Here is a 115,343-nt window from a genome sequence, read left to right as displayed (position 1 = left end):
TTTAGTATAACGACAAACTCGGCACTTTGAAATCGGGTGGTATGTTGACGCTATGAAAGAACAATTTTCTCGTTTATTCGGTTTGGGCGATCAGAAGAACAATGCGCAAGACGAAGTGAAACAGATTCCGATCGCAGACGTAGATACCAGTCCTTATCAACCGCGGACGGTATTCGATGACGACCGTATTGAAGAGCTCAGTCAAACCATTCGGACGCATGGCATCATTCAGCCGATCGTTGTTCGGCTGCGTAACGGAAGGTATGAGATCATTGCCGGTGAGCGCAGGTACCGTGCCGTTAAAAAGCTGGGAATGGAAACCGTCCCTGCAATTGTCCGCGAGTTCAATGATTCGCAAGCGGCTTCGATTGCTTTGATCGAGAACCTTCAACGCGAAGGGCTCACTTCCATTGAAGAAGCGGTTGCTTATCAGAAGCTTATCGATCTACATAACTTAACGCAGGAAAGCTTGGCCCAACGTCTCGGCAAGAGTCAATCGACGATCGCGAACAAAATCAGGCTGCTTGGTTTAGGGGATACCGTGAAGAATGCGCTGATGGAACGTAAAATTACGGAACGTCACGCCAGAGCACTGCTATCTCTTAGCTCGGAAGAGTTGCAACTGAAAGTGCTAGACGATATTATTACTAAAGAGCTTAATGTGAAACAAACGGAAGCGAGAGTCGCCTTCTACAATGAAACGGTCAAGAATGCGGCTAAGAAGGCGAAACGGATATCGTTCACGAAGGATGTCCGGCTTGCGCTGAACACCATTCGCCAATCGATCGATATGGTGTCGGGTACCGGGATGCAGATTAAGACCAATGAACAGGATTTCGAAGACCATTATGAGATCGTCATCAAGATCCCTAAACGATAATAGCATCGCCGACAGCCGTCCATTACAGGGACGGCATCGTCATTTTGTCTATGGATTGGAAACATTTGTTTCCATAGCTGCGGTGATAGAGTAGTAGGGTCGCATTAAGGAATATAAGCCGTTATAAGTTGTCTATTTGTAATGAAGCTTGTATTTCTCCGGGATGAAGCGCACAACGCCGCCATATGGACGGCGCTAGCCGGTTCAACTTGTTCGGATTCAATAAGTTATCAGCATAGAGGTGAACAGTTTGGCGAAAACGATTGCAATTACGAACCAGAAGGGCGGTGTCGGAAAGACGACGACGTCCGTTAACCTTGGCGCTTGTCTGGCTTCTCTGGGTCGGAAAGTGTTATTGGTTGATATTGACCCACAGGGCAATACGACAAGCGGTATCGGAATCAATAAAGCGGACGTTGCGCATTGTATTTACGACGTGCTTATTAACGATGTGCATCCGAATGATGCGACCTGTCAGACGAATATCGAAGGGCTGAATATTATTCCGGCTACGATTCAATTGGCCGGTGCAGAGATCGAGCTGGTGCCGACCATTTCTCGCGAGCAGCGGCTTAAGAAGTCGCTTGCGCTTGTGAAGAATCAATACGATTATATTCTTATCGATTGCCCGCCGTCGCTTGGCATCCTGACGATTAACTCGTTGACGGCATCGGATTCCGTCATCATCCCCATTCAATGCGAATATTACGCGCTGGAAGGCTTAAGCCAGCTCTTAAATACAGTTCGTCTCGTGCAGAAGCATCTGAATACGTCGCTTCAAATTGAAGGCGTGCTGCTGACGATGTTTGATGCGCGGACCAATCTTGGCATACAGGTGATTGAAGAGGTCAAGAAGTATTTTCAACAAAAGGTGTATCAAACGATTATTCCGCGGAATGTGCGCTTGAGCGAAGCGCCGTCGCATGGACAATCGATTATTACGTATGACCCAAGGTCCAAAGGGGCAGAGGTGTATCTTGAACTCGCGAAGGAAGTGATCACGTATGAGCAAGCGGCTAGGTAGAGGACTCGATGCGCTTATTCCATCGCTTTCTGTCAGCGAGGAAGATAAAGTGATTGAAGTGCAGCTTGCGCAACTGAGAGCGAACCCTTATCAGCCTCGCAAAACGTTTGATGATGAAGCGATCAAAGAACTGGCCGAATCGATCAAGCAGCATGGCGTTATTCAGCCGATTATCGTTCGTACGGTTCTGAAAGGGTACGAAATCATTGCGGGTGAACGCCGCTTTCGGGCGTCTCAGCTTTGCGGCAATTCAACGATTCCGGCTGTCGTTCGTAATTTCTCGGATATGCAAGTCATGGAGATTGCTTTGATCGAGAACTTGCAGCGGGAGGATTTGAATGCAATTGAACTATCGCTCGCGTATCAGGCGTTAATGGATAAGTTCAACCTGACGCAAGAAGAACTGTCCATGAAGGTCGGCAAGTCGAGATCGCATATTGCGAATTTCCTCCGGCTGTTGTCGCTGCCGGAGCAGATCAAAGAAAATGTTTCACGTGGAACATTATCTATGGGTCATGCGAGAGCGATTGTAGGCGTGAAGGAAGATCGACGCAAGAAAGAATTGGCTGAGTTGACGATTGCGAATGAGTGGAGCGTCAGACAGCTGGAAGAAGCGATCAAGAACTTGGATCAACCTGCGCCGGCGAAGACCAAAGAGTCAGCCGCGAGCAAGAAGAAGGACCCTTATATTAATGAGGTGGAAGAGTCGCTTCGCGATCGATTCAAGACGACCGTCAAAATAAAGCAGCAAAAAGAGAAAGGGCGCATCGAGCTGATGTATTATAACAAGCAGGATCTGGAACGTTTGCTCGAGCTGCTGCAGAAATTATCGTAATCCAATACTCGCATTCTATATAGCATACTTGATGGCAGGATTTGAAGCAGTGCTGCCGATCGAGTATGCTATTGTTAGGATATAGAGGGAGGGCGAGAAGATGGCGGATAAGACGGATGAGAAGCCGTTCATATACCTGGATCATGCTGCCACGTCGTGGCCGAAACCGGCGGCGGTCATTCAAGCGGTTAAAGAAACGATGGAACGAGACAGTGCCAACCCGGGCCGTGGCAGCCATGCGATGGCCGTACGGGCAAGCCGCATCTTGTTCGATGCGCGCAAGTCGCTGGCTAAGCTGTTCAATGTCAAAAACCCGAACGATCTTGCGTTTGCGTTGAATACGACCATGGCATTGAATATGGCTATTAAGGGTCTTGTAAAGCCGGGCGACCATGTTATCGCTACCGCGGTGGAGCATAATTCCGTGCGAAGACCGCTGGAGTATCTGAAGCGACTCGGCATTATCGACGTTACGTATGTAGAGCCGGACGAGCAGGGACAAGTGGATGCGAAGGACGTTCAACTGGCGCTTAGGCCGAATACGAAACTGGTGGCTGTCAGCCATAGCTCCAACCTGCTTGGGTCGATCTTGCCCGTAGCGGACATTGGGGAAATAACAAGGCGAAGCGGCATTAAGCTGCTGGTGGACGCCGCGCAAACGGCGGGCATTATGGAAATCGATGTAGAAGGCATGGGGATTGACCTGCTTGCTTTTCCGGGCCATAAAGGGCTTCTGGGGCCGCAAGGAACCGGGGGGCTGTATATACACCCTGAAGTGGATTTGGAGCCTCTCCTGCACGGCGGGACGGGCAGTCAATCGGAGTCCATCGAGCAGCCTTCCGTGAGGCCGGACCGCTATGAGGCAGGGACGCAGAATACCGCCGGTATCAGCGGGCTCAGAGCGGGGGTACAGCATGTACTGCATGAGACCGTCCAAAAGATCCATAATAATGAGTGGGCGTTAACGCAGCGGATGATGGAAGGGTTAAGCGCGTTGGAGAACGTTCGTCTACTTGGGCCCGAACAGGGCAAGCCGAGAACGGGAATCGTGTCGTTCGTCATCGACGGCGCGGATCCATCGGAAATCGGGTTTATTCTGGATCAGCACTATAATATTGCGGTACGCACCGGATATCATTGTACGCCATTGGCGCATGGGACAGCCGGTACGCTGGAGACCGGAGCGGTTCGAGCGAGCGTGGGGTGCTTCACAACTTCGCAAGAGGCGGAGACCTTCGTGGAGGCTGTGAAAGAAATCGTTCGACATTACAGCTAAGAAGCACGGAATGGGAGAGAATCAAAAACATGGATCAATGGATTGAAAGGCCGTTCGATTGGGTCACGGTCGGACTGCTTGTCGTCGTCCTCTTGCTAATCATTCGCAATTTTGCATTGGGCAGCAAATTGAAGAAACTGAGGAAGAGCTACACGCAATTCATGAACGGAAACGGCGTGGAGGGATTGGAAGACATCATCATACAGATGAAGGAACGGCTGCAGCAGCAAGATGAGCAGCAACGCAGTCTGAAGCAAACGGTTAACGGGCTGAGCGAGACGTTGAGGAAGAAGAAGGGCAATATCGGCATTCATCGCTACAACGCTTTTGCGGAACGGGGAAGCGATCTGAGCTTCTCGGTTGCGCTCATTAATGACGAGAAAGACGGCATGGTGCTAAGCGGCATTCATGGACGCGATGAAACGTTCGTCTATGCGAAACCGCTAAAAGAGGGACAGTCGGCATATGCCCTGACCCCCGAGGAAATCGAAGCGATCAATCTGGCCTTGCAACAGGAAAAGTAGCCGGACGCGCGCACTTCATGATGGAAGCGAACAAGCTGTGCGCAATGATGTCGGACATGCGCATGACCAGATGAAGGCGAGTATTCTGCAAGACGAAATATTCCATGAACCCGCCCACGTTCACGATGCCGGTAATGTGAATGTCGCCGACGGGAGGAAGATCCTTGTTGACCCCTGCACCTGGCCGCACGGGGCCCGTGCCCACTTGGATGCAGCCGACGCTTGCGGCTTGACCGAGACAAGCATCGATGCCGATGACGAACGGCTTGCCGACATGGCGGTTAATATCCATCAACGTCTCATCCAGGTTCATCGCATGCACGGGCTCTTCGAGCGTGCCGTACAGATCGAAATACGGACTTCTGTATTTGCTTAGCGAGGTGCCGACGAGCGGGCCGAGGGAGTCGCCTGTTGAACGATCGGTGCCGACGCATACGACGACGATTCGGCGATCGGAAGATACGTTGTCGAGCAGATAGGTCATGCGATTGATAAGCAGTCCGGTGATGTTGGGCTCCGTATAAGGCACTTTGAGCGGCGTTTCTTTCATCCCTGGCAGTTTCATAGATTCCCCTCCCGCAAAGCTCTATGAATAATCGGCAGCGAAGCAGAACGCATCCGGATTAATAGAAGGCTGCTCTGACGCTTGGTTACTAGTATATGGATCGGACAACCATTTTATACTTGCCGCGGGAGGGAATCTTCAATAAAATCAGTCAGGAGGCGAGGGCCGTGCTGATCGCGTTCGACTCCACCCAGCAGGCGCTGCGAGCGGAGATGCTATTAGAATATGCGGAGATTGAAATAGATATCTGTCCGACGCCGAAGCAAATTACGGCCGGATGTGCACTATCAATTCATTTTCCCGAAGAAGATTTGGCCGCCGTTCACGAGGTGATCGTACAGGAGCGGGTAGAAATCCGAGGGATCTACAAGCAGGTGGCGGATCATTACGAGGCTGTCGAGATATAGAGAGCGAAGACAGCGGCCGTAGCGTATAACTGAAGAGGAGGAGCGGATCGAGATGGAGAGAAAGCAGTTCGAGCTGGGCGACATCGTGCAAATGAAGAAGCAGCATCCCTGCGGCACGAATGAGATGGAGATCATCCGCATGGGCATGGACATCCGCATCAAGTGCGTGGGCTGCAAGCACAGCGTGCTGATTCCGCGGGCGAAGTTCGAGAAAAACATGAAAAAGGTGCTTCGATCCGCCGCGGAACGGCAGCAAAAAGAGGGAGAAGAAGGGCCGTCGGCAGCGGAATAAAATATTTCAAAAAAGGCTTGCATTCGGACAAGTCCCGTGATAAGATAATCCTTGCTGACTGACAAACACACATATGGAGAGGTACCCAAGAGGCCCAAGGGGGCTGACTCGAAATCAGCTAGGCGTGTCACAGCGTGCGTGGGTTCGAATCCCACCCTCTCCGCCATTAACCCTTTCAAAGCACAAAGCGATCCGATGCGGATCGCTTTTTTTATTGTGCGCACCCGAAGGCAGGCAGCTCGATAAGAACATGTACGCTTTCGGCGGAAGTACAATGAAAGGGCACAAGCGGTACGGTGCACCTATCCGATGTCAATTGCCGGTCGCAGCCGGTTCTCGATCGAGCGATTGCCGGACGGGCGTTGCTTGCACTAATGAAGTTCATGCGGCATGCGGCGATGTCTTTATGAAGACAGGAAAAAAGGGCTCTTGCGAGCCCTTTTCCCGACGGTGGTTTTGTAGAATACAGTCATCACAAAGCTTTCGGTAAGAAACCTCGCGTGTGTTACAGACAAGTGTCTTTAGCACAACCCTCCGCTTCTATGCTGAGTGGACAGAATCTCCTTGAGGTTCAAGCACATTGACGTTCAATGGAACCACACCTCTCAATGCACCGTCACGAATTATAATGCGCCAAGCCCGTCCGATTTATACGCCGCTATTCAAAAAAATCAGTGCATCCTTTTCCACTTGCGGTCTTTGTTCGACGTATCGGGGAATTGGTCGCCTTTGTTCAAATGCACTTTCTTCGGATTGTTAACGCCCATATGGAACGAAGCCTCGCCGATCTCGATGTACGTTCCGTCGTTCGGGGCGCGGTCGCCCGGCCGGAATTCCGTCCATTCGCCCATTGCTGCTGCACCTCCATTTGATGTCTGCTGCCGCGATTTCAGGGGGGAACCCCGTTCGTTAGTTTGCGCACGACGCGGTTTCGGCATGAACGGAAGAATGAGGGAGGGCTAGCAGCGATTCCTTACTTGTCAAGCGGGTTATAAATTTGATATAGTATTCAAGTATGCGAGAAAGCTTTATTGCTCGCTCCTTGCTCCCGCATGGGGGCCGCATAGTCCAAGAGGAGGTGAATCAAATGCGCAAATACGAACTGATGTACATCATTCGTCCGGAAGTGGAACAAGAAGCAGTTCAAACGCTGACTGAAAAGTTCCAAGCAATCATCGGAAACGGCGGAGAAGTCACGAAGCATGACGTGATCGGTAAGCGCCGCCTTGCGTATGAGATCAATAAGATTCGTGACGGCATTTACGTGCTCGTTCATTTCAACGCAACGCCAGAAGTTGTGAATGAACTTGACCGCGTCATGAAAATTACGGATGAAGTTATCCGTTTCTTGATCACGAAAGATGTAGCTTAATTGTTAAGTCGCATCGAAACGCAAGCGATGTTTTGATTGGAGGCGATAAACGATGTTGAACCGCGTTATTCTCATCGGCAGATTAACAAGGGATCCTGAAATGCGCTATACGCCTGCAGGCGTTGCGGTAACGCAATTTACGCTTGCGGTGGATCGCCCGTTTACAAGCACCGGCCAAGGCGGAGAACGCGAACGCGAGGCGGATTTCATTCCGATCGTGACGTGGCGCCAGCTGGCCGAAACCTGCGCCAATTACTTGCGCAAAGGCCGTCTTGCGGCGGTCGAAGGACGTATCCAGGTACGGAATTACGAGAACAACGAAGGCAAGCGCGTCTATGTGACGGAAGTTATTGCCGATAACGTTCGCTTCTTGGAATCCGCTAACCGGGACAACGGTCCACGCGAAGATAATGGCGGCGGCAATTACGGCGGCGGTGGCGGCGGAAACTACGGTGGAGGCGGCCAAGGCGGCGGCTATGGCGGTAACGGCGGCGGTTCGCAAGGCGGCGGACGTTCAGGAGGCACACCTCGGAACAACAACGGCCGTGATCCATTCTCGGATGACGGGCGCCCGATCGATATATCGGAAGATGATTTGCCATTCTAAACGAAAGGACGGATGAACATGAGCTTCAAACAAAGAGATGGTGGCGACGAGCGTCCAGAACGTAAGTTCGGCGGCCGCAAAGGCCGTAACAAGCGCCGTAAAGTATGCTTCTTCACCGCTAACAAAATTACACACATTGACTATAAAGATACGGACCTGCTTCGTAAATTTATTAGCGAACGCGGCAAAATCCTGCCACGCCGTGTAACTGGAACTAGCGCGAAGTACCAACGCCTGCTGACGATCGCGATCAAGCGTTCGCGTCAAGTTGCGCTGTTGCCTTACACAACGGAATAGATGTTTGATGAGAGAGGCAGCCTTCGGGCTGCCTTTTTGCGTTGGCCGGCAAGCGCGGGCGCCGGCCAACGCGATTGCTCATGCCAGACTCATATCCGGGCATCAGAATTTCGCGGCTTGCTGCTCGGCGAAGTCGCCGATAATCGGCAGCTTGAACCATCGTCCCTGAAGCGCAAGGAGCATTAAGGCAACCCATAGAACAAATGACAGCGGTGCTAACAATACGCCAAGGAACCAGCCGATAATCGGGATGAAGCCGAGTACAATATTAATGACGAACAGCGATAAGGACAGCATGATGGATTGCATGGCATGAAACTTCACGAACGTGCTTCGTTTCTCCAGCGCGAGAAACAGCAATCCGGTCACGATCACGCCTAAGTAACAAAGCAGCCCTACGATCTTTGGGTCAATGCCGGTCGACGAACGATCCGGCGCAAAACGCGGCGCAAGGATAAGCATGCCCCCTTCCCTATTGTTAGGTATGTATTCATTTGGCGGGCGGACTATGCGGATCCGCTTGAACTTTCGGTTTCCTTGTTAGCGGCGTCCAGTTTTGCTAATGATTTGTCTTGAACGAAGTGGAACCTTCCTCTGAAGCGAACCGTTTAGAATAGGGTGCAGGCGTGTAATAGAATGGCGGAAGACAGGAGCATAGCGAGACAACATGACGAGACCTCGAAGAAGAAGAAGACGTTATAGATGGCTGGCCGCCTTGCTTGTGCTGCTCGTCGCGGGCGGAGCGACGGCGTATTACAATCGCGGCGCACTGGCGCTATGGGGATTCGATACGTTTCTGTCGGATCGCGTGGAGGAGAAGCTGGAGAAGTCCTACAAGCCCCTGGAGGGCCGCAAGCCGGTCGAGACAGTCTATAAGAAGGAGCAGCCGTTCTCGCTGCTGCTGCTCGGCGTCGATCAGCGGGATAAGGAGATCGGACGTTCCGACACGATGATCTATACGGTCGTCAGACCGAGCGACGGCGCCATGCTGATGGTTTCCATCCCCCGGGATACGTACGTCGACATCGTCGGGAAGAAGACGAAGGCAGGCAGGCAATGGGAAGATAAAATCACCCATGCCTACGCATTCGGCGGCACGAAGATGTCGATGGAAACGGTCGAGAAGATGTTTGGCGTACGGGTCGACCATTATGCTACAATAAACTTCAAAGGCTTTCGCGATGTCATTGACGCGATGGGCGGGATTGCGCTTCCCATTACGAAGGATCTGGTCAATGACGATCCCGATCACGAGAAGTTCGTGGTGAAAGCCGGGAAAGACGTCTACAACGGCACGGAGGCGCTGAATTTCGTTCGTTACCGGGAAGACGCCGGGGGCGATACGAGCCGCGCAGGACGCCATCAGGTGTTCCTGAACGCGATAATGAACAAGGCGTCGAGTGTCGGCCAGTGGTCGAAAATTCCGCAAATGATCGACATCATGGGCAATAATTTCAGCACGGATTTGACGCCGGCGCATATGCTCGACCTTGCGAGAAGCATGCTGCAAAGCGGCAGCCGCTCGATTTACAGCCATACGCTGAAGGGCGAAGGCCATCGCAAGACGGCACGCGGCGCCTGGTATTATTTTGCCGACGAACAGGACTTGGCGGCGTCGAAAGCGCTCATTAAGGCCTGGCTCGATCCGGCCAGCACGAAAGCACAGCTGCCGCTTCCGGAGGAGAATCAGCAGAAGAATAAACAGCAGCCGGTTGCGCCCTTGTCGGCGAAGCCGGGCACATCCGTGAAGAGATAACGGCAGCCAAGCGGATGAAAAGGAAGGAAGGTGGGCAACGCACGCATGAACATTGCATTTTTCCTGTTGCCGAAGCAAGAAGTGGTGTGGCTGACGCTCGACGCCACGCTGCGCCAGACGCTTGAACGCATGGAGCATCACCGCTATACGGCGGTTCCGATCCTGGATCGCGACGGCGGCTATGCCGGGACGCTCACCGAAGGCGATCTGCTCTGGTATATGAAGAACAACCCGCAGCTCACGTTCGATCAGACGAACAAGGTCAAGCTGTCCGACGTGCAGATGCGGCTGACCAACAAGGCCGTGCAGATCGACGCGAACATGGAGGATCTCGTCTCCCTGGCGAAAGTGCAGAACTTCGTTCCGGTGGTAGACGACATGAACCGGTTTATCGGCATCGTACGCCGCAGCGACATTATCGATTATTGCGAAGCACTCATTCTTAAAGCACTTCATATTCAGCAGGAGACAGCCGCCGGTTAAGAACCCGATAGCAGGCAGTGCTGGTGCCCATAGACGCCGTCCTCAAGCTCGAGGGCGGCGTTTCTAACTTCAACGGGGGTGCGGATTCTACGGCAGCGGCGTCGTCCGAGGCCGGGTACTGGACAGGGTCTCCTGTGTTGCCGTACATGTTTTATGCTATAATGGGGAGTAAAGCTTAAGGCTGCGCACTAGTAACTAAAGCAAGAGGTGAACGGGTTGAAAACCGGTGTAAGATCGATGCTTTGGAGCGCCGCGGCATTGTTGCTGCTGCTCGCCATCGCCGTACCGCTCATGAACGTGCTTGTGTCCGCGCTCATGATGGTGCCCGTGGTAATTTTGTATACGACGCTGCCCGTGCGTTCCTTTGCCTTGCATATGGCTGTCGTGTACGCAATCGGAACCGTACTATTGGGACCGGTCGCTTTGATCGTCGGACTGTTCTTCCTGATCCCGTCCGTCATCATGGGACACTTGTACCGCAAGGGCGTGCCGGCGCGCACAACGCTGACGGCCGTCGTGCTGACGCTGCTCGGCTTGTCTTTGCTGCAGCTGATGCTTGCCGACCTGTGGTTCGACTTCTCGCTGATTCGCGAGATTCGCACGACCATTACGGATCTGGTCGACAACCTGAACAGCGACGGATTGATGCCAAGCACGTGGACGGCGGAAGTAACGGAAAGTTATATTCGGAGTTTGATTCATGCCATTCCGATGGCGCTTATTGTTGTCTCGTTCCTCTATACGGTCATCGCGCACGGAATCGCGGGCAGGATTCTGCGCGCTTCGGGCATTGCCGTTGCCAAGCTGCAGGCACCGCACCAATGGATGCTGCCTCGTATTTTCGTCCTGTACTATTTGATCGTTCTTCTCGCGGACATGGCGGTGCCGAGCGACGGAACGTCGTTCATGGCGGTCGCGCTCCACAACCTGCAGCCGCTGATGCAAATGGCGTTCACCATTCAGGCGATGGGCTTCTTCTTCTACGTCGCGCACGAGCGCAGATGGAATAAAGCGATTCCGGTTCTTCTGTCCGTCATCGTCGTGTTCTTCCCGCCGTTAAGCTGGATTGGACTGTTCGACGTCGCGTTCCCGATCCGAAGAGCGTTCAAGAAATCGTAATGCAGGAGCGGAGTTAACATGCCGAGGTTTCTAATTAAACGATGGCACGGCATGCACCACTTATGGGCGTTCGTGCTGATGTTGTTCATGACGATCACGCTCGCGACGTACGAATGGAAGCTGGGCGTGATCGGGCTGGCGTTGTCCGGCGCCATCGGCGTATATTCCGTGATGGCCGAGCGGGCGTTCAGGCGGGATTTGAAAATGTACCTCGGCACGCTGTCCTACCGCGTGAAGAAGGCGGGCCAGGAAGTGATCAGCGATCTGCCGTTCGGCATTATTCTGTATAACGAAGACAAGACGATCGAATGGCATAACGCGTTCGTGACGAACATGCTGGAGCGGGAGTCGGCCGTGGGCGAATCGCTGAGCGACTTGTTTCCGACGCTGTCGCAGGCGAAGGAACGCGAAGGCACGGTGGAAGCGGCGATCGGCAGCGCCATCTATGAGCTGCAATTCCGGTTCGACGAGCGGCTGCTGTACGTGCGCGATATTACGAAGCAGTGGCAGCTGGCCAAGCGGTACGAGGAAGAGAAGATGGCGCTTGGCATCGTCATGATGGATAACCTCGAAGAAGTGACGCAGGGGATGGACGACCAGCAGCGCAGCACGCTGATGTCGAAGGCCACGGCCGAAATTACGGAATGGGCCAACAAGTTCCACGTCTATCTGAAGCGGCTGACGTCGGACCGCTATCTGGTCATGACGGATCAGCGCACGCTGAAGCAGCTGGAGCTGTCGCGCTTCGTCCTGCTGGACGAGGTGCGGGAGATTACGGCCGACAATAAAATCCCGATGACGCTCAGCATCGGCTTCGCGGCCGGCGCGGACAGCATCGTCGAGCTGGGGCACTGGGCGCAGACGAGTCTCGACTATGCGCTCGGGCGCGGCGGCGATCAGGCGGCCGTCAAGGTCGGCCAGCGCCAGTCGTTCTACGGCGGCAAGTCCAACGCCGTCGAGAAGCGGACGCGGGTGCGCGCGCGCGTCGTGGCGCATGCGCTGCGGGATTTGATGCGCGACAGCGACCGCATCCTCATCATGGGGCACAAGATGCCCGATATGGACGCGGTGGGCGCGTCGATCGGCGTGCTCAAGGCGGCGCTGCTGTTCAACAAGGAAGCCTACATCGTGCTGGAGGGCGTCAATCCGGCCATTCAGCGCATGATGGAGATGCTGCGGGAAGACGAGCGCATCGCCAAGCGGTTCATTACGCCGGACCAGGCGCTCGGCATCGTGGACGGCAAGACGCTGGCGGTCGTCGTCGACACGCATAAGGCGTCCATGGTCAAGGAGCCGCGCCTGCTGTCGCTGACGGACAAAATCGTCGTCGTGGACCATCACCGCCGCGGCGAGGAGTTTATCGCCAATGCGATGCTGGTCTATATGGAGCCGTACGCGTCATCCACCTGTGAATTGGTGACGGAGCTGCTTCAATATATTCACGACCGGGTAGCCCTGGATATACGGGAAGCGACGGCGCTGCTCGCAGGCATTACGGTGGATACGAAGAGCTTCTCGCTCCGCACCGGCTCGCGGACGTTCGAGGCCGCCTCGTTCCTGCGCCGCAACGGCGCGGATTCCGCGCTCATCCAGCGGATGATGAAAGAGGATCTGGCGGAGTACATCAAGAAAGCGGAAATGATCAAGCAGGCGGAAATCGTCTATGAACATATCGCCATCGCGGTGACGGAGCAAGGGAGACAGTATTCCCAGCTGCTCATCGCGCAGTCGGCGGATACGCTGCTGAACATGACGGACGTCCTTGCGTCCTTCGTCGTCGGCGAGCGGCCGGACGGCCTGATCGGCATCAGCGCCAGGTCGCTCGGCCATATGAACGTGCAGGTCGTCATGGAGCGCATGGGCGGCGGCGGTCACTTGACCAACGCCGCCGCGCAGCTGGAGGGCACCGTCTCGGAAGTCGCGCAGCGCCTGAAGCAAGTGCTGCAAGAAATCGATAAGGAAGAGGGGCTATTCGAATGAAGGTAATTTTTCTGCAAGACGTAAAGGGTCAAGGCAAGAAGGGCGAAATCAAGGATCTGTCGGAAGGCTACGTACGCAACTTCCTGTTTCCGAAAAATCTTGCGAAGCCGGCATCGGAAGGCAACGTAAAGACGCTGGACGCGCAGAAGGCCGCCGAGCTGCGGAAGAAGGAGCAGGAGAAGGCCGACGCGCAGGCGCTGGGCGCCCGCCTGGAAGCGATGAAGGTCGTCGTAAAGACGAAAGCCGGCGAAGGCGGCCGTCTGTTCGGCGCGATCACGAGCAAGCAGATCGCCGAGGCGCTGGAAGCGCTGGGCGTGAAGGTCGACAAGCGCAAGATCGAACTGGAGGAGCCGATCCGTACGCTGGGCGTCACGCAGGTACAGGTCAAGCTGCATCCCGAAGTGAAAGCGAAGCTGAGCGTTCATGCCTCGGAAGAATAATTACGAAGGAGTCAGGGAAACGATGAGCGATGAGCTGACGATGTTCGACCGCGTGCCGCCGCAGAACATGGAAGCGGAGCAGGCGGTGCTGGGCGCGGTGCTGCTGCAGACGGAAGCGCTCATTACGGCAATGGAACGGCTGCGGAGCGAGGACTTCTACCTGCCGTCGCACCAGTTGATCTATGATGCGATGGTCGATCTCGGCGAGAACAATCAGCCCATCGACCTCGTGACCCTGACGGCTTATCTGCAAGACCGGCAGCAGCTGGAGGAGATCGGCGGCGTCAGCTACCTGGCCAAGCTGGGCAATGCGGTGCCGACGGCGGCAAACGTGGACTATTACGCGCAGATCGTCGAAGAGAAATCGATGCTGCGCCGGCTGATCCGCACGGCGACGAACATCGTATCGGACGGCTATGCGGCCGCGGACGATATCGGGCTTATGCTGAGCGATGCGGAATCGCGCATCATGGAGCTGTCCAACCGTCGTTCGAGCAGCGGCTTCATCTCGATCCGCGACGTGCTGATGGAAGTATTCGAGCGGGTCGAGCATCTGTATTCCAACAAGGGCGGATCGACGGGCATCCCATCCGGGTTCGCGGATCTCGACAAAATGACGTCCGGCTTTCAGCGCAACGATCTCATTATCGTGGCCGCCCGGCCGTCCGTAGGGAAGACGGCGTTCGCGCTGAACATCGCCCAGAACGTCGGCGTGCGCGCCCGCGAGACGGTGGCGATCTTCAGTCTCGAGATGTCCGCCGCCCAGCTGGTGCAGCGGATGATCTGCGCGGAATCGAATGTCGATGCCGGCCGGATGAGGACGGGGTATCTGGAAGGCGACGATTGGGAAAAACTAACGATGGCGATCGGTTCGCTGTCGGAAGCGCAAATCTATATCGACGATACGCCCGGCATTACCGTCGCGGATATCCGGGCCAAATGCCGGCGCCTGAAGAAAGAGCGCGGGCTCGGCATGATTCTGATCGACTACCTGCAGCTCATCCAGGGCCGCGGCAAGGCGGGCGAGAACCGGCAGCAGGAAGTATCCGAGATCTCGCGTACGCTGAAGCAAATCGCGCGGGAGCTGGAAGTGCCGGTGATCGCGCTGTCCCAGCTCAGCCGGGGCGTCGAGCAGCGGCAGGACAAGCGTCCGATGATGTCCGACCTTCGGGAATCCGGTTCGATCGAGCAGGATGCCGATATCGTCGCGTTCCTGTACCGGGACGATTACTACGACAAAGAGTCGGAGAAGAAGAACATCATCGAGATCATCATCGCCAAGCAGCGTAACGGCCCGGTCGGCACGGTCGAGCTGGCGTTCCTGAAGAACTTCAATAAATTCGTCGGTTTGGACCGGTCGCATCAGGAGCCGGGACAGGCGTCGTAGCACTGCTTGGCGCGTTCCCGTCATTATATTTCTATTTCCGAACAATTGTAGGGGCAGCCCTACAATTGTTCGCTTTTCGTTGACTTTACCGGACTAAACCAGTAAACTAATAATGCTGCCGCTAAAGGGCAGTCTTGCTCCCGTTAGGAGCGGGCCTTGCTGCCGGTCACGGGCAGCCATTCGATGCGTTTGATCGGTTTGTTTGCGCGCAAAACATGTAATGGGGGTATATCCATGTCAACGGTAGTTGTAGTCGGCACCCAGTGGGGAGACGAAGGCAAAGGCAAGATCACCGATTTCTTGGCGGACGGCGCCGATGTTGTAGCCCGGTACCAAGGGGGCAATAACGCAGGCCATACGATCATGATCGGCAATAAGAAATATAAGCTCACGATGATTCCATCCGGAATTTTCAATGAAAATAAAGTGTGCGTCATCGGCAACGGCATGGTCATCAACCCGGCTGCCCTGATCGACGAAATCAATTATATACATGAGAACGGCTTCTCGACCGAGAACTTGAAAATCAGCGACCGCGCGCATCTGATCATGCCGTACCACCTGGTGCTGGACGGCTTGGAAGAAGAGCGCAAGGGCGATAACAAAATCGGCACGACCCGCAAGGGGATCGGCCCTTGCTACATGGACAAAGCGGCGCGCAACGGCATTCGCGTGGCCGATCTGATGGACGCCGAGGAGTTCGAATCGAAGCTTCGCCGTCTTATCGTCGAGAAGAACCAAGTCATCGAGCAAGTGTACGGCGGCGAGAAGCTGGACGCAGACGAGATCCTCGGACAGTACCTCGGCTATGCCGAGACGCTTCGGCCGTACGTGACGGATACGTCGGTCGTGCTGAACGACGCGATCGACGGCGACAAGCGTGTCCTGTTCGAAGGCGCGCAAGGCGTTATGCTCGATATCGATCAAGGCACGTACCCGTACGTGACGTCGTCGAACCCGACCGCAGGCGGCGTCTGCATCGGTTCCGGCGTCGGGCCGTCGAAGATCCAGCAAGTCATCGGCGTGGCGAAAGCCTACACGACGCGCGTCGGCGACGGCCCGTTCCCGACGGAGCTGAACAATGAAATCGGCGACCTGATCCGTGAGAAGGGCCACGAGTACGGCACGGTTACCGGCCGTCCGCGCCGCGTCGGCTGGTTCGACACCGTCGTCGTCCGCCATGCGCGCCGCGTCAGCGGCATTACGGGCTTGTCCCTGAACTCGCTTGACGTGCTGTCCGGCCTGGAAACGGTCAAAATTTGCACCGGCTACAAGCTGCGCGGCGAAGTCATCACGCATTACCCGGCAAGCCTGAAGCTGATCTCCGAATGCGAAGCGGTGTACGAGGAGCTGCCGGGCTGGAGCGAGGACATCTCGAACGCGAAGACGCTGGAAGACTTGCCGGCGAATACGCGCCGCTACGTAGAGCGCGTCTCCGAGCTGACGGGCATTCCGATCGCGATCTTCTCCGTCGGCCGCAACCGGGAGCAGACGAATCCGGTCATGCCGATCTATGTCTAAATACGAACGAACGAGTAGAGGATGGCGAGTAATCGCCGTCCTCTTTCTTTTTTGCGCTCATGCGCGAATAGGTGAATGCTTCGTCCGGCCGCTGCCCATACTAAGCAGTACGGGCGAAATGCCCTTGCCAATCTAGCAGCCTGACACGGATTGGTGTGCATGGCATCGCGAGACGCATATGCAGCATTCAGCCGTTACTAGGCGGCGGCAGCAAAGGGTGATAGGGAATGTGGAAGATTACGGGGAAAGTAGCGGCGGCCGTCGGCAAGCTCGTCGCAGCGGCGCTGCTCGTCAGCTTTCTGTCCATCTGGACGACCGGCTATGTCGTGAACAGTTACGTGGAGACGCTGCTGAAGCAGTTCCATATTCCGCTGGAGGAACAGCCGTTCGCGCTCAGCGGGCTGTGGGGCGAGATGTGGGGGGCCGATCCCGGCGCGAAGCATGACGCAAATTCGAACACGGCGAACGCATCCTCGAGCAAGGATGACGCACCGGCAGCCGGGAGTCCATCCGGGAATGCGGCCGGTCAAACGCCGGCGGACGGCGCAAGCGGGAAGGATGCCGGGAGCGGCAGCCAAGGCACGACATCGACGGATAGCGGCGGCCAGGGAAGCGGGAACGACCAGGAAGCGGTGGATGCGTTCGGAGACTTGCCTGAAGGCCAGATCAGCGACATCGGCGGCGGAACAGGCCCGAAGGGCAACAGCGCAGCCTCGGGCCAGGAGAGCGGCGCGGGCGCAAGCGGCTCGTCGAAGGACAGCGTGGCCATGTCAACGGACGATATCAATGCCGTCAAGTCGCAAATGAGCGAGGCCGACAAGGAGCAGCTGTTCGGCGTCATGATGAAGAAGCTGCCGCAGGACGCGATGCAGCAGATATCGAAGCTGATGGAAGACGGGCTGACGGAAGAGGAAGTGACCCAGGTCAATCAGCTCATGGCGCAATATTTGGACCGCGACGAATACGACCAGATGTCGTCAATTCTGAGCAAATATTAATGTGGGGTAAAGGGGCGCTTGGTTGAACCTGCCTGTCGCGTTATGTTACAGTAGAAATCGTGATTGACAATGTAGAAAACCGTTGTCGAATATACTCACGATTAGGAACTATAACGCGATAAGGAGACGATCATGACCATTTTTACGGACAAGGGTCGATTCCGGAAGGTGTGGCGTACATTCCGACAGACTTTTCGGCGCGCAACCTCTAATGAAAGCCATTCAAATCCAGATCCAGATAGAGAACAGCAAGCAACGCGTCGCCTGATGCGCAAGAAGCCGCTGCTGGCTGCCGGAGGCGCGGCCGTCGTGCTGGCGGTCGCGGCAATGAGCGGGACGCATTACGTGAAGGCGCATACCGTGGAGTACCTCGAAGTGTATCAGAACGGGACCCTCATCGGCGATGTCAGCTCCAAGGAGCAGGTAGCGGAGCTGATCGACAACGTCAAGAAGAAGCTTGAAGCGGACAACGCCGGTCTACATATGACGCTTGAGACGGGTAAGATCACATACGGGGATAAAAGCGCTTACAACGCGAAGCCGGAGACGACGGCGACGCTCCGGAAGCTCGAGAGCTCGTTCACGTCCCATGCGACGGGCGTCGCGCTGGTCGTCGACGGCAAGCAGCTAGGCGTCGTCAAGGACAAAGCGACGGCCGATGCGCTGCTGAAGCGGGTGCAGGGCAAGTACGCGCCGAAGACCCAATCGGCGAAGACGGAAGTGACGGCGCTCGCTTATTCCGCCGACGGAAGCGTGAAGTCGAAGACGGCGCTGAAATCGGTGAAATTTGTCGAGAAAATCTCAACGGGCGACAAGGACGTTCAGCCTACGGACATTGCCGACCCGGAACAGCTGTATTTGCAGCTCATCAAGGGCGAGGTCAAGCCGAAATCGTACACGGTGCAGGAAGGCGACTGCGTCGGCTGTATCGCCCAGAAGTTCAATATTTCGCCGCAGGTGATCTACGAGCGCAACAAATGGATCAAGGACGACATGATCAAAGTCGGCGACGTGCTTGATCTGACCGTGCTGCAGCCGGAAGTGACGGTGGAGACGGTCGAGAACGTGACGGAGACGGAATCGATCGAGCCGAAGACGGTCTATCAGAAGAACAGCAACATGAAGTCGGGCGAACAGAAAGTCATCCGCCAAGGGCAGAGCGGCAAGAAGCAGCTCGTCTACCGGCTCGTGAAGCAGAACGGCTACCTGATGAGCGAAGAGCTGATCAGCGAAGTCGTGCTGGAGCCTTCCGTTCCGGCGATTATCATGAAGGGCACGAAGGTGAACCTCAGCGAGGGCACCGGGCAATTCGCCTGGCCGGTATCCGGCCACCGCCTGACCAGCTTCTTCGGCATGCGCTGGGGCGCGCTGCATCGCGGCGTGGACATGGTCGGCAGCCATAATATCAAGGCCGCGGACAACGGAGTCGTCACCTTCACGGGGACGCGCCCGGGACTCGGCAACTGCATCATCATCGACCATAAGAACGGGTACGAGACATGGTACGGCCACTTGAGCAAGATTCAGGTGAAGAAAGGACAGACTGTCAGCCAAGGCGAGCAAATCGGCATCATGGGCAATACCGGCCACTCCTTCGGTACGCATCTTCACTTCGAAATTCATAAGAACGGCCAGCTTCAAAACCCGCTTAAATATCTATAAAGACATCATGCAACTATGAAACACCGTCCGGCCCTCACAGGGCTGCGACGGTGTTTGCGCTATAAGGGGGAATTCGCCAGAATTCGCCTAAATCTCCCCTGATATGAGGGAACTTTCATTGGGAACGCGCTGCGCTCCTATGGTAGAATATAAGCAGATTGCGAAGCGACAGGCGGTGTAGCGATGCACGGAAAAATATTAGTGGTCGACGACGAACAACCGATAGCGGACATTATAAAATTCAACCTCGAGAAGGAAGGGTACCAAGTCATCTGCGCGTTCGACGGCGGAGAGGCGGTACGGCTCGCGTTCGAGGAATTGCCGGATTTGATTCTGCTTGATCTGATGCTGCCGGTGAAGGACGGCATGGACGTGTGCCGCGAGGTGCGCACCCGGCTGCAGACGCCGATCATCATGCTGACGGCGAAGGACACGGAGCTGGACAAGGTGCTGGGCCTCGAGCTCGGCGCGGACGATTACGTGACGAAGCCGTTCGGCACGCGCGAGCTGCTTGCGCGGGTGAAAGCGCATTTACGGCGGACCAAGAGCGAGCCGGCCGTAGCGGCCGCGGCGGGGGGCAATGCCGGCGCGGATACGCCGGTGGCTGCGGACAAGCAGGGGCTGGCGATTTTCAATTTGTTTATCGATACGGATATGTACGTGGTGTACAAGGACAATGAACCGCTCGACCTGACCCACCGCGAGTACGAGCTCGTGTATTACTTGGCGCGCAACAGCGGCAAGGTGATGACGCGCGAGCATCTGCTGCAGGCGGTATGGGGATTCGAATATTTCGGCGACGTGCGCACCGTGGACGTGACGATTCGGCGGCTTCGCGAGAAGATCGAGGATGACCCGAGCCGTCCGGAATACATCTTGACCAGGCGCGGCCTGGGCTATCTGATGCGCAATCCGAAATCCGGAGGTTTCGGCTTCGGATGAACGGGGGCATTCGCTTTTTTCGCACCATTCAAGTCAAGCTGATTATTATCTACGTGCTGCTGATCCTGATCGCGATGCAGCTGATCGGCGTGTATTTCATCAGTACGATGAAAACCTCGCTGACCTCGACGTTCACGAACAATATGAACGAGCAGGCGAACCTGCTCTCCGATATCGCGGCGCAGACGCTGTCCAACGAGCCGGATAAGCTGGGCAGTCCCGGCGACCAGACGCGGGAAGAGTATCTGGGCCTGCTGGTGCGCAACCTGTTCAGCCTGAACGAGGCGGAGATTCAGGTGATGGACGCGAACGGCAAGGTGCTGGCGACTTCGTCGCAGTCCCATCAGTCGTATATCGGGAAGAAGAACACGTCGCTCGCGGTCAGCCGGGCGCTCCAGGGCGTCCGCGACATCGAGGAGGAAATCATCGACGAGGACGGGGTGCGCAAGAAAGTGATCGTGAAGCCCGTCTATTACAGCGATAAAATCGTCGGCGCGGTGTATCTGACCGCCTCGATGAAGGAGATGTACCGCACGGTCGACCGGATCAACCGGATCTTCATGTCCGGCATGCTGTTCGCGCTCGGTTTGACGGGCGTGCTCGGCATTCTGCTCGCGCATACGATCACGAATCCGATCAAGGCGTTGACCAGGCAGGCGGCCGGCGTGGCGGAAGGCCGCTTCGACCAGCAGGTGCCGGTGCTCGGCGACGACGAGATCGGGCGGCTCTCCGAAGTGTTCAACAACATGACGATGCGTCTGCGCGACGCGCTGTCGGCCAACGAGGAGGAGAAGGAGAAGCTGGCCTCCATCCTGGCCAACATGAGCGACGGCGTGGTCGCCGCGGACGAACGCGGCTATGTCATTATCTCCAACCGCAGGGCGCTGGAGATGCTGCGCAGGGAAGATTGCGAGGGCGTCCGGCTCAGCGAGCTGTTCAATATGGAGAATACGCTGCCGGCGCTGCCAAGCGGAAGCGACCAGCCCGCGGCGCTCTATCACGTGCATTCCGACGGCGGGGAGGACGAGCTGCTGCGCGTGACGCTGACGCCGATCCATCGCCGGGAGCATGGAATCTCCGGCACGATCGCGGTGCTGCAGGACATTACGGAGCAGGAGCGCCTGGAGCAATCGCGGCGCGAGTTCGTCGCCAACGTCTCGCATGAGCTGCGCACGCCGCTCACGACGATCAAGAGCTACGCGGAGGCGCTCGACGAGGGCGCGCTGGACGAGCGGGAGCTCGGGCTGCGGTTCGTGGGCGTCATCCGCAACGAGACGGAACGGATGATTCGGCTCGTCACCGACCTGCTGCATCTGTCGCGGCTCGATTCCAATCAGGCGCCGCTGCGCAGGCAGCAGACGAATATGCCCGAGATGCTGGAAGAAGTGGCGGACCGCTTCTCCTTCCAGATGCGGAAGAAAGCGATTCGCGTCTCGGTGCGCGTGGAGGACGGCATTACGACGGTCTGGCTCGACCGCGATCAGATCGACCAGGTGCTGGATAATCTCGTGTCCAATGCGATCAAATATACGCTCGACGGCGGGCGCATCGAGATCGCGGCGTGGCGGGTCCATGCCCGGGCCGGCGGAGTCGACGACCAGGGCAGGATGCAGGCCCGAGCAGCCGGCGAGGCTGGCGACCAGGGCAGGATGCAGGCCCGAGCAGCCGGCGAAGCTGGCGACCAGGGCAGGATGCAGGCCCGAGCAGCCAGCGAAGCTGGCGACCAGGGGCGGCAGGAGCCGGCCGCGATCGCGATCAGCGTGAAGGATACCGGCATCGGCATTCCGAAGCGGGATCTGGGCCGGATCTTCGACCGGTTCTACCGGGTAGACAAGGCCCGCTCGCGGAGCATGGGCGGCACCGGCCTCGGATTGTCCATTGCCCGGGAAATCGTCAAAGCCCACGGCGGCACGATCTCCCTCGATTCCGAGCTGAACGAGGGCACGACCGTGACGTTCGTGCTCCCGCTGCTGACCGGGGGTGAGCCGGCATGATCGATAAAGCGAAGACGATTCTGCTGACGGCGCTTGTTATCCTGAGCCTCATCCAGAGCTATCTGCTCGCGTACAGCATGCCCGGTCTCGGGATCACGACGCAGCAGCAGCAGGGGTACGTGAAGGTGCCGATGGGGGAAGAAGCGAAGGCCGAGAGCGTTATTTTTCCGGAGGACATGGTGCTACATCTGGGCAAGTCGAAGCATACGGTGCTCTACCCCGATTCGAATTTCTATAATCTGATCTTCGACAAGATCAAGAGCCGGGAGTTCAAGGGCTTCCAGCGGACGACCGCAACGGCGGCGGATTGGAACAGCATTCGCGACCACGATCAGGGGCTCGAGCTGCGGTTCGGGAGCGGCGTGCCGATGGAGCTGCTGAGCAAGGTGTTGAAGCTGGAAGGCGATACGCCGTTCATGAACGACGTGGTGGACCGGATCTGGATCTATAAAAGCAGCGAGCGCGACGAGGTGCGGACGTACTTCTTCAGCGCCGACAACATGACGGTGTACGAGTCGGTGAAAGCCGACTTGACCGCGCAGGACGTACAGATGTACGTCGGCTACGGCGAATATCAGGTCAATTACAAACGGATCAGCACCGATCTGTATCTGCCCGAAGGGCCGGTGGAGTCGCTGGCCTCGACCGTCGGCTATGACAGCTATACGCCGATCGAAATGCAGAGCTATCTGTTCAACGATCCCGGCGTGACGCGGGAGATCAGCGACCGCAACGGCTCGCAGATCTATACGGACGGCAAGCGCGGGCTGCAGATCGAACAGAACGGACGCTGGCTCAGCTACACGGACTCCGTCGCCGTCCAGAGCCGCGGCGACAACCAAAGCCAGAACGTCTACGCCGCGATTCAATTCGTCAATCAGCACGGCGGCTGGGACGGGCTGCACCGTTTCGTGTATGCCGACTTGTTCGGGGACGCGCAGGTGCTGAAGTTCCAGCAGTACTATGGCTCGTTCCCGCTCGTGCCGATGGATCCGTTCCTGTTCGGCAGCATGAAGCTGCGCCTGCAGGACGGCGTCGTCTCGGAGTACGAGCGGTCCATGCTGACGCTGAAGAAGAAGGCGGACAAGCGCAGCGTGCGCTGGCTGCCCGGCGGCGAACTGCTGGCGAACGCGTTCGCGCAGTTCGAGCGCAGGTCGGAAGTCGTGGCGATCTACCCGGCGCTGATGGTTACGCCAGGGGATGGCGATACGCTCCAGTTCGATCCGATCTGGGCGGTGCGGCTGGGCGACAATACGCAGGCGAAGCTGCTTGACGCGATCCCGGGCGGCTACAAGCCGCTGCCGGGCGAGCCGGGCGGCGCGCCGCTCACGGAGAAGGAAGGCAATGGCGCGACGGGCGGCCAGGGCACAGGCTTGGCCGTCGGCAGCGCGGCCTTGGGCATTCCGTTCGGGCAAGGGCTCGGCGTTCCTGAATAGGCGGTTCGCTGGCTTGGTCTACCGTTCATCGGCGGAGGCCGGAGAAATGCAGCCATCGCATGTGCCGGACGGCGCCGCGGGCTGCATTGGCGGCCGTCCGGGCGGACCGAATCGCCTGTCGGCCTTCGAATGATTGGCGTGTGGGGGCTTTGCGCGCGTTGATCGCGGGCCGGTCCGGCGCCTACGTACGCTTACGTAATAGAGGCACAGTTTGGAAAGGCGTGGTCGGAATGGACTGGGGCAGGGCGAAGAGTGTGCTCATTATCGCGTTCTTGCTGCTGAATGTCGTGCTTGGGTACCAGCTCCTGTCCAGTTTCCGGGAGCGGCCGTACACGAGCGCGGACGTCAATGATCTGCGGCCGGAGACGCAGGCGCTGATGAAGGAGAAGCAGATCAAGCTCGGGACGAGCATTCCTTCGGAGACGCCGGATTTGAAGGATCTGACGTTCCGGGTGAAGGCGGCGAAGCTGGGGCTGGGGGAACGGCATGAGCTGGAGAAGCCGGTCGACAGCAAAGTGGCTTTCACGCCGAAGGAGCTGAAGGAAAGCCTAGGCGGCATCATCCCGGATTTGGATAAATATACGTTCGGCGAGTATTTGGAAAGCGAGTTCGTCTTCTACCGGGTGGCCGAGGGCCGTCCGATGTTCGACGTCAAGCTGGAGCTGTTCTACAGCAATTTGAAAATCACCGCGTACAAGCAGGATCTCATCGAGCTGCTGCCTTCGGAGAAATCGACGCCGCAGTCCGTGCTGCCGGCCGCGAAGGTGGTCGCGAGCCTGATCGAGAACAAGAATCTGCTGCATAACGGCGCGGTCATCAAGGAAATCAAGCTGGGCTATCACGGGCAGATCTTCAACTCGGATACCCAAGTATCGGCGCCCACGTGGCGCGTGCAGCTGGAGGACGGCGGGCAGTACTACGTGAACGCCATCAGCGGCGAAGCGGTTACGGAATAATCGGCATTACGGGAGGCCGTTCGGCCGGCATGGGGCGGCGGGCGGCTATGGGGAAAGGACAGGTTTGGGGAGTATGGGACTTCGATTTACGGTACTGGGAAGCGGTTCGACGGGGAATGCGACGATCGTGAAAGGGCAGGACGCCACGGTGCTCGTGGACGCGGGCTTAAGCGCCAAGCGGCTCGATGAGCTGATGCGGGAGCAGGGCGTGGCGGGCCATGAGATCAAGGCGATCGTCGTGACGCATGAGCATTCCGATCATATTAAGGGACTTGGCGCATTGGCCCGAAAATTCAATGTGCCCATCTACGCCAACGAGGCCACTTGGGGCGCGTTGGAGCGGCATGTGGGGCAGATCGGAAGCGAGCAGCGCGTCGTCTTCGAGACGGGCGAGACGCTGCAATTCGGCGCGCTGCGCACGACCTCGTATGCGATCTCGCATGACGCGGCGGAGCCGGTCGGCTATGTATTCGAGGAGGACGGGCTGAAGCTCAGCCTCGCCACCGACCTCGGGTACGTGAGCGACAAGGTGCGCCTCATGATCGAGGATTCCGACGTGCTCGTGCTGGAGTCGAATCATGACGTGAATATGCTGCGCATGGGGCGCTACCCGTGGAACATCAAGCGGCGCATCCTGAGCGATGTCGGACACTTGTCCAACGAGGCCGCGGGAGAAGCGCTCTGCCAGCTGATGACGGACCGGACGAAGCGGGTGTATCTGGCCCACCTGAGCCTGGATCATAATCTGATTGATTTGGCGCGGATTACGGTGAATGATGTATTGGAGAGCAACGGTTTCTTCTTCAAGCGGGACGAGCATCCGCTGCGGGAAACGTATCATGACCGGCCTACGGCATGGGATGAAGTGAGGCGGAAATAAGCTCGTCCAATTCGGCGTCGAGCGAGCGGACCTTCAGCTCCAGCTCCTCCGGCGCGAGAAGGCCCTTATCGATCAGCAGCTCGGTGACGGCGCTGATGGTCAGCAAGGTGCGGTAATGGTCTTCCTTGAGATCGGCCAGCTTGGCTGCGAGGTTCAGCTGCTCCAGCGCTGCGGATGCTTTGCGCGGCATGGGGTTTCCTCCTTTGGTGGAACGGGATTGGGTTGGGGCCTAACGATATATTCGGGAGATCCGGGTGGTAGATTCCGCGCCAGCGATTCTCCCTGGCGGATGAACCGGGCGGGAAGCACGCACGCTAGCGGCGTATCCCATCTACTACCATTGTAGTCCAATCTACCGATATCATTCCTAGATTCGAAAAATAATGATCTTGATGTCCCCGGGCGTCGAGAGGAGCGATTATAGATGAGCTTATTCGATGATGATTTTTATTCGACGCGGATATCGCGGCGGGCACGGGCAACGTTCCAGTCACAGCGGGAGCTGCCGTTCAAGCGCCGGGGCTTCCGCTGGACGCCGCTCAAGGTCGCGGTGATCTCTTCCGTCATCAGCGCAGCGGCCGTCGTGCTCGTATTCGCGCTCTTTACGGGATTCGACCGCCACGAGAGCACGGTCAGCGCAGTGGCGGGCGTGACGAAGGTGGGCATGAACGACAGCGATCCGCTCGAGAAGACGATCACCGCGGCCGCGAAGGTGCGGCCGGCTGTCGTGAGCATCATTAACGAGCAGTCCAGGCCGGTTACTTCCGGCGGCGCTGCTCCGGACAAGGACAGCGCCGCCGGCGCCCCGGCCTTGGAGCAGGCGGCGCTGGGATCGGGATTTATATTCGAGAAAGTGAACGGCAAGGCGCATATTCTGACGAACAATCACGTCATCGCCGACGCGGCGGCCGTCAAAGCGGTGCTCAGCAACGGCGACACGCGGGATGCGAAGGTCATCGGCAAGGACGACATTACGGATCTCGCGGTGCTCGAAATCGATGACCGCGGCATCGATACGGTAGCGCATTTCGGGGAGTCGGACGACTTGCGCGCGGGCCAATGGGTCATGGCGATCGGCAATCCGCTCGGCCTCAGCGATTCGCTGTCCATGGGCATCGTGAGCAAGACGAAACGGATCATTCCGATATCGCTCAGCCAGGACGGCAATTATGATTGGGAGCAGGAAGTCATCCAGATCGACGCGTCGATCAACCAGGGCAACAGCGGCGGACCGCTGATCGATCTGGACGGCAACGTCATCGGCATCAACAGCATGAAGATCGCCGATTACGGCGTGGAGGGCGTCGGCTTCGCGATCCCGTCCCATCAGGCACTGCCGATCGTGAAGAGTCTGCTGGCTTACGGCAAAGTGAAGCGTCCGTACTTGGGCGTGTATACGATGGACCTGGCGCAATATTTCGCCCAGGCGGCGGCAGCCCAGGACGACGGCATCGGCAGCGGAGCGACCGGTCCCAGCGGCGGCCAATCGGGCGTGGACGGCTTCGCGGGCGACCATGGCGGATCGCCCGGGGACGAAGGCAGCAGCAGCCAGCCGCCCGTTGGCGACGACGATACGATCGTCGCGCCGCGCAGCGACTTGAAGCTGCCGGGTGACGTGCAGGACGGCGTCATCGTGCTGCAGGCGGTCGGGCCGGCCGAGGCGGCGGGCCTTGCCTTCAACGATGTCATCGTGAAGCTGGACAATCAGCCGATTACGAGCACGATGGATCTGCGCAAGTATCTGTACGGCAAGAAGCATATCGGCGATAGCATCGAAGTGACCTTCTACCGCGACGGCAAGAAGCAGACGGCGACGTTTAAGCTGGAAGAGAAAACGGAAGACTAAGCGATAGCATCGCGAAGACGAATCAGCCCGTGCGGCCCGGAAGCGGGACTGCGTTTGACGGGCTGATTTTGCTTTGCGTACAATAGAGGGTATACGCTTAATTCAGAGCTGGAGGAACGGTCATTTATGTATTGTGTATGCAAAGAGCATGTAGAGCTGGCAATCGATAAATTCGTGGACGAGTATGAGGACGCGCCGGACATCGTCGATCTGGTCACGACGAAGTTCGCGGAATGGGACCCGCCCGTCACGTGCGAGATGGGGCAGTGCGATCATATTGCGGCATATCTGGTGGTGTAGCCGATGCATATTCAAATTGCGGCGGTCGGGAAGCTGAAGGAGAAATACCTCGTGCTCGGGATCGCCGAATACGCGAAGCGTCTGGGCCCGTACGTGAAGCTCACGCTCACGGAGGTCGCGGACGAGCGGGCGCCCGAGACGATGAGCGCCGCCGAGGAAGCCATTGTGCGCGAGCGCGAGGGTGAGCGGCTGCTCGCGACGATCAAGCCGGATGCGCATGTGATCGCGCTGGCGCTGGACGGGGAGCTCTGGTCGAGCGAGGACCTCGCCGGCCAGCTCGATTCTTTAGCCACGTACGGGCGGAGCCACGTGGCTTTTGTCATTGGCGGGAGCAACGGGCTCGCGCCCGCCGTCCTGAAGCGCGCTCAGCAGAAGCTCAGCTTCGGGCGCATGACGCTGCCGCACCAGCTGATGCGGCTGGTGCTGCTGGAGCAGGTGTACCGGGCGGTGAAGATTAACCGGGGGGAACCGTATCATAAATAAATGTGAAATATTCGACGTGTAAGGAAGCTCATCACTTCCTTCTTGGGGGTGTTGCGAGGGCTTTTTGGAGTTGGTTGATTGAGGAATCTTTAGCTGAATGTTGAGATTGATGTTCTTTAAGTCCCTTTCAGGGGTTAGGGTAATATCATTGACCAATGTCTTTAGAAAATGCTTTTGCTTGTCTACATCAGATTGGGAAAACACATTTGCAAAGTCCGTTATGATTTTCAGGATTTCTTTCTCGGGTAGTTCTGCGCTACTATCACCACTTAGTAAAAACTGAATTTCTTCACGCTTAGATTGAAGCCGTTTAGCATCCTGTTCAATGGCTTCTTTTTTGCTTTTAAACATTTGACTGTCGATAATGTCTGCGTAGAACAGTTGGAAAGTCTTATCGAGATTGGACTCAATTTTGGCTAGCTCATGCTCGATTAACGCTAGCTCTTTCTTAAGAGGAGCAATTCGCTTCTTCTTATCTGTGTTTACATTCCTAATAACTTCTCTAATGATTTCGGGTTGCTGTATTGATGTGGTGAGTCGTTCTACTACTTTTTTCTCGATTATCTCTGCCTTAACCGTGTTTGAACTACAGACAGAAGTTCCTTCCCTCTGGTAATAATGGTTTTTCTCACGTATGCTCTCTCATTCGCAGGATTTCAAGTGCATTGGACAGGTGACAGAAGCTAGGCAAGGTAGCCGACTCCCCAAGCAAAGCGCAGGCGGGCATGCGGGAATAGAGGATGCCATAGAAGCTCCTTTGCTCCCTGCTCTGCTGCACGTTTTCTTCACGCTGGCTTGAGGGTTCACCATCCCATGTCTCTACGGGTCTACGCCCTTACCTTCCTTCGTTATACCTACCCAAGCGGTGAAGTCCGATCGCTTTTATTTGACGGGTCTGTGCCCTTGCGGAACTTCCATTCGGTACTCCGTGCTTTCTTTTTCTATCCCGCGAATGGGACAACATACGTAAGTGACGGGGGTTCGCTCTTCAGACTAGGTCGCGTTTCGCAGCGGGGCAGCCTTTTGTTCCTGAAAGGCTTCGCCGCTGTGTGCAAGGGCAACCAGAATGCGGCAGAGCTTGCCCACAAGCTTCAACACCGAGTGTATGCCTTTCTGACGTAGGGTCTTGATGTTGTACGTATGCCAGCGTTTAAAACCCGCATGGTTGCAGAGCAGCATCATGACCGCCAGGTACAGATATTTGCGCAGTTGCCTTCGCCCTCGTTTGGCAAGTTTCACTTGCCCTTTGCAGGTGCCGGAGCTGCGCTCGGCCAGGTTCAGCCCCGCCAGCGCCAGTAATTGCTGACCATGGGTGTAGCGCCGCAGATCGCCAGTATTGGCAAGGATCACGGCCATGAACCAGGGGCTGAGTCCGACTTCCTGCAAGGGACGCAGGACAGCCGGCGGTAGTCGCTCCAGCAGGGCGGCGATTTCCACATCCACCTCGGCTTGCTGAGCCAGTAGATGCTCATACCGCGCAAGGAGCCGTTGAATGCGCCGGCCAAGTTCCGCTGCCTCCGTGACTCCGATGGAGCGCCCGGCGGCCAGGAGCAACTGGCTGGCGATTTGGATGCCCGTTGTTCCTCCAGCTCGCTTCAAGCCGCTCGTCCGCCACCCTTCGATCAGCTCGGGGAGCGTGTTGGCAAGGATGTCCGCGGGCAGGGGGAAACTGCGCAAGGTCGCTCGTGCACGACTGCCGTCCCAGTGTTTAAAGACCGACCAGAATTCCGGAAACACCTGATCGATCGCCGTCTGAAGTTGATTGTCGATGACGGTGAGGGCATCGCTCATCGCCTCGCGTTCATTGACCAAGGCGTGCAGCTGCCGGTAGACCGGATCGTGAACCACCCACTCCGTGTAGTACCCGCGAGAGACGACGTCGCCGATGGTCACGGCGTCCTTTGCATCGTTTTTGGAAGGTTTGTTATCTCGGTTTTCTTTATTCCGTTTCGTCGTCAGCGGATTGACCAGAACGACGGTAAGTCCTCGTTTACGCAGGGCGAAGGCCACATTGAGAAAGTAATGTCCCGTCGATTCGGCGCCGAAGATAACTTCCGTAAACCCATACGCCCGTTGCAAGTCCTGTACCCACCGCAGCAAGCGTTCAAGGCCATCGGCATGATTGGAGAAAACGAGCTTGCGGCCTTGCTGGATCCCGCGCAAGTTCACGGCAGCTGCGACATGCGTTTCTTTGGCAATGTCAATTCCGACGATAAGATGCTGAGGGGTAATTTTTTCAATCCGTTGATTAATGGCGTTCGATGCGTTAAACTTCATGGTATGAGTGTCCTCCTGGTGGATGATGGCGATTAAGGGCTCTGACCCGTTACAATCCATCTTACCAGAGGCACTCTTTTCTGTTCCAAGGCGATTTCTTAGCCTCTACAGGAATTTTGTAATGGAAGTTACCGCAAACATAATTTCTATAATGCACTATACCGCTCTTTATCTGTCGAGTATGATTAGTGCCAACCATTCCCGCACCACATTTTGGACAGCGCAGGAAGCCTGCTAAGGGGAACTTTCCGGTATAAAGTCTACTTGGTGTAAATGTCTTTTTATTGATTAAGTCTTGGGCAGTATCCCAAGTTTCCAAAGATATGATTGATTGATGCTTACCGTCTACAATTAGAGGTTCCTGTGTTCCTTTTCTTCGCTTCTCATTCCAATTGTTTTGCTTGTTCCATCTTATCTTCCCTATGTAAGTGGGGTTATGAAGTATGGTTCTGATTGAGTTCACAGAGAAAGGATTGCCATTCTTACCTGTGTAACCCTCATGATTCATTTGATTAGCAATGCTTTTCAAACCTTTGCATTGGCAATAAAGTTCGAATATCTTTTGAACAATAAAGGCTTCTTTTTCATTAGGAATTAGCTTTCCTTCTTCAATGTCATAACCTAGAATTGTGCCTCCACACCATTCACCTTGTCGGGCTTTTTGACGCATTCCGAGCTTAACATTCTCGGCTAGTTGATTTCTTTCAAATTCTGCAAATGTGCCAAGCATTTGAAACATAGCCTTACCTGATGGAGAAGATGTATCAAATTGTTCGGTCATGGAGATAAAACCAATTCCCTGTTTTTGAAGTGTGCTTACGATTTGAAGCAAATCGATTTGAACGCGAGACATTCGGCTTGTTTTCCAAACGATTACATTCGAGAAAATGCCTAGTCGAGCATCTTCTAATAGTGATTGGATGCCTTTTCGACCCTGAATGCTTTTACCGCTGATTCCTTCATCACGATATTCTTTGATGATGGAATAACCTTTTGCTTTGCAAAAGCCTCTTAGGTTCTCAAGTTGGGCATCAATAGAATACCCCTCTTCTGCTTGTTCCTCTGTACTGACTCGTACATAGATGGCTACTTTAATATCCTTCATGTATCCCATTACTCTCCTTGTTTAATTAATTCGATTTCTAATCTAATTCGTTTCAGCAATCGTCGTATTTCAACATCTGTTATTTCTAAAACTTCGCTGATGGTTTCCCCCGCTCCAACTACGGTAATAACGCAATTCGATTTCTTGCTTTGGTTTTCACTATTAGAACTAGCAACTGATGAAACATCTCCAATTTCAAATGGCTCAATATCGGATAGATTGTCATAGAAATCATCATAGAAAATCTCTTGATGTACTCTGAAGTACTTCGCGATGGCAATAACCGTCTTATAGGACGGGTTGGTAATCTTCCCTTTCTCGATTTGTAATATGTTCTGTGGTGTTACACCTGCTTCGTTGGCTACTCTGCTTGCGGAGTAGTTTTCTTTGCCATAAAGCTCGATAAGAAATTCTCGAATCATTCTAATGCGCGTTCCTAGTTTAGAGACCTTTAGTTTTTCGAGTTCTTCCTTAGTAATAGTTCTAACTTTCATATCATCACTCCTTAACTGTTTGAATTAATTTTACAACAACACACCCCAAATTAGCAAGTATAAGTGATTTAAATGTAATTATAATTGGTTTATCCTTGTGAAAATCGAGGTTCATGTGTAATAATGTTATATATAATAACTTATAAGTTATATTGGTGGTGATAGAATGCAAAATAAGACTGAAGCAGATGCGGCGGTTCAAAACAAGGAACTTGTCTCCATTATTAGTCAAATTGTTATCGACTTCATTAACAAGAAGCCAACGGAACAAGTTGCAAATGAAAAGTAAAACTCCAGTAGGTTATCTGCTGATGACATAGATAGTTAATAGGAAAGGAGATGACTAGGGATGAATAGACAACACAACTTTAGCTGTAGGTTTAACGAGAAATATCTTAGACACATATTAGCCGTCGAGAGATACTCCAACCTAAGCGCACGAGAGTATTTTGAGAAATGCATGGAGAGACATATGACTGAAGAGCCTGTCATTGTGGAATTAGCTCGTAATATCGAGATTGATGAAGCCGAATAAATAAGGGTTTTCCTAATGTGAAATTGGCAGTGATTTAATGGATAGTTTGCCATTGGTCGATTAGGGGGGATAACAAATGCATTCACGAAACAAGATACAACCTAGATGGTTGTCTCTTTTGTTGGTGTGAAAATATAAAAATATAGACATAGCATATTTTTTCGATATTAAGCAGTTAAGTATATGAGGCAGGTCTCGGATGCCCTGCCGCATTGTTTCAATACTCCAAATGAGATAGTTGGTCACTATCTCATTAACGTGCAATACATAAATATATAAGATGAAGGAGAGCAAATATGGAACTAATTTGCATAGGTCGATATGAGCATAATGGGCTGATTGCTTATGTTGCAAGACAACAAATTATCTACAACCGCGAACAGTCTATTTATATCGACATAACTGCGCTAGCAGACAAATTGAAATTGACAAAAGACAGGTTGAATACGCTTATTAACAGTAGCATTCAAGCTAAGAACTCGGTTTCAAGAATTAAGATGGGGAATACAGATAGATTTGTATTTGGTATTAAGACGACGGGGCTAAATAGTCTATATAGTATTCTAACCGAACAAGTCGATGGTTCAGTATTGAGGTTGATTAAAGATGAAATTAAGCAACTTGTATCTAATATTGCAGGTGTAGGGAGGTAAAACGCATGAAGGAAGGACAGTTTCTTAAGTTGGGTACAAAAGCTCGACAATATATAAACTTCAAAAGTAAAGCCACAGGACAAAGCATTTCATTAGTTGTGGAGGACTTAATCGAGCGTGACATGATACTTAATTATGAGGTATATACACGCATGGAGGAGTTTTTCAAATCAAATACAGATTATCATTCAGAATGATTATATATAGATTATATGAAATCGGTTTGTTACTTGGGTATTAAGCCAAGTTGTAATACAACATAATATTGACCGTGAGCCTTGTGAGTCTATCCCTTGCGGTAGGGGAATGAAATATGACTTACAGATAATCCAGACGCTTGACCAAGGTACACTTGGGTACTCTTATAGAGTTACGACGAGGGCGGATGTTCCGTGGATGGTGACCACCCCGAATGATGGAGCCGCTCTGCTTCGGGACACTAACGGGTTAGAGCCGGTACTAGCGGTATTCAGAAGTGCTGGATAACATCCAGCGACCGTCCTGCGATGCGACTATGTTGCCACTGGAAACTGTGGAGAGACGACATAGTCGTATTTGAGGTATGCAACAAAAGGGGTGTGACTCCCCGGCGCGTAAAGGCAGACCTGATGACGCCCATTACATAGATAATGATAAGTGAAGAAAGCGAACGAACAATCGAAGCCACTCCGATGGGAGTTGAGTTTATACGCTTACCCTAAAACATAGGGTAAGGGTTGCTATGCCCATTTATGAGTATCACAATAAGCAACCCCGTCTCACTCACTTCTCTCTGCTCTCCTCAGGGAGTTGAGGAAATGAGAAGTACATTATTATCGTTCTGATTCCTGTTATACGATTCTTGAACGATATGAATCCAGCCATAAATTGCTTTTGTTCCGAGCATCGTAAAAGGATAAAATAGAAAAACTGTATCTTAATATGATTCAAAAAAGTATAATTAAATAAGAACACCCGTTCCTTTCTGTCGCGTTAATAGAAAACATGAATTATTTATAAGTATGACTTTTGCAGGATTTTGTCGTTATAACACGAACTTAAATTGTAATAAAGTGTAGAGGGAGTTTCGATATGCCAGACAATGCAACGCTGCATACTGATGAAGTTAAAGATGGGTACTTAATTGACTTTATCTCGGGTAAGATGGTCAAAGATACACCTGAAGAACGTGAAGCAGTTCAAGTTTTTTCCGAGATTCTTGTAAAAGATTACGGTTATCCTAAAGAGCATATTCAGACACGCCCACAATGGCGTGTTAAGGTCAGACCTTCTGATAAAAAGAAAGAGTATCCTATTGATATTGCTGTCTTTGACAATTCTAATAAGCACGAAGATGATATATCTATCATTATTGAGTGTAAAAAGAAAAATCGGAAAGATGGCAGGAGCCAACTTGAAGATTATTTAAGATTCTCAAAAGCAAGAATGGGAGTCTGGTTTAACGGGGAGCAAAGGCTATTTCTTGTAAAGACTGAAAAGGCAGGGAAAGTTCTTTTTGAAGAAATACCGAATATTCCTCGTTATGGGCAAAGGCTTGAGGATGTTGGGCAATTTACTCGTAAAGATTTGAAGCCAGCAACAAATCTAAAGGTTGTATTTAAAACAATCCGAAACTACCTGGCTGCAAATGCTGTTGGAGCAACAAGAGATGAAATCTTTGCACAACAGCTTATTAACCTTATATTCTGTAAGATTTATGATGAGAGATTTACAAAGTCAGGGGATATTGTTACTTTCAGAGCGGGCATTGATGAAGAAGATACAAAAGTAAAAGAACGCGTCGTCAAACTGTTTGAAAAAGTTAAAACGCAGTATAGCGATGTAATTGAAGTTGCTGACTCAATTACATTAGATGCTAACAGTCTAACTTATGTTGTTGGCGAACTTCAAAACTATTGTCTTGTAGACAGCGAGCGTGATGCTGTTGCCGAAGCGTTTGAAATCTTTATTGGACCATCACTTAAAGGACCACAGGGACAATTTTTCACGCCTCGAAATGTAGTGAAAATGATTGTTGATATGATTGACCCTTCTCCAACTGATAAGATTATTGACCCTGCCTGTGGTAGTGGTGGCTTCTTGGTTGAGGCACTTAGATATGTATGGAATAAAGTTGAAGCGCAAGGTACGGAATTGGGATGGCCGGAGCATGAAATATTTTCAGAGAAGCAAAAGGTTGCCATCCGAAACTTTCGTGGCATAGATAAGGATAGCTTCTTGAGCAAGGTAGCCAAGGCTTACATGGCTATACTTGGTGACGGGCGCGGGGGAGTCTTCTGTGAAAACAGTTTGGAAACACGCGAAAATTGGTCATCAGCAACAAGAGGTGAAATTAACTTTGGTGGATTTGATGTAGTTCTTACTAATCCTCCATTTGGGAAAAAGCTAGCAATTGATTCTGAAGATATCCTTAGTCGATATGATTTAGGTCATGTTTGGAAAATGAATGATTCAGGAGAATTTGAGAAGGCAGGAAGACAAGAAAAACAACCTCCGCAAATATTATTTATTGAGCGTTGTTTAGATTTGCTAAGAACAGGTGGCAAAATGGGCATTGTGTTACTTGAGAGTACATTTGGAATGCCTAAATACCGTTATGTGGTCGATTATTTAACCAAGAGAGCAAAAATAAATGCCATAGTTGCGATGCCAGAGGATTTATTCCAACCGCATACACATGCTAAAACTTGTGTTGTTATCTGCGAGAAAGTTGATGAAGTCCCGACAGAACCTTATCCAATCTTTATGAGTGAAGTCGAATGGTGTGGACATGATAGCAGGGGGAACCCAACCTATAGAGTCAATGCTGATGGAAAGAGAGTCCTGCTCGATGATACGGTTAATGTTGCGGCTATTTATCACGACGGGAGAAGAAAAAGAAAATGATAAGTTACTGGATTAATTCAGACCTAATCTCCGACAGTATTTTTATCCCGAAATACTACAACCCTGAACTAATTGGGAAAATAAACGCTTTACAACCAACTCATAGTTGCATGAGCATTAAGGAACTATCAGAGAATGGAATAATACAGTTCTATACTGGTCACGAAATCGGAAAGAATGCTTATGGCACTGGGGACATTCCGTTTGTAAGGACATCGGATATTTCCAATTGGGAGATAAAAACTATCCCCAAACAAGGTGTAAGCAGAGATATTTATAATGAGTTTGCATCGGTACAGGACGTTCAAGAGGGAGATATACTGTTTGTCAGGGACGGAACGTATCTTATCGGAAATAACTGCTTTATAACCAAAGTAGATAAGGAACTTTTGTTTCAATCGCATATACTAAAAGTCAGGGTACTTAAACCTGAATATATTGAGCCAGAACTTCTGTTTTTGCTTTTTAATACGGATTTAGTTCAAGAGCAAATTAGGTCGTTTCAATTTACTGCCGATATTATTGACACAATAGGTCAGCGTTTTAATGAAATCATTCTACCAATACCTAAGGACAGAGCCTTTAGGACAGAAGTAGTTACAAAGTTACAGAAGGCTCTATCAGAAAGAGTTATTGGGAAGGCATTCATTAAACATATGCCTAAAATAATTGAACAGGTATTGTTAAATGATGATATTGATGAGATTCGAAAGTTAGAAGCGTTGAGTATTGATGAAATCACATCACTAATTACAACTGAAACCATTACATCGGAATTTGGTGGATTCAATTGTTTTACACTCACTTCTTCGCAGATAAAAGATTCTATTTTCATTCCTAAATATTATGACCCCACAATTGAAAAGGAACTTAAGGAACTAGAGCATAATTGTGAGCTAGTTAGTATGGGTGAACTTAAACAAAGTGGTGTTATAACGTATTATACAGGCGATGAAATTGGAAAAATGGCTTATGGAACAGGGAGTATCCCGTTTATAAGAACATCAGATTTTTCAAATTGGGAGATAAAGCATAACCCTAAACAAGGTATTTCAGAGGAAATATACCAAGAATACGCAACAAGAGAAGATGTTCGGGAACACGATGTTCTCTTGGTAAGAGACGGTACTTATTTGGTGGGGTCGTCATGCATTATTACCGAGTATGATGCTAAATCCTTGTATTGTGGTGGTCTATACAAAATAAGATGTAATGATTGGAAGCGTATTGACCCATTTTTGCTCTTAGGTCTACTTAATTCCTATATCGTAAAGAGGCAAATACGTACTAAGCAGTTTACAAGGGACGTAATTGATACTATAGGTAACAGAATTGATGAAGTCGTCATCCCGATTCCAAAAAGCGAGATGACGAAGAAGAAAATTAGTGATTTTATTAAGAATATAGTCGAGACTAGAATACATTCTCGTGAGGAAATTTCCTCACTGGCAAGGAAAGTTATCTAAATTGAATAAAGAACAAATTCACACATCAAAGACCATCGTTTCTGTTGGCTTTGATGTTGTTTTTTTGGAGGATGCTATGAAGAAGGGGTCAAAAGTAGTATGGGATAACCACTTTGAAGAATGCATTAAGCAAGGATTAAATGTTGAGGTATGGATGAAAGATGAAATGCAGGATAGTGGGAGAATCGAGTCATTTTCAAAAGAAAGCTTCAAAATAGATGGTGGTTACTTCCTTAGGAATAATGTGCTGATTCTAGTCGAATAGGCCGTTTTTTGTGCTTGACTCTGCGACAGGTGAATTAAAGTTGAAGAGTTTTTCTAAGATGAAAACCCCCTCCCCCTTCACAGCCTCATCTCGCTGCATGTGGTGTGCTACAAGCTTAAGGGTGATTGAATCCGTAGCTTCAACCTAAGGCGCTACAAGCCACGCTACAAGCCACTACAAGCGAAAGTAATGGATACACTATCAAAGAACAAAGCCTGCCGCATTTCACGACAGGCTTGTAAGTTTTCACATTTAGAGCGATACGCTGAACCGTATCATAAGTAGGGCGAAGTTGTAGCTATGAATTATTTAAAATGCTGCTCCATCGCTTCAAGACGAGGAAGCGACACGCCGAGGTTGTGTGCTTCAGCCAAAATATCGTTGGGAAAGTGGGCGAAAGATTCTTGCGAAATGTAGCCTGTTCGCTCCATTCTTTCCATAATGGCCGCGGGCACTGAGTTGCCTTTTAGTATTTTAAACGCAGCATAACCGATTAATCCGGCCGGCAATCGCATGGCAAAGGACGTGCCTAATCCGACTTTTCCCCCTTTGGCTGTTATCATGGGAAGCATTTCGCGCATGAGCCTGATTGCTTTCGCTACTTTTTTCGGTGATTGATAGAGGTTGCGGTAGCCTCCTTCTTTTAATGCTTCCGCAGCCATTCCTGCATTCATAATAAAGTGGAACCAATACCAGACGCGTATATCTTTCTGCCAAGAAAACGAAAAACCCGCTTGCCGGAAAAGCTCCACTACGCTCCGATGCCTCGGTGCAGAAGCAGCCGTTGCTTCGGTTTGCAAATAAATCGATTTAAGGAAACCCCCTTCAAGCTTGTTAGGGCTGCTAAAACCTCCGCCGGCACCAGGAAAGCCCCATATGATCTGCCCCATAGGCAATCCCTCCGCAAATTCGCGAAGATCTTTCCATACATTATTGAAGATAAGTATGGTTGCATTCCCTACATTCGGACCAATGACTTTCACAACATCTTCAAACTGATTATGATTAACGCTCAGCACGATCAGGTCATACGAATGATGGGGGCTAAGCTCCTCGATCATTCGAATAGGCCATTGTTCCTTTATAGGGACGCCTTTTAAACTTGTGCGGCCGTCCAATAGATCTAAATCTATGAAAGGACCGAATTGTTCCTTACGTCCCGGGCGGACGTAAAACTCCACTTCATGTCTCGCCTTTTCCAATGCCCATCCATATTGTGCAGAGATGACGCCACGACCGAACATTAATATTCTCATAAAGGTTACCCCCAGATTAGTTTTTAAATTAAGTAAGTCATATTTAAAAATAATATATCTGAGAGGATAATTTATGTCAATTTGTTTTTAAATATAACGCATAATGTTTAAAAACTAAGCAGAGTATGAGATAATAATGATATCCATGTTCAAAGGGGTAAACACGTGAATAAATACGAAGCCAGAACGAATAAGAAGAAAGACGCAATTATTCAATCAGCGCTTGAGCTATTCCGAGAAAAAGGCTACACGAATGTCAGTATTAATGAGTTAGCGGCGACCTCAGGAGTCTCCTCCGTGTCGATCTATAATTATTTTGGAAACAAGGAAGGGCTAGTTAAGGAATGCATGCGAATTCTGATTCGGGAAACGACGCAAGCCGTAGAATGCCTGATGAAAGAAGAGGTTGGCTTCAAAGATAAGCTGTTACGAGCTGTAGCGCTATGCGCCGAAATGCCGAATCAACTATTGGATCGCTATTTCTCTAAGGAAGCGATAGACGATAAAGTGTTTATCCAGTTATTTAGTGAAAGCGCGAAAGAAATTCGGATGGATATACTAAGCGTATTCATTGAGAGCGGCAGAGAGGAAGGGTCAATCGACTCCTCAATCTCTACAGAGACCGTGTTGGAGTATTTGCAAGCCATAGCCGGTATACAGGATCAATGGGGAACGGCTTCCGAATTTAGAACGAAAGCCGACGAGTTGTACAAGCTTATGCTGTATGGGCTAATCGGCCAGATCTGCTGACGAAGCATATCAACTACTTGCAAGAGCAAATCACGCATCTGCAATACGTAGAGCGCATCGCAGCCGAACGGAGGGCCATTTATGCCGATAGGCTTCTTCCCTTCCACTCGGCGGATTAAACAATAAAATGTTGCAGAGGTCTATCAGGGGCTCCCCGAGGTGAACGGGCCAACCTGTTTTTCTGACTTCGTACGACTTTCGTAGGACTACAAAAGCCTATTATTCGTTCTATCATGTCTTGATAGAGTCGAATAATAGGCTTTTGTCTTGTTACGCGAAGATCTCGCGCATGAACCCTTGCAGGAGGCATGAGGATGAACACAAGAAGTAGTGATGTGAAACGTAAAAAACGGGGTTGGATTTGGATGCTGCTCATCAGCATGTTTGTTCCCCTGTTGCCTACGCAGCAGGCTATGGTGGAGGTGGCTGGCGTTTAGGATTGGCAGCCCGTAGGCAGTACGGATTTCTCGGGAGGAGTTGTTGCTTATGCATCGACAGTGATAGACAGCAGCGGTACTCCTTATGTGTAAGCGTCAAACCCATTACACGTGCGCACATCCCCAAGTATCACCGGAAATAGCCATTTAACGCTTGGCAAATAATAATGAAGAAGGTGCATGAGTCATATGCGAGGGAGTTTTTCAAAAAAAAGGAAGTTGACGATTAGTCTGCTCGCGCTGGCACTGATTTCGCTAGGTTCGTGGGCAGGAGGTCATATTCGGGAGGCGAATGCGGATGTATCCGGAGATTATGTATACGCAATAAATGGCTCAGTCGCAACCATTACAAGCTATACAGGAACGAATAAAGTGATTAATATTCCTGCTTCGCTAGGTGGATATCCAGTTACGGGCATAGGAGATAAAGCATTTTATTATAAAGGCTTAACGAGTGTAACGATCCCGAACAGTGTAACGAGCATAGGAGATGAAGCATTTTATTATAACGGCTTAACGAGTGTGACGATCCCGAATAGTGTAACGAGCATAGGAAAATCTTCATTTTATCATAACAGCTTAACGAGTGTGACGATCCCGAACAGTGTAATGAGCATAGGGTCTTCTGCATTTTCTGCTAACAGCTTAACGAGTGTGACGATCCCGAACAGTGTAACGAGCATAGGGTCTTCTGCATTTGCTGCTAACCACTTAACGAGTGCGACAATCCCGAGCAGTGTAACGAGCATAGGGGATTATGTATTTTATTCCAACAGCTTAACGAGTGTGACGATCCCGAACAGTGTAACGAGCATAGGAGTTTATGCATTTGCTGGTAACCCATTAACGAGTGTGACGATCCCGAACAGTGTAACGAGCATAGGAGTTTATGCATTTTATCAGGACAGCTTAACGAGTGTGACGATCTCGAACGGTGTAACGAGCATAGGAGATCATGCATTTGATTCTAACCCATTAACGAGTGTGACGATCCCGAACAGTGTAACGAGTATAGGAGCTTATGCATTTTATCATAACAGCTTAACGAGTGTGACGATCCCGAACAGTGTAACAAGTATAGGAGCTTATGCATTTGCTACTAACCAATTAACGAGTGTGACGATCTCGAACAATGTAACGAGCATAGAAGAAGGTACATTTGCTACGAACCAATTAACGAGTGTGACGATCCCGAACAGTGTAACGAGCATAGGACGTGCTGCATTTAATACGAACCAATTAACGAGTGTGACGATCCCGAACAGTGTAACGAGCATAAGAGGGTATGCATTTTTTATTAACCCCTTAACGAATGTGATTGTTGAAGGCAATTCAACAATAATAGAAGTTAATGCGTTTGATTCCTTAGTGGATTTTTCGGTGATAGCTTTTGACCCTTCATCAGCGAAGACGTATGCTTCTGCGAATGGGAAAAAATTTATAAATATATTGTCTGCCGGGGTCAGCTATGCTCCAAACGGTGTATCCGAGGGAACACGAGCTAGTTCAACGAAGGTAACGGTAGTCGTACCTGCTTTGATCTCATTAGTTAAAACATATTACCAATGGTCTACATCGGTAACGGCACCAGAATGGGGGCCAGACGTGGAGTGGGTGGAGTTCACGAGCGGAGAAACGATTTCAACGCCGCCGACTGGAGGCGCGTGGTATTTGCACGTTCGTGTTGACGATTTGAATCCGGCTCATGGCGCAGGATATGCTTATTCAAATCCGTTTAACATTGTTTCTGTGCCGAGTGCTCCGACTGGCGTAACGGCAACTGCAGGGAACGGCACGGCGACGGTGAGTTTTACGGCTCCGGCGAGTGATGGGGGAAGTACGATCACGCTGTATACGGTCACGTCGAGTCCAGGGAATGTAACGGAAACAAGTACGACCGCGGGTCCGATCACGGTCACGGGGTTGACGAATGGCACGGCGTATACGTTCCAAGTCACGGCGACGAACTCCGTAGGCGAATCAGTGGGATCGGCCGCATCGGCGAGTGTGACGCCCGTCGCGCCGATCGGTGTGCCGGGTGCGCCGACTGGCGTAACGGCAATTGCAGGGAACGGCACGGCGACGGTGAGTTTTACGGCTCCGGCGAGTGATGGGGGAAGTACGATCACGCTGTATACGGTCACGTCGAGTCCAGGGAATGTAACGGAAACAAGTACGACCGCGGGTCCGATCACGGTCACGGGGTTGACGAATGGCACGGCGTATACGTTCCAAGTCACGGCGACGAACTCCGTAGGCGAATCAGTGGGATCGGCCGCATCGGCGAGTGTGACGCCCGTCGCGCCGATCGGTGTGCCGGGTGCGCCGACTGGCGTAACGGCAATTGCAGGGAACGGCACGGCGACGGTGAGTTTTACGGCTCCGGCGAGCGACGGGGGAAGTGCGATCACGCTGTATACGGTCACGTCGAGTCCAGGGAATGTAACGGAAACAAGTACGACCGCGAGTCCGATCACGGTCACGGGGTTGACGAATGGCACGGCGTATACGTTCCAAGTCACGGCGACGAATTCCGCAGGCGAATCAGCGGCATCGGCCGCATCGGCGAGTGTGACGCCCGTCGTGCCGATCGGTGTGCCGGGTGCGCCGACTGGCGTAACGGCAACTGCGGGGAACGGCACGGCGACGGTGCGTTTCACGGCTCCGGCGAGCGATGGGGGAAGTGCGATCACGCTGTATACGGTCACGTCGAGTCCAGGGAATGTAACGGAAACAAGTACGACCGCGGGTCCGATCACGGTCACGGGGTTGACGAATGGCACGGCGTATACGTTCCAAGTCACGGCGACGAATTCCGCAGGCGAATCAGCGGCATCGGCCGTATCGGCGAGTGTGACGCCCGTCGCGCCGATCGGTGTGCCGAGTGCGCCAACTGGCGTAACGGCAACTGCGGGGAACGGCACGGCGACGGTGAGTTTCACGGCTCCGGCGAGCGATGGGGGAAGTGCGATCACGCTGTATACGGTCACGTCGAGTCCAGGGAATGTAACGGAAACAAGTACGACCGCGGGTCCGATCACGGTCACGGGGTTGACGAATGGCACGGCGTATACGTTCCAAGTCACGGCGACGAATTCCGCAGGCGAATCAGCGGCATCGGCCGCATCGGCGAGTGTGACGCCCGTCGCGCCGATCGGTGTGCCGAGTGCGCCGACTGGCGTAACGGCAACTGCGGGGAACGGCACGGCGACGGTGAGTTTCACGGCTCCGGCGAGCGATGGGGGAAGTACGATCACGCTGTATACGGTCACGTCGAGTCCAGGGAATGTAACGGAAACAAGTACGACCGCGGGTCCGATCACGGTTACGGGGTTGACGAATGGCACGGCATATACGTTCCAAGTCACGGCGACGAATTCCGCAGGCGAATCAGCGGCATCGGCCGCATCGGCGAGTGTGACGCCCGTAGCGCCGATCGGTGTGCCGGGTGCGCCGACTGGCGTAACGGCAACTGCGGGGAACGGCACGGCGACGGTGAGTTTTACGGCTCCGGCGAGCGATGGGGGAAGTACGATCACGCTGTATACGGTCACGTCGAGTCCAGGGAATGTAACGGAAACAAGTACGACCGCGGGTCCGATCACGGTCACGGGGTTGACGAATGGCACGGCGTATACGTTCCAAGTCACGGCGACGAATTCCGCAGGCGAATCAGCGGCATCGGCCGCATCGGCGAGTGTGACGCCCGTAGCGCCGCCCGTAGCGCCACCCGGAGTGCTGACCGTCGCGCCGATCGGTGTGCCGAGTGCGCCGACTGGCGTAACGGCAATTGCAGGGAACGGCACGGCGACGGTGAGTTTTACGGCTCCGGCGAGCGATGGGGGAAGTGCGATCACGCTGTATACGGTCACGTCGAGTCCAGGGAATGTAACGGAAACAAGTACGACCGCGAGTCCGATCACGGTTACGGGGTTGACGAATGGCACGGCGTATACGTTCCAAGTCACGGCGACGAATTCCGCAGGCGAATCAGCCGCATCGGCCGCATCGGCGAGTGTGACGCCCGTAGCGCCGACCCGAGTGCCGATCGGTGTGCCGAGCTTCAGCGATATTCAGGGACATTGGGCAGAAGCTAGCATCAAGCAAGCGGTGAGCGACGGCATCGTCAATGGTTACCAGGACGGTACGTTTAAACCGAATCAAACCGTCACGCGTGCGGAGTTTGCGGTTATGCTGATAAATGCGTTAAAGCCGCAAGTTGAAGGAACGGCGCTGACGTTCACGGATGCAGCGGAGAACGGAGCATGGGCGCAGAAGGCAATCGCGCAAGCTGTAGAACTTGGCATCATCAAAGGGGATGTAGACGGCAGTTTCCGCCCGAACGCACCGATTACCCGTGCGGAGATGGCTGTCATGCTCGCAAGAGCGCTGAAACTGGATGTCAAATCGGTTGACGCAACGGAATTCGCAGACGACCAAGCCATTCCGGCATGGGCGAAAGGTGCAGTGGCCGAAATGGAAGCGCAGGGCATTGTGCAAGGCAAAGGGGCAAACCGGTTTGCTCCTCAAGACCAAGCGACAAGAGCAGAGGCTGTAACGGTTCTGCTGAAGCTGCTGGCACAACAGAGCCAATAGAAGAACAAGAGTATCGTGTACGCGAGATGATTAATGGTCAACCCTTTCCCGCCTTTGCCTTCAAGCAAGCACCATGAGATAGTCCTCCTCAGAACCAATCCGAGGAGAATCATCTCCTCATGACGCGACAGGTTAACGGCAGCGACGACGACCATGGATGCAGTTCATCGCGTGTGACCCTGTCGTGGGGATCTATCGCTATAGCACCTGTCGCAAAGGGGCCTTTTCCGATCAAGGGAAGGCCCCTTTTGTGCTGCTCGGGCCGAGGCTTGTGGAATCCAGGGAACTCTGAGAATATTCCAAATAAACAATTATTGTGGTTAAATTAGGATAAGGAATACTCCTATATCTAAATAGATAGGACTGCATGATCATTAGACACGATGAGCGGTTGTATTCTTACCTCGGTGGCGCACGATTAGAAATCGTGAATTTCATACAACTGGCGAATGGGCTAGCGGAGTTGGTACGACGCGAGCATCAACAGGCTCCGATCATCGGCTGTTTGAATCCCGCTAATATAATGGTGACGCAGGACGGCGGTTCGGCACGCTTGGCTGAAAGCTTAGAATGGCAACGGCCGTATCTTGCCCCCGAGCAATCCGGTAGATTAGGCCGCGTTCAGGATGGACGCAGCGATCTGTACGCATTGGGCGTTATGTATTACGAGGCGCTAACCGGCCGGTTGCCATTCTTGCCCGATAACCAAGAGGATTGGGAATCCGCGCATATTAGGAAGGTTCCGCATTCGCTGTCCGAGCTCCGGCCGGATGCGACGGGACCGATAGAGATGGTTATTGCGAAGCTGCTCGCCAAATCGCCCGAGGATCGCTATCAGAGCGCTTACGGGCTGCTTGACGATCTGCAACAGTGTCGGAAGCTGCTGACTGCAGACGGCAAGTTGTCACCATTCGAGCTTGGCCGATTGGACGCACGGCGTACGTTACGCTTCTCGGAAGCGCGGTACGGCCGAGAGGATGCCATAAGACAACTGGAATCCGGGCTGGAGATGGCCATAGGCGGAGGTCAATCGCTGCGCTGGGTCGTCGGCGAGGCGGGGAGCGGCATAACGACGCTTGTTCAGGACTTGCGGCATATCGCAATACGGCGTGGGGCACGCTTCGTGGAAGGTGTATCTTCGGCATCGCGGCAGTCCGATACCTACGAACCGTTGATTCAAGCCTTGCGTCAATGGATTCAGCAATTGTGGAGCGAACCTGCCGAAGTCTTAGAGAAGGTGAAGGAAAGACTGCGGACCGAATTCGGCCGGGAACAGCGGACGATCGCAGCGCTATTGCCCGAAGCCCAGCCGCTGTTCCGGACACTGGGGACAATATCCGTCGTCGAAGATGAGGGGGAAAATAATAGACGCTTTGGTTTCATACTCCCTAGACTTCTTCGTTGCTTGACGGAATGTCTCCCTGCGCTTGTGCTGTTCATCGATCGCTTGGAGCATGCCGATGCAGGCACGCTTGAAGTATTGCGCGAGTTAGCGCAGGGGAAGGCCGTATCGGGGCTCCTGGTTATAGGCGCTTGCGGTATCGCACTCGCGCGCCGGGAGGCTAACGCGACGGCGGCTTCTTGGCTTACGGATCGGATGAACGACTATCCGGAGGAGCGGGTAGCGCTGCTGCCGCTTGGCTACGAGGAAGTCTGGCGTTACATTGCGGATACGCTGCACGATCGCTCCCTCCGCACCCGCCTGTTGGCCAGGGCAGCGTACAATCGTACGGGAGGTTCCCCGAGAGAACTGCGCCGTCTGATGGAAGACTGGCTTATGGAGAAGAAGCTGGCTTTCGATGATTGGAATCGGCAATGGACGTGGGATGAGGACGCCGTGCGGAGCGCGCCTAATGCACAGGCCGATCTTCAGCGGATGAACGAGCATTACGCCAAGCTTCCGGAGGATTCGAAGGCACTGTTAGCGATGGGGGCAGCGATTGGCTCCTCCTTCGGGTTGTTGCTTCTAGCGGGAGCATCCGGGTGTCTACCCGAGGAGGCAATGGTCAAGCTTCGCGTCGCGGAGACGGAAGGAATCGTCGGATGCGAAGATCAGAAGATGCCGCCGGGCAACGGTCGGGATCGTTCGTATGTATTCTTGCATGACCATCTGCGGCGGTTGGCCTATGCCTGCGATGCAGAGCGCAACGCGCAGCGGCATTGGCGTATCGGTCAGTTATTGAGAAGCGATCTGCAGGAGGGAGAAGGCGCGTCGCTGCTGGCGGCGATCGACCATCTGAATCTGGGCGTCGCGGCGATGCCGGAGCGGGAAGCCAAGCAATTGGCAGAGGATAATCTGCAAGCCGGATTGATGGTTCTGGAGCATGCCGATTATGCATTGACGATACGCTATGCCGAAACCGGACTTCGACTGTTGGGAGAACCGAAGGAAATCGAGTCGGGATCGGCGTATTACCGTTTGAAGGTCATGCAATCCTGGGCTTTGTATATGCGCGGCGAGAGGGTACAAGCGCGGGATTTGTTGCTGGACTTGAAGAGTCGCGGCGAGAGGTTAAGCCGGGCCGAACGTGCTCGGATTTGGACGGTGCTCATTCAACTCCATGTGTTCGAGAACGACGGGTCTGTCATTCGGTATGTCGGCGACGCGCTAAGGGAATACGGATGGAAGATTAACGCGCATCCTTCCGTTCCGTTGACCATCAAGGAATTGCTGCAGACCCGGTTTGTATTATCCCGCAAGCTTCGTCAGCTTCCGTCTCGCCATGCTCATCCGGATTCGGATTTCGAAGCGCTGTGCGGCCTCATGTTGGAGCTTGCTTTTCCCATGATCGTATACAGTCCGGCAGCCTCCATGGTGTTGTACGCCCGATTCATTCGTTATGGAATCGGCGAGGGAATGAACGAGGCGCTGGTCTGCCTCATCGGGATGTATGAGGTTCTCCTGCAAAGGGCGCTTCCGGGCTTCATGCGAGGCTCCTTGTTCAACGAGTTGGTGAATCTGCCGGAGCTGAATTTATCGACTTCGCGCTACGGATATCGGTTGGCGTACATTAAAGGAATGTCCGTCCAAATGGAGAATCCCGCAGAAGGCTGGTCCTATCTGGAGCAAGCGCTGCGCCGGGGATTGGAATCCGGGGATAACGGCTTCGTCAACATGTCCGTCGTGACTTGCTTCATTACGCACACCGGCGACGTGTACAAGCTCGAAGCGTTACTGGATTACTTCGCCAAGCGCGTGCGGCCTAAAGCAAATGAGAAGACGACGGAGATTGCCCTCATTGCCAGCGGCTATGCGGCCGCCCTTCGAGACGAAACGAAGATGGAGCGGTTCATCGCGATTCCGAATTCGGGCATCACGCCAAGCGAATGGCAGTCCGACGACAACTTCAGTTATTGCTGTAAGCTGGAAGCGGCCGCCGTGTCCGGTCGTTACCGGGAGGCACTCTATTGGGCTAAGCGAGCCCGGGGCAATGAGATGGGGGCAGACTGGGTAAGAATTCGCAAGCATCGCGTGCACGAGACGTTGGCATTAGCTGCTTCCTATCCTTACGCAGACTCGCGCGAACGCAAGCGCATTAGGCAAGCGCTGCGCAAGCAATTACGCAAGATGACGAGATGGGAAGGATACCTCGGCGTGAACTCCTCCGCGCATAAGCTGTTACAGGCGGAGTGGGAGAGGATCGCAGGCAAGCCTAGCGATGTGCTGAACGAATACTGGTCGGCGGCCAAGCAGGCGAGAGCGGAGAAGAACGGGCTCTTGGAAGGCATCGCTTGCGAACGGCTGGCCATCTACTATGAAGAGGAGCTGCTTAGCCGATCGGGAGCCATGGTTGCGATGCTGGATGCTTGTGCGGCCTATTCCCAGTGGGGCATTACGCACAAAGTAACGCAGATTCGGCGGGAACGTCCCGATCTGACGTCTAGCGCTTCCAAGACCTATGATGCGTTGGGATGGGGAGTAGATGACCGTGCAAGCCTAGGCTTGCCGCAGCCGGACGATTGGGTAGCGCAAGAAATTGCGGCGAGCGGGGATGTAGGGCTGCGGGTCGTTATAGGCAACGACGCAAGCGAGGGCGAATGGCCGGCTCAACTTCTGGAGGCGGCGCTGCGCCAGACGGGGGCTGATCGGGGGCTGGTCGTAAGCTTCGGCAATGATGGCTTCGCAATCGAGGCGCGACTGGACGCGATGACGACGTTAGGAGCGTCCGCGTTGTATGCGGAGAGCGTACTGCGACACACGATGGGGACGAAGGAACCGGTCGTGCTTGCCGATGCGTACTTGAGCTATTTTGCGAAAGATGCCTATTTCACGGAGAAGGGTCCTCGATCGGTGCTTAGCATGCCGCTTACTGTCCCGGGGGAGAAGGCAGCCTTCGCTCTCTATCTAGAAAATCGGCATGTGTCGAACGTATTCGCCAGCCGAGACGTAAGCGTGCTGGAGTGGTTGGCGACCCGAGAGATCTATCGCAGCCTGGTGGCGAATAAGCATGCGGCCACAAGCGAGGCGTACGTTGCTCAAGAGGCAAGATCAGAGTCGGATGCTATCATAGAGCCGCTAACGGCACGGGAATCGGCAATCTTGTCCGCCATCGCGGCGGGCCTATCCAACCGGGAGATCGCGGAGCAATTCGACATTGCCGAGACGACGGTGAAGACGCATACGACCCGGATATTCGGCAAGCTGGGCGTGAAGCGGCGCGGGCAAGCAGTCGCCCGTGCCAAAGTGTTAGACTTGCTGTAATCATTCATTTTTTCTCAGACATACGATGTTCGTAGGACTACAATCTCCTATATTTCACTCTATGCTACTGGAATAGAGTCGAGATGTAGGAGATTTTAGTATGGCCTGTAGACCGATCAAGGGAGTTTGGGCGATAACGGAGATGCGAAGTTAGCTCAATTGAGCTATCCTTATGGAGTAGCTGCGGACAGCAGTGGGAATCTGTATATCGCAGATCTTACTAACTCTCAGATTCGAAGAGTTGAAGCAGAACCAAACGTGAAATGAGCGGGCTGGACGCTGCTCAACTACTGAAGCTGTTGGCGCAAGAAGAAGATACGCCTACAATCGTTATTTCTGCGGCCAATGGGAATGCGGACGAAGTGAATGTAACGCTCACCGGAGATGTTGTACAAGCATTAGGGAACAAACAGGCTATACTGGAAGTGCAGACGCCAAACGGGACCTACAGGCTTCCGCCATCCGAACTTGCGATTGAACGCGTATCGCTCCTCCCGTCAACTTCGCGGTGACCGCCATGTACAATGGCCTGACCATGGCAATCGATTCATTCGCTTCCTACGTGGAGCGTGAGATTCCAGTGCCGGACGGTGTAACGCCGAGTCAGGTGACGACTGCGATTATCGTCCGTGCGCTTATTTTGGCGTATAACGAAGTTCTTTACCCTTACCACAAATGGTTTATGAAAGTGCTGGAGGGCGTTGCGAGCAAACCCAATAATCTTTTTCAACTGATGAATAACGTATTGCAGCATAAATCGAAGGAAAGCCTCGAAACCTTGTATGAATGTGTGACGCAATTCTATGAGTGGCCTCGGTCAGAGAAGGGCTGGCATATTCGATTTATGCTGGATAGCGAGTTGAACTGGATGACGGGACATGTGCCAGTTGCTGATCTATAGCACTTGATTATAGATAAAATACAGAATGCTCTGTAAAGGACGCCTAATTGAGGCGTCCTTCCTTGTCGCCCTATAGATGATACGGTGAACCGTACCATAAGTGACGGCGAAATTTGTCGAATAATGTTTATGTTGCATAATTACAGGCAATAACTGTAATCTTATAGAAACATCCAAATTTTCGAGGTGTTATTATGAGCGAGCTATTTATTCCAATTGCTTACGAAGATATCATTAGTAATTTTCCAAGTAGTGAACTTGATCTCAAATTAATGGAATTTGTAGAGCCTAACGCAGATATGGAAATAGAGATAAATACCCTCTGCTTAGAAACAAGACATTCAGGTAAAATTGTATTTATTTTAGGTAGACCAGGAACGGGAAAGTCAACATTCATTCATTCTCTTAAGTGGAGACCTAATATTTCATTAAGAACTCTTGTATCAGTGGACGCTGCTGAAATAATAAAAGAGAATAACCTTTCTGAATTACTGGATGAAATAAAGAATATCTCATTGGAAGCGATTGAAAAGAAAGATAAGGGGCCAACAGCGTTAATAATCGATTATCTAGAAGATTTACAGGGCTTTGAAGAGGGAAATATTAAAAGCTTTTTCCGAAACCTGAACGGTGTGCTGAGAAAAAGCCCGTTATTAATAATTTGGCCTGTAACTGAAAAACGTGAAGTAGATGCAATGTTAAGTTATGCCGAAAGTGTTTCGGGTACTTTATTTTTAAAGGGAAAAGAAGTCCTAGCTTTTACAGGGCCTCATACCGACAAATTTGTCGACATTGCTAAGAGAACGTTGTCAGTTCTGAATGCAGGCAAGGAACTGGATGATTTTAATCTTATACATGAGGATCTCGTTGATACTCTTATTGCAGTTTTAAAACTGCCCAAAATTGATATTAATTTGAGAGAGTACTACAAATTACTAAAAACACATTGGCAACAGAAGTCTGGGTACTTACGTGATATTAACTCAAAAATACCGAAACCTACTGAAGTTTGGTTTTTATTTGCATACAAAAATGCAGAAGACATTGTTGCCCAATTCTCTAGAAAGACAACAAGAATTGAAGATGCATGGAGTGTTATTACAGACCGTTTCTCGGAGTATATTGACAATAATAGTCAGAGAAAAGAGGCATGGAACGCTCGGCGTTTACAGCTAGCATTTTATGGTGCACTGAAGACCAGAGTAATGTATATGCCTACAAATACCTTAGTATCTATTCTAGCTTCATATTCTGAACATGCAGAACTAAATAAATTACTTGATTCAATGAATATTCCCGAAAATTGGGGGAATAAGTCAAAAGCAATATCTTCTTTAAAGAGATCCCCTATGTACCGCCAGCTTGTAGGTGAAGTTTATCCTTCTGGTAAGCGGAAGGGGGGGCCAACAGGTGTTGCACTAGAAAAAGCTGAGCCGATATTCGGTAAAGTTGTGAACTGGATTAGCACTGCTGGAAGTGATAAGGCATTAAACAAAGGTATAAGCATTGCATTGGGGGATGCAGGGATTGGAAATTCCTCATCCGAAAAACCACATCCATGGATTCCAGGTATAATACCTGATATATTTATTGATCTCCCTGATAAACAAATTTGTATTGAGTTTCACTATACAAATAAAAGTGAACCGTATGTACTGGCAGATTACGTCTTAAAGAAACTTGATGTATACGTTGCACAATTGACAAGCTTAATAAGTTTGAAACTTTAAAATAAGGGGTGAATCGGGATGTTTAAATTCTGGTTCACCCTATCTAATTGTCTTTACAGATATAATACTTGTATCTTCCACTGCTATATGGAAACGAAGTATGAGCTAACAAAGGGGCAAAGAACGGTAAATTGGTGTTCGGGGACCGCGGTGGTTTTTACCGAGGCGCAGGCTGCCTTTTGTTTCGATCAGGATCTAATAGCGAGACGGGACACTCGATTTTGGCAAGGTGTTGCTAGACAAAGGTCTGCTAAGCACATTGCTGAAGGTCGACATCGTCGGGATATCAGCATTGTTCCCGAAGGGAATGACGTTGTGGATACAATCCGAGGTATGGGAGGCATCGAGCTCGAAGGGCAGTTGGTGAAATCATCGGAATAGTAGAATTGCAGAGGAGAACTCACAAGAAGGCACCCAATCGAGTGCGCCTTTATTTTCGCTCTTCTGATGTTACGGTGAACCGTACCATAAGTGAGGCGCATTTATTTTAGCCGAGAATGTAAATGAACATAATTGTCTAACATCAGAATGTCAAAACGAGTAGAATACTAGACGGGGGGTGTTTTTTTGCCAGGAGATAAATCATTTAATACGATTTTTGATCAGATTCGGTTATTAAAAAATCGGGGATTACAGATTAATAATATAAGTTCTGCTAAAGAGCATTTACAAGAAAAGAACTATTTCGACCTTATAAATGGCCATGAGACATTATTACTTGATGCTCCCAGACAACCAATTAAAAAATATACTAAAAAATCATTTGATAATTTTTTAAGACTACATGACTTTGATAGACAATTCTCAAGTCTAATTCTAAAGAAGATATCAGAATTTGAAATAAAGTTAAAAACTACAATCGCCTATCACTTTTGTAAGAACCACTGTTCAACATTAGGGGATAACAACAACTATATAGACATAAATTATTATAGCGTTCCAGGACTAACTGATGGTCCAAAACAATATGTCAGTTTTTTTTACAATTCCAATGATCAAGAAAGAACTCATAAATTATTTAGAAGTAATTACAAGTATAAAGGAAAATTTAGAGGTACTTTTAATGGGATTGTTACGTATCAACCTTCAAAGACTATTCTAGAAGGTATTTTTACTGGGCGTTTTGGATCATTCTCAATAAGAGAAATAAAATCAGGCCGCTGTATGTTCAAAAATTCAAACCAAACTGCACTTTTAGCTGCACTACATACAGCCAATATGATTTCGGGGTCAACAGTATCCCTCAACATTAATATACAAAGAGATGAAACAATACAAGGTTTAAACTACATCGATGATTGTAAATTAAAATACTCATATATAAATGAGTATAATAATCCTCCATTTTGGGTCGTTATTAAAACATTAATGTTAAACGACTTGATAATATTAATGTATGGATTTAAAAAGCGTACTCTTGATGCGATTTTAAGAGATTTTAATATGAAGCCCTATGAGAAGGAGAAATTCTTAAACTCTCTAGAGATAATAAGAGAGTTGCGAAATTCTTGCGCACACTTTGAACTGATAAATAGATTTAGAACGTCACAGAACTTGAAAATAAATAATCATCTAATTTCTGATTTACACTTGTCACCTATGAGGTCACAATATGTGATTAAATTATTCGACGTATTAAAGGTGTTAAGAGCTTTCATTGATCTATCGGAATTAAAAGTGTTTATACATAATTTTTGGAACAACGAATTTAAATATGGTAATGGCCAAATTACTGTAGCTTTATTTGATAGGATGGGAAATTCTAATGTAAATGATTGGGTTTGACATTTGCACGAATATAAACTAATATTAACTCATATAATAACGAGTAGCCAAGACGGCGTGTCAAGCTTGCGTAGCTTGCTAAAAGTCCCTAGCCACCTTATCCCAAAGATAAGGTGGCTTTGTATTTAGAATCTAACTCCAGCTAATTTCAAATCTTTGTTATAATGCTTTGCTGATAAATTCAATTAATGCAACTACCGCTGCGCCGAATTGCGCAGTTCCGTTAATAACCCGCAGCCCCTTTAAAGCTGTATTAATAAATCCTTTTCTTGGAGAGGAGCTTTTTGTTTCTTCTCTGATTACTTCAATGTTATCAGTTATCAGTTCTTTTTCTTGAGGAGAAAGATCGTCAGTGATTGATTCCAACACTTTTGAAATCAGGCTTTCCAATTGTATGGCATCAATGCCATTGTTTTGAGTTGCATTTAGAGTACTGTTGTCATTGGCCACATTAACTTGTGCAACACCGCCATTAAGATTAATCACAAATTTCACATCCTCGTCATATCCCATTCTTATTCCTATTTCTGTAAGATAACCTTCAATATAATTTACAAAGGGCAAAATGATACGATTACAAAATTCTTTAACTGAATCTTTTGCATCACTTGCGTAGTTGGAAGCTATATCGTAATAAAAATTATGGAAGTTTCCGGCAGCGTGTTTAAGATACTGATACGTGTAAGAGATTTCTTCTTGTTTGGTGTCACCCATAGAATAAAAAGCAGTTCCCCGTTCAATAGGCTCAAAATCTTCAATTCTCACATGTTCTTGGACATATTCTGAGATTATTTCATTCTCGTCAATGAACCCAAGAAACTTCTTCAATAGGGGCATGCCTGTTTGTTGGTTACATGTAATCAGGCGGTTAGCTATTGTTCGAAACTCCATAGACATGATTTTTAGTTGTTTTTTATCAATATTCTTCATACCTCACTCCACAAAAGGGGCAGTAGCTGCCGCATAGTATGTAAATCGGTTTAATCTTGGCTTCGCGCTTACAGCATGGGTATTTAATAACTTCAAGTGCCTCTATACCATAATTAATTGGATATTCTTCTTCATGCGTTGGTTTTTTGCCTGCCTTGAAGGAAACAAAAGAGCCTTTAAACTTTCTTTCCAGTTGTTTCAATTCATTGTGTATTAAATCGTAAGCATAATTTCGGGTTTTCTTAAAAGCTAACTCTAATACATCATCAGTAAAATAATTTTCAGCCTTTAAACCGCAACTAGGACACCATATTTCTATAACATCATCCGCTTGATAATCACGTGGACGAACTTTAAAAAATTCTCCACATAGTGGACATTGCAATAATACAAAGCCCTGATCGTCAGCAGGTATTGAAACTTCTCCTATTATTATGCTCATCTATTTCCTCCTTCCGATTTTTGAGTAAACAAAAATAGAGGTATCTGTTTAATCCTCTGTATATCCGTAATTTTTACAACCCCATTATACCAACAATATCCAAATATATATAGATCGCACCTTATGAGGAGGGAGCCAGTCCAATGGGCGGAAAAGACTGGCCAAAGTGTTGATCTTCTACAGCGAACTGGTAGAAGTGTTTGTCATTCAGTTTGCTCACTACAAATTAGAAATCCGCTGGCAAGCTAGGCTGTTTTGCGATATATATTCCTCGAGAGTAGGTTGGGTGCAGATGGGGTGACATCTCCAGTTTGAGTGAATGCTCTGCGCCGATGCGTCAGATTCGGCAAGTGTTAGAGAGGAGCTTGAACGATTCGCCGTTTGAGTGTTACGCTGAACCGTATCATCTATAGGACCAAATGATAACGGCGACACTATTGAGACAAATGCTCCCAACAATATGTAGGAAATTTCGTACTGGTGTCGAATGTATACCTAATTACATAATTTCCGTCTTTATTTCGGAGGGTACGCCGATGATTGCAGCAACAAAGATGCACATCCCTCATGAACGGCATACTTTGGTTACCCGTTCGGGTCTGCTTCATCTACTAGATGAGGGAATGGGTGCGAAGCTGACGCTCTTATTCGCTCCGTCCGGCTATGGGAAAACGACGGCGTTAAGCGAATGGGCCAAACAAAGCGGCAAGCGGGTTGCATGGGTATCACTGGCTAAGCAAGACGATCACTGGATCACATTCTGGAATACGGTCATCGCTTCGATCCAGCATCGTGTCGACGGCTTTGGCCGGACTGTTTGGCCGCTGCTGGCTCAGGGGCCCTCTGCGTCTTCCGCGTCGATGGAGCCGGCAATGACTGCGTTGCTGAACGAGTTGAATCAACTGCCAGATGAATTGGTCATCATGTTTGACGATTATCATCTGGTGGCGATGCCGGCCATCCAGAAGTCGATGAGTTATTTGCTCGAGCTTCTCCCCAATCATATTCATCTCTATATCGCAAGCCGCAGCGGCCTTCTCTTCCCGACGACAAGATTGCTGGCGAAAGGTGATATGCGGCGAATTACGATCGAACAACTGCGGTTCCAACCGGAGGAAGTATCCGATTTCTTCCGAGAGACGACAACATTGAACCTGTCTGCAGAGCAACTCCATATCCTGCACAACCAAACAGAGGGGTGGATTAGCGGCTTGCGGCTTGCGGCGATCTCCCTGGAACGGAGCCGCAATTTAGCCGAATCGATCCGTCAATTCAGCGGTCATCAGCAGCACATAGCCGATTACTTATTCGAAGAAGTTATTCGCGATCTGCCGGAGGCGATGCGCGATTTTTTGCTGCAAACTTCGGTGTTAAGTCAGATGAATTACGCCTTGTGCGAGGCGGTGATTGGTCAGGCGGGAGGCCAGCAACAGCTGGAACAACTGGAACGGCTTCAGCTATTCATTATTCCGTTGGACAATCAACGCGGCTGGTATCGCTATCATCATCTGCTGTCTGATTTTCTACAGTCGATGCTCACCCGAACAAATCCTGAGCTGTGGGTTCAGGCCAACGTGCGTGCCGCGCAATGGCTCGAAAATAATGGCTTTGTTGAAGAAGCGGCAGAGCATTATTTGGCGGTACGACATTATGAAGGTGCCGTTCGCCTGATCGAGGGTCATCTAAATGAGCTGCTGATTAGTGGCAAAAACGTCGTGGTTGCTCGTTGGGTGATGCAAGTGCCTGAGCAATATGTATCGAACCGGCCGTCCGTTGAGCTTTTTTGTCTGTATGTCATGGTTGGTATCCGGCAGTTTAGCAGTATTCCGGATCGAGCGGAACGGCTTCGAATCCGTTTCGAAGCGATGAAGAATCTTATGGACGCTGACGTATGGCGCGCGACAATGGGAGAAATCTATTACATTTGTGCTTCTGCTGCCTACGTTGCCAAAGACCTTGCCAGCACAGTCGAATATTTTATTCTCGGTGATGAGTTTGCACCGGAGCAGAGCTTGTTTATTCAAGGCGGCAACAATAGGCATTATTCCGTCGAAGAATTCGATGACCATCTGAGCTACATTAACGACTATCATGGCGCGGCGCAACTTTTCACCAGGATGATAGATCATTGGCGGGAACAGGTAAACCATCCGTATGCTTCGCCAATGTATGCTTCATACGCCAAGCTATTGTACGAGTGGAATCAGTTAGAGGCGGCAGAAGGTTGGATCAACCGCATACAACGTGCTAAAGGATTCGCACCAGTTCCTCGCAATCTATATCAATTGGATGTTGCGGCTTCGAGAATTCAACAAGCGAGAGGACATTCATTCGAAGCTGCGATGCTGCTAGAACAACTTAAGCTGAAGATCGACTCACCCGATTATGAAATCTTCCTGCGCAAAATCGAAGCGGAACAGGCGAGCCTGGCGGTGCGCCAAGGCGACTTGGCGTCTGCTCAGCGGTGGTTGAAGCAATGCGGGATGTCGTACTCGGACGAAACAACGCTGGACCAAGTGCCCGAACAGTTGGCTCTCGTTCGCGTGCTTGCCGCCTGCGGACAATTCGAACCGGCGCTATCTCTCGCAGAGCGGCTGTATCATCTATTGACGAAGGAAGACCGTCTGCGGGACCGCATTCATATTCTGATTTTGCAAAGCATGGCGCTATATCATGACGGTCGGATTAAGCCGGCGCTGGCGAAGCTGGATATCGCTCTGCGTATCGCGAGGCCGCAAGGGTTCATCCGCAGCTTCGTGGACGAAGGCTCGGCGATGGCGGAGTTGTTGTCTATTTATGTGCAGTCCTATGGAGACAAAGGTACGGGATCAAAGGAAGTTTCCAATTATGCGAGTCTCTTACTGCATGCGCTCAGCGATCACCGTGCTTTACCACGAATGAAGATTCGATGTTTTGGAAGGTTGCGAATAGAGACGGAGAACGGCACTGCAATGAAGTGGCGGACATCCAAAACCGAAGAGTTGATGGCCTTTCTCCTGCACCATCGCGGTGAGGCGGTGAGCAGGGATCGGATTCTCGATTCTTTGTGGGGAGAGGTACAAGTTGACCGGGCAGGGGCCCAGTTTAATACGACGGCTCACTATTTACGCAAGGCTTTAAGCCAAATCGGCCTTGATGGCATCGTTCAGTATGTGGAAGACGGTTACCGAATCGATATGGGCCAGTTGGAATGCGATTTCGATGAGTGGGATCGTCTGCTGGCTGCTCAGACGCAGATCGATGACATGAAGCTGCGGGACTTTGCCAGTGAGCTTGTTCAATTATATGGAGAGGGCTATATGGCAGGCACTTCGTACGAATGGGCAGAGCCGATGAGAATGCGCTTGGAAAGCGAGTACGTCGCGATCTTGATTCGTCTCCATGAACGTGAGAAGGAGAAGGGTCAATATGATGCCGCTGGGGAATTGCTGAGGCAGGCGCTTGCGCGCGATCCGTTGAATGATTATATTCATGAGCTGCTCATTCGCGTGCTGTTGTTGGCGGGTGACCGCTTCTCGGCGATCAAGCAATATGAATCACTCCGGAAGATGTTGCTGACCGAGTTCGGGATGGAGCCGAAGGAAGCGGTCAGGAGGTTGCTAGATATGAACTAAAGCATTTTCTTCTAGGAGGGGAGCCTCCCTCCGTCATCTAGGATGACGGGGGGAGGCTTCTTTGCTAGGAGCGAATTGTTTAGAGGTTGTTTAGATCGGTCGTGCTATGGTGTAGAAAAACATCGAATCTTGCTGGATTTTAACATGATATCGGAAGGATGTTGAACTTGAACAAGGGACTTAAGCGAACGATTAGCTTCATCCTTTTAGTTTCCATGTTGGTATCGTTAATGCCAATGGGGGCGCTTGCCGCTCCAACAAGTGGGGTTGCGCCTACAGTCTCCTCTACTAAGCCAATAACATGGCATGATGCATCACAGAATGCAGGGACAGCGCAAAATACATTTCAAGATGTTAAATCAACAGATTGGTTCTATGATGATGTCATGTATGTGCAGCAGCATGGTATATTCACGGGTATGGGACAAGGTACCTTCTCGCCCAAAGGTACAATGACTCGCGCCATGTATGTAACGGTGCTTGGACGAATCGCAGGCATCGATGTAAGTAAATACACCGCTTCTGTATTTACAGATGTGCCGCTGACCGCTTGGTATGCACCTTATGTGCAATGGGCGGTTGAGAAAGGCATTACAAGCGGCACGGATAGCTACGCCTTTGCACCGAACGCGACGCTATCAAGAGAACAAATGGCGACGCTGACTTTGCGGTATTTTGAAAGCGAGAACATCGCTTATCAAACGGACGCCAGCGTAATGACGGAACCAAATGACATCGCCGACATTTCTCCTTGGGCGGTCGATGCGGTCCTCAAGCTGTGGCAGGCAGGCTTGCTTACCGGAGATGCAAAAGGCAACTTCAATCCACACGCCAATGCAACTCGTGCTGAAGCGGCTGCTTTTTGCATGCGCAGCAACGAAGTTGTAAAGGTTTGGGCGAGCCAGAATCAAGTAGGTCCAACGCCAACGCCAACCCCAACACCAGAGAACGAGAATGCTAGCAGCGGTGGCGGCGGCAGTAACTCAGGAAGCTCCAACGCGGCTACTTATACCATTACGTTTGAAACCAATGGCGGCTCGGCTATTGCTAGCCTTAAGCTTCACAAAGGTGATGCGCTGAGCAATCTGCCGGCTCCAATAAAGCAAGGATTTATATTTCAAGGTTGGTATAAGGACAGTGCATGGACACGAGTACTCGTCGAGGGTGAGCCAGTCACCGGGAATATGACGCTGTATGCCAACTATATGGCAAGCGTCGATAGGGCCGTGGAGAGTATTCCAAGTGTAACGGTGCTGGATCAGGCGCCAACCTTCACCATCGACGTGACCGATGCGACAGGCAGCATGACGGCTGCTCAAGTGCAAGCGGGTATGACGTTCGATTCCTCGGCGAATCCCGCGTTTGCGGGTATTGTCGTCACCGGCGCGAAAGGTCAATTCAAAGTAACATCCGCGGCCCAAGGCGGCAAATTCGAGGAAGGGAACACGTACCAACTCACGCTGACGGACACCAATCTGTCTTTCCAAGGTCAAGACGCAACAACAACCATCTATGTGTTTAGCATCGCTAAACAAGCAATCATGCATGTACCGCTGAATCCGGACATGATCTATCTATCATTCGCGGACGTATCGAATATGATACTAGATGGCAAGGATGTGGACTCCCCCGCGATTCCGGTGATCACGACAGGGGTAGGCGATAGCGAAACAGATCTAAATGCGGCGAATTCGAGTGGCGGTACTTTCGATTATACCGGGAGTACGGTGATTCAAGCTGGTGATATCGTCGCGATCTATGAAGGGGTTCGTCCTGATCTGCGTACCGCGGAGACAAGCGATACCGATAACGGCGAGGTCGCTTATGTACGGATCACAGCGATCAATGGCAACACCTACATCTATATCCATGCGGATTCCAAGAACGTGATGACCAAACCGGATATTCTACCCGTGAGTGAGGCAGCGGACACAGATGGAGACGCAACGAACCATTCCATCACGGTAGAGCATGCCACGATGAACTATAGCGACAGTCAGTATGCGCCATTGGGTCTGAATGAACTCACTGTTGTCAATGCGGGCGACTTTATCGCCTTCTACAACGGTGAGTTCGATAGCCAAGCCACTTCGGCAGGTTATGGTCTCATCACGTCGATTACACATGACGCAGAGATGGATATCATTACGTATACCGATGCCACACTGGATCAAGTCACGAGCGCTCTGGATGTCTATCAGCAACAAGCGCTTGATGGCGATCAGTTATTGTCCGATGCGGATGTCGCAACGTTGGAAGGGCAAATCAAGCAGCACGCGGTAGCTAGCGGATTCGTCGTTCAAGCTGCTGATTATCTGTCTGACTTGGCGTTGCACACCGACAGTTTCAAGCAGCAGTACGATGCGCTTGCGCCAATGGCTGCAGAAAGCGCTGGTTCCAAAGTAGACGTGGAAAATCTGACCGTCGTACCTTCTATAAGCCGTACGCTGACGAACCTCTCCGGATCTGGCGTAAGTGTCTCTCTTCAAGTGGGCGCCGATATCGTCATTCATATGAACGACGAGAGTGACATCGTCATCCACCTGACCGCGACTTTCGTCGAAGAAATGCGCTTGGATCTCAGTATCAATGGGGATACCCAATGGCATTGGTATTGGTTTATCCCGATCCTCGATGATTATATCATCACGGCTAACTTGGATGCCTATACGTTTACTGGGATCAACATCACGGCTGAGATCGCCACCGTCGCGCCTGATCAGTTGGAGGATGCGTTAACGGACTGGCTGGAAGCCAAGAAAGCCGGGAGAATAGGGGAAGTACAGGACATCGCGACAGAGCTCCAAGCGTTGATTGAGGGTGTGCAAGATACCGGAGTAGACGCGACGACATTGAAGGCTAGGTACCAAAGCATACTAGAGGACGAGACGGAATGGGTCCCATTAATTAACAAAGAACTCGTTGATAAAAGGGTAAGAGTGGTCATCGGAATCGTTGAGGTCAAATTTTCAGTAGACTTCGTTGTCAGTGCCAATGTGAATCTGACGGTGGGTGTTGATTTCAGTTATAGGAGTGCCAAGCGGTACTCGGCCACAGTGCGCATTTTCAGTTTCACAGGCAGCAGCAGCACCGTAAGCTTGTCCGGCGACGGGGATTACCAGTTTAAGTTTTATGTCCTAGGTACGCTCGGATTGCGAGCGGGTGTTAAGGTGGAATTGCAGGCAGGTGTTGGAAGTGTCGATTGGGATAGCATTGGCATCTCCGTTGAGCCCGGCGTTTACTTGAATTTGTGGGGCTTCTTCTATTACGAATTGAAGAGTTCGGGCGGCAAGAAGACCACCGCGTCTCTCGGCGCCCTGTATCTGGAACTTGGCATTTACTTGGAGTCCGAAGTCGGGGCACAGTTGGGCGATGGTTTGCTCTCGGCCAATGTGCCGCTGTACGACAACACCTGGCCGCTTCTCTCGGTGGGGTCGGAAGAAAGTATCGATGACTTCGCCTACTCACAGGATGATGCGTTGGCTATCAAGCTTTCGGGAGATACGACCAAGAGTATCACATTACCATCCGGTATTTTCACGATGAGTGTGATGAGCATGACAACCGGGGACACATACTCGAAGGCTTTCGACAAATCGAATTTCACTATCACGGTAGATAATACGAACTTCACGTATGATTCTAAGACGAACACGCTCAAGCCGACTGATCCAAACCAGAGTGCCGCTAGCGGAACCATGACGGTTAGATGGAATAACGCGCCTCTAGCTTTCACTTCATCCCCTATTCAGCGCACATATGATTTGACGTGGACGAAATATTCAGGCAACAAGGCGCTGGTATTTAATGCACAAACCGGAGGGCTGTTAACCTACATTTTTGCGGCGTATAAAGACAACATTACAGCTCCGTCCGATCCTAAATTGCCGGGATATTCTTTTGAGGGCTGGTATACCGCACCTGAGGGCGGCACGAAGTATACCGTTCCTGCTACCATGCCGGGGGAGACCGTCTGGCTCTACGCGCATTGGGCAGTGAGAACAGATATGCCGTACACGGTGGAGCATTATCTAGTCGATCCGAACAGCGGGTCTGCATCGCTCGCTGCGACTGAGAACTTTACGGGCACAGCCTTTACGGAGATTACGCTTAAGAATACCGACCGATTCAAGGCCCAAGGGTATGTATATTCCTACTTTACGGGAGGAGCTGGCGTAGGTTCAAATTACAAAGCGTACATTAATGGGTACGGTACGACAGCGGTTAAGGTTTATTACGTGCGTGATACGCGAGTGATGACTTTTAATGCCGGCTATGCTGGCGGCCAAACCGTTACGAATTCATTGCAAATAGGGAAGGCCTTCACATGGAGGCCTGCGATATCCAGACCGGGTTATACGCTGGTTGGATGGTTCAAGTCCGACGGCATAACATCCATTCCGGGTACGGTGCCGGAGCAAGATACCGCATACACCGCGAAGTGGCAGGCTAGAAACGATACCTCTTACAAAGTCGTCTATTTGCAACAGAACATGGTTGTGAACAATCAGCTTAAGCCGGTGCTAAGCGATACCTACACCGTAGTCGACCAGCAGGATTATATCGGCACAACGGATACCGCAACGATTACGGCAGAGATTAAGAGCTATGAAGGCTTCACCTTTAACAGCAGCAATCCGGCCACGCTTGTGTCAAGTACCATATCAGGTGATGGATCGACTGTTCTAAGGCTGTACTACACACGCAACATGTATAAAGTCACCTATGACCTGGGCGGCAGGGCTTTCGTTGGGGATACGGACGACCCCTATGTATTCACTTATCCGTATGGTGCTACTGTAGGCAGCGTAGCCACCATCAATAAGGCAACGGCCCAAGGATCGGGGGAGATACTCACCGGATGGACACCTTCCCTCCCAACTACGGTGCAGGCGCATGATATGACTTTCATCGCACAGTGGAACTCGAAGACGGCATCGTATACGGTGACCCATTATAGGCCGGATACAACGGGGCAATACACCATAACCGAGAAGGAGACGTTAAGCGGTCCAGTAGGTGCAACGGTCACTGCAACACCGAAGAGTTATGAAGGCTTCACGGTTGACTCCGCCGTGACAGCTGCAGTTGCATCGGGTACCGTCATCGATTCGACGAGCAGCCCGCTCCAATTGAAGCTGTATTACAAACGCAACAGCTACAAGGTGACGCTCGATCCCAATGGAGGGGTCGTCAATGGAAGGACAGGCAATTACACCTTAAGTACGCTATATGGGAATTCCCTTTCCTTTATAAATCTGTTGTCCACTACAAGGGCAGGCTATGCATTCGCGGGCTGGTCCCCTGCTATACCGACGACAATGCCCCTTGGAGATGTCACTTATGTCGCACAGTGGACGCCTGATTACACGATATCTAAGGTTAGTATCGACAATACAACCCCCGCAGTAGGGGACACCCTGAATGCCAATGTAACGATGGGTGATGGTAATGCCGCCGGCAGCCGCGTGACGTATCAATGGAAAATCGAAACGGCAGCAGGAAGCGGAACGTATTCGAATGCCACAGGTACGGGCAATACAACCGCGAGTTACACGGTCGCAACAGCGGACAGGGGCAAGAAACTGCAAGTGGCGGTGACAGGAGTAAGCCCGATTGTCGGCACGCAAACCGCAACGACCGGCGCAGTGTCCGTTCCGATCACTTCTGTCACGATCGGCAATATGTCCCCAGCCTTTGGCGATATCCTTACCGCCAGCGTGACCATGGGTGATGGCAGTGCGGCGGGTAGTCAAGTGACGTATCAATGGCAAGTCGAAACGACAGCAGGCAGCGAAACGTACACGAACGCTACCGGTTCGGGAAGTACAACGGCGAGTTACACGGTTGCGGCAGCAGATGAAGGCAAGCAGCTGCGAGTTGTGGCGTCGTATATGGGTCGAGCGGTTGGAGCCGTAACGAGCGAACCTACAAGTGCGGTAGGCGTGTATATCAAGAGTGTCGCCGTCAACGACTCATCACCTCGAGTCGGCGATACCCTTACAGCCGCTGTAACGATGGATGATGGCAATCCTGCAGGCAACCGCGTGACCTATGAATGGATGGTACAAGATATAGTCGGAGGCGACCGGTACGTGTCTGCGACCGGTGCAGGAAGTACAACGGCGAGTTACACGGTTGCGGCGGGGGACTTAGGGAAGAAGCTGCAGGTTTGGGTGTACGGTGCTAATGAAGGGCTCGGAATGGTGATGAGCACAGCAACGAACTCTGTGCAGGAGGCCGGGTCAACTTCCGAGTCGCTTCCTGAATGGATCTCCAGCTCCGGAGCATTAGATTTGGATTCAGCGATTGTCACGGTCGTATCTTCAACAGAAGTATCCGTAAGCGGTGCTACGCTGACGGATGATTGGACCCTCCCGGAAGGCGTAACGCTAAGCATAAGTGATACGATGCTGAGCGGCCACACATTGACCCTTGCGGAAGGCGCGACGCTGAATGTGAGCAACTCTACGCTCGATGGCAATATTGAGGTTTCGGCAGGCGCGACGCTGAATGCGAGTAATACGACGTTGGGCGAAGGCTATTACTGGAACGTCTTGGATGATGCTACATTGAATGCGAGCGGTACAGTTACGCTGGCTATGGCCGCAACGCTTATCGTTGACGGCACATTCAATATTCTAAGCTCGGCGACTGTAGTCAATGACGGCACAATCACAGGCTATGACGGCACCGGCGTCATCACGAACAATGGCACGATCACGAACAATAGTTCCATCACGAACTCCGGCATGATCACGAACGGCAGCTCCATCACGAACTTCGGAACAATCACGAACTTCGGAACAATCACGAACAACGGTACAATTGCCAATACGGCCGACGCGATATTCAATGACTCCGGTACGTTCACCGGCGACGCTCCGATCACAATTTAACTAGATCGCTTGGATGACAGGATGAAGGGGCTTATCCGATAACGGAGAAGCCCCTTTCCCTATAACCAACGCTGGAGGTCTATCATGAAGCAGATTGGCACCATAAGCTTGGTCCTTACGTTGCTGTTTGGGGGTCTAGCCACATCATTGATAGCGGCTACGTTGCCAGCATCGGCAATACAACGCGTCTTGTCCAACGATAGCGGCACGAACTTCGCGACGCGGATTTTGGATGATCTCAACGCGGTTCGGACCGCTATGGGGTTGCCCACGGTCAAGCTCAACCCGTACCTCACCGAAGCAGCCCAGAACCACGCTGTTTACATGATCGCCAATGTCTACTACAACCACGATGAGAACCCGCTCGGTCAAGGATTCACAGGTGTGACTCACGCCGATCGAATCCACGCCGTCGGGGGCGATACATCGATCCCCACTTGGGAGATTATGACCGTGGACGAGAGCGATCCGCACGCCATTATTGAGGAGTTTCTGAACACGGCGTACCACCGCGAGCCATTGATTGCACCGGAAGCCACGGAGATTGGTGTCGGTATATATGGCAGTGCCGTTGTCATCGAGATCGCTTGCGCAGCCAATACTATGGGATACGCCACGTACCCTTACGATGGTCAGACCAACGTTGTCACGAGTTTCTACGGGCATGAAATCCCCAACCCCATCGAGCCATTCGGCGCAGCTCGGTCAGGGCAGATTATTACGATCAAGACCCCTTATCTGCTGGAAGGCATAGATGTAACCCTTACCAACAGCGCAGGCGAACCAATACCGTTCTTTAAGCCTTTTACTGCATCGAACTACTGGCATATCATTCCGAAGTCTCCTTTGGCGTACAACGAGACCTACACCGTCTCGGTAACGTTCACGCCTTGGGCGGGTTCCGACGCGAGTAAGACCTTCAACAAGACATGGTCCTTCACCACGGAGAGCGACGCCGCTTCATACAGCCAGAACAACATCGGTATCCAGCTCAACGGCACCTATATAACGGTAAATCCGAAGCCTCGAATAATGAATGGCAGCACATTCATCCCGCTTCGCGGGGTATTCGAGAAGCTAGGTGCAACCTTATCCTATAACGCGAAGGACAAGTCCATCGACATCATCAAGGACAGTACCACAATCCACCTACAGATCGGCAACAAGACCGCCACAGTCGACGACAAGCCGATCACCCTAACCACAGTCCCATTCACCGACATGAACGGAACTACATTCGTGCCTCTCCGCTTCGCAAGTGAGGCACTAGACGCTGCGGTAACGTGGGACGCCGCAAACTGGACTGCCGTAATTCATTCAAAGTAGCAGATTCGCACTTATGAGGGGCAATAGATGTTACGGAGAACCGTACCATAAGTGAGGCCTTAAGAAGTAGCGTTGTGGAATAGAATAATCGGCGCTAACTAAATAGTATCATATTTTGACACATTTTATAGATAGGATAGCTCTATCAAGTAAACAAACAAGCAGGGGGAATGCGGAATGTCCAATTTCGTTGATTTCAAAAATGTGTCTACGGCCGGTCTTGAATCTTCGCCGGTAGCAGAAGCACTGGCTGGTATGCGTGCGAATGAAGCCCGTTATTTCATGAACAAATACCAGTACGAATTTACGACCGTAACAGCCGCCGAAAGCCAGGAGACGCTTGATTATGTGAAACGAGTTTTGAAAGAAGAACGTGGTCTTGAGTTTGCTGCCCAACCGCTGGAAACATCGCGTTTTCAAGTGGGGAATATCAAGTGGGCCTTTGTGTTTTATGAGGACGGATTGGCGATCAACGTACTGTATACGGTGGATGATCCTAAGAAGCGGGCCGTAGGGTTTAAGCTATCCGAGGGAATGGAAATCCCCAAGGAACTGGAAGAGAAGAAGTTCAAATTCGCAAGACAGAAATCCAAACTGGCAGGAACCATTCGGGGTACGTTTTTCGTCATTAAAGGGGAATATTGAAGTCACCGGGCTAACTGGCTAACATAAAGAAACACGTATGGGCCGGATGCAATTGCTGCGTGAGTGAGGGGCTATCTCGGACAATGGGAAAGCCCCTTCCGCCGTTGGATCAGCAGAAGGGGCTTGATAAGCAATAGTATTCTTCAACGAATAGGAAATCCTCTCATTTTTGCTTTGCTAAAGATTTTGCTCGATAGATACAGGCATGCAGGCGTCTTTGATAGCGTCCATTAATAATAACGACGCCTTTCCTAAGAACTTTTTATCTCTACATACAATGCCTACGCCGAGTACGGGGTCCAGGTCGACGAAGGGTCTAATGACCGAGGAGCCCTCGAGTTCCAATCCGCTGTAAATCGGAACAATACCCACGCCCAATCCTGCTTTCACCAGCTGTTGAATCACGAAGAAGCTTCCAACCTCGACGCAAGTGAAAGCGTGCTGACCGGTTGGACGGAACGTCGTCTCCCAGAGCTCCCGATAGATGCAATTCGATTCTTTGACCAGCACGGTTAGTCCCGCGAGGGCGCTCGCCGTGATGCCATCCCGATCGGCTAAGGGATGATTCACATTCACCATAACCCCTAGTCTCTCCTCGATTAGCGGCTCAAATTCGAGCAGGAGATTCGTAGACGGGGCCGAGCATATGCCGAAGTCCAATTCGCCGGCTCGAACCTTGTCGATGATCGATTTGCTCCCGCTCACCTCCATGGTTAACTCCACGTTCGGACGCGTCTTGTAAAAGTCGGCTATCACGGCCGCCAGCCTCTGGCTTGCGATGGGCTCGATGGCGGCGAAACGAACGGCGCCTTCATCACCCGACGCGATATCGTAGACGGTCTGCCTGATGACGCCGATCGACTTCAGCAAAGCCGATGCTTCATGCTGGAGCCATTGGCCGGCTTCGGTCACGATCACGCGCTTGCCGTCGCGCACGAATAAAGCAACGCCCAGATCCGCTTCAAGGCGCTGAATCTGAAGGGTAACCGTAGACGGGGCATATTGGAGTTCCTCGGCAGCCTTCTGAAAATGACCCAGACGCACGCAAGCCTCGAATGTTTTCAATGCTCGAAGATCCATGGTTATCACCCCTTGTTTAAGAAATATGAACAATCCATTCATTTAATTCAATTTTACAAAACTTCCCCATAAATTTACACTAGAGATATCAAATTATTTTAGGGGGAGATGGGAGAATAGGTACGAAATCTGCATTCAACCGGGTTACGCTGTGGGCATCGCTTTTGTTTGCTGTCATTCTCGGCTTCTCGCGTCTCTCTTATGGGATGTTCTTGCCGGGGATAAAGAGGGAGATTGGGGGGAGCTACAGTCTGCTGGGCATATTGGGCACGGTCAATTTTATTGGGTATTTGATCGGAACATTATGTCTTCCGCCTCTCGTCTCACGGTTCCCGGAGCGCAAGCATGTCATCAATCGAATGACGTGTCTCCTGCTCGGATTGGCTATGATCGGCTCGGCGTTTAGTCATCATTTGGCAGAGCTCGGGCTATGGCGGTTCGTCATTGGCTTATTCTCGGCTTTCGCGACAGTGTTAGTCCTGTCCATCGCGTTGGATGTTGTTCGACCGGCGGAAAGAGGCGTGGCGTCGGGTCTAATATGGCTAGGCGGTTCCGCCGGCATTCTCATGACGGGATTATTCGCCCCCTTCATCATAGATCCTTCGCGCTTGGAGGGCTGGCGATATGCGTGGATGGCTATGGGCGTGTTTGGCGTAATTGCCGCGATCGGTTTCGAGCTCGTCACTGGAGACCGGGTATCCGCGCCTATGTCCTCGCCAAAGGAATCGGAAACGCGAGACCAAGAACGCGTAAATGTGTACCGTCTCCTGTTGCATCCGAAGAAGCTGTTGTTCCTAACCGGTTCTTACTTCTTCTTCGGTTCAGGCTACATCATCTATTTCACGTATTTGATTCCTTATCTGGTGAGTCAGGGCATTCCGTCTCTCTATGCCGGGTTGATCTGGTCCGGTATAGGATTTGCGGGTTTATTCAACGGATGGCTCGGAGGGAAAGCCATCGACCGCTGGCCAAGCGGCTATACGCTTGCAACGGGGTTAGCATTGGGGACGATCGGCGTGATTGGCGTAACCGCCAATCATATGATTGTTACGGCATTGGGCGCCGTTACGATAGGGTTGGTCTCCTTTATTACGCCTCCGCTGATGACGACCGCGCTGCTGCGACGTCATGTCCCGCATCATGCCTATACGGCATGCCTCAGCTTAGCCACTGCCTTTTTTGCTTCCGGGCAGATAATAGGTCCCATCATCGGGGGCGTTGCGGTTGAAAGGCATGGCTTGCAATCCGGCGTCGCTTCCAGTGCGATCTTTATGGCGATAGCCGCTTTGCTGGCTGGCGTGCATGGACAACGATATCGAAGGCCTGCAGATCAGGGTGTTCCTGTCGGTGACTAGAAGATGTACAACGGCGACAACAGCTTTTACCATTGCCGATCAAATGGGCTCGATTGAACCTCGAATAGAATAAATAGGAGTGATGACAAGATGCTGAATTCCGGTCATAACGGCGCGGCAGCAAGGAAATACTTTCATTCGGGCCATGTTCGGCTTTCCTACCTTGATTATGGCGGAGATAGCGAGAAAGTGCTCGTTATGCTGCATGGGTATATGGCGAATGCGAGATCATTCTCCAAGCTGGCCGCGCGTTTCGGAGATTGGCGGGTGATTGCAATGGATCAACGCGGACACGGCTGGAGCGACCATTCATTCGAGAAGGAATACGCCAGGGATGATTACGTGGGGGATATTCTGAATCTGGTTCAGTCGGAGCTTGGAGGACGGCCGGTCACAATCTTGGGACATTCCCTAGGCGGGTTGAATGCCTACCAGTTCGCGGCCCGTTATCCTGAATTGGTGAATGCCATTATCGTCGAGGATATCGGCGCGGAGATTAACGCCGACTTCTCCTTTGCCGACAAGCTGCCCTTCCGATCGGCTTCCTTACAGGAGCTGAGAGAATCGCTTGCAAGCGCAGGGCTTAGAGCCATCGATTATTTCGCCGAAAGCGTGTTGGAGGATGAATCGGGATGGGGATTCCGAACGGATCTGAAGGGACTGCAAGTATCCGTTCCCCAATCTAATGGCATCTGGTGGGAGGACTGGTTAGCATCGAGCTGTCCGATCCTGCTGATTCACGGCGGGAAGAGCTTCATTCTGGGGACGGAACAAGCGAGAAGGATGGAAGCGAGCAGGCCCAATACCAAGCTGATCGTGTTCGAACAGTGCGGTCACGGTGTGCACTCCGATGATTTAGACGGATATTATCGGGCGGCAAACGATTTTCTTATGGAGCTGAACTAAGAGCACGAACAGATCCTGTTACCGCTTCGCCGGCATGGGACGGACAGCTGTAACCGTTTCGAACCAGCCGGCTTCATGACGGCTGGTTCACGGTGTGCCCGCCGATGCCAGGAAGCGGACAGGAGATCCGTTAATCGCGGCTTTATCGCGTTTTTTCATGTGCTCGCGGACAAGAGATCCTTTATATCGGCTGATCAGCATGTTTTCAATGTCATTCGGGGACATTAACGGATCCTGTGTCCGTTCGCTGCCCCAATAAGCCCGATTTCCCCTCAATAACGGATCCTCTGTCCGCCAGTCTTGGAGAGGGAATTTTACCTTTCAATAGATGCGGCATATGCGGCATCGAGCTTGCTCGACAGCCTATGCACCCGAATGGGCGCTTTTGATTTCTACACCTTGTTGTCCTCCCGCAGCTGATCCGCGAATCATGCCGATCAGTGCGCTTAGGTCCTCCTCCACCGAAAATTCGCGAATGATCGTTGTCGGCAAACCATCGGCCATGCGCCAGACGAAGTTGTACAGTGCGGGCTTTCCCTCCTTTACTCGACGAAGAACGACCGATCCGTGATCGTCATACACGGTCGTGGCCACGTACTGCACGTCTTCAGTCGTTCCGAGCGTCGATCCGCCACCATCCTTCAAGCGGCGAAAGGTCAGCATGAACTGTTCCTTCGTAATCGAGACGGTCTGCCCGATCTTGTCGGTCCGGATGTTAATGAAATCAGGTGCATAGGTCGCATCCAGCCTATCCAGGTCCAACACAGTCCCGGCTTGAAAATAGCCTTCCATTGCTTCGATTAACGAGTTGCTCTCCATGTTCATCTCTCCTTGGGTTCGATACGATTAATAACAACTTAGAACGCTTATGTGAACGGAAGATGAAGGGCAAACAAAGAAGGCCGCTGAGCAGCTACCGTCACGCGTAAACGCTGTGAGCCCTTCAAGCGATAGACCTAACTTTTTGAGACCGGAAAAGGAGGAGGAGGATGTGAACAAAACCGAGCGGATGTTGGCCATCGTCATTGAGCTGCAGCGCAAAGGCGTGCTCCGCGCAGAGGATTTGGCTGCCAAGTTCGAGACGAGTATCCGCACGATTTACCGTGACGTTCAAGCGCTAAGCGAAGCGGGCGTTCCGGTAGCGGGTGCGCCGGGGATAGGCTACTCCTTAATGGAGGGCTACTTTCTCCCTCCTGTCAGCTTCACGGCGGAGGAAGCGGTGGCGCTGCTCATCGGGGCGGACTTCGTCGAGATGAGGCTAGATGCCGAGTATGGCGCGAAGGCCCGCAGTTCGCAGGAGAAGATCGAGGCAGTTTTACCGGAGAACGTACGCGAGGAGACCGAACGGATCCGATCGGCGATTCGGCTGCTGAATGAGAGAGGGGGGAGAACGCGCAGGCTGGAAAAAGAAACGTTCGAGCAGTTGCGCCAAGCGATCCTGCGGAAGCGAAGGGTTCGTTTCCGCTACTCCAAAAACTTGCCGGACCCGGACGGCCATCGTCATAGCGAGCGAACGGTCGATCCTTACGGGCTCGTCTTCTCCCAAGGGGTGTGGATGCTTGTTGCGTTCTGCGGGCTGAGGCGCGACATCCGTCACTTTCGGTTATCTCGCATGAACGAGCTTGTCGTACTGGAGGATTCGTTCAGGATCGTTCCTGGATTTCGCTTTCAGAATCACCGGCCAATAGACGATCGGAATGTGACCGTCCGGATGTTGGTCGACCAAGCCGTTGCGGACCGGGTTCAGGAATCGGACAATTTCTATATGGAGTCGTTCGAGCCGGGGGAAGAAGGCTGGCTGGCGACATTCCGCGTCCGGCGGGTGGAGGACCTTCTTCAATGGACGCTCGGATGGGGCGCAGCGGTTCGTGTGCTGGAGCCGGAATCGCTGCGCGAACGGGTGCGCGAGGAAATCAAAAAAATGTTTGAACGCTACTGACAAACTGCTGTCAGCAGCGTTATAGTATGCTGGATTCAGCTTAAGCATAAAGGAGCTGGGTTCGGCAATGGATACGAAAGAAACGCTGCGTAAATTCGAGGAGACGGTCAGCGGGTATATTCGAGAATTGGATGGCACAAGTCTTGAGCAGCTGCTGTGGAAGCCGGCGGAAGACGAATGGTCGCTTGGCCAGATGTTCATGCATTTGATCCGTTCCGCGCAGTTGATGCAGTTGAGGAACGCCGCATTGTGCCTTGGACCGGACGGCGGCCCGGAAGTCTCAAGAGCGGGGAAGACGAAGCCGGGCGAGGATTTGTTCAAGACGGGGAGCTTCCCGCCGGATCGAATCCGAGTTCCCCCGTCCCCGCAATATACGCCGCCGCAGCCGGAAAGCAAGGAACAACTGGTCGACGGGCTGCGGGATACGGTACGCCGGATGGTCGAGATCGAACCGTTGATTGCATCGAAGTTTGCTCCGGTTACCCAAGTACGATTAGAACCCGGTAAGGGGATCGTTCGAAATACGGTTCTCCATCCGCGATTCGGGGGATTGAACGCGTTGGAATGGTTCCAACTGATCGAGATGCACTATCGCCATCACTTGCTCCAGAAGATGCGTCTGGACAACGCATGGAGGGAAGCGCACGGGTGAGCCTGGATGGCAAGCGGAATTGGGGCTATCGTGCGGTATACGCATTCTCGCCGGTGGGCAGAGATTAAGCCTGCATAAGGCACCTTCCGGGTATTCGTTTGATTGATATCGAATGAAGGATCATCGGCGCAGGTTACAGTCCCAGATGAAGCCTGCGCGTATTGTTCAATCCGTCGAGGCCGGTAGGATCTTGCGAGACCTTGTACTGCACGAACTGTTCGGCGCTGTCGGATGTGCGCAGACGCAGCGGCTTTTCATCCATTTGCATTAATTGCAGCATGACCTCCGCTACCGATTCAGGCGTCTGCGGAACGGTGGTACGCTTCGCGAAGGTATCCATGTAACGCTGGAGAATGGGCTTGTACTCATCCTCGAGAATGCCGCCGGTCTGCTGCAATTGACTCATGACGGTCTGCGTGAAGTTCGTAGCGATCGCGCCGGGCTCCAGAAGTGTAATGTCGATGTTGAACAGCGATTTATAGTAAGTGGCCAGGCTCTCCATCAGACCTTCTACAGCGAACTTGCTCGCGCAATAGATCTCGTTGAACGGTTGGCCGACCAATCCCCCCACGCTGGAGGTGACCACGATGTGGCCGGCAGAGGCCAGCCGAAGCAAAGGAAGCGCCGCGCGGATCGTATGCATGACGCCATGCACGTTCGTGTCGAACAGACGCTCGATGTCCGCTTGATCAGCTTGACCCAAGGCGCGCAAATAGCCGTATCCCGCATTGCAGAATAACACGTCCAGGCGTCCCTGCTCCCGATCGATCCGTGCGAACGCTTCGGCGAGGGATTGGGGGGACGTGACTTCCATCTCGACAACATGCAAATGCTCGATGCCGGCATACAGGGCTGTGTCGCGCTCGGGATGCCGCGTACCGGCGTAGACGATCCAGCCTTCCTCGGCAAATTTGCGGGCTGTCGCCAGACCGATGCCGGAAGAGGCTCCGGTAATCGCGATAATGTTGGCCAATGTACTCACTCCTTCGGTTTCCCTTGACCGTCAGATCAGATCAGAGCCGGACGTGCTCGTCCGATATCGTGCCGGCAGGGGATGTCAGAGCTATTATAGACGATATAGTCCGCAGAAAAAAATTCCCGCTAAGCTTCAGGGGTTCAAGAAAAAGCCCATGCCACTTGCGCACAAGAATACGCGATTCTCAGAAACAGCTCACCGATAATTTGCTCGTGAACGCGAAGGGCGAAAGCTACATCGGCTATGCCGACTATGCGATCTCCGTGTTGGACGAGATTGAACATCCGCGGCATGCGAACGAACGCTTCACAGCCGTGGGCGAAGCCGAATAGCAACGGAAGCGGGGATTTTCGCTTTACTTGATTCTAACGACTACCTTTCCTTTAGCTCGCCCGCTTTCAAGATATTTCAACGCTTGCGGCGCTTCCTCAAACTTAAATACCTGATCAATGACGGGAATAATGCGACCTGCTTCAATCCATTCCTTGATCTTGGTTAATTGCGTTCCGCTCGGTTTCATGAACAGGAAATGATAACTCGTCCGAGTTGCCCTCTCAAGGGCCGTAAGCTTACGACTGACGAGCGAGAGAAGGGCCGTCTTCCACCAACCGAGCCGTGTTTCTTGGCCGAATCTTGCGTTTGGCACGCCGGAGACGGAGACGATCTTTCCGTTCGGCTTCAGGACTCGAAATGATTTCTCCAAGGCCGCGCCCCCTAAAGTGTCAAATACGGCATCGTATCCCGAAAGCAGTTCTTCGAAATTCTCGTTCCGGTAATTAATGATTCGATCCGCGCCCAGCGATTTCACCAAATCATACCCTTTCTCGCTCACCGTAGTGGCGACATAAGCTCCCATTAATTTGGCCAGTTGGATGGCAAAGGATCCTACGCCGCCGGATCCGGCATGAATCAGAATCTTCTGGCCTTGTTGAAGGTTTAAAATATCGTAAAAGGCTTGATACGTCGTCAGTCCGACAAGCGGGATCGATGCGGCTTCTTCAAAGCTCAGGTTCCGCGGCTTCAGTGAGAGATCATCCCGATGAACGGCTATATAGTCGGCTAATGTCCCGATTCGGCCTTTACGGGGCCTTCCGTAAACTTCATCGCCGGGTTTGAACTCGTTCACCCGACCGCCTGCCTTGACGACAACGCCGGAGAAGTCGTTACCCAAGATTAAGGGGAAATCATACTTCAGCAGCAGCCTTGCTTTTCCTTCTTTTACTTTAAAATCGATCGGATTCAAGCTGGCTGCATGAATGGCGACCAAGACATCGTATTCGCCGATGACAGGCATGGGCCGTTCCGCCATTAGCAAGGGTACATCTTTCCCGTATTTCTCAATGATCATGGTTCTCATCTTTTATCGCTCCTATTATGATTATTCGTTTAAACATATAAACGTATATGAGAAAAATAAATCCGGCGGGTGAGTGCCAGATTGAGAAGATCAAGATGAGGTACACTGAGCTTCGACTGCCGCGATTAATGATTTGAGTTGCTCCAGCGGTTGGCGCAGCGTCACCGCGTAATAATTTTCCACGTTCTTTTTCTCGTAACTAACGAATCCGGATTGTTTCAGCACCTTCAAATGATGGGAGATGGCCGGCCTGGACAAATTGATTCGGTCCGCAATCGCGTTGACGTTAAGTCCGGATTTGTGCTGTGCCAGCAGCAGAATAATAGCTTGACGGTTCTCGTCTCTCAGTACGTCCAGTAAAGGAATACATGCTTTAAACTGCTGCATGATCTGCTCGATTTCCTGGCTCATTCGCTCCGCCCTTTCCGTTTATCCGTTTAATCGCGTAAACATAAGTATAACCATTTTGTTTTAAAAAACAAGCGTTACAGGCAGATCATCTAATGAAAAGATCCAGAATCATGTTATCGGCCAGTTGACTTTATGAGAAACACCGTGGTACATTGTGTATGCACAACATGCACAATTTAATGAGGAGGTACGATATGCTGGCATTAGACATTCGAAGCTTAACGAAGAGCTATCCTAACTTTCAGTTGAAGGACGTATCGTTTCAGCTGGAGAAGGGCTATATTATGGGCTTTATCGGTGCCAACGGCGCGGGGAAAACGACCACGATCAGATCCATCTTAAATATGATCCATATCGATGGCGGCGAAGTATGCATTCTGGGCAAGAACATCGCGGAGCACGAACTGGAATTGAAGCAGGAGATCGGCTACGCATTCGGCGGTGTCGAATACTATACGCGCAGCAAGATGAAGACGCTGACCGATGTCATCAAGAAGTTCTACGCGAATTGGAATGAGGACATCTATCGCAGCTATCTGAGAAGATTCAAGCTGGATGACAACAAGAAGATCGCCGAATTGTCAACGGGCATGAAAGTAAAGTACAGCTTGGCGCTTGCCCTGTCCCATGGCGCGAAGCTTCTCATCCTGGATGAACCGACAAGCGGGCTCGATCCGGTCGCAAGAGACGATTTGTTGGATATTTTTCAAGAACTCGTCCTTGACGGCGAGATCAGCATCCTATTCTCGACGCACATTACGTCCGACTTGGAGAAAGTCGCCGACTATATTACCTTCATTGAGAACGGGCGAATCATCGCCAGCGCGGAGAAACACGATTTCATGGAGTCTTATCGGTTACTTAGCGGCAGCCAGAGTCAGTTAGAGGAAGTGAAGGATAAGTTGATTTCCTGCAAAATCAATTCATTCGGCTTTACGGGATTGATCCATGCCGAAGACTTCGATCCATCCTCCACGATCAAAGCCGCCACGCCGAGTCTCGAGGAGATCATGATTTATTTCGCGAAAAAGGAGGATATCCATGTATAACTTGGTGATGAAGGATTTTAAGCTCGGAATCAATCCGTGGTTCTTGTTATTTCCTTTCGTAATCAACGCTTTAATGCTCGTTCCCGGTTGGCTCTATTTTATTATCCCGCTGTATTTCTGTATGATTACGATACCGAATATCTTTGGCGGACTGAGAACGCAGAACGACTTGCTGTTCACCACGATGATGCCCGTTACGAAGAAAGACATCGTGAGGGCAAGGGTGACCGTTATTGTCGTCATGGAATTATTGCACCTTGTCACGGCGATGATCTATGGGATGATTACGCTGCGCCTATACCCGCATCTGACCTACTACTTCTTCGCCCCGCATATGGGCTTCTGGGGACTATGCTTTGTCATGCTCGCGATTTTCAATCTGATCTTTATAGCCATGTATTACAAGACGGCGTATAAGTTCGGCGGGGCAGCGACCGCAGCCATTGCCGGCGCGACGCTGTTTGCCGGAGCTGCGCAATGGGTCGGCATCCAGAGCCCGTGGGTGAAGGATATCTTCAATGGTTCCGGCGCTGACAATACGGCGCTTCAATTATCCATTCTGATCGCGGGCATTGCGGTCTTCATTGCATTCACCATAATGGCCTGTCTCATTGCGGCAAGACGATTCCTGAAAGTGGAGATAATATGAATGTAGCCATCTCGAACTCATCTGAGAAACCGATTTATCAGCAGCTTTTCGAACAAATCAGCGCCCAAATTCTTAAAGGCGAGCTGGCAAGCGGCTATTGTCTGCCGCCCATCCGGCAGGCCGCCCTGGAGCTTGGGGTAAGCGTCATCACCGTCAAGAAGGCGTGGGAAGAGCTCGAGCGAAGCGGGTTGATCCATACCGTCACGGGGAAGGGGTGTTTCGTAGCCGAATTCACCGCGGAGGAAATGCGGCGAATACGCAACGAGATGGTTCGGAAGCAGATGGAGTACGATACCTTATACTATAAATCCTTCGGCCTCACCCTTGCGGAAGTGATTGAGATTATGCAAAAAATGTATGAATAGCCGGCCGGTATGCCGCACGCGAATGCAGGTCCCCTATAGTGGTTCAGCGAAAGGAAGACCACAGCTTCCGATACTGCAGCGGCGTCAATTGTTCGTGTTTCTTGAACATGACAATATAATGGCTCACGCTTTCGAAACCGACCTCTCTGGCGATTTGTTCGATCGAATAGGCCTGCTTGCCGATAAGCAGCGACTTGCTGGCGTTGATCCGCTCGCGAATGACGAATTCGATCGGCGAGCAGCTCATCCAGCGGCGGAACGAGCGGGAGAAATGGGATTTGCTCATGTTGACGCGACGCGCCAATGCCTCAACCGTGATTCGCTCGGCGTAATGCTGCCGCATGTACGACAAGGCAGGCTCCATCTGCTCGCCGTATTCGGACGCCGGTTCCGCATGCATTGGCGCCGAGCAGCCGGACACGAACAGCTCGGTCAGCAGCTGCGTGATCGCCAGCGAAGCTTGCGCCTCGAGATCCGGTTCGCCGCGGCGCATTCGCTCCAGCAGCCGCTCTTGCGCACGCATGTACGATCGCGGAACGCGCAACACCGGGCCGTGCCTTTCGTGGATCGCGTTAACGAACGGCCTGGCTCCCGGTCCGTCGAAATGAATCCAGCCGACGTCGAGCTGCTCCCCTGGAAGCGCTCCGTACTTCTGTGCGTCCATGCAATCGATCAGGAAGACGTCGCCCTCCTCCAACGCGTATTCCTTCCCGCCATAACGGATAAATCCCTTTCCGGCATAGGCGTATTGCAGCAAGAAGCTGTGCAGACCCGACCTGTCGATCAAGTAGTTATCTTCGTAATTCCACCTGCCGATATGCTGCACGTGCAGAAAAATCGTTTGCGCGAGCGGGCTTGGGGTATAGGCTCTCATCTCGTAGACGGCTTCGCTCATGGCGATCGCGCCTCCTTATAGCATGATTCTTATATTATTAAGCATAATATCGTCACCAATCAGGCGCTGTCAACGATTATAATAGGGCTGTAACGGTTCGATTACGATAATTCGGAGAGGATCAGCGCGAATGAGCAAATTAAGGATGGGTTACATTGGATGCGGTTTCATGGCACAGAAGGTGCATATTCCGAACATCCTGCTCTTGCAGGAAAGCTGTGAATTGGTCGCCATTGCGGAAGTGCGAAGCGAGCTTGGCAGAAAAGTGCAGCAGCGTTGGGGCATTCCGAAGCTATATCGCGATCATCTCGAACTGGCGGCCGACCCGTCGATCGAAGCAGTCGCGGTATCCGGGCATTACGCCAACCAGGGCGAAATTGCCATCGACTTGCTGCGGGCGGGGAAATACGTGTTCCTGGAGAAACCCATGGCGATCATGCTTGAGCAGGCGCAGCGGATCGTGGAAGCGGAGCGCGAGAGCGGTAAACGGCTTATGCTCGGCTACATGAAGCGCTTCGATGCCGGGAACCTGCTCGCCAAGGAGATGCTGGAAGGCTATCTGTCATCCGGAGAGATGGGTGCCGTCCGCTATATCCGCAACTCGGGCATCCTGAGCGAATGGACGGCCGGGCTCGACACGCCGATGGAGACGACGGACGAGCCGATGCCGCAGACGGACGTCCGCTGGCCGGACTGGCTTCCGGCCGAGCACCGGAACGCGTATATCGGCTATCTGCAGCAGTATACCCATAACGTCAACTTGCTCAGATGGCTGACGGGCGCGGGCGACCGGGTTCAGGTCGTATCCGCGAAGCTTGACGTACAGGCGAATTGGGGCGTTGTCGTGCTCGAGGTGAACGGCGTGACGGCAACCATCGAATCGGGCAGCTGCAGCGGGCACGAGTGGAACGAGCATACGACGATCTATATGGATGGCGGCTGGATTCGGCTGGACAGCCCGGTATTGCTGCTTCGGAACGTGCCTGCAGGGGTGGAGGTCTATGAGGGCTTCAAGCCGAATAAAGAGACGCGGAAGCTGTTTCCCGAGAACGGACGCACCTGGCCGTATAAGGAAGAGATGCGCCATTTTATCGAAGCGGTCCGGAACGATCTGCCTTTCGGCGCGCCGGCTGCAGACGCCGTGAACGACGTAAGAGTCCTCGAGGATATTTTCAAAAAACATTTGGAGTCGATGGCGAAGGCGCAGTGATGTCTGGCCGGCTCCATGGAGAACGACAGGAATCCAATTGTCGGGTATGATGTAGGTATAATTCGTTTGCTATCAACTGCATAATCGAGAACAGGTGTCTGATCGGCGAGCGTGCTTGCCGTTCTGACTTAACAGGGAAGTTCGGTGCAAGGCCGACGCGGTCCCGCCACTGTAACGGAGGAGCAAGCAGCTCAACCAGCCACTGATCGACATGGATCGGGAAGGCCGCTGCCGCGCGAGGATTCCGGAGCCAGGAGACCTGCCTGTTCTGACAGCACTGCTGTACCTACGGGAGATAGGGAGGTGTTAGATGAACCGTCATAAGGTGCGATTATGAAGGCGTCTTTCCCTATGTTCTCTCAGAGGGGAAGACGCCTTTTACCGTTGTGAGCATTTGCAACGAGTCAAGACGTGTATTTAAATGATAACAAGGACGCAACCGAGGCCTATGTAGGGGTCTACAAGTGAAGGGGTATTCCAATGACCTTGCAGCAATTGAAATATATTCTGACCATCGTTAGCTGCGGCTCGATCAGCGAAGCGGCGAAGAAGCTGTTTATTTCGCAGCCGAGCTTGTCCACCGCGGTGAAAGAAATCGAGATGGAAGCCGGTATTGAGATTTTCCTTCGATCGTCCAAGGGAATCGTGCTATCGAGCGACGGAGCGGAGTTCTTGTCCTACGCCAGGCAAGTCGTGGAGCAAGCCGAGCTTCTCGAGCAGCGGTACATGAACCGTAAGCCCTCGAAGAAGCTGTTCTCGATCTCGACACAGCATTACGCCTTCTCCGTGCAGGCTTTCGTCGGGCTGCTGAAGGAGCTGAACGTGGACGAGTACGAGTGCACGCTGCGCGAGACGCGTACCTACGAGATTATCGAAGACGTACGGAATATGAAGAGCGAGCTCGGCATCATCTATATGAGCGAGTTCAACCGAAAGGTCATTCAGAAGATATTAAAGGACAACGAGCTGCGGTTTCATCCGCTGTTCCAAGCGGAAGCGCATGTCTTCATCAGCGAGGAGCATCCGCTTGCCGCCAAGTCGCTGCTGGACATCGAGGATTTGGACGACTACCCGTGTTTGGCCTTTGAGCAAGGGGATTATAATTCCTTTTACTTCGCGGAGGAAATACTCAGCACGCGAACGTACAAGAAGAAGATACTGGTCAGTGACCGCGCCACGTTATTCAACCTGCTGATCGGGCTTAACGGCTATACGATTAGCTCGGGCGTGCTGAATAAGGATCTGAACGGGGAGCAAATCAAATCGGTACGACTTCGTACGGACGAGAACATACGGGTAGGCTACATCGTGAATCAGAAGGCGAGCTTGAGCCAGCTGGCCTCGGCCTATGTGGCGAAGCTCAAATCCGTCATTGCGGATTTCGGCTATCCGATCATAAACCAAGAGGATGAACTCGACTGAGTCCATCCTCTTGTGCGCTATTGCAGCGTTGCTCGGACTTCTTTGGCTGCCTGGACAAGGTTTTTCAAGCTGGCCCACGTTTCCGTGACGCCGCGCGTTTTAAGTCCGCAGTCCGGGTTGACCCACAGCTTGGACACTTCGATCTTGCCCAGCATGCGGTCAAGCCCTTGTTTAAGCTCGTCGATGCTAGGAATCCGAGGCGAGTGGATGTCGTATACGCCGGGGCCGACTTCAGTACGGAAGCCGCATTCGTTAATCGCATCGATGATGGCCAGATCCGAGCGCGACGCTTCGAACGTAATGACATCGGCGTCCATCGCATCGATATCGCGAATGATGTCGCTGAACTGGCTGTAGCACATATGGGTATGAATTTGCGTTTCGGCGTTAACGCCGCTGTGTACAAGCCTGAAGGCAGGAATCGCCCAGCTCAGGTATTCGCTCTGCCAGTCCGAATGACGCAGCGGCAGCTTCTCTCTCAGTGCGGCTTCGTCGATCTGGATAATCTCGATGCCGTTGGCTTCGAGATCGAGTACTTCGTCGCGAATCGCAAGACCGATCTGAAGAGCGCTTTCCCTCAGGCTGATATCTTCGCGAGGGAACGACCAGTTCAGGATCGTTACCGGACCCGTCAACATGCCTTTGACCAGCTTGTTGGTGCGGCTCTTCGCGAACGCCGAGTATTCGACGGTCATCGGCTTGCTGCGGCTAATGTCGCCCCAGACGACCGGCGGTTTCACGCAGCGCGTTCCGTAAGACTGCACCCAGGCGTTCTCTGTGAAAATAAAGCCATCCAAGCATTCGCCGAAGTATTCGACCATGTCATTGCGTTCGTACTCGCCATGGACAATAACGTCGAGTCCGATCTCTTCCTGCTGCGCGATGCACTCCGCGATCCGATCAAGGTTGAATTGCTTGTACTGCTCCTCGGTGATGCTGCCTTTCTTGAAGGCTGCGCGGTTGGCGCGGACTTCGGCGGTTTGCGGGAACGAGCCGATCGTTGTCGTAGGCAGCGGCGGCAGATTGAACTTCGCTTTCTGAATGGCTTCCCGCTCGGCGAACGCAGGCAATCTCGTGAAGTCGGTATCCGTCAAGGCTTCAACTCGCTTCTGCACCGAGTTGTCATTTGCAAGACGCGAGGCGCTGAACAGCTTCTCGTTCTCCGTATACAATGCGGAGGCTTCGGGACTCGCTTGCTCCAGGATCGACTTGAGTTCCCCGAGCTCGCGCAGCTTTTCTTCCGCGAACGCGAAATATTGCTTATTCGCCGCCGTCAGCTTCGATTCGTTCTTGATCGTGTAAGGGACATGAAGCAGCGAGCATGAAGTGCCGAGCACGACTTGGCCGGCATGCTTGCCGATCTCGCGAACGAGGGCGATCGTCTGCTTATAGTGGTTCTTCCAGATGTTCTTGCCGTTGATTACGCCGGCGAACAGCACCTTGTCGCTTGCGAAGCCATGCTTGCGCACGAGGTCCAGAGACTGCTTGCCCTCGACGAAGTCGATGCCGATCCCGTCGAACGGCAGCGCTTGAAGCGTCTGATAGCAGTCGCGAACGTCTCCGAAATACGTTTGCGCGACAACGTTTACGCTGCCTTTGGCGGATAGGATGCCGTTATAGAGCTCCGTGAACAGCGCAGTATCTTCCGCCGTCAAATCCGTTACCAAGGCAGGCTCGTCCAGTTGCAGCCATGCCGCGCCATGCGCGTTCAATTGGTCCAAGACAGCCGTATACGCTTCGACAACCGCAGGCACGAAATCCTTCGCTTTCTTCGACCCGGTGAATCTCGCGAGCTTGAGCAGGGTGAAGGCTCCGATCAGTACGGGCTTGGTTGCGATGCCGAGCTGCTTGGCTTCCGTAAATTCGTCGAACAGCTTCGATCCGGCCAGACGGATATTTGTCGTATCGTCGATTTCAGGCACCATGTAGTGATAGTTCGTGTTGAACCATTTCTTCATCGCCAGCGCTTTTACGTCGCCTTTGTCGCCTTGATAGCCTCTTGCCATGGCGAAGTACGTCTCCAGCGGGCTTAGGCCGAGCGCCTGGTATCTTGGCGGGACGATCCCAAGCAAGCAAGCCGTGTCGAGCAGTCCGTCGTAGAAGGAAAAATCGTTGGACGGAATGAAATCGACGCCGTTCTCCTGCTGAAGCTTCCAGTGTGCCGATCTAAGCCAAGCCGCGGTTTGCTGCAGCTCTTCGACGGGAAGCACGCCTTTGAAGTATTTTTCGGATGCGAATTTAAGCTCTCTAAGCGCGCCGACACGCGGATAGCCGATAATGGATGTTTTCAACGATAACAGCTCCTTACGCGATATGTTGGATTCATTATAGAGCGTGAAGGCTGCTATCGGTAAATACTTAAAAGCTATGTAGAAGCATAGCTTTTGGCTATAGTCTAGCTATGAAGCCTGAAGGCGCAGTTTTGGATCGGATCCTTCATTCGTATCTGTACCAAATGTTGGTGATCAATACGGAGTAAGGATGGGCTACCAGGGAATAATGCCTTCTCGATTCGAAAATGTCCCGGTCGGCCCGGTTTTATCGATGGCAGCCATTCTTACGACGGCGTCCGTCGCTTCTTGCATCGATTGAATCCCATGCTTGAACCGTTCCCCGGTGTTGGTTGGGCCCGGATCTATGGCGTTAATTTTTATAGCGGGAAGCGTTTTGGCATATTGCACGGTAAGCATGCCGACGGCTGCCTTGGATGAACAGTATGCAAGGGCGTTCACCTTGGACTCGATTTTGTCGGGATTCAACACTTGTCCGAACGAGCCAAGGCCGCTGCTTACATTTACGATGACAGGCGCCTCCGATCGCTTTAGCAAGGGGAGGAAATGATGCGTAACCCGGACGATTCCGAATACATTGGTATCATAGACGTGCAGCATCATGTCCGCTGTCAGATCCTCCGGCTTTGCATGCGGTCCAGGGATCCCCGCATTATTGATAAGCACATCGATCCGGCCTTCCTTGTGTTCGATTTCTTGGGCGGCTTTCTTGACCGACGCGTCATCCGTAACATCCAGAACAACATAGTCCACGCCCAAAGCTTCCGAAGCGATCTTTCCTTTGTTTTCATCGCGCGAGCTGATATACACTTTGTGTCCGAGCTCCTTCAAACGTCTGGCCGTCTCATACCCCAAACCCGTATTTCCGCCTGTTACCAATGTAACTTTCATCATCATCACGCTCCTTCTTGCTAAGAAGCGTACTACCTTCCGTAATTGTTGTCAATTTAATTGTTGTACTTTTAACTGTTTATTGGTTTAATCGTTATGGTATGATTTCTTAAAAAGGAGCAAGCATGATGATCAAGGGAACTAATTCTATTTCCGAGCAAATTCACCTTTTGCATATTTTGCAAAAGCATTATATTCATAAGCAGCTAAGCAAAATAGAGCTTAATGAGATACAAGCACGAACATTAAATTATGTATTAACGTATCCCGGGGTTATACAAAGAGATTTGGCCCAATATTTAGGGAAACAGAATGCCACAATTACCAATATTTTAAAAATTTTGGAGAAGAGGAAGTATATCAAACGCGAAATCACGGCAGGTAATGAAAGACAAAAGGAATTATATATTACCGAGGACGGGAAAAGGCAAGCCGAGTTCATCCAGCACATATTTTCGGATCTGGAGGACATTATATCAGGCGCCTTGCATGACCTGGAGAAGAGTAATGTAAAGGATGGCTTAAAAAAAATAAGCGATCATTTAAAGCGGCATACGTAATACGAACATTGCTTGCGTCCGGAATTTCCTCAGTTGCTTCTAACCCGTTTCTGTCCGAAAAGACGCACGCCGCCTGTTAGACGGCGTCTAACAGGCGGCGTGCGGTTCAAGCGTGACACAAGCGCGACGATTATTCGGCTTCGCCTACAACGGTGAACCGTTCGTTCACATGCTGGGGATGTTCGATTTCGTCTAGCATGGCAATCGCGAGGTCGGCGTAACTGATGTAGCTTTGACCTTTGCTATTGAGAATGAGCTGATCTTTTCCCGACTGATACGATCCCGTCCTTTTCCCTTCGGGGTCAAAGAAGGCGGCAGGGCTAATGTACGTCCAGGAGACGAGGTGTTGATTTTGCAAATCCTCCAGGTTTTTTCCCGCATTGAATGCCGTGGGATAGATCGCTTTCGGGAATTCAGGCGTGTCCATCAATTTGATCGTTTTCTCTTCATCGACGAACAGGCTTCCTGCGCCGCCGACGACGATTAACCTTGCATGCGGAGCATCTTTCAGCGCTTGAACCAGCAATCTGCCCACGCCGATATATAGATGCTCCTCGCCCATAGGCGCTGAATACGCGCTGACGACGACGTCAAGGGGTTGAAGATCGGATGCGGTAATAGCAAAGAGGTCTTTCTCGAGTACGCTCGCTTTCGTATCTCCAAGCTTCGAGGCGTTTCTCACGATAGCCGTTACTTCATGTCCTCTGTTCAATGCTTCGTTCAAAATACGAATTCCGGCTTTGCCCGTGGCGCCGATGATCCCGATGTTCAATGTTCATTCCTCCAGTTGTAGGGTTCTAACTTGCTGCGCGGTTCTTATTCTCATACTATTAGGTTAGTCGGATTTTTGTAAGTAGGCATATTTTTATGACATAGTCATAAAAACAGGACCATGTGCAAAGGAAGGTTGTTTACGATGGCTCGAACGTCATTCGAGGGAGAAATTCCCGAAGAACAGATCAAAGTTTGCCCTGTCACGGATACGCAGAACATCATCGCGGGGAAATGGAAAATTATTATTTTGTGGCATTTGCAAGAGACGAGACGGTTTGGAGAGCTGCAACGATTAGTTCCCGGCGTCTCCAAAGGAATTCTGACCAGTCAGCTAAGGGAGTTGGAACGGGATCACATGATTCACAGACAAGTGTATCAGGAGGTGCCGCCCAAAGTAGAATATTCCTTGACGGACGGGGGAAGGAATTTCATACCTATCTTGGAGAAGATGGGCGAATGGGGCAAGAAATATGCGACCGGCAAGATGGCGGTTGAAGAAACCGCGAAATGAGCGTCAAGCTTGAAGAGGTGACGGAGGATGAAGCCGAAGATTCTAATTGTCGAAGACGAGACGAGCATCTCCATGGTGCTGAAGGCGTATCTGGCCAAAGCCGGCTATGCGGTGGAGCAAGCCTATAACGGCGATCGGGCAATGTCATTGTTCGAGTCCTGGGAGCCGTCGCTGGTGTTATTGGATGTCATGCTGCCGGTCATGGACGGATGGTCGGTTCTGCATCGTATTAGGCAACGAAGCGCTTGTCCTGTCATCATGTTAACGGCGCTCGGCGATATTAACTACCGGCTGGAAGGACTGAACGGGGGCGCCGACGATTATTTAATCAAGCCCTTCATCGGGGAAGAGGTTGTCGCTCGCGTGCGAGCGGTGTTAAGGCGGCTGCCGCAGGTGGCGACAGAGAATACGGCGATCTTCGGCAATCTGAAGGTTGATTTTCATTCGCATACGGTGACGCTCAACGGGGATGAGGTTCATTTGACGCCGAGGGATTTATCGCTGTTTCTCTATTTGGCCAGCCATCCGAACCAGACATTCGATCGCGGCCAGTTGATTGACGCTGTATGGGGCAGGGATTACATAGGCAGCGATCGAGCCGTCGACATGGCCGTCAAACGCATTCGCCAAAGCCTTGTGGAATGGTCCGCCGGAGACGGAGGGATCATTACGTTGAAACGATTGGGGTATCAATTCCGTGTCCAAGCGAGAACGTAGAAGCCTGCTCTATTATTGGTCGATCCGGTACTTCTCGATCTTATTCGTCAGTATCATGATCCTTGGTTTGCTTGCCATGTATCTCTTCTACAGGAACGCGATATCCGCCCAATATACCGCTGTGAAGAACATGGCGGGCGATCTTGGGGCCATCGCCAACGATAATCAGGGGAAGCTCCCCGAGATTCCCGATATGGAGAAGTTCTTAGCCCATCTAGCCGCGGGGCATAATCTTCAAGGCAGACCCATCATGTTCATTCTTGATCGGGATGGCCATATTGTTCAACAATATCCCCCCGTTGCGCCAGAGGAAACCGAACGGATGATGACCCGAATCGCCGATATTATGTCCGGGGATGCTCATGTGATCAAACTGGAAGCCCGACAAGGCCAAGAGCCTTATTTGGTAGGCGCCTATCCGATGACTGTCGAATCGGGATTCGCATTGTACATGGCCCCTGAGCGTAATGCGCTGGAAGGCATGTTTGCTTTTAGATATCAAAGGTGGATGCTGCTGGCGTCCTTCTTGTTCATAGGCTGGGGCATCGTGCATGTGATGACTAGAAGATTGATCAAGCCAATCCAGGAGGCGGCCAGTGCAGCGAAGCAAATTGTGGCCGGCAATTATAAGCTGCAATTCAGACACGATTACAAAGAGAAGGAAATCCATGAGCTCGCGCATTCGTTCCAGGAGATGGCGGATCGGCTCAATCGCTTGGAGAAGCTTCGCACGCAGCTGCTGGCGGGCGTTACGCATGAATTGAAGACGCCTGTTACGGCCATCAGCGGGTTAGTACAGGCGGTCCGCGGGAAGGTAGTCGAAGGGGAAGAGGCGGAAGTATTCCTGGATCATTGCATGAATGAATGCAATCGTCTGCAGAAGATGGTACAGGATTTGCTGGATTTCAACAGCTTTGCAGCGGGCAATATTCATGTGCATCATGAGCGAGTCGATATGCAAGCGATGCTGACCGATGTCATAGAGCGATGGAGCCGCGTGCAAGAGCGCCAGTCGATTGAAGTGAAGCTGGAAGTGTCGGTTTCGGCCGCGGACCTTCGATTACTGACGGATCCCAATCGTATCGAACAGATTCTTATTAATCTGTTGAATAACGCGAGAGATGCAATAGCCGCGGGCGGAGTCGTTATCGTTCGTCTGGATACGACCGATCGTTATTGCCATATTAGCGTTCACGATACAGGAGGGGGGATTCCCGAAGCCGGGCAGAAGGATATATTCGAACCGTTCTATCGCGGTGCGGATAAGCGGACGCTCGTACACGGGCTCGGCCTCGGACTGCCCTTCAGTCGGATGATCGCGCGATCGTTGGGCGGCGATCTGGTGTTGACGCACAGTTCGGCAAGCGGTTCAATCTTTGAGCTCATTCTTCCGCAGGAATCATAATATGCGATGAATACCATAAACAACATTTTCATCAAGGCTATCGTTCCTGATGGAGAGGTTGTTTTTTTTCGCCCCTAAACGCAAATTTGTGCATATTCTGACATCCGACTGACACGCCGGAATGGTAGTCTGTGACTGCTTCATACTATTTTCAGGATAAAAGGAGTAGTTGGCATGGGTATGTGGATTGGGTATATCGTACTAATGGTGCTGATTGGAATAGGCGCGGTCACGTTATGGGCGGTATGGAAGCTGATGCATCCTGCGCGCAAGCCGGTACAGCTTGCTCCCGACGAAGAGGGGCTGCAATATGAATCGATCGCTTTCCGAAGCCGGGATCAAGCGGTCAATCTGAAGGGCTGGTTCCTCCCCGCCGCCGGCTCGCCCAAGATGACGATTATATTCGCGCACGGCTACAGGAGCAATCGCCTCCAGAAGAAGGTTGCCGCGCTCGAGCTGGCCAAGTCTCTCGTTCAGCGTCATTATAATGTGGTCATGTTCGATTTTCGCAATTGCGGGGATTCCGAAGGACGGTTAACGACAATCGGGCTGGATGAACAACAAGACATCCTGGGCGCCGTTGACTGGTGCCGGACGTTCTGTAAGGGCCCCATCGGCTTAATCGGGTATTCGATGGGCGCGGCCGCATCCCTCCTGGCAGCAGCGAAGTGCGAGGAAGTATCCGGCGTCATCGCGGACAGTCCGTTCAGTGACTTGAACCGGTATTTGCTGGATAATCTATCGATATGGTCCAAGCTTCCGAAGTACCCGTTCTCCCCGCTGATGGTGCTTGCCATTCGTTTCATTATGAAGAAGAATCCGCAGCTCGTTAAACCGATCGTATCGATACAGCAGATTTATCCTCGGCCGGTCATGTTCATTCACGGGGATCAGGATGAGACGATCCCGTGCGCCAACAGCGAAATGATGTCGCAGCGGTTCGCCGAAGCATTCAGCTACTGGAAGGTTCCCGGAGCCAAGCATACGGGCTCTTATAAGTTGTATCCCCTGGAATATACCAATCGGGTCGATCGTTTCTTCGATCGACTTGCAGGAGGCCAGTCATAACATGAAATCTCAAGCGCGAATTACGGCGATCGGCAGCTATGTCCCTTCCAAAGTGCTGCGAAACGCGGATTTGGAGCGAATGATGGATACGAGCGACGAATGGATCGTGCAGCGAACGGGCATACGCGAAAGGCGTATCGCGGCTAAGGACGAGTTCACGAGTCATATGTGCATCGGGGCGATCGATGACCTTCTCAGGAACTATGAAGTATCGATCATGGATGTGGATATGATTCTGGTAGCCACCTATACGCCGGACTTCCCGACGCCTTCCGTCGCATGTCTGATCCAGCACCATTACGGGATCCCGGCTACGGGAGCGCTCGACGTTAACGCTGCCTGCACGGGGTTTGTTTATGCGATGAACATGGCGAACGGATTAATAACCAGCGGGCTTCATCGGAAAGTTCTGGTGGTCGGCGCGGATACGGCATCCAGAATAATGGATTATTCGGATCGTACTTCCTGCATCTTATTCGGCGATGGAGCGGGCGTTGTGCTAATGGAAAGAGCGGAGGGCGCGGGGGCGTTGATCACGCAGTATTTTGGCTCGGATGGTCATGGAGGCAGCTATCTCTATCGCTCGGGCCTAAGAAACGAGCTGTCGGGAAATCAGCTTGCCAGCGACGGGATGCTGGTGCAGAACGGGCGGGAGGTGTACCGCTTTGCCGTTGGGACGGTGCCGCAAGTCATACATAGAATTCTGGACCAGGTCCGCTGGCGTGCGGATGAGATTGATTGGTTCGTTCCCCACAGCGCCAATCTTCGCATTGTCGAGTCCATCGGCAAGAAGATCGGGATTCCGATGAGCAGGACGCTGCACAGCTTGGAGTATTACGGGAATACGACGGCTGCCAGCATTCCGCTTGCCTTGAGCATGGGAGTCAAGTCGGGTCAGGTCAAGACGGGAGATCGGCTGCTGCTGGTCGGCTTCGGCGGCGGATTCACCTTCGGCGGGATGATCGTGGAATGGACATTAGCGACCCGGGCTGCTGCCCTTCCGGCGAATGCGAATACGACGGGCGCTTTCCCGGCAAGAGCAAGATGCACTGTCTGAAGAAGGGGCCCGGATGCTTCATTTCGCGGCTTTGAACGGGGAGGCCACTGAAATGGTTATTCACTGAACGGTGCGTCGCTCCCCTTTACGGCCAATCACTTTCACCCACGTTTGTTTAAACATGAGCTCCCCATGATCCATGAAGGGAAACATACCCGTCCGATTCGTCGTGGAATTTATATCGGCAATCAGGTTGTCTTTGATCACAGTGCACGTTTCTTCGTTTGTTTGGGTCAACGCTAGCCATCTGTTAACGTTAACATCGACTGCGACGGTTTCTGCGACGGTAACATTCAATCCGTTGTGCTCGAACAACGCCAGTAACCGGGATTTCTTCAGGCAATAAGTATGGGAGGGGTCTCTGAGCCTAAATCCCGCAAAGCTTGCATCGAACTGCACGCCAGGCTGCTGGATCAGGGCGACATAGAGGCGATCGGTCTACGCCTGATTCTCTCCCGTAACTTGCCTGTTCCTTAACCCTGTCGCCGCAAGCGAGCCATGTTGGACCAGCTTCATGATGATGACCGCGATCTCGCGAGGGGTCTGTTGCATGCCGCTCTCGATCCAGTACGAGATAATGCCCATATTGGCGGATGCAATGAAGGTGATCAAATAATCGCGCGGCACGAGCATATTGTCATCGCTAGGCTGCCTCTGCGCCAAGCGGGCGGCGATGTGCTCTTGCATGACCCTCCTGAATTTGACGATGTAACTCGAGTTGCCGTGCGGGCCGATCATCAGCCTGAAGAAGTAAGCTTCGCGACTGAATTCCTCGAGCAGCGCAATAATCTTCGGATAAGGCTCTCCCCGTTCGGAGAAGCGCATCATCTCCACGACGTCGATCTCGCGCATCGCCTTCAGCACCGAAGCGAACACTTCATCCTGCACCTTCTGCAGCATATCGGGCGCATCCTGGTAATGCAGATAGAACGTGCCTCGATTCACATCCGCGCGGTTGGCGATATCGGTAACGGTGAGCCCCTGCACGCCGTTCTCTTCAATAAGCTCCAGCATTGCATTGCGAAGCAGACGCTTGGTGCGCAATTGTCTGCGATCGATTTTGGGAGCCATGTAAATCCCCACCTTTTTGAAGAATGTTATTTATACTCAACAAAGCCCTTGCGATTTGCTCATTAGTGAACACTTACGCCTGATATTGACGATTGAATTGTATTCCGTCCTCATTATAATTAACGTTACGTGCAATAATCAACATTGTGTGCATTAAAAGAGTGGGGAGAGAGTTAAGTGGCGATATTCAGACAGAAAATGCTGTGGTTGGGGTTCATTGGCGTAGCGGTCGTCGTCATGGTGTTCGGGCTGGCGATGATGGGATCGGTACTCGGCGCGAAGCCGAAGAATATTCCGGTTGCGCTGGTTATCGAGGATAAGGCGGTTACGCTTCCCGATGGCAGCGAGCTCCATATCGGGGCGGCAATCAAGGAGAAGCTGCTGGCCAACAAGGCGCTGCCGATCGTGTGGCACGAGGCGGCTACCGAAGCGGAAGCGCGCACGGGGCTGGACCGGCAGGACTACTACGGGGCGTTTATCCTTCCGGAGGATCTAAGTGCGGGCATCGCCTCATTCGCAACGGGGGAGCCGAAGCCGGCTACGGTTAAGGTGATCGGCAACGAGGGCATGAACGCGCAGGCATCGACCGCAGTGAAGCAGGTGCTCGGGCAAGTGTCGCGCATGCTGAGCGCGGAGTTGTCGGGCCAGCTGCTCAGCCAAGCGGAAGCGAAGTCTTCGGTTATGCCGGTTAGCGCGGCTAAGGCCATGCTGAGCCCCTTTGCGGTGTCGGAAGAAACGGCGCATCCGGTAGGGCTGAACAATGCGAGCGGCAACGCGCCGGGCATGCTGACGCAAATCATGTGGATCGGGAGCTTGGTCGTCAGCATCATCCTCGCGCTCACAGGGCGGAAGGCGAAGGAATCCGGGGCTCGCCGGGTCGGCGTGCATGCGGTACAGTTGATCATTGGAGCGATCTTCGTGTCGCTTGTATCGGGCTATCTGGTGTGGATGGCGCACTCGTGGTACGGCATGGTCGTCGTAGACGTGTCGAACACGTGGTTCATGCTGCTGTTGTCGGGCATCGCGTTCTTCGCCATTCAACTGACGCTGCTGAGCTGGCTCGGGATGCCGGCCATGCCGGTTCTCGTCCTGCTGATGTTCTTCTCGCTGCCGGTCGTGAACATGGCGCCGGAGTTCCTGTCGCAGACGACGCAGGACTGGCTGTACGCGTGGACGCCGTTTCGGTTCGTGGCCTCGTCGCTTCGCGATTCCATGTATTTCAGCGAGGTCGGCGTGACGAGCGACAACATGACGGTGCTGTGGTCGTTGATCAGCGTCGGCGCGGTGCTGGTGCTGCTCTCGGCATTCAAGCCGCAGCGAGTTAAAGCATAGGTTGTAGTAAGCTTCAAGCCCATGTGGCTTGATACAAGAGAACAGTCCGCCCTAAGCCGGCATTGCAGCCGGCTTAGGGCGGACTGTTCATTGTTGATCTGCTTATCGTTGCAGCTTATCCATCCATGCAATAAAGTTGGCTATAACAGAATCGATGAATTTCACCGTGTTCTCGTCGATCAGGCTGCCCTCGGCGTCGAATTTCGTATGCGCTGCGCCTACGTATACTTCATTGCCGATGAGCACGGGGGAAGCCAAGCCGCCGGCAAACAAAATATCCCGCAAATGCATTTGCGCTTTAACGGTTCCTAGAATGCCCAATGACGCCCCCATAATGAAGGAAGGCTTGCCGATCATGACTTTGTCAACGCGGGACAGCCAGTCGATGACATTGACCAAGACGCCCGGAACCGTGCCGTTATATTCAGGCGTCAGCCACAGCACGGCATCGGCCGATTTTACTTTGGCTTTGAAGTCGATGACCGCTTGCGGCGGTTCATTCTCGGTATCTTGATTGTACATCGGAATGTCGTTCAGGGTTAGAATCTCGAGATCGATTCGTTCGGCGTACCGGTGTTTGACGAATTCGGCTAATTGTTTGTTGTACGAATTTTTGCGGATACTACCTACGATGGCTGCGACTTTCATTTGATTGACCTCCAATGATATCGAATGTGTCGGTTGTTTTAGAACAGACCGTTTCTATAATCGCGATAGGCTTGTACGATTTCTGCTTCCGTGTTCATGACAAAAGGGCCTCTGGCAACGACGGGCTCGCGAACCGGTTCGCCGGCGTATAACATAACGCGCATCTTGCTTGCGGCTTGAATCTTCACTTGGCTCGGTCCGGCCGGATCAGCGGATCCGAGCCATAGCACCTGTCCTTTCGCTCCTGCCGCAGCGTCGGCTCCGAAGGTGCCCTCGCCTTCCAGGACGTAGAGGAAGCCATTATAGCTTCCCGGCAATCGCGGAGTGACGGCCGCTCCTGCTTCGAGGTTGATTTCCAACATCGTTACCGGAGTTATATTGACGGTACCGGCGATTGCATCGCCGTAAGAGCCGGAGAATACCCGGACTTCGGCGCCGTCCTCCTTGACGACAGGCATATCATGCATCCGTAGATCCTGATATTTGGGCGGGGACATCTTGTGCGCCGCAGGAAGGTTCACCCATAATTGAAGAAGATCGACTTCTTCGTCCTTCGCCGCGTCTTCGACATGCTCGACGCCTCTCCCTGCGGTCATCCATTGGGCATCCCCAGGCTGAAGCACCCCTTCGCCATGCTTGCTGTCATAATGGTTAAGGCGGCCGTCAATGAGGAAGGTGACGGTTTCCATTCCGCGATGGGGATGAAGACCGAATACGCCGCTTCGCATGCGGTCATGTGCCATAAGCAGGAACGGGTCGTATTGCTCCCAATTATCGGGCTCCAGCACCACGGCCACCGTATGGATGTCGCTATTGCGCCGGAATGCGGGCGTACGTACGCTTTCGATGCTGCGTTCGCTAACAGATGGATGGGTCAAGGCTTGATCTCCTCCTTGCAATAGGATGGGTGGATACTAAAATGAATGTGAACGGGTTGTTTGTATTGTATCCTGTTCGCTATGAATGATGAAGACGGCACTTGAATGTTACGGGGTTACTATAATGTAACCTTATAGGGAGGTTGTGAAGTGAATATAGAGCCCGGCAATTGCAAAGTCGCGACGGCGCTGGAGGCCATTGTGGGAAAGTGGAAAATATCGATCATGCTGAATTTACTTGATAACCATACGATGAGGTTCAGCGAATTGCAGCATGCGATGCCCGGCGTTACCAGGAAAATGCTAACCGCCCATCTGCGCGAATTGGAGGAAGAAGGCCTTATTAAGCGCGAGGTCTTTCCTCAGGTTCCTCCGAAAGTCGAATATTCCATGACGGAGTACGGCGCCACTCTCAAGAACATCCTGGCGTTGCTGCATGAATGGGGAGAATCCCACCTGGGGAGGAAGCAGCAAGGGTAAGTTCAAGCAATGAACGGCTGTGCCGGGTTCACGTAATCAGATAGACTGGACGATGGCTGGAGCTTGTATGACGCCGAATGACATAGAAGAGGCCCGGTTAGCGTGGAATACGCTAATACGGGCCATTTTGGATGCTTCTATATTCTGCTCCTAAGCAAGAATACGTGCATGCACCGGGTTAAACTTTAAACTGACCGACCAGCGCCTGCAGTTCTTCGGACATTGTAGACAGAGATGCGGCAGACGAGGAGATCTCCTCCATGGAGGCCAACTGCTCTTCCGCGGAAGCCGATACGTCTTGAGAGCCGGCGGCCACGAATTTCGAGCCCTCCGAAATCTCTTCAAAGGCATGCACGATCTGCTCCGCGCTGGCCGACATTTGCTGCGAGGCCGCGGAAACCTCCTGGATCTGACTGGCAACCTGGTCCACATATCCCTTGATCTCTTCGAAGGTTCCTCCGGCGGCATGCACGACGCGGATACCCGCGTTAATTTCCTTCGTGCCGTTCTCAACCGAGCGAATCGTCTGTTCGATGCCGGTCTGAATATGCATAATCAGCTGCGTAATCTGTTCGGCGGATTGCGAGGATTGTTCGGCTAGCTTGCGCACTTCGCCGGCCACGACCGCGAATCCGCGTCCCTGCTCACCCGCCCTTGCCGCTTCAACCGCTGCGTTTAGCGCGAGCAGGTTGGTTTGAGCCGCGATATCGGAGATCACGTTGACAATCTGCCCGATTTCTCCCGAGCGCCCGCTCATTTCTTTCACGCCAACGGCAAGCCGATTGAACGACGTTTGAATCGAGCCCATTTGTTCCTCCGCCGATTGAATGGCGCTGTTGCCCTCCAATGATTTGTGGGCGGCTTGCATCGAGACAGAGGAAGCCGTCTGCATGTTCGCGGCGATTTGTTGTACCCCGGCCGACATTTCATTCATGGCCCGGACGCTTTCTTCCACGCTGTAGGCTTGTCTTTCTGCGCTGCCGACGACCCCTTGAATGGCGGAGGCGATGGTCTCGGAAGCTTGGCCCGTTTGCATTGCGCTTGCCGTCAGTTCCTCCGAGGAAGCAGCTACATGCTCGGCGCTTAGACTGATTTGTTCGACCAGATTGCGGAGATTCTCCTTCATCTGATTAAAGGATCCGGCCAGTGCGCCAATTTCATCCCTGTTTTTCACCTGAATATTGGCTGCGGTGATGTCGCCGGAAGCGATTTTCTCGGCAACGTTGTTCAGAGCGACAATGGGTTTGGATATCATGCGCGAACAGAAATAACCGATCGCGACCGCTAAGACGAAGGCGATGATACTGAAGGCGGACACATTCGCAATGGCGCCCTTAACCGTCTCGGTATTGCTTCGGCTTCCTTCATCCATGAGCTTCTGCTGTTCGCCGGCGATTTCGTCTGCTACCGGTTCCAGCTGACTCCCTAATGGCAGCACTGCATCGTTGTAGAACGCCATCGTTCGGGCCGAATTTTGGTTGTTCTCAACCATTTGAAACAGTTGATCTACCTTCTGCTTGAACAGAAGGTTGAGGTCGTCCAGCTTTTTTAGCTTCTCTTTATCCGTCGCTCGCTGGGCTAACGTCATCGTTTGGCTGACGAGCTTAGACAGATTGTCATTGGATGCTTGAAACGTATCTTTATACTCCGGTTCCTTCGTTAAGAGATAGCCGCGCAGTCTGCTGGTTTGTTTGGCGGCTTCCGCTTGCATGGTTTGAGCATTGGATAAGATCGCTGCTCGTCTCTCAATCAAATCGGAATAGGAGTCGTCGATTTTCTCGAGGTAAAAAAATGAGATCCCGCTCGTAATCCCCATCAGGATCGCAATAATCGCAAACGCCCCTATTAACTTTCGACCGATTGTTAATCTTCCAGTTCTGACCGCCATGATGAGCACCTCTTCGTGAATGTTGGAGGGATTTGCCCCCGGAATCGGGCTATGGAATAAGTCGCGCGATCCCATAGATGGGTGTGATCCCCTGATAACTTACCAAATAATAGTGTAAAACGGCCATAATAGCAACCAAAAACAACCAGATTATGCCCGGTTTCGAGCGTAATGTCGAAATATCGCCATTTCTTGACAGTATTGATGTCGAGTTCTGTAGTGCCGTAAAGAGCGATCGGTAAACCCGTATTTGGAAGAGGCAGACGGTACTGTCTTCAGAAATAAAAAAAGGCACCCGGGAAGGTGCCCTTCAATTAGCCCATGCTGTCTTTCGTTGCCTCATACAATTGGGCTGCGTGCTTGTCGACTTCATCGCGCGACATGCGCAAGCGAGCCACGGACGAACCGTATCCGATTTCCGCCAGGCCCTCCTCCAAACCTTTCATAATGCCGTCCGCAAAGGCGTCCAGCGGTTCGCCGTGCGTATGCAGCCCTGCTCCGCCCAGGTCGGTGTTTACCGCAGGGGGAGCGACCTCGATGACCTCGACGGAAGTCTCGGACAGCTGATGCCTCAGGCTCATTGTAAACGAATGCAGCGCCGCTTTCGTTGCGGAATAGATCGGCGCGATCGCAAGCGGCGTATACGCAAGCCCGGAGGTTACGTTAATGATGGCCGCGTCTGCTTGCGCTGCAAAGAACGGAGCGAACAGCATGGCAAGATGGAAAGGCGCTTCAATATTGGTCGTGATTTCTTGATTGAAGTACCCCCAGTTATGCTTCGCATCGGCTTTCAGCAGATTCATCCGTTGTTGGATTCCCGCATTGTTCACTAACACATTCACGTCCGGATAGTTCGCCGTTACCCAGTCGAACAATGCGATCCGTTCGGATTCGACGTTCAAATCGCTTACGCGAGTGACGAGAGCCGGCAATTTTTCTTTCGCTTGGCGAAGGACATGTTCCCGTCGTCCGGTGACTATAACGGTGTTGCCGGCCTTCGCGAAGCGTTCGGCAAAAGCCAGTCCGATTCCCGCGCTCCCGCCTGTAATGAGGATGGTATTCCCTGTCAGTTTCATGATTGTCCTAACACTCCTAGATCGTTATGGCTTGCGTAGCGATTAATTTTGAAGTCGATCCCTGCTAAGGATTCGGTCATCAGCGCGATTTCCGCCAGTACGGCCTGTTTGTGCCGCTTCATCATGGCAAGTCGGCGTTCAATGGTACTGTCTCCTTGCACGACCCAATCGATATACTGTTTGATTTGGCTTATGGGCATATGCGTGTTCTTTAGGCATAGGACCGTCTCAAGGAGCGCCAGTTGATGCTCTGAAAATAATCGTCTGCCCGCCGCATCGCGTTCAATGAGCGGCACCAGTCCTTTCTTCTCGTAATAACGCAAGGTGGATTCCGGAACGTGCAATTTCTCCGCAGCTTCTTTGATGGAACAATAGTTCATAGGTGACCTCCGCATGGGCGCTTTCCTGTCGACAAGAATTAGGATACGACTTCGACCATGGTTTAAGTCAAGGGTGTCCGCTCAGGAACATTTTCGATTGTTTCCGATGGATCGAAGGCCGGCCATTGGCGATTGCCGTGCGAATATGATGTGTTTTTCGGCTATAATGGCAGCAGGATATACAACGGAAGACAGGAGAGATACATATGGCCAATACGGATAAGTTTGAAATGATCGCCCAGACGTATGACACGCCCGAGCGAATCCACATTGCGCAGGTATCGGCAGATGCCATTCGCGGCTATTTGATTGACGCCAAGGACAAGCACGCGATCGACTTCGGCTGCGGAACCGGGCTTGTCGGCATGAACCTGCTGGACGAGTTTCGGTCGATGCTGTTCCTGGATACCTCGCCGAACATGATTGAGCGCATCCGGCATAAAATCGCGGATGCGCATATTCATCATGCCGCCACCTATTGTTTTGATTTCGAGCAGAATGATTCTTCGGATTTGCGTGCCGATTATATCGTTATGGTTCAGGTTCTGCTGCATATCAAGGATGTCGAATTCGTGTTGACGCGGTTATTCGATGTTCTCCGGGAAGGCGGTCATCTGCTGATCGTGGATTTCGATAAGAACGAGCAGGTCGTCTCCGACTTCGTGCATAACGGATTCCATCAATCGGAGCTGGCCGGCCTGATGGCGAGCATCGGGTACAAGGACATCCGGTCCGAGACCTTCTACCGCGGAAATCGGCTGTTCATGGGCCAGGATGCGTCGATGTTTATTCTGGATGCCCGGAAGTAAGCTCGGCCTCATCCCTTCGCTTGCACGCGGATTCGCTCAGTGACGCGATCGCCTAACAAGGGAGAAGCCTTGGACAGGTAGCCAAGCACGATCGCGAGCGTGTCGGCGGAGATGCCGGCAAGATCGGCGGCCAGGTTATCGACCAGGTGATCCTGCTGCAATGGCGCCAGCGAGCGGTAATACTGGCCGGCCTGCTCGAAATCGTCTTGCTTGGGAATGTCCGCCCGCATGAGCTTTCCTTCCACGAATCTCCCGTCGCCGCTGGTGACAAGCGATTCGGGCGTCCAGTGCTGCTGATGGTTGATCGGAATTTTGCGGAACTCCGGACCGAGCCGCTGCCGCTGCGAGTCCGAGTAGATGTTGGCGCGGCCCTGCAGCATTTTATCGTCCGACAGCTCCGCGCCCTCCAGCAGGTTGGTCGGGGAGAAGGCGAGCTTCTCGACCTGCTCCTTGTAGTTATCCGGATTGCGGGTCAACACCAGCCGGCCGACCGGCTGCAGCGGGTACTGCAGCTCATCCCACACCTTCGTATCGTCCAGCGGATCGTAAGGGAGCGAGGACTCGTCTTCGGGATTCATCAGCTGTACGTACAGCCCGTATTCCACCGTTTTGCCCGCTTGCAGCGTATCATATAAATCCTGGCCGGCATAATCCGGATTCTCGCCGGCGAGCCGGGCCGCTTCCTGACGGTCGATATACTGCTCGCCCGCCAGCGGCAGCCAGTGGTATTTCACATAGGTACGCACGCCCTGCGCGTTGCGCCAGACGTACGTATTGACGCTGTGGCCCGGGATGTGCCGAAGACTCTTGACGGTGCCCGCGTCGGAATAGAGCCGGACGAGGAAATGCATCGCTTCCGGCGCCCTTGCAATGAAGCTCCAGAACCGTTCCGGATCGATCAGATTGTTGACGGGCGACGGCAGGAGCGCTTTGATCGCCTCCGGGAAGCGGATGGCGTCCCGGACCAAGAACACGGGGATATGGTTGAACACGAGGTCGAACACGCCGTGATCCGTATAGAACTTGGTGGCGAAGCCGCGCACGTTGCGCGATGTATCCGGCGTGCCCTTGTTGCTGACGGCCAGGGAGAATCGGACCGTGACCGGGACTTGCTGACCCGGCTCCTGCAGGAAACAGAGCCGGGTATGCGCGGACATGGCATACAAGGTTTGAAAGTAGCCGAAGGCGCCGAAGCCTTTGACATGCACGGGCCGCTCCATCAGCCGCGAATGGACGAACGTCTCCAGCGTTTCGTGCAGCACGCTGTCTTGTTCCAGCACGGGGCCCCGTTCGCCCACCGTCTGCGAATGCATAGCGGCCGGCGCATCGCCCGACCGGCGTTTCGGCCGTTCTCCATGGTTCTCGTTCATCGCTCTACCTCCTGTATGGTCATGCGATTGATCTGCCATATACAAGGTATGAGGCGCTTCCGCCCGAATATGACAGTGCGCGTCTACGATGACGTGCCGCATTTCGCGTATATGCAGCCGATACGGCGGCCCGCCTCATTGCCTATCGGGAGCCGGAGGGCGGATGCAAGGCGGCGAAGCCGTTGGCAGGTACTAAAACTCATGCTATTGTGGAAGCATGGAAATAGATGGCGCGATTCCAGCGTTGGAAGCGAGTGAGGAAGAGAGGTGTTCGACATGCCGGCAAGCAGTCTGAATCCGCAGGTTGATGCATTCGTGAGAACGGCGGCGAAGTGGAAGGAAGAATACGAGAAGCTGCGAGCCATCGCGCTTGACTGCGAGTTGGCCGAGACGTTCAAGTGGATGCATCCGTGCTATACGTTCCAGGAGAAGAACATCGTGCTTATTCACGGGTTCAAAGACTACTGCGCGCTGCTGTTCCACAAAGGCGCCTTGCTGAAGGATGCGCACGGCATCCTGATCCAGCAGACGGAGAACGTGCAATCGGCGCGCCAAATCCGGTTCGCCAACGTGCAGGAGATCGTGGACTTGGAGCTCACGCTGCGCGCCTATATCTATGAGGCTATCGAGGTCGAGAAGGCCGGGGTGGAAGTGAGCTTCAAGAAACCGGCCGAATTCGCGGTCGCCGAAGAATTCCGGCAGAAACTGGACGAGCTGCCGGCGCTGAAGGCGGCGTTCGAGGCGTTGACGCCGGGGCGGCAGCGGGCGTACCTGCTGCATTTCTCCCAGCCGAAGCAGTCCAAAACGCGCGCGTCGAGGGTCGAGAAGTACATGCCGCATATTCTGGCCGGCAAGGGCCTGAACGATGAATAGCGGCCGGCGAAGCCTGGAAGGGTAATGCGGAGCAAGTACGACGCGGCCGAGAGGCCGCGTTTTCGTCGTGGCAGGAGCAGAGCAGGCGTTGACGAGGATCCAGGCTAACAGGAAGCGGAGGAGAAGACGGATGGGCAGTGATACGAATCCGAACATGCCGGACGCGGCTATTTTGAAAGCGCTTAACGCCAAGGTGGAGGCTCCGCTTGGGGGAAGGCTCAACCGGCATTGGCTGGTGAACGTTAATCGGGAACAGCTGGTGCTGCGCCTCTGGCATGGCGGAGTCCGGATGGACGATATCGACTACGAGGCGAAGCTGCTTCAAGGCATCGCCGGGCTGGGCTGGCCGGTTGCCCCTGTCATCGGGGAGCCGATCGCGCAAGACGGACAAGTGTGGGGACTGTTCCCGTTCCTCCGGGGCGAGCCGCCGTCCGTCGACAATCCCGCGGCCGAGCAGCGCGCACGGGGCCGCCTGTTGGCGCAGTTCCACCAGGATCTTCTGCGGCTTGGCGCGTTCGGCCAGCGGAGGGGCTGGCGGCGCTGCGAAGAGATCTTGTTCGATGAAGGGCTGGATCGGCTGCTGTCGGCGCATGAGCAGGAGCGGCCGGAGGAAGAGATGCGCATGCTGCGCTGGCATTTGGAGCGCGCGCGGAAGCGGGCGGAGGGGCTGCGGCTCCATGACCGGCCGGGCATCGTCACCCACGGCGATTTTACGACGTGGAACCTGCGCTTCCAGGGGGACAGGCTGACCGGGATTCTCGATTTCGAGCTTGCGCATTGGGATCACCGCGTCGGCGAATTCGCCCTCGCGTGGAGAGGCAAGTACGACGAGGTCATACTCGGGTACGACGAAGTATCGCCGCTCGAGCCCGACGAGTGGGAGCTTATCACGCCCATGTGGTGGGCGGGACTCATCGAACTGGCCTGCAATCACCTGAAGGAGGGCAGCTGGGACGATGGCTGGATGATCAGGAAGCTGCTGGAGCGCTCGCCGCTCATGGGCCCGGACGCCGTCCCATACCGTTGAGCGCCGCCCGTCTCGGCAAGGAACGGGCGGGCGAAGCAGAGGGTGACAGCGCGGCTGAAGCCCGTCAAGCAGAGAGACATCGCGTCCGAACCGCGATGTCTCTCTGCTTAATGGCGCTATATCAATCGTTCAATGTCAGCTCGACGACCGTATCGCGCTCGTCCGGGAGGGGGTACGTGAAATGCTCCGGCTGCGCGAAGTTGAAGAACGCGTCGTCCGGGTACAGCTTCGCGTTCCACGGGCGCGTCACGAACAGCTCCGAGCCGTCCGCCAGCAGCCGCGCGCGTTGGACGCGGTCGCCGAGCCCGGCTAGGTTAACCGGGCCCACGCTCTCTTCGAGCACATGCGCGTACAGCTTATTGCCCTTGCGCGTGTAGCGGCCCCAATCCGGCTTCGGCAGGTCGGCTTCGCCGCAGCCGTAGATGCTGTCGCCGTTCCGGCGCAGCCATTCGCCGACTTCGGCCAGAACCGTCAGCGACCGCTGCGGAATTTCGCCCGCGGCATCCGGACCGACGTTCAGCAGCAGGTTGCCGTTCTTGCTGACGCACTCGACGAGCTTGCGGATGACCGTCTTGGCGGACTTGTACGTCAGGTCGTTGGCGCCGTAGCCCCAGTTATTGTTCAGCGTAATACAAGCCTCCCAAGGGATGGAATTGCCTTGGTCATCCGTAACGCCGCGCGGCGGAATAATCTGCTCCGGCGAAGCGAAATCGCCCGAATACAGGCTCGGCTGCTCGGTGTAGATGGAGCCGCCTTCCTCGCCGCTCGCCTCGAGGCGGTTGTCGACGATCAGATGCGGCTGTTGGGCGCGGATCATCTCCATTAGCTCGGTCGCCCGCCATTTCTCGCCCTTCATCCCGTCATAGGAGAAATCGAACCACATGATGTCCAGCTTGCCGTATTCGGTCAACAGCTCGCGGACTTGTCCGTGCATGTAATCCAGGTATACGCCGAACCGTTCCGGGTCGCGCTTGTACGCTTCGTTGTCGCGCATCGGGTGAATGCGGTCGCCGTAAGCCGGGTAATCGGGATGATGCCAGTCCAGCAGCGAGTAGTACAGCCCGACCTTCAGCCCTTCCGCCCGGAAGGCGTCGAGGAACTCCCGCACCAGATCCCGGCCGCACGCCGTACGGGTCGACTTGTAGTCGGTCAGCTTGCTGTCGAACAAGCAGAAGCCGTCATGATGCTTCGCCGTCAGCACCGCGTATTTCATGCCCGCTTCCTTCGCGGTCCGTGCCCAAGCCTTCGGATCGTAGCGCTCCGGATTGAATTCGTCGAAATACTGCCGGTAGTCCTCGCTGCTGATGCGTTCGACGCTCCGCACCCATTCCCCGCGGGCCGGGATGGCATACAACCCCCAGTGAATGAACATGCCGAAGCGATCCCGAAGGAACCACTCGGTACGCTCGGTGCGCTGCTGAATAAACGTTTGACTCATCGTCCATTACCGCCTCTCCATGGATTCTGCGTGTTGGTATAAGTCTAGCAATGATCGGCGCTAAGCTATAGGCACTAAGTTAATGTATATAGGGATCAAATTAACTTCTTCGCCTGCGGTTCTTCGCCGACGGGGCCCTGGGCCGGGGAGCGCGGGACCGCCTCGCTGGCCGGCTGCTTCTTGCGCTTCACTTCGCCACCGCTTGCGCACACCTGCCGCCGGCGTGACGGCGGGCGTGATTAGCGAGTCGCCCGCCCGGCGTGCTAACCTGTGCATGCGGCATCCGCACACTCCCGGCTGCTCGCGCCCGGTACCCAAACGGGGCAATGTTTGCTATACTAATTGATAATGATTATCGATATCAATAATGCGAGGTGCAGGGCATGAACGCGAACCAACGCGAAGCCGACCGGGAAACGCAGATAGAAGCCGCCGGCATCGATGGACTGACCGCCAGGCTGTGGGACGTGGAGATCGTGACGGGGGTGACCCGAATCGAGCCGCAGCTGACTTCGCAGGACGTCTTGATCGTGCTGTTAAGCGGGGCCGGCACGCTTATACGTGACCGGGACATGCTCCCGATGCGGCCGGATACCGTGTATTGCTCGCCCGGAGACAGCACCTTCGGCATAGAAGGAACGAGCGGGGACCATGCCGTCGCCGTTATTCGGATGGGGCTGTATCGCGCGGCGGCCCGGGACCAGAGCCGGCTCGTGCGCGATCGGGAGCATACGGCCGCGCTTTGCTGCGAAGGCGTCGCGCTTGCGCAGACGGGCCGGGCAAGCAATCTGTGCCGAACGATGAAGGAGCAGCACGGCCACGAGGATCCCGTCATGCGCTGGCGTGCGCAGCTTACGCTGCAGGAGCTGCTGTTCGAGCTGTTCTCGACCGCCCGCAGGCCGTCCAGGTCGGATAGCCGGGACGCGCTCGAGCAGGCAAGACGCTATATGGACGAGCACTACCGGGAGGAGCTGTCGATCAAGCGGCTGGCCGGCGTCGCGGAGCTGAGTCCGAACTATTTCGCCGACTTGTTCAAACGCCATTACGGCGTAAGCGCAATGGATTACGTGACGCAGCTCCGGATGGCCAAGGCGAAGAAGCTGCTGGTCTGTTCGGACATGCGCCTGAAGGATATCGCGCATGAGGTCGGCTATGAGGACGAGTTTTATTTTAGCCGCAAATTCCGCAAGGCGGAGGGCGTATCGCCGTCCGCTTTCATCAAGAAACGGAGAAACAAGCTGGCCGTGTACGGCTCGGCGTCCATCCTGGGCTATCTCATGCCGCTGCAAGTCGTTCCTTTCGCCGCGCCCCTGCATCCGAAATGGGCAGGTCATTACTACAGCATGCTCGGATCCGACATTACGGTTCATCTGGACGCGTTCCGCCAAAATCAGCATAAGACGGCGAATTTGCAGCGGCTCGCGGAAGCACGCCCGGATCTGATCCTGTGCCCGGCCGGGGTGGACGCGAAGGAGCGGGCGGTCCTGTCGGGGATCGCGGAAGTATATGAAATGCCCAAGCCGTCCAATGATTGGCGGGCGGGACTGCGCACGGTCGCGGAGCGGCTCGGCGAACGGGCCGAAGCGGAACGATGGCTGGAAGCCTACGAACGGAAAGTGCTGCACGTCCGGGAGGAAGCGGGAGACGGATTGAACCAGACCGTGCTGACGGTCCGGCTGTATAAGAACCAGTTCTATGCGTACTGCAACAGCGGCATGGCGGATATGCTATTCGGCAGTCTCGGCTTGCAATTCCCGTATGCGGGCGCGCGGTTCCCGTTCGACCGTCCGCTATCGATCGCGGAGCTCGACGAGGCGGGAGCGGACAGAATTCTGCTGCTCGTCTGCCAGGAGACGGAGACGCTCGAGGGATGGAAGGCGCTGCAGCAGTCGCCGGAGTGGATGTCCCTGCATGCCGTCCGCGGCAACAGGGTGCGGATCATTCCATCCGACCCGTGGCGGGAGTATTCGCCCAGCGCGATCGAGCGCATGCTGGGAAGCATGCCGGAGCTGCTAACAGGAAAACGTCCATCATTATTCGGGATTTTGTCCATGGTCGAATAGACGGATATCGATTACGATCGATACCAGTGAGATTCATTCTCAATTAGAGAAGGCCATGAAAGGGGAATTCCATTCCAATGAAGAACACGATACTCGCTTTAAGTCTGCTCGTCCTGCTGTCGTTAATGGCGGCATGCGGCAATAATAACCCGGCTTCCGACGCCGGGACGGGAAATGCGGCCAACACAGCCGATGCAGCCAATGCGGCCAACTCGTCCGCGGCGGGCAATCAGCCGGCAGAGAACACGACTGCAGAGACAGGGAACCAGCCGGCGGAGACGGCGGAGGAGCCTTCCGCCGCAACCAGGACGGTGAAATACTTGGACAAGGAATACGTGCTGCCGGCGAAGACGGAGCGCATCGTCATCACGGGCGCGGTGGAAGCGATGGAAGACGCGATCGTGCTTGACGTGAACCCTGTCGGCGCGATCACGTTCTCCGGCGTCTTCCCTCCGATGTTCCAATCGATTACGCAAGGAACGGAGTCCGTCGGCGAGAAGATCGAGCCGAACTTCGAGAAAATCCTATCGCTGAAGCCGGATGTCATTCTCGGTTCGACGAAGTTCAAGCCGGAGGTGGCCGAGAAGCTGGAGAAGATCGCGCCGACCATTCCGTACTCCCACATCGCGACGAACTGGGAAGCGAATTTGCAGCTGCTCGGCGAGCTCAGCGGGAAGCAGGAGCAGGCCGCGAAGGCGATCGCGGATTACAAAGCGGATCTGGAAGCGGCCAAATCGCAGCTCGGCGATAAGCTGAAGGGCAAGAAGGTCGTGGCGGCGCGCATTCGCGGCGGCGAAATCTACATTTATCCGGCGTCGGTGTTCTTCAACCCGGTGCTGTACGAGGATCTGGGGCTGGACGTGCCGGCAGAGGTAACGGCCGCGAAGGCGCAGGAAGCGGTCTCCGTCGAGAAGTTCGCCGAGATGAACCCGGACTATATGTTCATCCAGTTCGCGGAGGACGAGAACAAGGACAAGCCCAAAGCGCTCGAGGAGCTGCAAAACAACCCGATTCTGAAGAACGTGAGCGCATTGAAGAACGGCAAGGCATTCGTCAACGTCGTGGACCCGCTCGCGCAAGGCGGCACGGCGTACAGCAAGATCGAATTCCTGAAAGCCGCCGTCGCCAATCTAGCCCAATAAGTTAGGAAGTCGCGTATGAGAACGGTGAAGAAGCTGCCGGCCGCCATCCTGATGGCTGCGCCGGCAGCCGCATTGCTATTGATTGTCCTATCCGTCCTGTACGGAGCGAAAAGCATATCGGCCCAAGAGATCTGGGCGGCGGTCTTCCATTTCGACCCCGGCAGCATGGACCATCAGATCATCAGGGCCTCCCGCCTGCCGCGCGTCGTCGGCGCCATGCTCATCGGCGCCTTTCTTGCCGTATCGGGAGCGCTGATGCAGGGGATGACGCGGAACTACTTGGCCTCTCCGTCGATCATGGGCGTATCCGACGGCTCGGTGTTCGTCGTTACGCTGTGCATGGCGTTCCTGCCGAGCACGGGCTCGGTGAGCTTCATTATGCTGTCCATGGTCGGCTCGGCCATCGGCGCGGGGCTCGTGTTCGGGCTTGCCTGGCTTATTCCGCAGGGGATGTCGCCGGTGCGCCTGGCGATTCTGGGGACCCTTATCGGAAACTTCTTAAGCGGCGCCGCGGCAGCCGTATCTTCCTATTATCAGCTGTCGCAAGGGGTGAGCTTCTGGTACAACGCCAGACTCCATCAGATGGATCCGTCGCTGATCAAACTGTCCATTCCGTTCGCGGTCGTCGGCCTTGGGCTCGCGATGGCGGTGTCCGGCTCCATAACCGTGCTGTCGCTCGGCGAAGAAGTCTCGGCCAATCTGGGCGTGCGGACGAAGCTGATCAAGGGGCTGACGATGCTGGCCGTCGTCATTCTGACGGGCGTCTCCGTCGCCCTGGCAGGGAAAATCGCCTTCGTCGGCCTGATCGTTCCGCATATCGCCCGGTTTCTATCCGGCGTCGATTACCGCTGGATCGTGCCGGTGTCCGGCGTGCTGGGCGGCTTGTTCCTGGCGCTGTGCGACCTGCTATCGCGCTTCCTCAACGATCCGTTCGAGACGCCGATCGGGGTTGTGACCGCGCTGTTCGGCGTTCCGTTCTTCCTCTATCTCATCAAGACGAGGGGAGGAGGAAGCCGGCATGCGTAACGGCGCCAACGCACGATTCGCTCTTGTCTTCGCCGGCCTGCTCGCCGTCATCGCCGCTTCCGTCTACCTGAGCCTGACGAACGGCACGTTCGACCTGTCCGTCGCGGACGTGATGAAGACGCTGCTGCGGCTTGACCGCGTGCATGAGCATGAACTGGTCGTATTCGAATTCCGCCTGCCCCGTATCGTGCTGGGCGGTCTCGTCGGCTTCGCCCTCGGCGTGGCGGGAAGCGTCATCCAGGGCGTGACGCGCAATGCGCTTGCCGATCCCGGCATTCTCGGCATTAACGCGGGAGCCGGAATGGCGGTCGTCTTGTTCATGCTGCTTCTGCAAGGAGAGATGAACACGACCGGCTGGCTCGCCGTGTTTACGATGCCGTTGTTCGGCGTTGCCGGAGGACTGGCGGCGACGGCGATGATCTACGTATTCGCCCGCAGCCGGGGCGGCGGTCTCGATCCGCAGCGGCTGATTCTGGCCGGTATCGCCATTTCCTCCGGTTTCGGCGCCGTCACGCTGTACGCCTCGCTAAGGATGAACGCGCGCGATTTCGAGATGGCGGCGGTATGGCTGACGGGGAGCATCTACGGCGCCGACTGGAAGTTCGTCGCGATGATGCTGCCGTGGCTGCTCGTGCTCGTGCCGTTCCTTTGGCTGCGGGCGAACGTGCTCGATCTGTTTCAATTGCAGGAATCAAGCGTCAAGGGACTCGGCGTATCCATGGAGCGGGAGCGCAATCGGCTGCTGCTCGGGAGCATCGGGCTCGTGAGCGTCAGCGTGGCCGTATCCGGCAGCATCGGCTTCGTCGGGCTGCTCGGCCCGCATATCGCGAGAAGGCTTGTCGGTCTGAGGCACCGGCTGAGTCTGCCGATCAGCGGCCTGGTCGGGGCGGCCATGGTGATTGCCGGGGACTTGATCGGCCGCTCGGTGTTCGCGCCGGCGGAGCTGGCGGTCGGCATCGTCATCTCCATTATCGGCGTGCCGTACTTCGTCTATCTGTTAATCAGGGCGAGAAAATAAGCTGCGCAAGAGAGGAGCCTATCCGTAATGGAAAGATATTCGCATCTCGTGGCGGCCGGACGCAAGCTGCTCGTGTACGTGCCGCCCTCTTACCGGACGGCGCCGGATACGCGCTATCCGGTTGCATACGTACAGGATGGCGGCGAGCTGTTCGACAGCTGCGTGAATCAATTGGAGCATCTGTTCCGGCAGGGCAAGCTGCAGGAAACGATATTCGTGGGCGTCGCGTCCCCGAATCGCAATGACGACTACACGCCTTGGCCCGCCGAGGCGCTGCAGGAAGGCAAGCCGTCATTCGGCGGCGGCGGACGCGCCTACGTGGATGAGCTGGCGGACATCGTCAAACCGTATATCGACGGCATCTACCGGACGCTGCCGGAGGCGGGGCATACGGCGATCATCGGCGGCTCGCTGGGCGGGCTCGTCGCGATGTTCGCAGGGTATTGGCGTCCCGATGCGTTCGGGCGGCTCGGCCTGCTGTCGCCATCGTTATGGTATGACGGCGCGCTCCGGTACGTCGAGGAGCAGCCCGCGCTCGCAAGCTCGCTTCGCGTCTTCATGTCCGTCGGCAGCTGCGAGGGCATGTACAAACAGAATGCGCAGCGACATATGGTTCCGCATACGAAGCGGGCCTACGCGGCCTGGATGTCCAAAGACGAGGACGGCGGCCATGCGAACCGGCTGCGCTTCATCGTATCCGACGGTGACACGCATGACTTGCTCAGCATGGCGAGACGGCTGCCCGAGGCGCTAGCATGGTTGTTCCCGTCCGGCCGCGCGGAGGAGCGTTCGGCGCAGGCGGCGTTAGCCGATGCCGCGATCGAACGGATGACCTACACGATACCGGGTACCGATCAATGGGTCATGCGCGCGGCGCGAACGGGCCGCGAATACCGGATCTATACGTACGTGCCGCCCGGGCCGCCGCCCGGCCAGGGCTACCCCGTGCTGTATTCGCTGGACGGCAACGCCTCGTTCGGGTCGCTTGCGGAAGCGATGCGGCTGCAGGCCCGCCCGCCGCACGGCTTCGAGCCCGGCATCGTCGTCGGCATCGGCTACGATTCGGACGAGCCGATCGTGTCGGAACGCCGGTTCTACGATTATACGGAGAAGGCCGATCCGGCCAAGCTCCCGGAGAGACCGAACCGCGCGGCGTGGCCGGAGACGGGTGGCGCGGACGGCTTTCTCGCATTCATCGAAGAGGAGCTGAAACCGGCGATGGAGCGGCGGTTCCCGATCGACCGCGAACGCCAGTCGCTGTTCGGCCATTCCCTGGGAGGCTGGTTCGCGCTGCATGCGCTGGCGGAACGGCCGGAGGCATTCTCCGCCTATATCGCGGGCAGCCCGTCGATCTGGTGGAACGGCTCCGCGATCCTCGATCGCTTGCCGCATGCGCTGCGCCGCCTGCAGGAGAGCGCCGGGTTGTCCGGGATGGCGCTCTATATCGGCATGGGGGCGGACGAGAAGCCTTCCATGAAGGCCGACGCCGAACGGCTGCACGCGCTGCTGCAGCCCTGCCGGGCGGGCGGCCTGAGGCTTCACTACCGCGCGTTCGAAGGGGAAGGGCATGTGTCGGTCGTGCATCCGATGATAAGCGATATGCTGCGGTTTACGATGCGAAGGGAGGGTGAGCGGGCATGGAGTTAGCGCAGCTCATGAGGGATAGGCGTTCGGTGCATCGGTTCGAGCCGAAGGAGGTTCCGGTCGATCTGGTGCTGGAGCTATTGGACACGGCGGTATGGGTGCCGAACTATCATATGACGCAGCCTTGGCGATTCATCGTCAGCTGCGGGGTAGGCAAGCGCCGCATGGCCGAAGCGGTGCGCGGGATGAAGGAGCGCAAGGAGACCGACCCGGCCAAACGCCAGGCGGCCGGACAGCGGTTCTACGATAAAATCATGGCGATTCCGATGATCATTACGGTGGTGATGGCGGAGGATGCCAACCTGATCGTCCGCGAGGAGGATTATGCCTCGACCAGCTGCGTCATTCAGAACTTCGGTCTGCTTGCCTGGGAGCGGGGAATCGGACTCGTCTGGGAGACCTACCCCTGGCTGCTGGAGCCGGCATTCCGGGAAGCGATGGACATCCGGCCGGGCGAGAAGGTCATCGGCAATCTGCACGTCGGTTATCCGGCTCAAATCCCGGCGGCGCAGCCGCGCATACCCGCAATCGAGCGCGTCACGATCTACGGCTGAAAGCCGATCGCGCGATTAAGCGGGCGGCCGCTCGGGCGGGGACGGTCGTGCTTACGTTCCGGGCGCTGTCCGGGATCAGCGAAATGCTTGACATGACCTGTATATTGGTATACATTCGTATACATAAGTGATTAAGTGTATACGAATCTAACCGATTGAATGGAGATGAAGCAGATAATGTCCGTCCATGATCTGATTAAGAGCCGCCGCACGGCCAAAATGTTCACGTCCGCCCCGATTGCCGAGGGCGACCTGTTGGCTTGGCTGGAAGCGGCCAGCTATGCGCCGAACCATCGAATGAACGAGCCGTGGGAGCTGCGGGTGGTCGGCCCGGAGACGCGCGCCCGATTGCGGCACAAGAGCGACTTCGGCGGCGCGCCGGTCGTCCTCGCCGTCTTCTCCAAGCCCGGCGCAACGCCGTTCGAGCGGGACGAGAACGTCATGGCCGTCTCCTGCTTCGTTCAGAATCTGCTGCTCGCCGCCCATGACGCCGGCGCCGGCGTCTACTGGTCGTCGCTTGGCGCGCAGCCGCACAATCGCGAGATTCTCGGCGCGCCGCAGGATTATGATGTCATCGGCGTGCTCGGCATCGGCTATCCGGCGGAGGTCCCCGTCGCGAGACCGCGGACGCCGATCGCCGACAAGCTCGCGTATCTGAAGTAAACGCCTAGACCGTGCTTCGGATCGCTTCGTACCGTTTGGCGAATAGATAACGAAGAATTGCCCAGCTGCGGTTTGCCGAATCCTAGAATGAACGAAAGGGCTGTCTTCGAAGGTGGATCGACCATCTTCGGAGACGGTCTTTTCTTGTTTCGTTCATTGGAGCGGGTCAGGCCATACAGATCGACAGGTCGTTCTATGAACGCCGGCGTTCGCGAGTTTTCGGATCGCGGGGTCGTGCTCCGGGATGATTTTCGCTATGATAGACCATAGAGAACGATTCGAGAGACACGGGAACGAAGGAGCCTGACCTATCTATGCAAGCGAACACCGGGAAGCTGCGCGCTTCACAAAATCCGTATGTCCTTATGCCGCTGCTGCTGCTCATGTGGGGGTCGCTGGCCGCCGTCGGCAAGCTGCTGCTGCGTCAGATCGACAGCTATCATGTGATGTTCTACATGTACGGCTTCGCGGTCGCCGCCTTTGCCGTCATCATGCTGTTCAAGCGAAGCAGACGGGGACGCGCTGACTTCGATTCCACAGCAGCGCGGCCGTACGTCTGGACGATCCGATCCGCCGCGCTGCTGCTGGCATGCGGGCTGTTCAGCTTCCTGTACGATTTCCTCTACATGCAGTCGCTGTCGCGGATTCCGGCTGTCGAAGCCTCGATGCTGAACTACCTGTTCCCGATCTTCATCGTGCTCTTCGCCGTGCCGATCCATAAGGAGAAGCTGAACCGCTTCAAGCTGCTGTCGGTGGCGATGGGGTTCTTGGGGACGGTGCTGCTCATGACCAAGGGAGACCCGGGCAGTCTGCACCTCACGAACCCGGCCGGAGACGCGCTCGCCATTCTGGCGGCGGTCTGCTGGGGGCTGTTCACGAATTTGGCCAAGCTGAACAAGCAGGATATGCTGATGAGCACGTTCATGATGACGGTCATCGCCTTCCTGCTGTCCGCCTGCAGCCTGTTCGCCTATTCGAATCTGACGCTGCCCGCTCCGCCTGCGCTGGGCGGCGTGCTCTGGCTCGGCATGAGCAACATCGTCATCGGCTTCTTTCTCTACTTTCAGGCGCTGCGTTATTCGCCGGCTTCGCTGGTTGCAAGCTTCACGTTCTTCACGCCGTTCGTCACGCTCGCGCTGATCGTGCTGCTGCTGGGAGAGAAGCCGACGACGACCGATTATGCGGCCGCGCTGCTCATACTGGCCAGCGTGCCGGTGCAGCAGATCGGCAGCAGGATCGCCGCGAGAGGGAAGGGACAGCTCGCCGGTTAATGACGGACGGCGCAGTTGCTTCTCCTGCGGAGCAGCGGTAAAGTAGGTACAAGCAGCCATGAGAAGGAGACGACTTATGAACACCAAGCTTGACAATCATTTTATGCTCAGCGACGGCGTCGCGCTCGAAGATACGATGTTCGGCGCGCTGGGCATGCGCATTGCCGAATGTACGCCGGATCGCGTCGTGGCCACGATGCCCGTCGGTCCGTCGACCAGGCAGTATTTCGGCGCCCTGCACGGCGGCGCATCGGTCGCGCTCGCCGAGACCGCGGCCAGCGTAGGCACGTACCATTTGATCGACCGGGAACGCCAGATGGCCGTCGGCATGGAGATCAACGCCAACCATCTTCGTCCGAAGCTGGACGGGATCGTCACCGCCACGGCGACGCCGCTGCACAAGGGCCGGACGACGATGGTATGGGACATCAGGATCACCGACGAGGAAGACCGGCTGATCTGCGTTTCGCGCTGTACGGTAGGCATCGTTCCGAAAGTCCGTTAACGGCCTGTCCGGTATCCGACAGCTCCTTCGCTCGCTTGAGCGAAGGAGCTTTTTCTTGCTTTCTTGCCGTAGAACGGGGCAAAAGCAGCGGACCGGCCCTAAAGCACGGATAGCAGCCAACAGCAAGAACCGAGGCGCCCGCGAGGGCGCCTCGGATTGTTGAGAACTATACGCGGTTTCGAGCAGGCTCGTGGTCAACCGTGCTCCGGAGCACGAACGGCTCCTGTTGGCGCTTCTCCGGCGTGGCACGGACTGCTGCCAGCGTGTCATGGACTGCTGGTACCGTTACGAACCGACCGGTTTCATGACGGGTGGTTTCGCGGTGCGTCCGTCGATGCAAGGAAGCGGACAGGAAATCCGTTATTCGCTTCTATATTACGTGGTTTCGTGTGCTCGCGGACAGGAGATCCGCTATATCGGCCGATTAGCCTGTTGTCGAGGCCATTCGGGGACATTAACGGATCCTGTGTCCGTGCGCTGCCCCAAAAGCCCGATTTCGTCAAAATAACGGAACCTGTGTCCGCGAGACTTAGAGGGAGCCTCGTTGGAATCCATTCCCTTCCCGTACATGCGACATAGGCGTCGTCGAACTTTGTCGACAGCCTGAGGCGCCCGCGAAGGCGCTTGTGCAATGCCGGTCGCGGTACAAACAATGGATTCCGGCAGCCGTCGTATTTCGCGTCGACTTTCA

At 53.3% G+C, this 115,343-nt stretch carries 100 protein-coding genes, 1 tRNA gene, 2 pseudogenes and 1 riboswitch; of the genes and pseudogenes, 76 read left to right on the top strand and 27 right to left on the bottom strand.

Going from position 1 to position 115,343, the window contains the following annotated elements:
* Positions 1-52: 52 nt before the first annotated feature.
* The 5 genes from noc (at position 53) to GXP70_RS00725 (ending at position 4,539) form a co-directional block, all read left to right on the top strand.
* On the top strand, positions 53-880 hold the full coding sequence (noc, locus tag GXP70_RS00745) for a nucleoid occlusion protein (protein ID WP_162354728.1): 828 nt from the start codon (positions 53-55) through the stop codon (positions 878-880).
* 250 nt (positions 881-1,130) lie between these two features.
* Positions 1,131-1,904, top strand: coding sequence for a ParA family protein (locus GXP70_RS00740; protein ID WP_162354727.1), 774 nt, complete (start codon positions 1,131-1,133; stop codon positions 1,902-1,904).
* Complete coding sequence (locus tag GXP70_RS00735) at positions 1,885-2,739, top strand: ParB/RepB/Spo0J family partition protein (RefSeq protein WP_162354726.1); 855 nt, start codon at positions 1,885-1,887, stop codon at positions 2,737-2,739. The genes GXP70_RS00740 and GXP70_RS00735 overlap by 20 nt, the downstream gene beginning before the upstream one ends.
* 100 nt (positions 2,740-2,839) lie before the next feature.
* Positions 2,840-4,015, top strand: a complete 1,176-nt coding sequence (locus tag GXP70_RS00730) for an aminotransferase class V-fold PLP-dependent enzyme (protein WP_162354725.1) — start codon at positions 2,840-2,842, stop codon at positions 4,013-4,015.
* A gap of 29 nt (positions 4,016-4,044) precedes the next feature.
* On the top strand, positions 4,045-4,539 hold the full coding sequence (locus GXP70_RS00725; RefSeq protein ID WP_162354724.1) for a DUF4446 family protein: 495 nt from the start codon (positions 4,045-4,047) through the stop codon (positions 4,537-4,539).
* Here the strand turns inward: GXP70_RS00725 and yyaC are convergent.
* A complete protein-coding gene (gene yyaC / locus GXP70_RS00720) occupies positions 4,511-5,104 on the bottom strand; it encodes a spore protease YyaC (protein ID WP_162354723.1) in 594 nt (197 codons plus the stop codon). The genes GXP70_RS00725 and yyaC overlap by 29 nt on opposite strands.
* A 167-nt stretch (positions 5,105-5,271) precedes the next feature.
* Here yyaC and GXP70_RS00715 point away from each other — a divergent pair, with 167 nt between their 5' ends.
* From GXP70_RS00715 to GXP70_RS00705, 3 genes are all read left to right on the top strand, one after another.
* A complete protein-coding gene (locus GXP70_RS00715; protein ID WP_225442616.1) occupies positions 5,272-5,511 on the top strand; it encodes a putative Se/S carrier protein in 240 nt (79 codons plus the stop codon).
* Positions 5,512-5,563: 52 nt separating this feature from the next.
* Positions 5,564-5,803 (top strand): DUF951 domain-containing protein, encoded by a 240-nt coding sequence (locus GXP70_RS00710; RefSeq protein WP_162354721.1) that lies wholly within the window; start codon positions 5,564-5,566, stop codon positions 5,801-5,803.
* Positions 5,804-5,878: 75 nt separating this feature from the next.
* Positions 5,879-5,969, top strand: a tRNA-Ser gene (locus tag GXP70_RS00705).
* Positions 5,970-6,474: 505 nt separating this feature from the next.
* On the opposite strand, the gene GXP70_RS00700 is transcribed toward GXP70_RS00705, so the two are convergent.
* Positions 6,475-6,654: a YjzC family protein gene (locus GXP70_RS00700; RefSeq protein ID WP_162354720.1), complete on the bottom strand. Its 180-nt coding sequence runs from the start codon at positions 6,652-6,654 to the stop codon at positions 6,475-6,477.
* A gap of 236 nt (positions 6,655-6,890) precedes the next feature.
* On the opposite strand from GXP70_RS00700, the gene rpsF reads away from it, so the two are divergent.
* Genes rpsF through rpsR form a run of 3 tightly spaced genes read left to right on the top strand, consistent with a single transcriptional unit; the run spans position 6,891 to position 8,079 of the window.
* Positions 6,891-7,175 carry a 30S ribosomal protein S6 gene (gene rpsF, locus GXP70_RS00695; protein WP_162354719.1) on the top strand — a complete coding sequence of 95 codons (285 nt, stop codon included), beginning with the start codon at positions 6,891-6,893 and terminating at the stop codon, positions 7,173-7,175.
* 52 nt (positions 7,176-7,227) lie between these two features.
* Entirely contained in the window at positions 7,228-7,782 is a 555-nt protein-coding gene (locus GXP70_RS00690; RefSeq protein ID WP_162354718.1) for a single-stranded DNA-binding protein, read from the top strand.
* Between the two features lie 18 nt (positions 7,783-7,800).
* On the top strand, positions 7,801-8,079 hold the full coding sequence (gene rpsR, locus GXP70_RS00685) for a 30S ribosomal protein S18 (protein WP_090649321.1): 279 nt from the start codon (positions 7,801-7,803) through the stop codon (positions 8,077-8,079).
* A 102-nt stretch (positions 8,080-8,181) separates the two neighbouring features.
* Here the strand turns inward: rpsR and GXP70_RS00680 are convergent, their stop codons facing one another.
* A complete protein-coding gene (locus GXP70_RS00680; protein WP_162354717.1) occupies positions 8,182-8,541 on the bottom strand; it encodes a DUF4870 domain-containing protein in 360 nt (119 codons plus the stop codon).
* Positions 8,542-8,746: 205 nt separating this feature from the next.
* On the opposite strand from GXP70_RS00680, the gene GXP70_RS00675 reads away from it, so the two are divergent.
* The 14 genes from GXP70_RS00675 (at position 8,747) to GXP70_RS00610 (ending at position 25,633) form a co-directional block, all read left to right on the top strand.
* A complete protein-coding gene (locus tag GXP70_RS00675) occupies positions 8,747-9,835 on the top strand; it encodes an LCP family protein (RefSeq protein WP_162354716.1) in 1,089 nt (362 codons plus the stop codon).
* Between the two features lie 45 nt (positions 9,836-9,880).
* On the top strand, positions 9,881-10,318 hold the full coding sequence (locus GXP70_RS00670; RefSeq protein WP_162354715.1) for a CBS domain-containing protein: 438 nt from the start codon (positions 9,881-9,883) through the stop codon (positions 10,316-10,318).
* A 216-nt stretch (positions 10,319-10,534) separates the two neighbouring features.
* Entirely contained in the window at positions 10,535-11,437 is a 903-nt protein-coding gene (locus GXP70_RS00665) for a DUF2232 domain-containing protein (RefSeq protein ID WP_162354714.1), read from the top strand.
* Between the two features lie 18 nt (positions 11,438-11,455).
* On the top strand, positions 11,456-13,417 hold the full coding sequence (locus tag GXP70_RS00660; protein WP_162354713.1) for a DHH family phosphoesterase: 1,962 nt from the start codon (positions 11,456-11,458) through the stop codon (positions 13,415-13,417).
* The gene (gene rplI / locus GXP70_RS00655) at positions 13,414-13,857 is read left to right on the top strand and encodes a 50S ribosomal protein L9 (protein ID WP_162354712.1); all 444 of its coding nucleotides are present in this window, start codon (positions 13,414-13,416) and stop codon (positions 13,855-13,857) included. Before GXP70_RS00660 ends, rplI begins: the two co-directional genes overlap by 4 nt.
* A gap of 22 nt (positions 13,858-13,879) precedes the next feature.
* Positions 13,880-15,244 (top strand): replicative DNA helicase, encoded by a 1,365-nt coding sequence (gene dnaB / locus GXP70_RS00650; RefSeq protein WP_162354711.1) that lies wholly within the window; start codon positions 13,880-13,882, stop codon positions 15,242-15,244.
* 234 nt (positions 15,245-15,478) lie between these two features.
* On the top strand, positions 15,479-16,765 hold the full coding sequence (locus GXP70_RS00645; RefSeq protein ID WP_162354710.1) for an adenylosuccinate synthase: 1,287 nt from the start codon (positions 15,479-15,481) through the stop codon (positions 16,763-16,765).
* A gap of 227 nt (positions 16,766-16,992) precedes the next feature.
* Positions 16,993-17,763, top strand: a complete 771-nt coding sequence (locus GXP70_RS00640) for an ICP22 family protein (RefSeq protein ID WP_162354709.1) — start codon at positions 16,993-16,995, stop codon at positions 17,761-17,763.
* Positions 17,764-18,030: 267 nt separating this feature from the next.
* Complete coding sequence (locus GXP70_RS00635; protein WP_225442615.1) at positions 18,031-19,425, top strand: M23 family metallopeptidase; 1,395 nt, start codon at positions 18,031-18,033, stop codon at positions 19,423-19,425.
* A 183-nt stretch (positions 19,426-19,608) separates the two neighbouring features.
* A complete protein-coding gene (gene yycF / locus GXP70_RS00630) occupies positions 19,609-20,367 on the top strand; it encodes a response regulator YycF (RefSeq protein ID WP_162354707.1) in 759 nt (252 codons plus the stop codon).
* Complete coding sequence (locus GXP70_RS30405) at positions 20,364-22,361, top strand: ATP-binding protein (protein ID WP_162354706.1); 1,998 nt, start codon at positions 20,364-20,366, stop codon at positions 22,359-22,361. The genes yycF and GXP70_RS30405 overlap by 4 nt, the downstream gene beginning before the upstream one ends.
* Positions 22,358-23,797 carry a YycH family regulatory protein gene (locus GXP70_RS00620; protein WP_162354705.1) on the top strand — a complete coding sequence of 480 codons (1,440 nt, stop codon included), beginning with the start codon at positions 22,358-22,360 and terminating at the stop codon, positions 23,795-23,797. Before GXP70_RS30405 ends, GXP70_RS00620 begins: the two co-directional genes overlap by 4 nt.
* A 230-nt stretch (positions 23,798-24,027) precedes the next feature.
* Positions 24,028-24,753 (top strand): two-component system regulatory protein YycI, encoded by a 726-nt coding sequence (gene yycI, locus GXP70_RS00615; RefSeq protein WP_162354704.1) that lies wholly within the window; start codon positions 24,028-24,030, stop codon positions 24,751-24,753.
* Positions 24,754-24,826: 73 nt separating this feature from the next.
* Positions 24,827-25,633 (top strand): MBL fold metallo-hydrolase, encoded by an 807-nt coding sequence (locus GXP70_RS00610; protein WP_162354703.1) that lies wholly within the window; start codon positions 24,827-24,829, stop codon positions 25,631-25,633.
* Here the strand turns inward: GXP70_RS00610 and GXP70_RS00605 are convergent.
* On the bottom strand, positions 25,602-25,823 hold the full coding sequence (locus tag GXP70_RS00605; RefSeq protein ID WP_162354702.1) for a hypothetical protein: 222 nt from the start codon (positions 25,821-25,823) through the stop codon (positions 25,602-25,604). The two genes, GXP70_RS00610 and GXP70_RS00605, sit on opposite strands and share 32 nt — an antisense overlap.
* Before the next feature lie 234 nt (positions 25,824-26,057).
* Here GXP70_RS00605 and GXP70_RS00600 point away from each other — a divergent pair, with 234 nt between their 5' ends.
* The 3 genes from GXP70_RS00600 (at position 26,058) to rlmH (ending at position 28,262) form a co-directional block, all read left to right on the top strand.
* Positions 26,058-27,479 carry a S1C family serine protease gene (locus tag GXP70_RS00600; protein ID WP_162354701.1) on the top strand — a complete coding sequence of 474 codons (1,422 nt, stop codon included), beginning with the start codon at positions 26,058-26,060 and terminating at the stop codon, positions 27,477-27,479.
* A gap of 126 nt (positions 27,480-27,605) precedes the next feature.
* Positions 27,606-27,779 (top strand): CxxH/CxxC protein, encoded by a 174-nt coding sequence (locus GXP70_RS00595; protein WP_162354700.1) that lies wholly within the window; start codon positions 27,606-27,608, stop codon positions 27,777-27,779.
* Positions 27,780-27,782: 3 nt separating this feature from the next.
* Positions 27,783-28,262 carry a 23S rRNA (pseudouridine(1915)-N(3))-methyltransferase RlmH gene (rlmH, locus tag GXP70_RS00590; RefSeq protein ID WP_162354699.1) on the top strand — a complete coding sequence of 160 codons (480 nt, stop codon included), beginning with the start codon at positions 27,783-27,785 and terminating at the stop codon, positions 28,260-28,262.
* Positions 28,263-29,255: 993 nt separating this feature from the next.
* On the opposite strand, the gene GXP70_RS00585 is transcribed toward rlmH, so the two are convergent.
* From GXP70_RS00585 to GXP70_RS00575, 3 genes are all read right to left on the bottom strand, one after another.
* The gene (locus GXP70_RS00585) at positions 29,256-30,539 is read right to left on the bottom strand and encodes an IS110 family RNA-guided transposase (RefSeq protein WP_162354698.1); all 1,284 of its coding nucleotides are present in this window, start codon (positions 30,537-30,539) and stop codon (positions 29,256-29,258) included.
* Positions 30,540-30,600: 61 nt separating this feature from the next.
* Positions 30,601-31,644, bottom strand: coding sequence for a recombinase family protein (locus tag GXP70_RS00580; RefSeq protein WP_162354697.1), 1,044 nt, complete (start codon positions 31,642-31,644; stop codon positions 30,601-30,603).
* Positions 31,645-31,652: 8 nt separating this feature from the next.
* Positions 31,653-32,138 (bottom strand): helix-turn-helix transcriptional regulator, encoded by a 486-nt coding sequence (locus GXP70_RS00575; RefSeq protein WP_162354696.1) that lies wholly within the window; start codon positions 32,136-32,138, stop codon positions 31,653-31,655.
* An 831-nt stretch (positions 32,139-32,969) separates the two neighbouring features.
* On the opposite strand from GXP70_RS00575, the gene GXP70_RS00570 reads away from it, so the two are divergent.
* From GXP70_RS00570 to GXP70_RS00550, 5 genes are all read left to right on the top strand, one after another.
* Complete coding sequence (locus GXP70_RS00570; protein ID WP_162354695.1) at positions 32,970-33,326, top strand: hypothetical protein; 357 nt, start codon at positions 32,970-32,972, stop codon at positions 33,324-33,326.
* Positions 33,327-33,331: 5 nt separating this feature from the next.
* Complete coding sequence (locus GXP70_RS00565; protein WP_162354694.1) at positions 33,332-33,523, top strand: hypothetical protein; 192 nt, start codon at positions 33,332-33,334, stop codon at positions 33,521-33,523.
* Between the two features lie 874 nt (positions 33,524-34,397).
* The gene (locus GXP70_RS00560; RefSeq protein WP_162354693.1) at positions 34,398-36,212 is read left to right on the top strand and encodes a type I restriction-modification system subunit M; all 1,815 of its coding nucleotides are present in this window, start codon (positions 34,398-34,400) and stop codon (positions 36,210-36,212) included.
* Positions 36,209-37,678, top strand: coding sequence for a restriction endonuclease subunit S domain-containing protein (locus GXP70_RS00555; protein WP_225442614.1), 1,470 nt, complete (start codon positions 36,209-36,211; stop codon positions 37,676-37,678). Before GXP70_RS00560 ends, GXP70_RS00555 begins: the two co-directional genes overlap by 4 nt.
* Before the next feature lies 1 nt (position 37,679).
* Entirely contained in the window at positions 37,680-37,943 is a 264-nt protein-coding gene (locus GXP70_RS00550) for a hypothetical protein (protein ID WP_162354692.1), read from the top strand.
* Between the two features lie 305 nt (positions 37,944-38,248).
* On the opposite strand, the gene GXP70_RS00545 is transcribed toward GXP70_RS00550, so the two are convergent.
* Complete coding sequence (locus GXP70_RS00545) at positions 38,249-39,199, bottom strand: ketopantoate reductase family protein (RefSeq protein ID WP_162354691.1); 951 nt, start codon at positions 39,197-39,199, stop codon at positions 38,249-38,251.
* A 165-nt stretch (positions 39,200-39,364) separates the two neighbouring features.
* Here GXP70_RS00545 and GXP70_RS00540 point away from each other — a divergent pair, with 165 nt between their 5' ends.
* The 9 genes and pseudogenes from GXP70_RS00540 (at position 39,365) to GXP70_RS00510 (ending at position 54,100) form a co-directional block, all read left to right on the top strand.
* Complete coding sequence (locus tag GXP70_RS00540; RefSeq protein ID WP_162354690.1) at positions 39,365-39,949, top strand: TetR/AcrR family transcriptional regulator; 585 nt, start codon at positions 39,365-39,367, stop codon at positions 39,947-39,949.
* A 314-nt stretch (positions 39,950-40,263) separates the two neighbouring features.
* Positions 40,264-40,386 (top strand): hypothetical protein, encoded by a 123-nt coding sequence (locus GXP70_RS30025; protein ID WP_263864073.1) that lies wholly within the window; start codon positions 40,264-40,266, stop codon positions 40,384-40,386.
* A 180-nt stretch (positions 40,387-40,566) separates the two neighbouring features.
* Positions 40,567-44,337 (top strand): annotated as a pseudogene (locus tag GXP70_RS30220) (leucine-rich repeat protein); the annotation flags it as partial.
* Between the two features lie 90 nt (positions 44,338-44,427).
* Positions 44,428-44,982 (top strand): S-layer homology domain-containing protein, encoded by a 555-nt coding sequence (locus tag GXP70_RS29670; RefSeq protein WP_225442816.1) that lies wholly within the window; start codon positions 44,428-44,430, stop codon positions 44,980-44,982.
* A 790-nt stretch (positions 44,983-45,772) separates the two neighbouring features.
* A complete protein-coding gene (locus tag GXP70_RS00530; protein ID WP_162354688.1) occupies positions 45,773-49,684 on the top strand; it encodes a helix-turn-helix transcriptional regulator in 3,912 nt (1,303 codons plus the stop codon).
* Between the two features lie 126 nt (positions 49,685-49,810).
* Entirely contained in the window at positions 49,811-49,951 is a 141-nt protein-coding gene (locus tag GXP70_RS30215; protein WP_162354687.1) for an SBBP repeat-containing protein, read from the top strand.
* A gap of 250 nt (positions 49,952-50,201) precedes the next feature.
* A complete protein-coding gene (locus GXP70_RS00520; RefSeq protein ID WP_162354686.1) occupies positions 50,202-50,585 on the top strand; it encodes a hypothetical protein in 384 nt (127 codons plus the stop codon).
* Between the two features lie 194 nt (positions 50,586-50,779).
* Complete coding sequence (locus GXP70_RS00515) at positions 50,780-52,315, top strand: ATP-binding protein (protein WP_162354685.1); 1,536 nt, start codon at positions 50,780-50,782, stop codon at positions 52,313-52,315.
* Between the two features lie 567 nt (positions 52,316-52,882).
* Entirely contained in the window at positions 52,883-54,100 is a 1,218-nt protein-coding gene (locus GXP70_RS00510) for an Abi family protein (RefSeq protein ID WP_162354684.1), read from the top strand.
* 159 nt (positions 54,101-54,259) lie between these two features.
* On the opposite strand, the gene GXP70_RS00505 is transcribed toward GXP70_RS00510, so the two are convergent.
* Positions 54,260-55,030 (bottom strand): hypothetical protein, encoded by a 771-nt coding sequence (locus tag GXP70_RS00505; RefSeq protein ID WP_162354683.1) that lies wholly within the window; start codon positions 55,028-55,030, stop codon positions 54,260-54,262.
* Positions 55,017-55,472 carry a TFIIB-type zinc ribbon-containing protein gene (locus GXP70_RS00500; RefSeq protein ID WP_162354682.1) on the bottom strand — a complete coding sequence of 152 codons (456 nt, stop codon included), beginning with the start codon at positions 55,470-55,472 and terminating at the stop codon, positions 55,017-55,019. The genes GXP70_RS00505 and GXP70_RS00500 overlap by 14 nt, the downstream gene beginning before the upstream one ends.
* Positions 55,473-56,008: 536 nt before the next feature.
* Between GXP70_RS00500 and GXP70_RS00495 the strand changes: the two genes are divergently transcribed.
* The 4 genes from GXP70_RS00495 to GXP70_RS00480 all read left to right on the top strand — a co-directional run bounded on the left by GXP70_RS00495 (position 56,009) and on the right by GXP70_RS00480 (position 67,956).
* Positions 56,009-59,086, top strand: a complete 3,078-nt coding sequence (locus GXP70_RS00495) for an AfsR/SARP family transcriptional regulator (RefSeq protein WP_162354681.1) — start codon at positions 56,009-56,011, stop codon at positions 59,084-59,086.
* A 167-nt stretch (positions 59,087-59,253) separates the two neighbouring features.
* Positions 59,254-65,985 (top strand): S-layer homology domain-containing protein, encoded by a 6,732-nt coding sequence (locus GXP70_RS00490; protein WP_162354680.1) that lies wholly within the window; start codon positions 59,254-59,256, stop codon positions 65,983-65,985.
* Positions 65,986-66,069: 84 nt separating this feature from the next.
* Positions 66,070-67,311 carry a stalk domain-containing protein gene (locus GXP70_RS00485; protein WP_162354679.1) on the top strand — a complete coding sequence of 414 codons (1,242 nt, stop codon included), beginning with the start codon at positions 66,070-66,072 and terminating at the stop codon, positions 67,309-67,311.
* Between the two features lie 177 nt (positions 67,312-67,488).
* Complete coding sequence (locus tag GXP70_RS00480) at positions 67,489-67,956, top strand: phage tail protein (protein WP_162354678.1); 468 nt, start codon at positions 67,489-67,491, stop codon at positions 67,954-67,956.
* A 177-nt stretch (positions 67,957-68,133) separates the two neighbouring features.
* Here the strand turns inward: GXP70_RS00480 and GXP70_RS00475 are convergent, their stop codons facing one another.
* Positions 68,134-69,036: a LysR family transcriptional regulator gene (locus GXP70_RS00475; RefSeq protein ID WP_162354677.1), complete on the bottom strand. Its 903-nt coding sequence runs from the start codon at positions 69,034-69,036 to the stop codon at positions 68,134-68,136.
* A gap of 164 nt (positions 69,037-69,200) precedes the next feature.
* On the opposite strand from GXP70_RS00475, the gene GXP70_RS00470 reads away from it, so the two are divergent.
* Together GXP70_RS00470 and GXP70_RS00465 are read left to right on the top strand one after the other, a co-directional pair.
* On the top strand, positions 69,201-70,391 hold the full coding sequence (locus GXP70_RS00470) for a YbfB/YjiJ family MFS transporter (RefSeq protein WP_225442613.1): 1,191 nt from the start codon (positions 69,201-69,203) through the stop codon (positions 70,389-70,391).
* A gap of 90 nt (positions 70,392-70,481) precedes the next feature.
* On the top strand, positions 70,482-71,297 hold the full coding sequence (locus tag GXP70_RS00465) for an alpha/beta fold hydrolase (RefSeq protein ID WP_162354676.1): 816 nt from the start codon (positions 70,482-70,484) through the stop codon (positions 71,295-71,297).
* A 363-nt stretch (positions 71,298-71,660) separates the two neighbouring features.
* Here the strand turns inward: GXP70_RS00465 and GXP70_RS00460 are convergent, their stop codons facing one another.
* Entirely contained in the window at positions 71,661-72,116 is a 456-nt protein-coding gene (locus tag GXP70_RS00460) for a hypothetical protein (RefSeq protein ID WP_162354675.1), read from the bottom strand.
* A gap of 172 nt (positions 72,117-72,288) precedes the next feature.
* Here GXP70_RS00460 and GXP70_RS00455 point away from each other — a divergent pair, with 172 nt between their 5' ends.
* Both GXP70_RS00455 and GXP70_RS00450 read left to right on the top strand, forming a co-directional pair.
* The gene (locus GXP70_RS00455; RefSeq protein ID WP_162354674.1) at positions 72,289-73,236 is read left to right on the top strand and encodes a helix-turn-helix transcriptional regulator; all 948 of its coding nucleotides are present in this window, start codon (positions 72,289-72,291) and stop codon (positions 73,234-73,236) included.
* 67 nt (positions 73,237-73,303) lie between these two features.
* Positions 73,304-73,888, top strand: coding sequence for a DinB family protein (locus GXP70_RS00450; protein ID WP_162354673.1), 585 nt, complete (start codon positions 73,304-73,306; stop codon positions 73,886-73,888).
* Between the two features lie 133 nt (positions 73,889-74,021).
* Here the strand turns inward: GXP70_RS00450 and GXP70_RS00445 are convergent, their stop codons facing one another.
* Entirely contained in the window at positions 74,022-74,870 is an 849-nt protein-coding gene (locus tag GXP70_RS00445; RefSeq protein WP_225442612.1) for an SDR family oxidoreductase, read from the bottom strand.
* A 194-nt stretch (positions 74,871-75,064) separates the two neighbouring features.
* Between GXP70_RS00445 and GXP70_RS00440 the strand changes: the two are divergent.
* Positions 75,065-75,196 (top strand): annotated as a pseudogene (locus GXP70_RS00440) (NAD(P)-dependent oxidoreductase); the annotation flags it as partial.
* Between the two features lie 23 nt (positions 75,197-75,219).
* On the opposite strand, the gene GXP70_RS00435 reads toward GXP70_RS00440, so the two are convergent.
* A complete protein-coding gene (locus GXP70_RS00435) occupies positions 75,220-76,221 on the bottom strand; it encodes an NADP-dependent oxidoreductase (RefSeq protein ID WP_162354671.1) in 1,002 nt (333 codons plus the stop codon).
* 90 nt (positions 76,222-76,311) lie between these two features.
* A complete protein-coding gene (locus GXP70_RS00430) occupies positions 76,312-76,632 on the bottom strand; it encodes an ArsR/SmtB family transcription factor (RefSeq protein ID WP_162354670.1) in 321 nt (106 codons plus the stop codon).
* Between the two features lie 194 nt (positions 76,633-76,826).
* Between GXP70_RS00430 and GXP70_RS00425 the strand changes: the two genes are divergently transcribed.
* Genes GXP70_RS00425 through GXP70_RS00415 form a run of 3 tightly spaced genes read left to right on the top strand, consistent with a single transcriptional unit; the run spans position 76,827 to position 78,695 of the window.
* Positions 76,827-77,681 carry an ABC transporter ATP-binding protein gene (locus tag GXP70_RS00425; protein WP_162354669.1) on the top strand — a complete coding sequence of 285 codons (855 nt, stop codon included), beginning with the start codon at positions 76,827-76,829 and terminating at the stop codon, positions 77,679-77,681.
* Positions 77,674-78,330, top strand: a complete 657-nt coding sequence (locus GXP70_RS00420) for an ABC-2 transporter permease (RefSeq protein WP_162354668.1) — start codon at positions 77,674-77,676, stop codon at positions 78,328-78,330. The genes GXP70_RS00425 and GXP70_RS00420 overlap by 8 nt, the downstream gene beginning before the upstream one ends.
* Positions 78,327-78,695: a GntR family transcriptional regulator gene (locus tag GXP70_RS00415; protein WP_162354667.1), complete on the top strand. Its 369-nt coding sequence runs from the start codon at positions 78,327-78,329 to the stop codon at positions 78,693-78,695. Before GXP70_RS00420 ends, GXP70_RS00415 begins: the two co-directional genes overlap by 4 nt.
* A gap of 43 nt (positions 78,696-78,738) precedes the next feature.
* Here GXP70_RS00415 and GXP70_RS00410 read toward each other — a convergent pair whose 3' ends face one another.
* Positions 78,739-79,590 (bottom strand): AraC family transcriptional regulator, encoded by an 852-nt coding sequence (locus GXP70_RS00410; protein WP_162354666.1) that lies wholly within the window; start codon positions 79,588-79,590, stop codon positions 78,739-78,741.
* 130 nt (positions 79,591-79,720) lie between these two features.
* On the opposite strand from GXP70_RS00410, the gene GXP70_RS00405 reads away from it, so the two are divergent.
* Positions 79,721-80,800 (top strand): Gfo/Idh/MocA family protein, encoded by a 1,080-nt coding sequence (locus tag GXP70_RS00405; RefSeq protein WP_225442611.1) that lies wholly within the window; start codon positions 79,721-79,723, stop codon positions 80,798-80,800.
* Between the two features lie 75 nt (positions 80,801-80,875).
* Positions 80,876-81,081: riboswitch (cobalamin riboswitch) on the top strand.
* Positions 81,082-81,280: 199 nt separating this feature from the next.
* Entirely contained in the window at positions 81,281-82,222 is a 942-nt protein-coding gene (locus tag GXP70_RS00400; protein ID WP_162354664.1) for a LysR family transcriptional regulator, read from the top strand.
* A 17-nt stretch (positions 82,223-82,239) separates the two neighbouring features.
* Here the strand turns inward: GXP70_RS00400 and metE are convergent, their stop codons facing one another.
* Together metE and GXP70_RS00390 are read right to left on the bottom strand one after the other, a co-directional pair.
* Entirely contained in the window at positions 82,240-84,513 is a 2,274-nt protein-coding gene (gene metE, locus GXP70_RS00395) for a 5-methyltetrahydropteroyltriglutamate--homocysteine S-methyltransferase (RefSeq protein WP_162354663.1), read from the bottom strand.
* Between the two features lie 195 nt (positions 84,514-84,708).
* Positions 84,709-85,407 (bottom strand): SDR family NAD(P)-dependent oxidoreductase, encoded by a 699-nt coding sequence (locus GXP70_RS00390; protein ID WP_162360236.1) that lies wholly within the window; start codon positions 85,405-85,407, stop codon positions 84,709-84,711.
* 125 nt (positions 85,408-85,532) lie between these two features.
* On the opposite strand from GXP70_RS00390, the gene GXP70_RS00385 reads away from it, so the two are divergent.
* Entirely contained in the window at positions 85,533-85,964 is a 432-nt protein-coding gene (locus tag GXP70_RS00385; RefSeq protein WP_162354662.1) for a MarR family winged helix-turn-helix transcriptional regulator, read from the top strand.
* 130 nt (positions 85,965-86,094) lie between these two features.
* On the opposite strand, the gene GXP70_RS00380 is transcribed toward GXP70_RS00385, so the two are convergent.
* Positions 86,095-86,736: an NAD(P)-dependent oxidoreductase gene (locus GXP70_RS00380; protein WP_162354661.1), complete on the bottom strand. Its 642-nt coding sequence runs from the start codon at positions 86,734-86,736 to the stop codon at positions 86,095-86,097.
* Between the two features lie 144 nt (positions 86,737-86,880).
* Between GXP70_RS00380 and GXP70_RS00375 the strand changes: the two genes are divergently transcribed.
* The 5 genes from GXP70_RS00375 (at position 86,881) to GXP70_RS00355 (ending at position 91,496) form a co-directional block, all read left to right on the top strand.
* Positions 86,881-87,249, top strand: a complete 369-nt coding sequence (locus tag GXP70_RS00375) for a winged helix-turn-helix transcriptional regulator (protein ID WP_162354660.1) — start codon at positions 86,881-86,883, stop codon at positions 87,247-87,249.
* Between the two features lie 27 nt (positions 87,250-87,276).
* Positions 87,277-87,966: a response regulator transcription factor gene (locus GXP70_RS00370; protein WP_162354659.1), complete on the top strand. Its 690-nt coding sequence runs from the start codon at positions 87,277-87,279 to the stop codon at positions 87,964-87,966.
* The gene (locus GXP70_RS00365) at positions 87,947-89,371 is read left to right on the top strand and encodes a HAMP domain-containing sensor histidine kinase (RefSeq protein ID WP_162354658.1); all 1,425 of its coding nucleotides are present in this window, start codon (positions 87,947-87,949) and stop codon (positions 89,369-89,371) included. The genes GXP70_RS00370 and GXP70_RS00365 overlap by 20 nt, the downstream gene beginning before the upstream one ends.
* A gap of 174 nt (positions 89,372-89,545) precedes the next feature.
* Positions 89,546-90,439 carry an alpha/beta hydrolase gene (locus tag GXP70_RS00360; protein ID WP_162354657.1) on the top strand — a complete coding sequence of 298 codons (894 nt, stop codon included), beginning with the start codon at positions 89,546-89,548 and terminating at the stop codon, positions 90,437-90,439.
* Between the two features lies 1 nt (position 90,440).
* Positions 90,441-91,496 carry a ketoacyl-ACP synthase III gene (locus tag GXP70_RS00355; RefSeq protein WP_162354656.1) on the top strand — a complete coding sequence of 352 codons (1,056 nt, stop codon included), beginning with the start codon at positions 90,441-90,443 and terminating at the stop codon, positions 91,494-91,496.
* 438 nt (positions 91,497-91,934) lie between these two features.
* On the opposite strand, the gene GXP70_RS00350 is transcribed toward GXP70_RS00355, so the two are convergent.
* Positions 91,935-92,567 carry a TetR/AcrR family transcriptional regulator gene (locus GXP70_RS00350; protein ID WP_162354655.1) on the bottom strand — a complete coding sequence of 211 codons (633 nt, stop codon included), beginning with the start codon at positions 92,565-92,567 and terminating at the stop codon, positions 91,935-91,937.
* Between the two features lie 177 nt (positions 92,568-92,744).
* Here GXP70_RS00350 and GXP70_RS00345 point away from each other — a divergent pair, with 177 nt between their 5' ends.
* On the top strand, positions 92,745-93,899 hold the full coding sequence (locus GXP70_RS00345) for a YhgE/Pip domain-containing protein (RefSeq protein ID WP_162354654.1): 1,155 nt from the start codon (positions 92,745-92,747) through the stop codon (positions 93,897-93,899).
* 102 nt (positions 93,900-94,001) lie between these two features.
* Here GXP70_RS00345 and GXP70_RS00340 read toward each other — a convergent pair whose 3' ends face one another.
* Both GXP70_RS00340 and GXP70_RS00335 read right to left on the bottom strand, forming a co-directional pair.
* Complete coding sequence (locus GXP70_RS00340) at positions 94,002-94,547, bottom strand: NADPH-dependent FMN reductase (protein WP_162354653.1); 546 nt, start codon at positions 94,545-94,547, stop codon at positions 94,002-94,004.
* 38 nt (positions 94,548-94,585) lie between these two features.
* Positions 94,586-95,425 (bottom strand): pirin family protein, encoded by an 840-nt coding sequence (locus GXP70_RS00335; protein ID WP_162354652.1) that lies wholly within the window; start codon positions 95,423-95,425, stop codon positions 94,586-94,588.
* 150 nt (positions 95,426-95,575) lie between these two features.
* Here GXP70_RS00335 and GXP70_RS00330 point away from each other — a divergent pair, with 150 nt between their 5' ends.
* Positions 95,576-95,905 (top strand): winged helix-turn-helix transcriptional regulator, encoded by a 330-nt coding sequence (locus tag GXP70_RS00330; protein WP_162354651.1) that lies wholly within the window; start codon positions 95,576-95,578, stop codon positions 95,903-95,905.
* A 178-nt stretch (positions 95,906-96,083) separates the two neighbouring features.
* Here GXP70_RS00330 and GXP70_RS00325 read toward each other — a convergent pair whose 3' ends face one another.
* From GXP70_RS00325 to GXP70_RS00315, 3 genes are all read right to left on the bottom strand, one after another.
* Positions 96,084-97,793: a methyl-accepting chemotaxis protein gene (locus GXP70_RS00325; RefSeq protein ID WP_162354650.1), complete on the bottom strand. Its 1,710-nt coding sequence runs from the start codon at positions 97,791-97,793 to the stop codon at positions 96,084-96,086.
* Positions 97,794-98,107: 314 nt separating this feature from the next.
* On the bottom strand, positions 98,108-98,869 hold the full coding sequence (locus GXP70_RS00320) for an SDR family oxidoreductase (protein ID WP_162354649.1): 762 nt from the start codon (positions 98,867-98,869) through the stop codon (positions 98,108-98,110).
* Positions 98,866-99,249 (bottom strand): MerR family transcriptional regulator, encoded by a 384-nt coding sequence (locus tag GXP70_RS00315; RefSeq protein ID WP_162354648.1) that lies wholly within the window; start codon positions 99,247-99,249, stop codon positions 98,866-98,868. Before GXP70_RS00315 ends, GXP70_RS00320 begins: the two co-directional genes overlap by 4 nt.
* Before the next feature lie 206 nt (positions 99,250-99,455).
* On the opposite strand from GXP70_RS00315, the gene GXP70_RS00310 reads away from it, so the two are divergent.
* Positions 99,456-100,058, top strand: coding sequence for a class I SAM-dependent methyltransferase (locus GXP70_RS00310; RefSeq protein WP_162354647.1), 603 nt, complete (start codon positions 99,456-99,458; stop codon positions 100,056-100,058).
* Positions 100,059-100,066: 8 nt separating this feature from the next.
* Here GXP70_RS00310 and GXP70_RS00305 read toward each other — a convergent pair whose 3' ends face one another.
* Positions 100,067-101,428 (bottom strand): catalase, encoded by a 1,362-nt coding sequence (locus GXP70_RS00305; RefSeq protein ID WP_162354646.1) that lies wholly within the window; start codon positions 101,426-101,428, stop codon positions 100,067-100,069.
* A gap of 276 nt (positions 101,429-101,704) precedes the next feature.
* Here GXP70_RS00305 and GXP70_RS00300 point away from each other — a divergent pair, with 276 nt between their 5' ends.
* Positions 101,705-102,301, top strand: coding sequence for a YdeI/OmpD-associated family protein (locus GXP70_RS00300; protein ID WP_162354645.1), 597 nt, complete (start codon positions 101,705-101,707; stop codon positions 102,299-102,301).
* 130 nt (positions 102,302-102,431) lie between these two features.
* Positions 102,432-103,328, top strand: a complete 897-nt coding sequence (locus GXP70_RS00295) for a phosphotransferase enzyme family protein (protein WP_162354644.1) — start codon at positions 102,432-102,434, stop codon at positions 103,326-103,328.
* Between the two features lie 121 nt (positions 103,329-103,449).
* Here the strand turns inward: GXP70_RS00295 and GXP70_RS00290 are convergent, their stop codons facing one another.
* The gene (locus tag GXP70_RS00290; protein WP_162354643.1) at positions 103,450-104,766 is read right to left on the bottom strand and encodes an alpha-L-fucosidase; all 1,317 of its coding nucleotides are present in this window, start codon (positions 104,764-104,766) and stop codon (positions 103,450-103,452) included.
* A gap of 383 nt (positions 104,767-105,149) precedes the next feature.
* On the opposite strand from GXP70_RS00290, the gene GXP70_RS00285 reads away from it, so the two are divergent.
* The 9 genes from GXP70_RS00285 (at position 105,150) to GXP70_RS00245 (ending at position 114,652) form a co-directional block, all read left to right on the top strand.
* Positions 105,150-106,829 carry a helix-turn-helix domain-containing protein gene (locus tag GXP70_RS00285; RefSeq protein ID WP_162354642.1) on the top strand — a complete coding sequence of 560 codons (1,680 nt, stop codon included), beginning with the start codon at positions 105,150-105,152 and terminating at the stop codon, positions 106,827-106,829.
* Positions 106,830-106,906: 77 nt separating this feature from the next.
* Positions 106,907-107,971, top strand: a complete 1,065-nt coding sequence (locus tag GXP70_RS00280) for an ABC transporter substrate-binding protein (protein ID WP_162354641.1) — start codon at positions 106,907-106,909, stop codon at positions 107,969-107,971.
* A gap of 15 nt (positions 107,972-107,986) precedes the next feature.
* Positions 107,987-108,997 (top strand): FecCD family ABC transporter permease, encoded by a 1,011-nt coding sequence (locus tag GXP70_RS00275; protein WP_162354640.1) that lies wholly within the window; start codon positions 107,987-107,989, stop codon positions 108,995-108,997.
* Complete coding sequence (locus GXP70_RS00270; RefSeq protein ID WP_162354639.1) at positions 108,990-110,015, top strand: FecCD family ABC transporter permease; 1,026 nt, start codon at positions 108,990-108,992, stop codon at positions 110,013-110,015. The genes GXP70_RS00275 and GXP70_RS00270 overlap by 8 nt, the downstream gene beginning before the upstream one ends.
* A 27-nt stretch (positions 110,016-110,042) precedes the next feature.
* On the top strand, positions 110,043-111,662 hold the full coding sequence (locus GXP70_RS00265) for an alpha/beta hydrolase (protein ID WP_162354638.1): 1,620 nt from the start codon (positions 110,043-110,045) through the stop codon (positions 111,660-111,662).
* Positions 111,653-112,213: a nitroreductase family protein gene (locus GXP70_RS00260; RefSeq protein ID WP_162354637.1), complete on the top strand. Its 561-nt coding sequence runs from the start codon at positions 111,653-111,655 to the stop codon at positions 112,211-112,213. The genes GXP70_RS00265 and GXP70_RS00260 overlap by 10 nt, the downstream gene beginning before the upstream one ends.
* 177 nt (positions 112,214-112,390) lie before the next feature.
* Entirely contained in the window at positions 112,391-112,876 is a 486-nt protein-coding gene (locus tag GXP70_RS00255; RefSeq protein ID WP_162354636.1) for a nitroreductase family protein, read from the top strand.
* A gap of 314 nt (positions 112,877-113,190) precedes the next feature.
* Positions 113,191-114,147, top strand: a complete 957-nt coding sequence (locus GXP70_RS00250) for a DMT family transporter (protein WP_162354635.1) — start codon at positions 113,191-113,193, stop codon at positions 114,145-114,147.
* 76 nt (positions 114,148-114,223) lie between these two features.
* Positions 114,224-114,652 carry a hotdog fold thioesterase gene (locus GXP70_RS00245; RefSeq protein ID WP_225442610.1) on the top strand — a complete coding sequence of 143 codons (429 nt, stop codon included), beginning with the start codon at positions 114,224-114,226 and terminating at the stop codon, positions 114,650-114,652.
* Positions 114,653-115,343: the final 691 nt, after the last annotated feature.

It is taken from the genome of Paenibacillus lycopersici (assembly GCF_010119935.1).
GTDB lineage: Bacteria > Bacillota > Bacilli > Paenibacillales > Paenibacillaceae > Paenibacillus_Z > Paenibacillus_Z lycopersici.
The sequence above is the reverse complement of the archived record's forward strand: the minus strand, read 5'-3'. Positions and strand labels throughout refer to the sequence as shown.

What these genes read in the sequence shown, in the direction of transcription:
- noc (WP_162354728.1), top strand. Translation starts at nt 53, where the DNA reads ATGAAAGAACAATTTTCTCGTTTATTCGGTTTGGGCGATCAGAAGAAC.
- GXP70_RS00735 (WP_162354726.1), top strand. Translation starts at nt 1,885, where the DNA reads ATGAGCAAGCGGCTAGGTAGAGGACTCGATGCGCTTATTCCATCGCTT.
- GXP70_RS00730 (WP_162354725.1), top strand. Translation starts at nt 2,840, where the DNA reads ATGGCGGATAAGACGGATGAGAAGCCGTTCATATACCTGGATCATGCT.
- GXP70_RS00725 (WP_162354724.1), top strand. Translation starts at nt 4,045, where the DNA reads ATGGATCAATGGATTGAAAGGCCGTTCGATTGGGTCACGGTCGGACTG.
- yyaC (WP_162354723.1), bottom strand. Translation starts at nt 5,104, where the DNA reads ATGAAACTGCCAGGGATGAAAGAAACGCCGCTCAAAGTGCCTTATACG.
- GXP70_RS00710 (WP_162354721.1), top strand. Translation starts at nt 5,564, where the DNA reads ATGGAGAGAAAGCAGTTCGAGCTGGGCGACATCGTGCAAATGAAGAAG.
- GXP70_RS00700 (WP_162354720.1), bottom strand. Translation starts at nt 6,654, where the DNA reads ATGGGCGAATGGACGGAATTCCGGCCGGGCGACCGCGCCCCGAACGAC.
- rpsF (WP_162354719.1), top strand. Translation starts at nt 6,891, where the DNA reads ATGCGCAAATACGAACTGATGTACATCATTCGTCCGGAAGTGGAACAA.
- GXP70_RS00690 (WP_162354718.1), top strand. Translation starts at nt 7,228, where the DNA reads ATGTTGAACCGCGTTATTCTCATCGGCAGATTAACAAGGGATCCTGAA.
- rpsR (WP_090649321.1), top strand. Translation starts at nt 7,801, where the DNA reads ATGAGCTTCAAACAAAGAGATGGTGGCGACGAGCGTCCAGAACGTAAG.
- GXP70_RS00680 (WP_162354717.1), bottom strand. Translation starts at nt 8,541, where the DNA reads ATGCTTATCCTTGCGCCGCGTTTTGCGCCGGATCGTTCGTCGACCGGC.
- GXP70_RS00675 (WP_162354716.1), top strand. Translation starts at nt 8,747, where the DNA reads ATGACGAGACCTCGAAGAAGAAGAAGACGTTATAGATGGCTGGCCGCC.
- GXP70_RS00670 (WP_162354715.1), top strand. Translation starts at nt 9,881, where the DNA reads ATGAACATTGCATTTTTCCTGTTGCCGAAGCAAGAAGTGGTGTGGCTG.
- GXP70_RS00660 (WP_162354713.1), top strand. Translation starts at nt 11,456, where the DNA reads ATGCCGAGGTTTCTAATTAAACGATGGCACGGCATGCACCACTTATGG.
- rplI (WP_162354712.1), top strand. Translation starts at nt 13,414, where the DNA reads ATGAAGGTAATTTTTCTGCAAGACGTAAAGGGTCAAGGCAAGAAGGGC.
- dnaB (WP_162354711.1), top strand. Translation starts at nt 13,880, where the DNA reads ATGAGCGATGAGCTGACGATGTTCGACCGCGTGCCGCCGCAGAACATG.
- GXP70_RS00645 (WP_162354710.1), top strand. Translation starts at nt 15,479, where the DNA reads ATGTCAACGGTAGTTGTAGTCGGCACCCAGTGGGGAGACGAAGGCAAA.
- GXP70_RS00640 (WP_162354709.1), top strand. Translation starts at nt 16,993, where the DNA reads ATGTGGAAGATTACGGGGAAAGTAGCGGCGGCCGTCGGCAAGCTCGTC.
- GXP70_RS00635 (WP_225442615.1), top strand. Translation starts at nt 18,031, where the DNA reads ATGCGCAAGAAGCCGCTGCTGGCTGCCGGAGGCGCGGCCGTCGTGCTG.
- yycF (WP_162354707.1), top strand. Translation starts at nt 19,609, where the DNA reads ATGCACGGAAAAATATTAGTGGTCGACGACGAACAACCGATAGCGGAC.
- GXP70_RS30405 (WP_162354706.1), top strand. Translation starts at nt 20,364, where the DNA reads ATGAACGGGGGCATTCGCTTTTTTCGCACCATTCAAGTCAAGCTGATT.
- GXP70_RS00620 (WP_162354705.1), top strand. Translation starts at nt 22,358, where the DNA reads ATGATCGATAAAGCGAAGACGATTCTGCTGACGGCGCTTGTTATCCTG.
- yycI (WP_162354704.1), top strand. Translation starts at nt 24,028, where the DNA reads ATGGACTGGGGCAGGGCGAAGAGTGTGCTCATTATCGCGTTCTTGCTG.
- GXP70_RS00610 (WP_162354703.1), top strand. Translation starts at nt 24,827, where the DNA reads ATGGGACTTCGATTTACGGTACTGGGAAGCGGTTCGACGGGGAATGCG.
- GXP70_RS00605 (WP_162354702.1), bottom strand. Translation starts at nt 25,823, where the DNA reads ATGCCGCGCAAAGCATCCGCAGCGCTGGAGCAGCTGAACCTCGCAGCC.
- GXP70_RS00600 (WP_162354701.1), top strand. Translation starts at nt 26,058, where the DNA reads ATGAGCTTATTCGATGATGATTTTTATTCGACGCGGATATCGCGGCGG.
- GXP70_RS00595 (WP_162354700.1), top strand. Translation starts at nt 27,606, where the DNA reads ATGTATTGTGTATGCAAAGAGCATGTAGAGCTGGCAATCGATAAATTC.
- rlmH (WP_162354699.1), top strand. Translation starts at nt 27,783, where the DNA reads ATGCATATTCAAATTGCGGCGGTCGGGAAGCTGAAGGAGAAATACCTC.
- GXP70_RS00585 (WP_162354698.1), bottom strand. Translation starts at nt 30,539, where the DNA reads ATGAAGTTTAACGCATCGAACGCCATTAATCAACGGATTGAAAAAATT.
- GXP70_RS00580 (WP_162354697.1), bottom strand. Translation starts at nt 31,644, where the DNA reads ATGAAGGATATTAAAGTAGCCATCTATGTACGAGTCAGTACAGAGGAA.
- GXP70_RS00575 (WP_162354696.1), bottom strand. Translation starts at nt 32,138, where the DNA reads ATGAAAGTTAGAACTATTACTAAGGAAGAACTCGAAAAACTAAAGGTC.
- GXP70_RS00570 (WP_162354695.1), top strand. Translation starts at nt 32,970, where the DNA reads ATGGAACTAATTTGCATAGGTCGATATGAGCATAATGGGCTGATTGCT.
- GXP70_RS00565 (WP_162354694.1), top strand. Translation starts at nt 33,332, where the DNA reads ATGAAGGAAGGACAGTTTCTTAAGTTGGGTACAAAAGCTCGACAATAT.
- GXP70_RS00560 (WP_162354693.1), top strand. Translation starts at nt 34,398, where the DNA reads ATGCCAGACAATGCAACGCTGCATACTGATGAAGTTAAAGATGGGTAC.
- GXP70_RS00555 (WP_225442614.1), top strand. Translation starts at nt 36,209, where the DNA reads ATGATAAGTTACTGGATTAATTCAGACCTAATCTCCGACAGTATTTTT.
- GXP70_RS00545 (WP_162354691.1), bottom strand. Translation starts at nt 39,199, where the DNA reads ATGAGAATATTAATGTTCGGTCGTGGCGTCATCTCTGCACAATATGGA.
- GXP70_RS30025 (WP_263864073.1), top strand. Translation starts at nt 40,264, where the DNA reads ATGAACACAAGAAGTAGTGATGTGAAACGTAAAAAACGGGGTTGGATT.
- GXP70_RS00530 (WP_162354688.1), top strand. Translation starts at nt 45,773, where the DNA reads ATGGTTATTGCGAAGCTGCTCGCCAAATCGCCCGAGGATCGCTATCAG.
- GXP70_RS00520 (WP_162354686.1), top strand. Translation starts at nt 50,202, where the DNA reads ATGTACAATGGCCTGACCATGGCAATCGATTCATTCGCTTCCTACGTG.
- GXP70_RS00515 (WP_162354685.1), top strand. Translation starts at nt 50,780, where the DNA reads ATGAGCGAGCTATTTATTCCAATTGCTTACGAAGATATCATTAGTAAT.
- GXP70_RS00505 (WP_162354683.1), bottom strand. Translation starts at nt 55,030, where the DNA reads ATGAAGAATATTGATAAAAAACAACTAAAAATCATGTCTATGGAGTTT.
- GXP70_RS00500 (WP_162354682.1), bottom strand. Translation starts at nt 55,472, where the DNA reads ATGAGCATAATAATAGGAGAAGTTTCAATACCTGCTGACGATCAGGGC.
- GXP70_RS00495 (WP_162354681.1), top strand. Translation starts at nt 56,009, where the DNA reads ATGATTGCAGCAACAAAGATGCACATCCCTCATGAACGGCATACTTTG.
- GXP70_RS00485 (WP_162354679.1), top strand. Translation starts at nt 66,070, where the DNA reads ATGAAGCAGATTGGCACCATAAGCTTGGTCCTTACGTTGCTGTTTGGG.
- GXP70_RS00480 (WP_162354678.1), top strand. Translation starts at nt 67,489, where the DNA reads ATGTCCAATTTCGTTGATTTCAAAAATGTGTCTACGGCCGGTCTTGAA.
- GXP70_RS00475 (WP_162354677.1), bottom strand. Translation starts at nt 69,036, where the DNA reads ATGGATCTTCGAGCATTGAAAACATTCGAGGCTTGCGTGCGTCTGGGT.
- GXP70_RS00465 (WP_162354676.1), top strand. Translation starts at nt 70,482, where the DNA reads ATGCTGAATTCCGGTCATAACGGCGCGGCAGCAAGGAAATACTTTCAT.
- GXP70_RS00460 (WP_162354675.1), bottom strand. Translation starts at nt 72,116, where the DNA reads ATGGAGAGCAACTCGTTAATCGAAGCAATGGAAGGCTATTTTCAAGCC.
- GXP70_RS00450 (WP_162354673.1), top strand. Translation starts at nt 73,304, where the DNA reads ATGGATACGAAAGAAACGCTGCGTAAATTCGAGGAGACGGTCAGCGGG.
- GXP70_RS00435 (WP_162354671.1), bottom strand. Translation starts at nt 76,221, where the DNA reads ATGAGAACCATGATCATTGAGAAATACGGGAAAGATGTACCCTTGCTA.
- GXP70_RS00430 (WP_162354670.1), bottom strand. Translation starts at nt 76,632, where the DNA reads ATGAGCCAGGAAATCGAGCAGATCATGCAGCAGTTTAAAGCATGTATT.
- GXP70_RS00425 (WP_162354669.1), top strand. Translation starts at nt 76,827, where the DNA reads ATGCTGGCATTAGACATTCGAAGCTTAACGAAGAGCTATCCTAACTTT.
- GXP70_RS00420 (WP_162354668.1), top strand. Translation starts at nt 77,674, where the DNA reads ATGTATAACTTGGTGATGAAGGATTTTAAGCTCGGAATCAATCCGTGG.
- GXP70_RS00415 (WP_162354667.1), top strand. Translation starts at nt 78,327, where the DNA reads ATGAATGTAGCCATCTCGAACTCATCTGAGAAACCGATTTATCAGCAG.
- GXP70_RS00410 (WP_162354666.1), bottom strand. Translation starts at nt 79,590, where the DNA reads ATGAGCGAAGCCGTCTACGAGATGAGAGCCTATACCCCAAGCCCGCTC.
- GXP70_RS00405 (WP_225442611.1), top strand. Translation starts at nt 79,721, where the DNA reads ATGAGCAAATTAAGGATGGGTTACATTGGATGCGGTTTCATGGCACAG.
- GXP70_RS00400 (WP_162354664.1), top strand. Translation starts at nt 81,281, where the DNA reads ATGACCTTGCAGCAATTGAAATATATTCTGACCATCGTTAGCTGCGGC.
- GXP70_RS00390 (WP_162360236.1), bottom strand. Translation starts at nt 85,407, where the DNA reads ATGATGAAAGTTACATTGGTAACAGGCGGAAATACGGGTTTGGGGTAT.
- GXP70_RS00385 (WP_162354662.1), top strand. Translation starts at nt 85,533, where the DNA reads ATGATCAAGGGAACTAATTCTATTTCCGAGCAAATTCACCTTTTGCAT.
- GXP70_RS00375 (WP_162354660.1), top strand. Translation starts at nt 86,881, where the DNA reads ATGGCTCGAACGTCATTCGAGGGAGAAATTCCCGAAGAACAGATCAAA.
- GXP70_RS00370 (WP_162354659.1), top strand. Translation starts at nt 87,277, where the DNA reads ATGAAGCCGAAGATTCTAATTGTCGAAGACGAGACGAGCATCTCCATG.
- GXP70_RS00360 (WP_162354657.1), top strand. Translation starts at nt 89,546, where the DNA reads ATGGGTATGTGGATTGGGTATATCGTACTAATGGTGCTGATTGGAATA.
- GXP70_RS00355 (WP_162354656.1), top strand. Translation starts at nt 90,441, where the DNA reads ATGAAATCTCAAGCGCGAATTACGGCGATCGGCAGCTATGTCCCTTCC.
- GXP70_RS00350 (WP_162354655.1), bottom strand. Translation starts at nt 92,567, where the DNA reads ATGGCTCCCAAAATCGATCGCAGACAATTGCGCACCAAGCGTCTGCTT.
- GXP70_RS00340 (WP_162354653.1), bottom strand. Translation starts at nt 94,547, where the DNA reads ATGAAAGTCGCAGCCATCGTAGGTAGTATCCGCAAAAATTCGTACAAC.
- GXP70_RS00325 (WP_162354650.1), bottom strand. Translation starts at nt 97,793, where the DNA reads ATGGCGGTCAGAACTGGAAGATTAACAATCGGTCGAAAGTTAATAGGG.
- GXP70_RS00320 (WP_162354649.1), bottom strand. Translation starts at nt 98,869, where the DNA reads ATGAAACTGACAGGGAATACCATCCTCATTACAGGCGGGAGCGCGGGA.
- GXP70_RS00315 (WP_162354648.1), bottom strand. Translation starts at nt 99,249, where the DNA reads ATGAACTATTGTTCCATCAAAGAAGCTGCGGAGAAATTGCACGTTCCG.
- GXP70_RS00310 (WP_162354647.1), top strand. Translation starts at nt 99,456, where the DNA reads ATGGCCAATACGGATAAGTTTGAAATGATCGCCCAGACGTATGACACG.
- GXP70_RS00305 (WP_162354646.1), bottom strand. Translation starts at nt 101,428, where the DNA reads ATGAACGAGAACCATGGAGAACGGCCGAAACGCCGGTCGGGCGATGCG.
- GXP70_RS00300 (WP_162354645.1), top strand. Translation starts at nt 101,705, where the DNA reads ATGCCGGCAAGCAGTCTGAATCCGCAGGTTGATGCATTCGTGAGAACG.
- GXP70_RS00295 (WP_162354644.1), top strand. Translation starts at nt 102,432, where the DNA reads ATGGGCAGTGATACGAATCCGAACATGCCGGACGCGGCTATTTTGAAA.
- GXP70_RS00290 (WP_162354643.1), bottom strand. Translation starts at nt 104,766, where the DNA reads ATGAGTCAAACGTTTATTCAGCAGCGCACCGAGCGTACCGAGTGGTTC.
- GXP70_RS00285 (WP_162354642.1), top strand. Translation starts at nt 105,150, where the DNA reads ATGAACGCGAACCAACGCGAAGCCGACCGGGAAACGCAGATAGAAGCC.
- GXP70_RS00280 (WP_162354641.1), top strand. Translation starts at nt 106,907, where the DNA reads ATGAAGAACACGATACTCGCTTTAAGTCTGCTCGTCCTGCTGTCGTTA.
- GXP70_RS00275 (WP_162354640.1), top strand. Translation starts at nt 107,987, where the DNA reads ATGAGAACGGTGAAGAAGCTGCCGGCCGCCATCCTGATGGCTGCGCCG.
- GXP70_RS00270 (WP_162354639.1), top strand. Translation starts at nt 108,990, where the DNA reads ATGCGTAACGGCGCCAACGCACGATTCGCTCTTGTCTTCGCCGGCCTG.
- GXP70_RS00265 (WP_162354638.1), top strand. Translation starts at nt 110,043, where the DNA reads ATGGAAAGATATTCGCATCTCGTGGCGGCCGGACGCAAGCTGCTCGTG.
- GXP70_RS00260 (WP_162354637.1), top strand. Translation starts at nt 111,653, where the DNA reads ATGGAGTTAGCGCAGCTCATGAGGGATAGGCGTTCGGTGCATCGGTTC.
- GXP70_RS00255 (WP_162354636.1), top strand. Translation starts at nt 112,391, where the DNA reads ATGTCCGTCCATGATCTGATTAAGAGCCGCCGCACGGCCAAAATGTTC.
- GXP70_RS00250 (WP_162354635.1), top strand. Translation starts at nt 113,191, where the DNA reads ATGCAAGCGAACACCGGGAAGCTGCGCGCTTCACAAAATCCGTATGTC.
- GXP70_RS00245 (WP_225442610.1), top strand. Translation starts at nt 114,224, where the DNA reads ATGAACACCAAGCTTGACAATCATTTTATGCTCAGCGACGGCGTCGCG.